The organism is Paenarthrobacter sp. YJN-D (assembly GCF_015040335.1).
Classification (GTDB): domain Bacteria; phylum Actinomycetota; class Actinomycetes; order Actinomycetales; family Micrococcaceae; genus Arthrobacter; species Arthrobacter nicotinovorans.
The window spans coordinates 1,369,181-1,482,552 of record NZ_CP053549.1 but is presented as its reverse complement, the minus strand read 5'-3'; the positions used below and the strand labels follow the sequence as shown (position 1 = coordinate 1,482,552).

The window sequence follows — 113,372 nt, the reverse complement described above, 5'->3', positions numbered from 1 at the left end:
CCGCAGATGGGCGAAATCGGCTATGACCGGAAACCCGACGGGCGTGACGGCGGCAAAGTCCGGCTCGTCGTGCTCGGCCGTGCCCGTCAACGGAGCGCCGTTCGCCAATTTGCGGCCCACGGACTCTTCCCGTCCGGACCTGTCCAGCTCGTCCCATTTGTCCAGGTGCATGCTGATCCGGCGGATCACCAGGGATGTTCCATGGGGCGCCCATGACCCGGTACCGCCGTCGCCATAGACAACCTTCTCAAACTCCGCGCTTCCCGGCACTGGATTCGATGTCCCATCCACCTGGCCAAAAAGGTTCCTCATGGTCGTTCCGGACTGTTCCGTGCCGTAGGCGCGCCGGAACCCCGTTTGGACCCAGCGCACCGTGGTGAAACGGCGGCTGTCCTTAAGCAGCATGCGCTGGGCGTGCGCAACCGAAAGGGGGTCGTCGGCGCATATCTGCAGCAGGAGGTCACCTCCGCAGAACTCCGGTACCAATTTGTCGATGGAGAAGGCCGGAAGTCCGGATACGCCGTCCGGGACCGGCACGGTGCCCGCAACCCGGAACAGGCCAGGACCAAAGCCGAACGTGACGGTCAGGCGCGCGGGCCGAAGCGCCAATTCACCCTCGGTATCGGCCAGCGCTGCCTTTCCCTGGGTCAAGTTCGCGGCATCGTCACTCAGCAGCTTCAGGAGCGACTTGAGCCGCTCAGGCGTTGTCCCTTCCTTCAGGTCGAGAGCAAGGAAAACACCGTGGGCCTGGGCAGCCGTGCCAACGCCCGACTGCCTGTCACCGTAAAACGGCACCGTCCTGGCACCGTTTGCCCCGTCCCCGGAATCACTTGGCAGCGGTGGGACCGGTTTCCCGGCGAGTTGCGTGCCCACGGCGGCCAATGCTCCGACGCCCGCGGCAGCACCGCCAAAGAGGAGGTGCCGCCGCCGCACTCGGGTCCCGGGCTTGGGGGTGGTGTTGTCCCGTCCGGAACTTCCCACGGCTGCTGCCCTACTTGGCTGGCGCAGCGGGTGCCGAACCGCTGCCTTCGCCTGCTGTGTAGTTCTCGTTGGCACCCGTGAAGTCCTTCGCTTGGGCAGTAAAGGTGACCGAGCCGCCGTCGGACGTCTTCAGGTCAAAGGCGACTTGGTCCCCGGCCTGGACCGGCTTGGTCAGGTCCATGAGCATGATGTGGTTTGCCCCGGGCTCGAGTTTGATTTCGCCCTTCGCGGGGACGACGAATCCGCCCTGTTTGGCCTGCATTTTCATGGTTCCGTCCGGTCCCATCACGGTTTCGTGCAGTTCCACCATGGTGGCCACCGGTGCTGCCGCGCTGACGATGGTCACATCCTTGTCACTCGTGTTCCGGATGGTCCCGAACGCGGCCGACATCCCTGAGTCCGCGGCTTTGATCCACGTGTCACTCACCGTCAATGGTTGGGAGGACCGGGAAGCGGACTGGGTTGTGGTGGTTGGTGTGTTGCTTTGTCCGCAACCCACCAGGGCCAACGAGGCCGCTGCCAGGATGGACACGACGGGAATCACTTTTCTTTTTGTCATGGTGATGCTCTCTGTGAAAGTAGTGTGCTGCACCGGGCTGAATCTGCTCCGGAACAGGTGGGATGGCAGGTTGGTGGCTTAGCCGCCCCGCGGGCCGGACCGGCGTCGGCGCTTGAAAAAGCCCCAGCCCAAATACAAGGCGAGGCCCGCGGCCGCCCCGAGGGCAGCAGCAATCACCCAATCGGGTACCTGGACCGTGGAGGCCGTGGCTCCTGGTTCGGCTGATCCGGGAGGAACACCGGGGGTGGCCGTGTTTCCGGGGGCCGGGATGGCACCTGCTGTGGCGCCGGCCCCCACCAGGAATGAGTAACTGCCGTTGATGGGGTGGCCGTCGCTGGAAACCACGCGCCACCTGACCTGGTACTCCCCGTCGGGCATGCCCGGGGCGAGCGGCTGGGTCAAGGTCCCGCGGTCCAGCGCAGAATCACCCTGGACCCAGTTCTTTGATGCCGCATCTACGACGCGGACTTCGTGGCCGATGGCCAGCAACGGTGCACTGAATTTCAGTTCAATGGCCGACGGCGGCACGGCCAGCCGCTCGCCGGTGGAAGGTGTGGACGAAACCAGTTGGTCATGGGCGGACGCCGCCGGCGCGCTGACGAGCCCGAAGGCGATGCACAGCGCAAAGACGGCAAGGAGGAACGCTCCGCCGGGTCCTGGGTTTCGCCATGAAAAACTACGCAAGGATTTTCTTGCCATGGCTGCTTCCCGCCCCGCTGCCTGTGAAAAAGGTCCGGCAGTCCGTGGAAGGATGGCCTCCCCTCACGGGGTGGCGGGGCTTATAGGGTGATGAAGGCGCCGGGCGCCTGGGACGTTGCTGGACGCCGTGGCGGTCCTCGATGGCGCATGGCAAGCAACGGAACGCCAAGATTGCGCAGCGGGCGTACCGCCCAGTCCGAGGGGATGACATTCGGCCCGGGGTTCACCGCCAAGGGCTGGATGATCCTCAGGAAAGGAATCAGGCGCAGGCCAAGGGCGGCCAGCAAACGGACAGCCGTGACCTCGCCGTACCGCAGGACTGCGATGGTGGCGACGGCTGCGAGGACGTGCCCCACCACCATCGACGGCGAGGAGTGGTCCGAGGGGCCGGCGGCGACGGAAGCGAGTGTGTGCGCCCCGTGCCCGGCGTGCCCTGCTGCGGCCGCGGTCCCGACGTCGTGGTGGGCACCGGGATCAAAGCTGTACAGGCCATGGAACACGGTTTGGCTTACCAGCACGGCCGTGGCAAGACGCCATAGCGACAGCACTTTACCGGCCAGGGCCATGCACACAAGCCCGGAAAGAGCCAAGGACAGGATCAGGACAGGGGCTCCCGGCGCGTTGCCGCCGGACAGCACGTGCGAGGCAGCAGCGATGAGGGTGGCGGCAACGGCTCCCGCCCACCCGCGCGCGAAGCGCACCGTGCGTGCCGTCATGTCCCTCCCGCCTGTTGAGGGGCCGCCTGGGGGCCCTCCCATGATGAAGTAATTCTACGCAGCGTAGAATCTTCCAAGCATAATCACAATCCGGGCGCCCCGGCGCCGGCTGAATCCCCGGCGTCGGCTGCACCGCCGTCGTCTTCCGCGCCGCCGGCAGGGGCCGAAGCGCCAGGAGCCAGCAGGATGTTCGTCAATTGCCGCAACCCCTCGGCCATGTCCACATCTTTGTCGTACAACCACTGCAATTGAAGGCCGTCAAAGGCAGCTACGACCAGCCGTGCCAGAGGGATCGCTGCAACATCCGTCCGGACTTCTCCTGCTTCCTGGCGGCGGGCAATGTCCGCGCTGACGTCGCGCACGATCACCGAATAGCGTTCCTGGAAGTACGCGTGGGAGTCGTGCCCGGGGTCGTTCGCCGTAGCCGATGCGACCGCGTAGAGCGTGGTCAGCCCGGGCTCGCTCCGATTCCGTTCGGCGATGGTAGGCATGTGGTTCAGCCCGATGTCACTCTGCCCCGTTGCCGCCAGAGAGCGCTTATCCCGTTCCGTGAGGACCGCTGTAAGGAGCTCCTGCTTGCCCTTGAAGTAGTGGAAAAGCGTGGCTTCCTTGACCCCCACAAGTTCGGCGACCCGCTTGAGCGCTGTTCCTTCGAAGCCTTCCGTAGCGAAGACGTCCGTGGCCGTCTGGATGATCTGTTCGCGGCGTTCCGCACCCTTTGCGTACTGGCCCCGGGCCTTCGACGATGACATTCGTTCAGTCTAGATGAGCAGACGAAAACCTAGTCATACTAGATTTTGACGATTAGACTCAACAAAGATGCCCAACGATGGGCCACGAAGGAGTCATGAAATGAACCCGACACTCTCGGCCGCCGTCACCGTCCCGCCCGCCGAAGGCCAGGACGCCGATACGAAGATCCGCGAACTCGCCCGGAGCCTCAGCCTTGAGCAGCAGATCCGGCTTCTGACAGGGGCGGACGTTTGGTCCACACACGCCATCCCGGAGATCGGCCTGGCGCGCGTGGTGCTGTCGGACGGCCCAGCCGGAGTCCGTGGCGAAGACTTCGACGAGCGCCACGATTCCGTTTCCCTTCCGTCCTCCTCGGCGTTATCGGCTACGTGGAGTGTCGAAACCGCCCACCGCTACGGCCAGATCCTGGGCCAGGAAGCGCGGCGCAAGGGCGTCCACGCCGTCCTCGGTCCCACCATCAACCTGCACCGCTCCCCGCTGGGCGGCCGGCACTTCGAATGCATGAGCGAAGACCCGCGGCTCACGGCAACCATGGCAGCCGGGTACGTCGCCGGAGTGCAGTCCATGGGTGTCGGCGCAACGCCCAAGCACTACCTCGCCAACGAAGCTGAAACCGAGCGCTTCACGGCGGACTCCGTGGTGGACGAGCGGCCCTTGCGCGAGCTCTACCTTGCGGCGTTCGAAGACGCCATCACCGAGGCCCGCGCCTGGCTGGTCATGAGCTCCTACAACTCCATCAACGGGACCACTGCCAGCGAGAACAAGCTCCTCGAAACGCCGCTGTCCACCGAATGGGGCTTCGACGGCGTAGTGGTTTCCGACTGGACGGGCGTCCGCTCAGTCGACGCCGCCAACGCGCACCAGGACCTCGAAATGCCTGGCCCGGTGGGCCACTGGGGCCCCAAGCTACTCGCCGCCGTCCATGATGGCCGGGTCAGCCGTGACGCCATCCTTGAAAAGGTCACCCGCATCCTTCGCCTGGCAGCCCGCGTGGGCTCATTGGAGGGTTTCGAACCTGCGGTGACCCAGCTTCCGACGCAGCTTGACGGGGCCGCCGTCGCGCGTGAAGTTGCGGTCCGCGGGGCCGTCCTGGCCCGCAACAAGGGCCTCCTGCCGCTGGATGCCAAGGCGCTCAGCAGCGTCGCGGTGATCGGCCACAACGCCGACGAGGCCCGCACGCAGGGCGGCGGCAGCGCCACCGTCATGCCAAAGTACACCGTGTCCCCGCTCGAAGGCCTCCGGAAAGCATTGCCCGACGACGTCAAAGTCACCTATGCGCGCGGCGCCAAGGTGGCCGAGGGCATCCAGGCGTTCCCCCGCACGAGCCTGCACAACCCGGTGTCCGGCGTTCCGGGAATCCGGGTGACGTTCCTCGCGGAGGACGGCTCGGAGATCTCGGGCGAAGACCGCCTGGCGTCCCACCTGATCTGGTTCGGCGTGGGGATTCCCGACGGCGCCGCCTCCATCCGGATGGAAACGGACTGGACTGCCGAAACAGCGGGCGTGCACCACCTGGGCGTCGGTACTGTGGGCCGGATCCGTTTCGCCTTGGACGGAGCAGAGGTATTCAACAGTGAGCTCGAGGACGACACGGAAGTCCTCGGCGCCGCGCTGTTCGACCCGCCCAAGACAACCCACCCAATCGAAGCCGCTGCCGGGCAGACCGTGCGGATCGAGGCCGAATACCAACTGCCCAAGCAGCAGGTCATTCCGTTCACCGCGATTCTCCTGGGCGAGGAAACGGTGGTAGCTGATCCACAGGCCGAGATCGACGCGGCAGTGGAGGCCGCCAGGGCGGCCGATGTCGCCGTCGTCGTGGTGGGTACCAACGCAACGATCGAATCGGAGGGCTTCGACCGGAAGGACCTTGACCTCCCCGGCTATCAGAACCACCTGGTGGAGGCGGTGGCGGCAGCCAACCCGCGGACAGTGGTGGTGGTGAACTCCGGCTCACCGGTGGTGATGCCTTGGCTCGACACGGTGGATGCGGTCCTGTTGGGCTGGTTCGGAGGCCAGGAATTCGGCAGCGCGATCGCCGACATCCTGTTGGGCAAGGAAGAGCCCGGCGGCCGCCTTCCCACAACCTGGCCGGCCGCGCTGGAGGACGTCCCCGTCCTGAGCACCACGCCCGTTGACGGCAAGGTGGTCTACTCCGAGGGAATCCACGTCGGCTACCGCGCATGGCTGAAGCAGGAAGCCGAAGGGGGAGCCAAGCCGGCCATCCCGTTCGGCTACGGCCTCGGATACACGACGTTCGAGCTCGGGACCGCCCACGCACCGCAGGTGGTCACGGCGGGGAACGATGTTGTGGTCCACGTGCCCGTCAGGAACACGGGCTCGCGTACAGGCCGCGAAGTGGTGCAGGTTTACCTGGACCGACCGGCCTCCGCGGTTGAGCGCCCGGTCCGCTGGTTGGCCGGTTACGCCGGAACGCACCTCGCTCCAGCCGGCACCGAGAGCGTGGAGGTCCGGATCCCCGCCAAGGCATTTGCGCATTACGACGGCGGCTGGCAGTTTGAGCAGGGCACGTTCCGCCTGCTGGTGGGTCGCCATGCAGCTGACGAATTCCAGTTCCTTGACATAGAACTCCGGTAATACAGGAGTAGGATCTCCGTGCGTGGCAGCCTTTTTTTGACCGCCACGCACGTGGTTTTCGCCACAAGCTGTAGAACTGGGGTATGGTATGGAATTTTCATGGCATGCTGTACGTTGCATACCCGGTAACCCCCTAACACGAAGAGGCATTAAAAAGTGGCAGCCGATTACGACGAACTCCGTACCGATGTAAAAGAGAACCAGGAGCAGTCGCTCCAGGCTCTTCAATCTGCCAGCGCCCCCACGGCCAAGAGCGTCGTGCTGGAACTGGACGAAACCGACGGCCTTGACGCCAATGGCCCCGGTGGCGAAATCGTCGCCGAGGAACTGGTCATCCAGGTCATCCCGCAGGCAAACGACGAGTTCACTTGCAACTCTTGTTTCCTGGTCCGCCACCGCTCGCAGATCGCGCGCGAAAAAGATGGCGTTGCCTACTGCACTGACTGCGAAGGCTAAGACGACCCCAACACCCCGGCGGACTGAACGTCGTCAGGGAGTGCCGGCGTCGGGATTAAATTGCGGAAGGACCGGAGCATGCGCTCCGGTCCTTCCGCAGTTAAACCTGGGCGCCGTATGAATCTAGGGTGCCGTTCCCGGACCGCCCACGACCTTCTTGCGCCGATGATTGCCCATTCGGAGTTGAAGGATGCGCGCTCCCCCGGCGAGGGCAACCAGCACTCCGCCACCCACCGCTGCGATGAAGAGCGTGGTGCCCAGGGCGAGTGTCCCCTCCAGCCCGAAGAACCGGACGGTGATCATGTCCTGGTTTTGGACGAAGAACACAATCAGCATCACCAGGACCACCAGGCCGACTGCCACCGCTACCCACAGGGCTGCGGTGCGGGTGGGCCGGGCGTGGCCTGGCGCGGACGGTGGGATCACCCGCTCGTGGTGCCCGGAACCGGCCCGGTCCGGGCGTGCCGAACCGCCCGGAACTCCTGCTGCATCTTCATGGAAACTCATTGACGGCCCCCTTAGTACGCCAGCACCTACCGTGCAATTACATAATAAGCATGCTGACTAGTTGCTCAACAGTGGCACGGCCACCAAACCGGGGTCAAGGTGGCGCGTTTGCCGGCACGCAAGGAAGGGCCGGAGTTCGCGGTCCGGCCCTTCGGCATCTCATGCCCCGCTACAGGGCATAGCCCTACAGGGCATAGTCAGTGGTGGTGGGCCCGGGATCGTCGTTGCGGACTGCGTAGTGGTGACCCTCGGAGTCAGTCTCGATATCGAAGTGCTTCAAATCTTCCTCGGAAGCGGATTCGAAATCATCATGCTTATGCACCACGGGGCTGTCCGTATCGCCGTGGGTTGCCGGTCCAAAAACGGACTGCAGCCGCTCGGTCACGTGGACGAAGCCTTCCATTCTGCGTCCCATGTTTTCCACCTCCCTTCTTACCGGAGAGCGAAAAAGCGGCAGGGCTGGTGCGTGCCGTTCAGTGAGCCAATTTTACGCCCGCAAGCCCGAAAAGGCTCCGGGTCGGCCGTGCGCCGAGTTGGCAGTTAATGACAATCCGCCTGCGGCGGTTTCAGCTTGCTAGTGCAACACCATCGATTAGTTTGGTCAGTCTTTCAGTTGGGGTGTCCCATTGGAGTGTTTGACGCGGTCGGATGTTGAGCAGGTGCTGGGTGTGGGCGAGTTCTTCGTCGCTGACCTGGTTGAAGTTCGTGCCTTTGGGGTGGATATCGCGGACCAGTCCGTTGGTGTTCTCGTTCGTGCCGCGTTGCCAGGGTGAGTGCGGGTCACAGAAGAACAGTTGGCAGCCGGTCGCTACTGTGAACTTGGCGTGTTGAGCCATTTCCGTGCCTTGGTCCCAGGTGATCGTTTTAAGGATCGCCTGGGGCAGGGTGTGGATCATTTTCTGCATGACCTCGATGACCGTCGCGCTGTCCCTGGCTCCCGGCAGCCGGCCCAGCAAAGTGAACCGTGAGGAGCGCTCGACCAAGGTGACGATCCCGGAGTTACCGGGACCCACGACCAAATCACCTTCCCAATGGCCGGGCACGGCCCGGTCCTGGACTTCGGCGGGCCGGTCGCTCAGCCGGGCCCCTTCAAGCCAGGGCCTTACGTTCCTGGCAGGCAGCTTTGATTGGGGCTTACGACCGGTCCGGCCCGAACGTAGGGCCTTCTCCACGGCAAGTTCATGCCGCAAGGCACCCCGGCCCTGCACGTAAAGGGCTTGGTAAATTGACTCGTGGGACACGTGCATCTCCGGCTGCTCGGGGAACGTCTTCTTCAGGTCCGCAGCGCTCTGTTGAGGTGAGAAACGCTGGTTCAAGCGTGCCACGACCTCCTTCCACACCGCCGTTCCCGCAGAGAGCTTCACGGGCCGGTTCCGTCTACGGCGGACCAGTGCCCGGTGTTGGGCAACCCCGGCGTCGTAATAGCGCCGGGCCCAATGCTCGATACTGTGTCGGCGGATCTCCCGGGACACCGTTGATGGATGCACGCCCAACTCCTTGGCGATCTGTCGCATGGAACGCGGCTCCGGCAAGCCCAGACAGGCCTTGATATAAGCCCGGTCCTCCAAAGTCAGCCGCCGGTACCTTCGCTCCTTATCCCGCGAAAGCATCTCCGAAGCCATCGGAAGACGCACGCCACCACCAGGGCCGGAGATAAGTTCCATGCCCGCTAGTTTCGCCCAATGCGACACCGCTTGCCGGGACACCCCAGCCGCGGCAGCACTTCGTCCCGTGTCCTCACCCGCCAGCAAGTGCTCATACGCACACGCACGAACCGACCACGGCAACTTCTTGACCATGACACCCCTCCAACTACAGGGGTGTTGCACTAGCCACCTGAAGACGCCTGCCCGGCATTGTCATTAAGTGCCACCTCGGCGAGAGGAGAAGGGGCTTAGCGCAGGGACTTGTCGTCCGGATTGCGGGGAACCACGTAGGTACTGCCATCCGGACGGCGGAGGGTTTCCCACTGCTGGGTCTCCGCTTGGCGCTGGGCGAGCAGCTTCCGGTTGGCTTCCGTCATTTCGTGATCCAGGGAGCTGCTGTGCGCCGGGCCAAAAATCACGCGAAACTTTCCGGTTGCGCGCATGAATTTCCGGGTGAAGGATTCCTTTGCCACGCGGATCGACTCCTCAGTGTTCGACGACTCTATACGTTCATAGTACGCTAATCATTAGTACACTAACTAATTGGTTCGGTGTAGCCTCGTCAGTGCAGCAAGCGGGAGGAAGCCATGACGACCATCAGCGATACCAGCCAGGAAACCGATGACCTCCTTCTGGAGCGCCAACTGTGCTTTGCCCTCACCGTAGCCTCGCGCAGCGTTGTGGGTGTCTACAAGCCCGTTCTTGAAAAGCTCGGCCTGACCCACCCCCAGTACTTGGTGATGTTGGCACTGTGGGAACGCAGCCCGAGGACGTTGAAGGACATCAGCGACAGCCTGCTCCACGATCCCGCCACCCTCTCCCCCTTGCTCAAACGCCTGGAAGAAGCACAGCTCATCACCCGCGAGCGCGTGCCCGGTAATGAGCGCGCACTGGCCATCACCCTCACTGACAAGGGAGCGGCCCTCCGCGCACAGGCCACGGCTGTGCCCGGCGAAATCCGCAATCGCCTGCACCTCAGCCGCGAAGAAGTAGCCGAGCTCCACCAAGCGATGACCGGCCTGATTGCCGCCACTCAGCGCACCGCCGACGAGCCACGTAAAATGGAGGCAACCTAGGAGATCCCATGAGCATGCGAAGTGTCCGCCCGTTACTGGCAGTACTTGCTGTCGCAAGCCTCGCCGCATGCTCCGGTGCCCCCTCACCAGGTTCCACAGGCAGCCCAACCCAGGCGCCGACGTCGGGCCCTTCAAGCAGCAGTACAGCACCCGGCAGCCCCTCCACCAGCAGCACCCCGACGGCGGGCGGCAGCCAATCGGCAACGGCCGGACGCGGCGACGCTGAACTGAGCATCACACTCCTGGAAACCCCCGAGGCCGCGCCCAAGACCTTCACCCTTGTCTGCACGGGCGGAACTCCCGCTGCGGAGAGCAACCACCCGTCGGCCGCCGAAGCATGCGCCGCGATCAAGAACAACCCCTCCATCCTCAGCCCGGCTCCGCCCCGGGCCGACCGGGCCTGCACCATGCAGTACGGCGGCCCCGCAACCGCCAAGGTGACCGGCGTCGTGGACGGCAAGGAAGTGGCGGCCGCCTTCAACCGCACCGACGGCTGCCAGATCGGTATGTGGGACGCGGCCAAGAGCGTCCTCGGATCAGATGGTGGTTTCTAGGCTGCGACACCTCCCCCAAGAGGAATGGCTTGGGCTGGAGGCTGCCCATCACACTCGGGTCGCACGCTATGCGGACCCGTACTTGGCCCGGCGTTCGGCCGGAAAGAAGCACCCCGTGGAGGACTTCCTCTTCACCTACTACACCCAGAAGCCGGGCCAGTTGCTTCGCTGGCACCCCGGGGATGCCGTAGTCCTCAGCGGTGAGCGGGCATTGGAGCGCAGCGCGTGGAAGTTCTACAGGACACCCGACGACGGCGAACTCGCCTCACTGGGGCTGCCCTCCGGTACACCGGCGGTCACCTTCGACCGGGCCGGCTTCCTGGCCGACCGCGCCGAGGCCGTCCGCTTCGCGGGCATCATCCTCTCCGGGACCGCGAAACGTCCGGCCCAGTTCGGCTGCTTCGGCCTGCACGAGTGGGCCATGGTGTACCGGCAGGAAAAGTTCGAGCTGCGCCACGAATACCTCAAGCTCAGGCTGGGCGGCGAGGGTACTGACACCGTGGTGGAAGAGAACCGGATCCGCTGCTCCCACTTCGATGCCTTCCGCTTCTACACCCCCGACGCCTTGCCCCTTAATGAGCTCACGCCAACCCGCGAAAACCAGCGGACCATGGAGCAACCGGGCTGCCTGCACGCCAACATGGACCTGTACAAGTGGGCCTACAAATTGACGCCCGCGTTGCCAAGCGGGCTGGTGATGGACTGCTTTGAGTTGTCGTGGCGGATCCGGGCCATGGACATGCAGGCCTCTCCGTACGATCTCGAAGAATGGGGCTACCCGCCCATCAGGATTGAGACACCGCAGGGCAAGGCCGAGTACGTTGAGTACCAGCGGGCTTTCGCAGCCGAATCCCAGGAGCTGCGGGCCCGCGTGCTTCAGGCAGTAAGCCCGCTCTTGGACGAGCTGAGCGGCGCGGCCGCCTGAGCACCCGACGCCACCAGCGAAAGGTCACCATGGGTTCCCCAAGCAGCAGCGACACCACCGACACAAACGCAAGCGAATACGACGTCGACCTCACTGTCACGCTGACAGAGTCACCGGGCGCTGACAGCCGGGTGTTCCACCTCCGGTCCGCCGGGGGTGTCCTCTCCCCCGACCCGGACTCGGTCGACTCAAACCTGCCGGATGCGACGGCGGCGCTTGCCGCCGTCGAGCAGTTCGGGGAGGAGATCTTCTTCCCGCAGCCGCGGCCGGACCGGATCTGCACGCAACAGTACGGGGGCCCGCAGGTAGCCGAAGTCCGGGGATGGTTCCGTGGGCGTAAAGTCCATAGCCATTTCAGCAGGACGGATGGTTGCGAGATCGCCCGTTGGAAGACCATGGCGGCGTTGCTGGGCAATACCGGAGGCGCAACTTCCGGCTCATGACACGCAAATGGGCTGGGGACGCCCGGATTCGGGTGTCCTCAGCCCATTTGCGTGTCCCGCAGAGTTTTAGCCGGCGTTGTTGCTCTGCGTCGGCTCATCGCCGCGGATCTTGCCCCGCGGCTTCTTGTCCTTCTTGTCCTTCTTGGGGTCTTCCTCATCCGGAACCACAACAGCTCCGCCGGGGTTGACCAGGACCGTGACGAAGCTCGGCTCGCTGGTTCCTGCGAAGGTCAGGCGGCCGATGTAGGAACCCGGTTCCAGGTTCTTCCAGTTCAGCGAAATCTGGCCCGTCTTGCCGTTGGCGAGTCGGATCGGATTCGGCGTCACGGTGGCGTTGCCCTGGTTGGCCCCCAGCACTGCAGCATCAACGGTTGCCTTGGTGGGCTGGTTGTTGGGGCTGGCGTAGAGGTTGGCGTAGACAAAGTAGTCGCCCGGGGCCGGGTTGGGAACGGACAGGGTTTCGCTGGCGGATGCCGTTGCGGCCGGCAGCTGCTGACCGGACGGAGTCAGGACCAGCATGTCGAAGTCGGCGGCCTCATTGGAGGAGATCACCGAGAACTTGGCCAGGGCACTGCCCTCACCAACGGTCACCTTCTTCACGAAGTTCGATGCGTTGGTTTGGCCGGCAAACGGGCCGGGAACCAGCTCGATAGCCGAAGAATCAGCCTTGGACAGGCCATCAATGGTCACACCCACCGGCAGGTTGGTGCCGGAGGTGATGTTGATGGTGCCCGAGCCGTTGGGGCCCGTGCCGGTGAAGGCCAGGGCCTTGTCCGCGATGACGGACTGCGGACGGACAGCGATCGGCGAGGTGACGGTCTTGTTGGCACCCTGCCAGTTGAGCGAACCCATGGCGAACTTGCCCAGTTCGGCGTTCTTGTTCTCAAACTGGACCTTGAAGGTCTTCTTTTCACCGGGTGCACCGAAGGTCAGCACGGACGGTGTCACCTTGACGTTGACGCCCGGAACGTTGGCCGTGGCCCGGTAGGTGCCCGGCGTCAGCGCAGTCAGCGTACGCGTGACTTCGATCTTGCCGGCCAGGTTGCCCAGCGCGAAGGAGGGAACGTTCATGTCGCGCGCGGCCGTGGTGCCGAGCCCTTCCATGCCCAGGTCCATCCCGGTGCCCTGGATGAACTTCAGGTAGTCCTCGGTGGTGGCGTCGTAGACCAGGCCCGGGTTGAGGACCTTCGCCGGGTCAACTTGTCCGGCGCCGGTGGCGAAGACGTCCTTGTTGACGGCGCCGTTGGCCAGCTTAACCGGACCAGCGGTGGTCATCATGGCGGACTTCACCGTAGCCGGGGACCACTGCGGGTTCTTGCCGAGGATCAATGCGCCGAAACCGGCCACGTGCGGTGAAGCCATGGACGTTCCGGACAGGAAGCCGAAGTTGTCGCCTCCGGTTCCGATCGGGGATACACCCGCGAGGATGGCGACACCGGGTGCCGAAACATCCGGCTTCAGCAGGTCCGAGTCAGTGGCAAGCAGCGGCCCGCGCGAGGAGAACCCGGCGATCTGCGGCTGTGCTTCGGCCGGCAGTCCCGTGGTGTCGCGGTTCAACAGGGACACAGTGATGGCCGGGTTCGCCGTGACCTTGTCCTTGATGGTCTGCGTGGCGGGCGGGTTCACGTGCACGGTGGGAATGACGTGCTTGTCAGTATCCAGCGACGAGTCCGTCAGGTTGACGAGGATCATGCCAACGCCGCCGCCGCGCAGGACTTCAGCGCTCTTGGCGGTGCGGTCAACCACGCCACGGTCACAAACAACAACCTTGCCGGCAACCTTTGCCGGGTCCAGGGACCCGGGAGCACACAGCGCTGCGTTACCTTGGCCGCTTGCGGCGTTGGTGGACAGCACGACGCCGGCCCCGCTCACCTCGCGGTTCATGATGCTCGCTCCGCGGAACTTGCTGCCGTCGGAGAATTCAACTGTGCCCTGGAGTTCCTGGGAGAAGGATGTCGCAGCAACGGTGGTCAGCCAGGGAGCTCCGTGATTGACGGTGCTGGCCGTTGGTCCGGAGTTGCCGGCCGAGGTGGCGACGAAGATGCCGGCTGACGCTGCGGACAGGAATGCCAGCGACACCGGATCCGTGGTGGAAGTGGTGGAACCGGAGATGGAGTAGTTCAGTACGTCCACGCCGTCCAGGATGGCCTGCTCGATCGCATCCACGGAAGCGGAGCCGTAGCAGCCACCGGTGGCGGGATCGGTGTCTTCCCAGCAGACTTTGTAGATGGAGAGCTTGGCGGCCGGTGCAATGCCGCTGGTGGTTCCGAAGCTCCTGCCATCCACGACGGCGTCAACGTTGCCATTGCCTGCTGCCGTGCTGGCGGTGTGGGTGCCGTGGCTGTCCACGTCCACCGCTGAAATGACTTCTTCGGGAGCCCGGTTTTCCGGGGGAACTGTTTCAAGGAAGGCGTCTGCGAAGTAGTGGGTGCTGAGGACCTTGGAGTTGCAGGCGCTGCCGTCGTAGTCGGCGCCCGTCCCGGTGCCCGGCTGGCATTCGCCGACGAAAGTGTCGCCGTCGGCCTTGAGCATGGCGATCTTGCCGTCCGCAGTGCGGTAGGGAACGCCAACCTGGGGGTTGCCGACCAGCGGCCCCACGGGCTCACCGGCGAAGAACGGGTTTGAAGGGGTGTAGCCGGTGTCGATGACGCCCACGACCGTGCCCTTGCCGGCATTCTCCTGCCCGCCATACTGGGTGGCCCAGGTGCCGTTGGGGCCGCTGAGCTTCAGGAAGTCGGTGGTGGAGTAGTCCGGAGCGTATTGCGTGTCCGGTGCGACCATCAGGACTTTGGGATCCTTGGCAAGGTTGATGGCCTGGTCCGCGGTCAGGTTGGCGCTGAAGCCGTTGACGGCGGTGGTGAACTCGCGCTTGATGGTGACGTTTTCCTGCCGGGCAACTTCCTGCTGCTTCTGCTGCAGGTGCTGCTGGTATTCCTTCACCTCGGCACTGTCGGCGTCGAGCTTTTTGCCTTCCTCCGGTTTGGTCGGCGCGAGCCCTGCCGTGCCGCCGTCGTAGGTTGCCGCAGGCTTTTCGGCAAGGACCACCATGTAGCGGCCGTCCTTGTAGGAACCGGGGTCAAGGTTCTTCTTGGCCACGCCTGCAACATTTCCGGGCGCCTCCGGGGCAGGGGCGGCCTGGGCCGGCATCGCCATTGACGAGAGCAGCAACGGCAGGCCGACGGCAAGCACCGCGGCCTTCCGGAGTCCCCCGCTTCTGACGAAGCTCTTTCCTTGTGATTTCACGAGTGGTTGCACCTTTCACTGAGGAGGCCCGGGCTCCATCGCCAAGGCCTGTCAACTTTCAGATGGTTGAACCTTTGACAGTTCTTGTCAAAGCCGCACAACCAGCCGAGTCATAGAGTATCTACTGAGAGCCGAATATGACATACAGCACATTTCAGCGAATTTGTCTTGTCACAATGGCCGCGATTCGTCATGGAAAGCGCGACGGACCGCAGGGAACAACCCTGCGGTCCGTCGTGTGCAGCCAGCCGTAAACGACTAGCCCTTGGGTGTCACCTGGAGCCGGTCAAACGAAACCTGCACGCCATCCTTGTCCAGGACCACGACGTCGTCGCGGCCGTTCTTGACATCCGAAGGCAGGATGAACTCCACGGTGTTGTCGGTGGTGGGGAAGATCCAGCCGAGACGGTACATCGTCTTGTTGAGATAGACGTAGTACCACTGACCGTATTCAAGACCCTTGAGCTCTACCTTCTGTCCGGTCCGGTACTTGTCCGTCGTGCCCAGGTCAAAGGGCGGCGTCCGGCCATCGAAGTCCTGGACTGTCAGCGCAGGCACGTTGCCCGGCTTGGCCGGCTGGACAGTCAGTACCAGCGGATCCGCTGCCGCAGCCGCAGCCACTTCCGTTGCACCGTTGCGGGCCGTCGCCTCGAAACCCACTGCCGCAAGGCTTCCGGCGGCCACGTCCGCAGCTGTCAGGACATGCTCCCGGGTGGACGTCACCGTGGCGCCCTCAGCAAGCGCGGCTGCGGAAATACCGGCGTCGGGGGCCTCCAACCCGGTTACCGCAACGTTGCCCGCGTTGCCCACCGTGTACGTGTAGGTCACGGGATCACCGGGGCTGGCGAAACGATCTCCGTCAGCGTCCCGCCATTCAGCGGAAACCGTTGCCGCAAGCTTCGGTTCGCGCACTTTGAGGTCCACCTCGCCGCCGTTCACCGTAATGGTCTTGGTGCTTTGGCCGGCAGCGCTGACCTCCCAGGTGGTGTCCGGGACGAAGAAGCCCTGCTCGGCTTCGGCGGCCGTCACCGTGTGCCGCGGGGTGGTGCACTCGTAACTCTGCCCGGCCGGGAGCACGCTGTAACGGCAGTTCCCCGGACCCTCGGGAAGGAACGGGCTGAAGTTGCCGGCGGTGGGGACTGTTTTCTCCACCAAAGGGCTCGTGTTCTTCACCGTGAAGGTGTACGGGACCAGCTCACCTGCGGCGTAGGGCCGGGTTGCGAGGTCACGCCCGACGTCGGCACGCGCCCCGCTGATGTCGGCCGTCAGCAGACCGTCGCGCAACGCGACCGCAGCACCAGTGAACTGCACCGTTTTGCTGAGCGACGGCGTCGCGCTGGCAGTGATGGTGAAGCCCGCCTCCGGAAGGAAGTAGCCACGCTGGACGTCCGTAGCCGTGATCACATGCTTGGCAGTGGTGCAGTTGTACGCAGCGCCTGCGGCCAGGTTGTTGAACCGGCAGTTGGGAGCCGAGGGCGGCAGGAAGCCGGAGTCGAAGGTTCCCGAGACCGGTACGGAGTTGGCCGTGACGTTGGCCGTGCTCTTGACATTGAACGAGTAGCTGAGGACTTCGCCCACCTGGTAGGGGCTGGCCACGACATCGCGTGCGGGTGCAGAACCGGTGATGGTGAGGCCAACCTGGGGCGCCACCGGCACGGTGGCGGTGAAGGTGAACTGCGAAACCCGGCCATCCGCCGTCGTAAAGGCCGCGTTGAGGTTCTGCGGCCCGCTGGCGTTTGCGGGTGCGGTGAGGGCTACGTTGACGGTGACCGAGGCTCCCGGCGCGACATCGGGAACCGGCACGGTGCTGGCGGACCAGCCGCTGGGTGTGTAAACAGTGGCGTTGGCGCCAGTGAGCGTGGTGGCTTCCTGGTTTGTCACGGTTACCGGCACTTGCTGCGTAGCGCCGGGAGCAGCGGTGACGGCCGGCACGGACAACGGTGCGCAAACGTAGTTCAACCAGGCGTCGTCGAATTTGGCGAACGGCATGTTGTCCGTGTAGTTGCCCTCGTAGAGCACGCCGAACTTGCCGTCCTCCAGCCGGGTCACAGTGGAGTACGCGGAGAAACCGGAGCGGATGGTGCGGACGCCCGGCCACGTAGCGCCGTCGTCGCAGGAGACACGGGCGGAGACATTTTCGCGGCCGGTCTTGGAGTTGGCGTTGGTGAAAATGAGCTTCCTGGCATCGGCCGAGTCCTGCGCAGCGTTCGGGAACATGCGCGCGATGGCTCCGTTGTTGGCGGGATCCGGAAGCTCCGTGTCCTGCGTGACCGGACCGTACGTGGCGCCGCCGTCAGTGGAAACGGCCACCTTGCGGTAGCCCTGGTTGGCGTTGTCCCGGGAATTCAGGAGGACACGGCCGTCGGAGAGTTCAACGGTCTTGTTTTCGTCCATCCGGTCACCGACGTTGGCACCCTTGTGCCAGGTGGCGCCGTGATCGTCCGAATAGACGCTGTAGGCCTGGATCTTGTTGGTGCCGTCGGCCTGGCGCACATCGCCGGCGTACTGCTGGATGAGCCGGCCTTTGTACTGGCCGTACTTGAGCTGGATGCCTTCGCCGGAGGAGGCAAAGTTCGAGCGGACGTCCCCGGCCGCCGGGCTGGTCTTGCTGGTCCCGGGCTTGGTCACGTTGGTGATGAGCCGGGGCTGGCTCCAGGTGATTCCGCCGTCGGAGGACTCGATGACTGCCGAGGAGATCACTGCCCTGTCGGCGTCGTCGTTGCCGAACTGGCTGCCGCCGAAGCCTTGGTCCTTGGAGTAGACGAAGAAAGCGAAGACCTTGCCTGCTTCCGCGTCGTAGATGTAGGAGGGGTCGCTGTAACCGTATTTGGGTCCGCTGGCGTCAGCCACGTGACCCGCAGCGATGACCTGCACCGGCCCCCAGGTCTGGCCGCCATCAGTGCTGCGGCGTTGGACTATCGAGTTCGGGTTGGGTGCGTCGGCCGCTGAGCCGGGACGTCCGTCCCAGGCTGCCAACACCACATTGTTGCCCAGATAGGTCAGGGCGGGGATCCGGTAGAAGAAGTTGGCAGCCGTGCGGTCAGCGGCGATGTTGGCCTCGGTGAAGGTGCCGGGGGATGCAGAGGGGTTGCTGGGCGGGATGGGGGCGGCGGTGGCCGGAAGGCCGAGCCCGGCCAGCAGGCCCAGGCTCAGGGTGCCGGCAGCTGCGATGCGGGCGAGCGATGGTGCAGGGGGTATGGATTTCAAATCCAGTGTCCTTTCGAATCGGCTCCGGGTTGGCACTTCACGCGTGGTTGGTTCAGGGATTTGCGTGTAGTGCTACCTCGTGATGGGCGTTCGTGTTACGTGCTACGTCGAACGTCCTACAACCATAGAGTGCTGGCCGTCACATTGCCAGAGATGGAGCAGGAGCAGATGCGCGGCGGGATAAAGCGGTAGCCTCGAGTGCAAACTGCCCGACGCCCGTAAACCTTGGAGTTGCCGTGAAAATCCTCATCCCGGACACCATCGAACTGGACCTTTCCGATCCCGCAACCTCCGGGGACGAGATCGTGGTCTACGCAGTGGACAAGCCCATCCCTGGCGAGCACCGCGACGCAGAGGTTCTGGTGGCATGGCGGAACACCTCGGAGAACCTCGCCGATGCCGCCAAGGAAATGACCTCACTCAAGCTGGTCCAGACGCTCGCAGCCGGACCCGACTCCGTACTCGCCGCTGGATTCGGGGACACCACAGCCATCACGTCCGGACGCTCACTCCACGACGACCCGGTCGCTGAACACGCGCTGGCGCTGGTCCTGGCTGCCGTGCGGCGCCTGGATGTCCTCCTGGAATCGCAAAAAGCCGCTACCTGGAACCAGCCGTACAACGCCGAGCAGTCCAACCCCGGCACCGAACAGCTCTACACGCTCGACGGCGCCAAGGTCACCATTTGGGGGTTCGGTTCCATCGCCGGGCGGCTGGCTCCCCTGCTGGCCGCGCTGGGCGCGGAGGTCACCGGCGTCGCAAGTTCCGCCGGCGAGCGCTATGGCTTCCCGGTGGTGGCCGCGGATGGGTTCCCGGAGGTCCTGGGCACCACGGACGTGCTGATTTCAATATTGCCCGCGACCCCGGAAACCGCCGACGCCCTCAATGACGAGGTCCTGCGTCATCTGCCGGCGACCGCCGTGTTCGTCAACGTGGGCCGCGGCGCGACGGTGGATGAGGACGCGCTGCTGGCAGCGCTGAAGGAGGGCCGCCTGCGAGCAGCAGCACTGGATGTGACCAAGGTGGAACCACTGCCGGCCTATTCGGAATTGTGGTCGGCGCCCAACCTGATCATCACGCCCCACGTCGCGGGCAACCGCCCCAAGGGTTCGGCGAAGCTGGTCCTGGCCAACATCTCCGCCCTCAAGGAAGGCAAGCCGCTCACCAACCAAGTGGCGGGCTGAACGAATCTCCACTTACTTGCGAAATTCCTTGCGCGGAAATAGTAAGCATGCTTATGTTAGGTGGGTCCGGGGTGGCCAGCAGAGGGTTCCCATCCCACGCATAGCATGAGGCAACGTGAGGAAACGTATGTACCTGCACACCCAACTTCTCATCAATGAAATCGCTGCCGACGAGCCTGATCCCGCTGCAGCCAACGCCCTCCAGGAAGGCTTGGGCGGACAGTTCGGCGAAATGCGGACCATGATGCAGTACCTCTTCCAAAGCATGAACTTCCGCGGCGATCCCGCCTCCAAGCCCTACAAGGACCTCCTCCAGGGCATCGGTACCGAAGAGATCAGCCACGTGGAACTCATCGGAACCACCATTTCCCAACTCCTTGATGGGTCACCCCGCTACCAGGGCAAGAAGTCGGATCCGGTGGACGAGCCCGGCGCCGGCGGTGCCACTCCCCTGAAGATCGCCCTGGACACCAGCAATATCCACCACTACCTGGTGGGCGCCCAGGGTGCGTTGCCCGTGGATGCGGCAGGCAACCCTTGGAGCGGTTCCTACGTCTACAACAGCGGGAACCTCGTCCTGGACCTGCTCTACAACCTGATGCTCGAATCCACGGGGCGGCTCCAGAAATGCCGCATCTACGAGATGACGGAAAACAAGACGGCACGCTCCACCATCGCCTACCTGATTGTCCGCGACCAGGCCCACGAGAATGCTTACGCAAAGGCCCTGGAAAGCCTGGGTGTGAACTGGGGCAAGGTCCTCCCGATCCCCAAGACCAACGCCGAGCAGTTCCCGGAAGTGAAGAAGCTCCTGGACCTGGGACTCCAGAGCATTCAGTACACCTTCAGCGCTGACAACCTCAGCGAAGCAGGCAAGCTCTACCGTGGGGCGTCACCGTCCAACGACGGCACCGAACTGAGCACCGAGCAGATGCCGGACGGTTTCCCCATGACCATGTCGGCGGAGCGCAAGGAAGAGTTTGCGCCCGGACTCGATCCTGAACTCCTGGCCTTGATCCAGGCTACGGCCGAGCAGGAGATGAAGGACGCCGACAGCCCCAAGGAAGCCGCGGCAACCCCGGCCAAATCCAAGACGGCCAAGAAGTAGCCTGACATCAAGAAAGTGGGCCCAACCTCGCAGGAGGTGGGCCCACTTTTCGCTTAGTCAGCAATCAGGCGTGCTCGTAGGTAAGGCAATCGGCGGCTTCGCGGCCGGGTCCGACCTTGACGTCGTGGGCCTCGCACATGAGGTTGTTGTTGTTGACGCACTCGGACCTCTGGCAGGCGCCGACGTGGGCCAGGACCTTGGGCAGGCCGCCCATGGCATTGGTGTCAATGAAGGTTGCGCAGGAAGCGTGGTCCTGGGTTCCGCCGATGGTGATTCCAAAAGCGGTGCAGCCATCGTGGTTGAATCCGCAGCTGCCAACGCTACAGGCGGATACTTCTGCAATGTGATCGGTCATTGGTCCTCCTGGTTATCTTTGTTTTACCAGGGGGGTGAACCCCCGCGTGTATCTCCAAAGTACGCCGGAATCACGCCGTTTAACCCCTTTGAATAGCGCATTTGTACGTGCGCTAATGTCAGGTTCCCTACCGGGGTCCGCGCAGGGCGTCGCTGATTTTCGCCCGGGTCTCCGCGTCCAAGGGAGCTGTCACCCTTTGGTCGCGGGCAGCTTTGTCAGCCCTGATCTTTTGGATGACCATGCGGCCCAAACCTGCAAAAACGGCTGCGGCCACAACACCCAGCACCATCGATTTCGGTTTTTCAGCCATGCGACAATCCTAGTGACGCCGGGCCGCGGCGGCCAGCGCCGACAGGCGCTCCTACCTGCCGCCGTCGGACGTTCCCTTGGCACGATTTCCGCCGTGACGGCGGGGTGTCCTCGCAGAATCGGGCTGAATAGGGTATGTGCGCCGCTCCCGGTAGAATGGTTGTGCAAGCTCGCGGAGCGCCCCCATGCCGTTCAAACAATGCAGTTCACAACCGTGTTTAACCCTGTGTCCATAACGCTGTTTGAATGCGGCTGAACGGCGTGAGACGGCATCTCCGCGGCAGCCTTATTTAAGGTTCACCCAACTCACGCACAGGAGTTACCGGATGCCCCGGATCGTCGTTGACGTCATGCCCAAGCCCGAGATTCTGGACCCCCAGGGGAAGGCCATCGTGGGTGCACTGCCCCGCCTCGGCTTCAACAGCTTCAGCGCAGTCCGCCAGGGCAAGCGCTTTGAACTGACTGTCGACGGCGAGGTGACCGACGCTATCCTGGCCCAGGCCCGCGAAGCTGCCGAGACCCTCCTGTCCAACCCGGTGATCGAGGACGTCGTCAACGTCGAGGTCGTCGAGGCCTGATATGACTTCACTCCCCCTGATCGGCGAGGCTATCGCCGCCGACGCTTATGGTGCTCGTGGCCTCGCTGGTGCCAAGATCGGCGTCGTCACCTTCCCCGGCACCCTTGACGACCGCGACGCCGCCCGTGCAGTGCGTCTCGCAGGTGGCACAGCGGTGCCGCTCTGGCATGCCGACTCCGAACTCGGCGATGTTGACGCAGTCATCATCCCCGGCGGATTCTCCTACGGCGACTACCTCCGTGCAGGCGCCATCTCGCGTTTCGCACCGCTGATGTCCAAGATCATCGATGCTGCGAACTCCGACGCCAAGCTCCCGGTCCTGGGTATTTGCAACGGCTTCCAGATCCTCACCGAGTCGCACCTGCTGCCCGGTTCCATGATCAAGAACGACCACCTGAAGTTCATCTGCCGCGACCAGACGCTGCGCGTGGAAAACGCCAACACAGCCTGGACCGTGGACTACACCGATGGCCAGGAAATCATCGTGCCGTTGAAGAACCAGGACGGCCAGTACATCGCCGACGAGAAGACCCTGGACGCCCTTGAGGCTGAGGGCCGCGTGGTGTTCCGCTACGTGGGCTTCAACCCGAACGGCTCCCGCCGCGACATCGCCGGTATCTCCAACGCAGCCGGCAACGTGGTGGGCCTCATGCCCCACCCCGAGCACGCAGTGGAGGCCGGCTTCGGCCCCGAGTCGCTGAACGGCGAACCCCGCGACACCGACGGCCTGGGCTTCTTCACCTCCGTACTGACCAAGATTGTGGGAGGCGACAAGTGACCACGGAAACCACCAAGAAGTTCAACATCGACACCGTTGAGCACGCTGCCAAGACCCCGGACACGGAACTCCCGTGGGCCGAGCTGGGCCTGAAGCAGAACGAATTCGACGAGATCGTCAAGGTCCTTGGCCGGCGCCCCACCGGTGCCGAGCTGGCCATGTACTCGGTCATGTGGAGCGAGCACTGCTCCTACAAGTCCTCCAAGAACCACCTCCGCCAGTTCGGCGAGAAGGTCACCGAGGAAATGAAGAAGGACATGCTGGTGGGCATCGGCGAGAACGCCGGCGTCACCAACCTGGGCGACGGCTGGGCCGTAACGTTCAAGATCGAGTCCCACAACTCGCCGTCGTTCGTTGAGCCGTACCAAGGTGCCGCTACCGGCATCGGCGGCATCGTCCGCGACATCATTTCCATGGGCGCCCGCCCGGTAGCCGTGATGGACCCGTTGCGCTTCGGCGCCATCGACCACCCGGACACCGCACGCGTCATGCACGGTGCTGTTGCCGGTATCGGCGGCTACGGCAACTGCCTTGGCCTGCCGAACATCGGTGGCGAAATGGTCTTCGACTCCGTCTACCAGGGCAACCCGCTGGTGAACGCGCTGGCCGTGGGCGTAATGCGCCACGAGGATATCCGCTTGGCCAACGCCTCCGGCAAGGGCAACAAGGTTGTCCTCTTCGGTGCCCGCACCGGCGGCGACGGCATTGGCGGCGCCTCGGTGCTGGCCTCGGAATCCTTCGATGACACCAAGCCCTCCAAGCGCCCGGCCGTCCAGGTGGGCGACCCGTTCGCTGAGAAGGTCCTCATCGAGTGCTGCCTTGAGCTCTTCAAGGGCTCCCTGGTTGAAGGTATCCAGGACCTCGGCGCTGCAGGCATTTCCTGCGCCACGTCCGAGCTCGCCTCCAACGGCGACGGCGGCATGGAGGTCGAGCTGACCTCGGTCCTGCTGCGGGACCCCACGCTGACCCCGGGCGAGATCCTCATGTCCGAGTCGCAGGAACGCATGATGGCCGTCGTTACCCCGGAGAACATCGAAGCCTTCGAAGCCGTGATGGACAAGTGGGCCGTGGAGTACTCCTGGTTGGGTGAAGTCACCGACACCGGCCGCCTCATCATCACCTGGGAAGGCGAAGTAATTGTCGACGTCGATCCCCGCACCGTCGCGCACGACGGCCCGGTCTACGACCGTCCGTTCGCCCGTCCGGAGTGGCAGGATTCCGTCCAGGCAAACTCCTTCACCGGTTCCGTTGAGGACGCCGGCCGCCCGTCGGCTCCCACCGAGCTGGCTGCGGCTGTCACCGAACTGGTGGCATCGCCCAACATGTGCAGCAAGTCCTGGATCACCAAGCAGTACGACCGCTACGTTGGCGGCAACACCGCCATGGCGTTCCCGGATGACGCCGGCGTAGTCCGTGTTGACGAGGAAACGGGCCTGGGCGTTGCCCTGGCCACCGACGCCAACGGCCGCTACACCTACCTTGAGCCGTACCAGGGCGCACAGCTTGCACTGGCTGAGGCCTACCGCAATGTCGCTACCTCCGGCGCCGTTCCGATGGCCGTCAGCGACTGCCTGAACTTCGGTTCCCCCGAGGACCCGGATGTCATGTGGCAGCTCGCCGAGGCCATCCGTGGCCTCTCGGACGCCTGCATGGAACTTGGCATCCCGGTAACCGGCGGCAACGTCTCTCTGTACAACCAGACCGGCACCACGCCGATCCACCCCTCCCCCGTTGTGGCGGTCCTGGGCAAGCTTGACGACGTCGCCCGCCGTACGCCGTCGGGCTGGCGTGAAGATGGCCAAGCCATCTACCTGCTGGGTACCACCGCAGCTGAGCTGGATGGTTCAGAATGGTCCAACCTGCGCGGACATCTCGGTGGCCTGCCGCCGAAGGTTGACCTCGCAGCTGAGCGTGCACTGGGTGAAATCCTGATCAACGCTTCACGCGACGGCATGGTTGACGCGGCACACGACCTCTCCGAAGGTGGCCTCGCGGCTGCTTTGGTGGAGTCCTCGCTGCGCTACGGCGTCGGCGCCCGCATCGCCCTTGAGGAACTCATGGAGCGCGACGGCGTGGACCTGTTCACGGCCCTCTTCTCCGAGTCCCAGGCCCGGGCCATCGTGTCCGTGCCGCGCTCCGAGGAAGTCCGCTTCAAGGACATGTGCACCGCCCGTGGCTTCGCCCACCTCCGGATCGGCGTCGTTGACGCTGCCGGTGGAAAGCTGGAGATCAACGGCGTGGATGAGCTCTCGCTGGACGCCCTGCGCGAAGCCCACGAAGGAACCCTGCCGAAGTACTTCGGCTGATCCTCTCCGCCTGAAGTGACGCGAGGTCACTTATGGCCCGTAAATCCCTCCGGGATGGGCCATAAGTGACCTCGCGTTTCCTTTAGCCGGGCAAGGAAGTCTGCTTCGGGCAACGGCCTGCCGAAGAAATACCCCTGTCCGCTCGTACAGCCGATACTCCGCAGCAACTCCGCTTCCCGCGCTGTCTCAATGCCTTCCCAGACCCCTTCCAGCCCGCACGAGCGGATGACTTGCTGGATTGCCGCCAGGAACTCCAGCTGGGACGGGTCCTTCTCCAGGTCCTTCACGAACTGCCGGTCGACCTTCACCCGATCCACGGGGAGTTTGCGCAGGTAGCCCATCGAGGAATAACCGGCGCCGAAATCGTCTATCTCCAGGCCTACGCCCAGCCTGTGCAAGCTCATCAGGGTGTAACGGTCCAGCTCGTTGTTCTGGATGATGGCGCTCTCGGTAAGTTCCAGGACCAGTGAATCCGGGGACAATCCTTCCTTTTGGAGAACGTCGCGGACGTCGTCCACGAATTCCAGGCTTTGAAGGTCGGCGGCAGAGACGTTGATGCGCATGGAGAAGGCGGGATCCGACGTCGCCGGGTTATCCCGCCACTGCCTCAGCTGGCGCATTGCTGTGCGGAGGACCCACCTGCCCAGTTCCGCAATCAACCCGGTGGCCTCTGCCACGGGAATGAACTGGTCGGGCATGATGAGCCCGTGTATCGGATGGTTCCAGCGGACCAGGGCCTCGCAACCCTCAATGGTTCCCGTGGCAAGGTCAACGATTGGTTGGTAATAGAGGACCAGCTGCTCAGAGCGGATCCCCTCCCTCAAGTCGCCCACGATCTGTCGCTGGAGTTGCCGGGAGTGCACGGTCACGGGATCGAAGAGCTTGAGCTTGTTCCGGCCCTCGCTCTTGGATTCCTCCAGGGCGAAATCGGCTTCCTGGAGGAGGTCCTCCAGGGTGTGGTGCGGCTCGGCGATCCGCAGGCCCATGCTGGCAGCACACTGGACACTGTTGTTGCCGAGGTCGATGCCGGGTTCCAGCGCGGCCAGGATGCGGTTCCCCACGGCGGCAGCCCGGTTCTTGGGGGTGCCGGGCATCAACACAGCGAATTCGTCGCCACCCAGGCGGGTCACGACGTCGCTCTCCCGGACTGCCGAGCGGATGCGCATGGCAACGGTGACCAGAACCTGGTCCGCTGCCGCATGGCCCGCAGAGTTCTTCAACGTCTTGAAGCCGTCCAGGTTCAACAGGAGCAGCGCGGGCGGGGCGATGCTGTTGGCCATGGCAGCCGTGGCTTCCTTGAAGGCATCGGCCAGGGCCAGCCGGTTGCCGACGCCTGTCAAGGGGTCGGTAAGGGCCTCATGGCGTCGTTCATTCCGGACCTCATGGAGTTCTTGCATGAGTGCCCGGACCTGCCGTTCCAGGCTTTGTATTCGGGGGTCGTCATCATCAGTGGACACCAGCCGGCGAGGCTTGGTACTGGTCACGATTCGTCCAGGCTGCGCAGCGTCATATCGGCTACGGCCTGGGGCTTGGGAACCGGGTTGCGGTGCTCGTCCAGGAACAAGCGATAGGAAGCGATATCCAGCCGGCCGTCGGGCTTTGCCTTGTTGCCCATGCGGTAGACGTTTGTGATCCATGACCCGCCCAGGATGGCCTCGATCCAGGCATCGCATTCAGCGAGCGGGAGATGGACGCGCGTGCCGGTGTTCCGCCGGTGGCCGGCGATGGATACTGTAATGCAACTTCCCAGGAGGCCCTTGTCCGCAGTGAACCAGGCGAGACCTTCGACATCGGCCACGATGGTCAGGTTGGCGTTTCCGTCCTCAACGGACTGGACAGGACCCATCCGCACCGAGCGCCGGTCCGCGTTCAAGGATGTGGCTGTTCCGGCTTTGTAGGGAGCACTGGTGATGTCTTTCCTGAAGACGGACAACTCCTGGTTGTGCTGGATCTGGATCCTGGTGGTCAGTTCATTGAGCGTCATGATCGTGCCTCATCCGCAATAGTGGCCGCCTCGAGGCGGTCGGCTCCTACAATCCGGTTTCTTCCTTGTGCCTTGGCACTGTAAAGCGCTGCGTCAGCTACCTCGATCATGAAGTTCAGATCGGCTCCGGCAGAGATGCTGGACGTAACTCCATAACTGATGGTGGGGAACGGGATACCTTCCGGTGTGCGCATGCCTGCGGTCCGGCGGCTGATTTCGACGGCGATGCTCTCAGCCCGCTCCTGTGTGGCCCCGGGCAGGAAAAGGATGAACTCCTCCCCGCCGTAGCGTCCAATGAGGTCCGTGGACCTCACGGACGCGGCGCAGGCCGCAGCGAAGGCCTTCAAGGCCTCATCCCCGGCACCATGACCGTATTCGTCGTTGACTGCCTTGAAGTGATCCAGGTCTGCCAGGACCACGGCAGCGCCGGATCCTGTGGAGTACAAACGGTGGAGCTCGGTGGTGGCCAGTTCGAGGAACGTTCCACGGTTGAGCAGGCCGGTCAGGTGGTCGCGGGCCGCCCGCTCCTTCAAACCCTTGATGAGTTGGTCGCTGGTGAGGGCCGTCATGCTGAAGGACACCGTCACCAGCAGCACCAGCGAAACCAGGCCCGACGGTCCGGGACCGAAGTACATACGGAAGGCCTCACTTGCCGGCCCTTCCAGTGCATAGACCGTAAAGCGGCCCAGATAGTACGTGGCCAGGAGACCTGCTGCCAGCGACAAAGCCTTGTGGACCTGCGAATGGGAAGCTTTGATCAGCCAAAGATCCCGGGCGGCCAAGGCAATCCCGGTGGCCATCATGGCCAGATAGACGAAGCCCCCGGACCAGACATTGGTGGCGGGGCTTTCGAGGAGAGAAGCAACAGCAGTGACCGCAGGACCTGCGGCAAGTTGCCAGCGGGCGGTCTTGAGGTCCCGCAAGGAGCGGGCGCCGGCCCACACGCTGAATGCTCCAGCCACCACCAGGACGTTTCCCACCGGATTGGCCCATTGCTGATGCGGGGACCCGTTGAGCAGGAAGGCTGTGTTGCCGGCCATGAATTGCAGCAGGGCCAGGCTCCACCAGCCGGCATACGGCGAACGGGTGCGGTGGAAGGAGGTACAGAACAACACCAAGAGGGTTACTGTGACGACGCCCAGGGCGACTCTTACAGAGAACGGATCGAGCACCGTGTCCAACCCCCTCAGCTGGTCATCCTGCGGCTTTGGATTCAGTGTGGCGGTGCTTACTCAACCTCTCTGCGGCATTTGCTCAAGATTGGCTCAAGATCAGGTGCGGTACGTCACCCGACCCAGTGGCCGTCGTCGTGGTATTCCGCCTCCAGTCCGTGCGGGGTCTTCTCCCATTTATGGGGGCTGGTCAGCATCTGCCAGGCCGCGCGCCACGCCGCCACGGAATGCAGGACCCAGTAGAACGGGTTCAGCAAGGCAAAAATCGCGATCCGCCAACCATGCCTGCGGAAGGTGGCGACGCCGGAGACGATGATCATCATGGCATTGCCGAACAGCATGGACACCACCCCTCCGGCCAGCAACCACCCGGGAAGGACCAGGCCTACGATGTCGTAACCGATGTAGGTCACCACGGTGAATCCGACCACCAGCGGATAAGCCAGGAAGGCCAGCGGCGTGCCGAGGATCAGCCCAAGGAAGCCTACTGTTCCGGCTACCCCCGTGCTCTTGATGTACCTCAGGGAGTTCCGGGTATTCACTGCCGAGGTAATCATGTACCCCTTGATCCAGCGGGTGCGTTGCTTGATCCAGGCAGGCACCTGTGAACAGGCCTCCTCCCACGTTGTGGAGTCGATGACACCCACCCGGTAACCGTCCACGGCCGCCCGGAGTCCCAGGTCCGCGTCCTCTGTCACGTTCCACGGGTCCCACGCGCCAACTTCCTTGAGCAGCGCGGTGACGAAGTGGTTGGACGTGCCGCCCAGGGGCAACGGGATCCCGGAGTTGTCCAGGCCCGGGAGCATGGAATCGAACCAGTGCGTGTACTCGATGGTGAACAGGCGCGTGAGCACGTTCTGGTCGGCGTTGAAGTAATTCAGCGCGGCCTGGACACAGATGAGCGGTTTGCGGCCGGGGTTCAGGTGCTCCCGCTCGAACTCATCCCGTTTGAAGGCTGCAATGGAAGCCCTCAGCTGTCCCGGATCAGGGCGGTCTTCGGCGTCGTAAATGACCACGTATTCGCCCCGCGCAAACGTCAGTCCGTAATTGCAGGCCCTTGGCTTGGTTTGGGGCTCGCCCCGCGGAACGATGAGGATACGGACGTACTCCGGCGGCCTGGAGGCCTTGGCCGCGGCGATGGTCTCGGCGTCGTCTTCCTCCAGGAGGACCAGCACATCCAGCTTGGACCGGGGGTAGTCCAGCTGCCCCAGGTTCGTCAGCAGTTTGTCGATGATGTTGGCCTCGCGGAACACCGGGACGAGGATCGTGTAGACGGGCAGTTCGGAATCCGGAATCCGCTCATCGGCCACCGGCGGAAGGCCGCGTCGTGCACGTTCCTTGTTCCGTGCCCGGACCACTGCCGCCTCGTGGAGCTTGTCGAAAGGCCGGCGGAGACTGGCCAACGTCTTGAATCCGATGCTGATCAGGAAGACGATGTTCGCTGCAGCCAGCAGCACGATGACCGCCGTCAGCGGCGAGATCACGAACCCCACCATGATTGCCGCTACAAGGACCACAGGAAGGTACCGTTGCCACGGCGTCAACGCGATGCGTGCGGAGTCACCCGGCCGTTCCTCGGCCAGGCGTTCAGCGGATTCGTAGAGCAGGTGGCGCCTGAAGGAGCGTTGGATGGATTGGTTGATGTCCCAGTCCGTCGTGGTGCGGAAGACGACATCGGTGGCGCCGAACTTCGCTGCTGCTTCCTCGGCGATTGCCGCGGACGGAACAACCGCCGTCGCCACGGTCAGGACGCCGTCCTCGCTGCGCCACGGCAACCATTGAGGTTCCGCAAGCTCGCTGAAAATGAGCTGCTCCATGAGTTCGTCCGCTGGTGGCTCGGCCATCAGATCCACCAGCGGGGCGTCCCACTGCCGGGCCAGCACTTCATAGATCCGACGCCGGTCCAGCCCGGCTTCCAGGATCAAGTGCCGTCCCAGCAAACCGCCTTCGATCGCGGCCCGATCCAGTGCACGCTGCAGTTGTTCAGGGGTCACAAGGCCTGCGGCGAGCAGTGTCTGGCCGATCGACTGCCGGTTGAACTGTCCTTTGACGAGAGAAGCAGGGGTCATGAATCCGAGGACCTTTCATAGATCCGGTGCGTGGGCGTGGAAAAGGCGACGGAGTAGCGCAAGCCGAAGGAAGGGTTCATGATGATCGCCTGGTAAACGAGGTCGGTGGGGCCCGAATCCCGCGCTCCTGTACCTGCTTCGACGTTGACGAACACCCATTTGGCATACTTGGCCGGATCATCCAGCGCAGGAGCGAAGTAATCGCCGGAGGCCCTGTTGTAGATTTCCTTGAGCGGGATGCCCATCACGGGAAGCACTGCGTTTCCGCGTGCGCTTTCGTCCATCAGGATCCCGCCGGATTCGTAGTGCTGGTTCAGCCAACGGGCGGCGGCGGTGGAGTTGGTGGTGGATTCAGCTGACATCCTGCCTTCCGCCAGGACGGCCAACCTCCCGGTGGGGTCCTCGTTCCACCACACGTTCTGCACCACCAATGCACCCAGCAAAGCACAGATCAGCCAGGGCCGGAGCCGCGCCGGCCGGGTCAGTTCCTGCACGAAGACGGCCACCAAAACCGCTACCAACGGCAACGCCGTCAGGGCGAAGCGGTTGTTCCACCAGGTGGTGGGAAGCGAGTGGTCATTGTTGATGGCCGTTTGGCCCAGGAAAAGGCTCAACAGCGCAAAGGCATAGGCGCTGCCGGTCACCGCCACCAGGAGGGTGCTGTTCGCGAAGCCCCTCCTGAAGACCAGCACGACGGCGCCGCACGCCGCCAGGGCGAGGACAACCACCCCCGCGGTTTCCAGCAACGACCAGTGGAAAGTAGTCAGCGTCAGTCCGAGGTTGCCCTTGGTAGGCAACAGGCCGCCGTCGGTGATGTTTTTCTGCTGCGCGTAAGCGGAATACTGCCCGAACATGAACTCAAGCGGGTTGCCGTAGATGGCCCAGTTGTACGAAAGCCACCACAGCACCGCCGCAGCAGGGATCATCACGTAGCCGCCGGCCATGGTGAGGGCTTCGCGCCATTGGCCTGTGCGTCGTTTGGAGACGATCAGCACGAACAGCGTCCCGGTCATCACCAGCGCCCACCCCTCATAGCGGGAGAGGACGGCTGCGGCCGAGGGAATGCCTGCAAAGACTGCCAGTTCACCGGCGCTCATCCGACGCCGGCTGGTGGACCAATGTGCCAGCCCTGCCATGCCGCCCACGATGCACATGATCAGCACGGGTTCGGTCAAAGCAGTGGTGTAAACGTAGAGGACCGCCGGGTTCGCCAGGACCACCAGTGTGGTCGCCAGGCGGCCCGCCCGGACCAAACCGAGGCGCGCTGCGATCAGGTACAGGCCCGTGGCGGTAGCGGACAAGGCGAGGATCCCCAATAGTCCCGCAGCCCAGCCCGTGCTGAACAGCCACATGTTCACCACGAACGGCGCCAGCAGAAGGTGGGGCATGGGCAGCCACACCGTGCCGAGCTGTTCAAAGCCGGGCGCCTTGCTGTCGAAGATGCGCCGGGCGATGGTCAGGTGGCTTTGGGCGTCGGAGTAGTCCAGGTTGGTGCCGTGGCCGATGGTGTACAGGCAGGCAAGGTAGCCCACCACTGCGGCCAGCAAGGCAACAATCCTGGTGCCTGGGACCTTGCGTCCGTCCACCGGGGCACCCAAGCGTTCCCAACCCCGGATCATCAGCGATGACAGGGACCGCAGCACTGGTTGCCGGTGGGCAGCGCGGCGCCGCGTGGCAACGCTAGTTGCCATGGCCCGGTTCGGTCGCCTTCTGTTCAGCGTCCACGTAGGCCTGAGCTTCCTTGGCCCGGCGCCGCATCAGGATGGTGCGGGCGGCGAACGCGAGGCCCAGCACCAGCACTGCACCGCCGATCCACCAGGCGTAGGGACGGTAGTCGTCGGTGACGGCCTTCTGCGGAACCACCACGTTGCTTTCCAGCAAGACCGGCGTACCCGAGGGCTGGGTGACCAGGAGGTTCCGGGACAATGATGCCCAACCGCCGTCAACACCACTGATGTGCGAGGTCAGGGAAGCCTGCAACGCAGCCGCGGAAGCGTCGCCGTCCGGTGCCCATGCCCCGAGGAGCAAAAGATCACGGCCGCCTTGTTCGAACGCCTCCAGGACACCGAACGGTGCCGACGTGCCCACCCCGTATTCGACGTCCTTCGGGGAGATGGTGCGGAACTCGGCCAAACGCAGGGGTGCCGAGAGCTTGTCGGCAACATCGCCGGTGGCGCCCACCACCAGTCCAGACTCGCTGGAGCCGGCCAAGGTATCCAGGCCCACCACCCGGGTGTCCAGCAAGGTGGCGCTCTGCCGCTGCAGGGAAGCTACCAGGGTGGCCGCGTTCACGGTGTTTGCCTGCGCGTTGCCGTCGCCGAACGCTACGGGAACACTCTGTCCCAGGGCCTGGGGGAACCGTGCAAAACCGGCCTTCATGGAACCGCCCCGGGCGGCAGTCAGCGTGCTGCCTGCCGTGTCCACGGTGACCTCCATGGGCATCACACCTGCGGGGCCGGTGCAATCACCGCCCGCGGGAAGGGCCGCGAGCCGGATCCGGAGGCCGTTGTTCGCCTGCAGCTGCCCGGCTGGTACTTCGGCGTCCACCGAAAAGCTGTCACCGCCGTCGAGGTTCCTGGAGCTGAGCAGGTAATCGTTCCAGAAGACGGAAAGCTGAGCCTGGGCGTTGGCCGGGACCGCCGTGTGCGTGCCCTTGAGCTGGACCTTCACTGATTGGACGGGACCGCCGAACTGGGACTGGGTGACTCCCACGTACGACTCCGGCGTGCCGTATCCGGAGAGTTTCAGGGTGCTGCTGCCCAGGTCCTTGAGGCTTTGCGTCAGGCCCGGCGACGCAGGCAATGCGGACGTCAACCCGGTGACGGACGATGTCACGGCGAGCGCTGTATTGTCGCTGGCCAGTGCGCGCGCGGCGGTACGGAGCTGTTCGTCATGGCCGCTGAGGATGAGCTGCGGGAGGCCGGCTGTGGTGGAGAGTTTGGTGCTGGTTTCGCCTTGGTCACCCACGACGCTGAGGACCCGGCTGCCCGCAGGAAGGCCGGCCGCCCGGGCGGCAAGTCCGGCTTCCGGGACCACGCTGACAGAGGCGTCCGGGTAGCGGTGCGTCATCGAGGCGGCGGCAGTCATGACGGCTGCGGAAACATCGGCACCCGGGTCCGCCGGGACGGGAAGTACGACGGCGGGCACGGACACCGGGAAGAACCCGCCGACGGTCGTGGGAACCTCCGCGGTTCCGGAGAAATCGACTGCGAGGTTGTTCAGCGTGGCTGTGGCGTTTGAGAGGACGCACATAGTCTGCGCCGCCGGGATGAACTGCAGTCCAACGGTCATCTGTTGGTTGATGACGTCTGCGCTGCTCACTGCCTGGTCCAGGGCGATGGCTGCTGCTGCGTTGGCTTCGAGGACTATCCTGCCGTTGACCGTTGCGCGGACTGTTCCTTCCGGCTTTCCGGAGACCACGATGCTGCCCTTGATCCGCGTAGGCTCCAATCCCGCAGTCACCGGAACCACAAGTGTCTGCTCCACCTGGCCGGCCATGGCCGACACGCTGGAGGACGCCCGGACCACTGCTCCCTGTGCGGGACCGGCCGAAGCCATAGGGGCCGTGATGGCGGAAACCGCGAGGGTGGCGGCGCAGGCGATGAGTATGGCTGCGGCGCGGGATCGGGCGCGGGCTCTGGCAGGGTTTTGGGTCACGATGTCAGTCCTGGGTAACTAGCAGCGGATGAGTCGGGGGCCCTTTTGGGCCAACCTCATAGACACTGCCGGGCCGAACTCAAGACGCCTTGCTGCGTTCGATCAAGATTCCCTCAAGACCTCAAACAAGGCGGGGTCACTTTTGGCCCGTAAACGCCCCTGACATGGGCCTTAAGTGACCCCGCGTTGCTGTTGAATGGGGTTTATGTGGATCGGGTGGATCGAATTTGATGTCCTGCTGGGCGATGTTCACAGCCTGAAGGAGAAGCGTTCGCTGGTCCGGCCGCTGGTCGCCGAACTCAAGCGCCGTTTTGAGGTCTCCGCAGCTGAGACCGGCTTCCAGGACCAGCACCGGCGCGCTTTGATTGGCGCTGCTGTGGTGGCCCCTGACCACGCCCACCTTCAGCAAGTGCTCGACGCCGTTGAACGTTTCGTGGCTGCCAGGCCTGAATTTGAGCTGCTTAGCGCACGGCAGCGGGAGTTGCACAGCGAAGATTAGTAGCCGATGACGGCCCATCGGGTGGAGTCCAAGTGTGCATCGATGGCTTGGTGGGCCGCTTCCAGGCTTCGGCTGCGCAGGGCGTCCACAATCAGTTGATGCTCGCGAAGCACATCACCGGCGCGATCCGATCCCCGGGACACTGCTTTGACGCCGATTCTCAGCTGCTTCTGCCGGAGCGAGGCGTAGAAGTCGGCGAGGACCGGATTTCCGCCGGCCTGAACCATGAGCGTATGGAACTCGGTATCCAGCTCAATGAAGCGCGCGGGATCATCCTTGGCTTCCCGTTGCTGGTCGATGACGCTCTGGAAAGCGTCGATCTGTCCGTCGGCCATGGTGTCCAGGGCTGACACGGCCCACTTTTCCACCACGGCCCTGGCCTGCAGGATTGCCCGCACATCGGGGTCGGAAATTGGGGGCACGAACGCGCCCTTATGGGGGATCCGCTTGACGAAGCCTTCCGCTTCGAGGCGCAGCAGGGCCTCCCGTACCGGCGTACGGGATGTGCCCGTGGTCTTGGCGAGGACGGCCTCGTTGAGGAACGTTTCCTCCTCCCGCGGGAGGGCAGCGATGTAGCTTTTCATCCACTGATAAGCCACTTCGGGCTGGGATTGCGCAGTGGGAGTCATTTGGATCATGGAGAGCCTTTCTCGCGAAGCCCAGTATACGAGTTGCCTCCAGGAGGGTCCCGGACGTCTGGAAGAATCTTTAACCCCAACTATAGACAGGTTGTATACAACTCGTCTACAGTAGTTTTCAGTGGCGGCTCAAGTGATTCCGCTCACGCACTGGAACCCCTCAATTTCTTGGGACATCGGCCCGCCTCACAAGAAGCCCGGCCGCTCCCAATCGCAAAAGGATCCCCACAATGACCGATTTGAAGAAAGCCGAGCCAAGGCAGCAAAAGCACTCCAGCTTGCCCGTGGTTGCTGCTTCGAGCCTCGCCGGTACGGCAGTGGAATGGTACGACTTCTTTCTCTACGGCACAGCCGCTGCACTGGTATTCAATAAGCTCTTCTTCCCCACGGACGATCCCCTCGTCGGCACCATGCTGGCGCTGGGCACATTCGCTGCCGGCTTCCTCGCCCGGCCCCTCGGCGCGATTGTCCTGGGGCACCTTGGCGACAAACACGGCCGACGCGCCACGTTGGTAGCAAGCCTCATGCTCATGGGGGTCGCGACGACCCTCATCGCCTTCATCCCGTCATACGCGGCCATTGGTATTGCAGCACCGTTGCTGCTGCTGTTGCTGCGGCTGATCCAAGGGTTCGCACTCGGCGGGGAATGGGGCGGCGCTGTCCTTCTTGTGTCGGAGCACAGCAATGACAGTTCACGCCGCGCGTTCTGGTCCTCCTGGCCGAACGTGGGCCCGCCCCTGGGCAATCTCATGGCAGCCGGCGTGCTCGCTATCCTCGCAGGCACCTTGCCGGAGAGCGAATTCCTTGCATGGGGCTGGCGCATAGCATTCGGATTGTCCGCATTGCTGGTCATCATTGGCCTGGTCCTCCGCCTCTACGTGCAGGAAACACCGCTGTTCAAAGAAGCGCAGCGGAAGCGCGAGACCATGGCAGTGTCCGAGCGCAAGATGCCCTTGGCCATCCTTTTCCGCCGCAACTGGCGCGAAATCCTCATCGCCACCGGAAGCCGCATGGGTGAGAACGCAGGCTTCTACATCTACTCGCTGTTCATCATCACGTACGTCACCCAAATCATGGGATTGCAAAGGCAAGCCGGGCTCACCGCCGTCATGATCGGTCAGGCAGCGGCCGTCGTCGCTATTCCTGTCCTGGCCATCTACGCGGACCGCGTAGGCCGGAAGCCCATCATGATCGGGGCTTCGATCGCCACCGTCATCTGGGCATTCGCCTTCTTTGCCCTCCTCAACACCGGACAGATGTGGGGCATCATCGCCGCGGCGGTAGGTGGCCTGTTGATCTTCGCCGCGTACAGCTCGGTGATCGGCGCCTTCTTCTCCGAACTCTTCCCCACCGATGTCCGGTACAGCGGCACCTCCGTAGCCTACAACCTGGCTTCGCTGATCGCCGGCTCGCTGTCTCCCATCATTGCGTTGGCTCTCTACAGCGCCTTCGGTACGGGCTACGCGATCGGCATCTACCTGGCAGGGATGGGCTTGATCTCGATGGTCTCGGTGATGTTTGCCAAGGAAACCAAGGGCCTGAAGCTCAGTGATCTGGACGAGCCGAGCAGCAAAGAGAAGGAACAAGCATGAAAATCGCGTTGGTCCAGGTAGCCAGTCCGGACACCGAAAGCCGCGGGGACCGGATCGACCGGGTCGAGAAGATTCTTCGCAACATCAGCGGCGCCGAGCTGATCGTCCTCCCGGAACTGTGGAGTGCAGGCTACTTCCACTTCGATGACTACGCGACCCTGGCTGAGACACTCTCCGGCCCCACCGTTTCAATGTGCTCACGGGTTGCGAAAGAACTGGGCGTCCATCTCCATCTCGGCAGCATCATTGAAGCCGGCGCGGACGGGCAACTCAGCAACACATCAATCCTGCTGGGCCCGGACGGCAGCGTGGTCCACACCTACAGGAAGATCCACGTCTTCGGTTACAAATCGAAGGAAGCCAGTCTCCTGACAGCCGGGGCCGCACTGCCCGTGGTCCCGCTCCCCTTCGGGGCCACGGCAGGAATCACGTGCTACGACCTGCGTTTCCCGGGGTTGTGGATGGAGCTGAGCACCCGCGGCGCAGAAATCGTGATCGTTCCGGCAGCCTGGCCCGCCGCCCGGCGCGAACACTGGCGTCTCCTCACCACCGCCCGCGCCCTGGAGCACCAGATCTTCGTGGTTGCCTGCAACGCTGCCGGTGTCCAGGAGGGCGTGGAGCTCGGCGGCCACAGCAGGGTGGTGGATCCCGCCGGCAACGTGCTGGCCGAGGCCGACGCCGGGGAGTCCGTGCTCATGGTGGACATCGATCCGCAGCAGGTGGGCATTGTCCGCAACGAGTTCCCGGTGCTCAATGACCGCTTGGCCAGCTACGAAACTCTGACCGTCTAGAGGAAGTCCAATGCAAACACAGCAAACAACACGGCAAGTCCCACTCACTTTCAGGGTGGTGGGCACGGACAAGACAATCGTCATTTCGGATTTCCACGCAGTGGTGGCCGGCTACACGGGCCGGGATCCAAAAGCGGTGCAACACCATATTGACGAGCTGGCTGCCATCGGCGTGGCCCCGCCCCCGGAGGTGCCCATGTTCTACCGCATGGACTCGGACCTCTTCGAGACCTCGGGCGAGCACGACGCTTCGGAAAACCTGACCTCCGGTGAGATTGAGCCCCTGTACATCCGCCACAACGGCCAGTACTACCTCGGCATCGGATCCGACCACACAGACCGTGACATTGAAGCCCGGGATATCGGCGATTCAAAGCGCGCGTGCCCCAAGCCGGTGGCCGCTGAGGTGATCGCCGTAGAGAACCTGGAAAATCTCGACCTCGACGAGTGCACAGCGCGCTCGTGGGTTGACGGAGCCCTGTACCAGGAAGGTTCGCTGAGCGGCCTGCGCAAGCCGGCCGACGTCGTCGAGCGTCTCCTGGCCCGGACCGGCATCGGCGACGCCGACTTCATGTGCCTCGGCGGCACCCTGCCGCTTCTGGACGGAAAGTTCATAGACGGAACTTCCTGGAAGTTGGAGCTCTCGTTCCCAAATGGGACCACCATTGAACATAACTACAAAATCAAGAAAGGCTCACTCTGATGAGGACCGGAAAAGAGTACCTGAAGTCCCTTAATGACGGCAGGACGGTTATCCTCGACGGCGAGGTTGTCGGCAACGTCCTGGAACACCCGGCCTTCGCGAAGGTTGCCCGGACCATGTCCGAGCTGTTCGACATCGCGGCTGATCCCGCCAATGGAATGCAGTTCCATTCGGAGGAAATCGGCGGGCCGGCAAACCGCACGTTCGCAGCTCCCCGGACCCAGGAAGAGCTGGTGCTGCGCCGGCAGGCCATCGAAAAGTGGGCCAAGCACACGCACGGCTGGGTGGGCCGCAGCCCTGACCACGTCGGCACGTTCTTTGCCGCGTTCGGTTCCCATCCGGAGGTCTTCAAGAACGACGAACGCGACTTCGCAGGCAACGTGGAGCGGTACTACAAGAAGATCCTGTCCGAGAACCTGTACCTCTCCTACGCGATCATCCCGCCGCAGGTCTCCCGCGCCACCACAGCGTCAGGGTGGGAAGGCGAATACCTGCAGGTCGGCGTCGTGCGCGAAACCGAAGAGGGCATCATTGTCCGGGGTTCGCAAATGCTCGCCACGGGCGCTGCGATCGCCGACGAAGTTTTCGTCACCTGCATCAAACCGCTGGGACCGGACGACGTCGACTTCGCCGTCAGCTTCGCCGTCCCGGTGGCGACCGACGGCCTGAAGCTGTACTGCCGCCGCCCGTTCGCGCCTGCCGCCACCAGCGACTTCGACTACCCGCTCACCAGCCACTACGACGAGCCGGACGCCCTGGTGGTCTTCGACGACGTCCTTATCCCTTGGGACCGGGTATTCATCAACCGGAACATCGACACGCTGCGCCGCCAGTTCTTCGAGACCGGCGCCCACGCCCTGGGCAACTGGCAGGCCCAGATCCGGTTCTCCACCAAGCTCAAGTTCATCGCCTCGGTCGCCCGCAAGGTCACCCAGGTGAATGGCACGGACAAGATCCCCGGCGTGCAGGAGAAGCTCGGAGAACTCGCCGCAATCGTCCAGTCCGTCGAATCGGCCGTGCTCGCCGCCGAGTACACCGCAACAACGGACGACGCCGGCATGCGGGTTCCCGGGAAGAGCGCACTCTACGGTGCCATGGGCCTGCAGTCCGAGACGTACCCTCGAGTGATCTCCATCCTTCGCGACCTCGTGGGCGGCGGCGTGCTGCAGCTGCCCTCCAGCGTCGCCGACATGACCAGCAGCGTGACGCGGCCGGACATGGAACGCTATGTCCAGTCCCCCGGCGTCACCAGCGAGGAACGCGTCAAGCTGTTCAAGCTCGCCTGGGACATCATCGGTTCGGAGTTCGCGGGCCGCCACCAGCAGTACGAAATGTTCTACGCCGGCGCCCCGTTCGTAGTCCGGGGTGCGTACACCTACCGGAACTACGGCTACGACGCACTGGTCGCCGAGCTGGACACGTTCCTTGGTTCCTACAGCATTGCCGGCACCACCGAGTTGGAGGAGATCTGATCATGGCCAAGCCCGAATTCGAGTTCACGCCCACGGACTCGGTGGACTTTGCACCCTGCAACCCGCACATTGAGGGTTTGTCCGAGGCCATCCTGGCCCGGGACTCGGACAACGACTCAGTCACCCGAATCCTGAAGTTCGAACCTGGAACGGACACCTCCCCCAACGGCGTCCTCACTCACGATTTCTGGGAAGAAGTGTTCATTTTCGAAGGCTCGTTCGTTGACCAACGCCTGGGCAGGACCTTCAAAGCCGGCGACTGGGCTACCCGTCCGCCCGGCATGGAACACGGCCCGTGGGTTTCCGAGAACGGTGCCAAGATGTTCGAAGTCCGCTACTACACGGACCCAGCACCAGCTGAGCGGAGCAACTGACATGAGCCTCGCACCGCTTTTCACTGTTCCCGATGCCATGGGGATGCGCCGGGCCATGGGCCGGTTCCTGACGGGCGTTGCCGTGGTCACCACCCAACACGAGGACGAGCAATACGGGATGACCATCAGTTCGCTGACATCCATCAGCCTGGAGCCGCCCATCCTGATGATCTCTCTGAACTTCGGCACCCGCACCGGTGAGGCCCTGATGGAGAGCGGCAAGTTCGCGGTGTCCATCCTGGGGTCCAAGCAGGAGTCGATCGCGCGGCGGTTCGCGGTGCGCGGCGGTGACCGCTTCGGCGACGGAGACTTTGACGTCACCGAAAGCGGCCTACCCGTGATCAAGGGCGCCCTCGCCCAGGCGGATTGCACCGTTGTGCAGAAGTACGACGTCGGCGATCACCAGGTCTTCTTCGGCCAGGTCACCACGTGCCGGGACCGGGACGGCGAGGTGCTCGCGTTCAAGGCCGGACGGTTCGGATCCTTCTCCGACTTCGGCCACGCGGAGATTCCGTGGATGTTCTGAGGAGTTAAACAGGTGGTGCCCGGCTCGTTCGAGCCGGGCACCACCTCTACCCTCCGGCTAGGCGATGGTCAGCTCACCCATGCGGTCCCAGCCACTGCCCTCGATCTGGCGGCTGATGATGTGCGGCGTTTCGGCGAGTGCCTGCGGCATGTCCGACATGGCCTTCTTGAAGTGTTCGCTGTTCACGTGCGCCTCGGCGGCATCGTCCTGGAAGGCTTCCACGAGGACGAATTCGTTCGGGTTCTCCACGCTGCGGGACCAATCGAACCACAGGTTCCCGGGTTCCGCGCGGGTAGCATCGGTGAAGTCACCGACGAGATCCAGCCAGCGATCGGACCAGTCCGGCTTGACGTTGAACTTGACCACGATGAAGATCACGGTTGCTGCCTTTCGTTGCGTTGCGGTTTACCGTCCATGTTTACTGTCCATACTGTCAGAATTCCTGTACTTCCCTCCGCCGTGGAGATCCCAATGACGCTTTCACGCATTGCTGCCACCCTCAGCTCCACAGCCCGGAGGATATTGGACCCGGCGCACGATAAGGACCAGGTGGTGGAGGCATGTACGCGGACACTGCGCCCCCACACGTTGCGCCTTAACGGCAGGACATCCCGGCTTGCGGCGCGGCTCGACCATCAGCAGATTGGTTCGCTTTCGATCAACCGGCTGCACTACGGCGCTGCAGTCACGGTGTCGCCGGCGGAGCCCGACGAGAACAGCTTCCTGGTGAGCATGCCCGTCCGCGGCCGCGCACTTTTTCGCTACGGCTCGGAGACCGCCGTCGCAACGCCTGACAACGCAGTGGTTGTCGGCCCGTATGACCTCTTTCAATTCGACCTCGACGCCGACTACGACCAAGTGGTTTTGAGGCTGGATCGTCATCGCGTCGAGAACGTGGCCGGCCAGGCAATGACCACTGGGCCAGGCCGAAGAGTCGAGCTCCCCTTGTCCCTGGGGCTGCCGCCGGCCCTGCTTTGCAGCTTGATCGAAAGCAGCATGAGCATATCGACGGTGAAAGACTCCAGCTGGCAGCATCGGGTGAGCCTTCACCTTGAAGAGCTCATCATCGAGTCCCTCCTCATCCCCAGCGGAGACGTTGCCACCCCCTTCCAGCCACGGAGCCCGGGCGGGATTGCGTCTTTGCGTGTCCGCCGGGCAACCGAGTACATGCTGGAGCGTATTGGCGAACCAGTAAGCCTCAGCAGCGTCGCACGTTGCTGCGGCATCAGCATCCGCAGCCTGCAGGCAAGCTTTCGCCGCGAGCTGGACACGACGCCCGGCCAATGGCTGAAAATGAAGCGGCTCGAAACCGCCTACCGGATTCTGCGGGAATCAGATCCGGACGGGACCAGCGTCACCGAGGTCGCGTTGCGGTGCGGTTTCTTCCATTTGGGTGAGTTCTCCACCCAGTTCAAGTCCCGCTACGGCACGACGCCCTCCGTTGTCCTGAAGGCTGCGCGAATCCGATAGGACCGCCGTCGTCTTTCCGATAGCGGCCCCGTCCGCCGTTGAACATACTTCGATGACAGGCAATTGATCCCGGATTCGGAGAGAACCATGAAGTTTGTCCTTGTACACGGCGCTTGGCACTACGGCGAAATGTGGGACCCCGTTCGCACCCACCTTGAGGCGGCAGGGCACGAAGTTCATACCCCCACTGCGGGTGGACTGGGGCCGAACGACAGCAAATACGTCAACCTGAACGGTGCGGCCGAGCCGATCATCGATTACATCAGGGAGCACAACCTCAGCGACTTTGTGCTGGTGGGCCACAGCTGGGGCGGTTATCTGATCTCCAGGGTCGCCATTGAAATGCCCGAACGGATCCGACGACTCGTCTACTTTGCAGCGTTCGTGCCGGAGCACGGCAAAGCGCTGGTGGACGAGGTACCGCCGCACCTCCGGGCCGCCCTGCAGGCAAGCGCCGACGAACGCGCTGACGGCTCGGTGGTCCTGCCGTTCTTCGTGTGGAGGGACGGATTCTTCAACGATGGAAGCGCCGAACATGCCCAGGAAATCTACGATGTACTGCGCCCCCAGCCCTTCGGCGCATTCACGGACCCGGCAGACATGACAGGTTGGGAGCGCGTTCCCCAGGCGTTCAGCTACATCGCGCCTTTGGACGACAACGACATCACCCAGGGGGAATGGGGACGGCACCCCCGGCTATCAAACAGGTTGGGCGTCTTCCGGCTGGTCAGTATGGAAGGCAGCCACGAGGTCCTCCTGACAAACCCCGGGTACACCGCCCTTAAGTTCATTGAGGCCGGCAGGGACTGAACCGGACCGCGACCCCTCCCCCGCTGCCCTTAACGCCAACGCCCGACGGCGGCCCGCACCTGGGGTGCGGACCGCCGTCGAACGCTGTTTTTAGCGCGGTTGTACTACTTTGAGGTGCCCTGTGAAACGGAGCCCTGCAACTGGCGCTGGAAGATGATGTACACGATCAGCACCGGAACCACGGTCACGGTAACGGCGGCGAACAATGCCCCGAAGTCCACCGCGTAGCCCATCTGGCCGGCGAAGGCCGCCAGTTCCTGCGACAGCACGCGTGGGCCGGCGGCGTTGATGGACACCGGGATCAGGAACTGGTTCCACAGGCCCAGGAAGTTGAAGATGGCCACCGAGGCGAGGCCCGGCTTGGCCATCGGCAACATGACCTGGAAGAACGTCCGCCACTCCCCCGCACCGTCAAGGGCTGCTGCCTCTGTGATTTCGTGCGGCAACGACTTGAAGAAGGAGAAGAGGAAGAACACCGTGAACGGCAGCGCGAAGCCGACGTAGACCAGAATCAACCCGGGCAGTGTGTTCAGCAGTCCCATGTTCTTCAGGACGAAGAACAACGGAACCATGGCCAGGAAGATCGGGAAAGTCAGGCCGGCGAGCATCAGGTAGTAAATGGCCCTGCTGCCCGGGAAGGTGTAGCGGGCAAGCACGTAGGCACACATGGCGCCAAGGACCATGACGATCACCAGGGCCACAGCGACCACCAGCACGGAGTTCAGGAATGCAGCTCCGATGCCTGCTTCACTCCACGCCTTGGTGTAGTTATCCAGGTTCCACTGGGACGGCAAGGCGAACGGCGAAGCAAAGATCTCGCTGGACGTCTTGAAGGACGACATGACCGTCCACAGCAACGGCAGGATGACAATGAGCGTCCAAATGGTCAGGGCAGTGTGCGAGACCGCTCCCACCACTTTGTCGGACGTGGATGTTGCCGGGGTCCGCGGCTGGAAGTGCAGGGACTTCATTTCCGGAGTTGAAACTTTTGTCGTCATTACAGGCTCACATCCTTATCGCCGCCGGTGAGCCGGTTGACCAAGAAGACCAATCCGGAGAAGATCAGCGTCGCAATGGCCAGCACGACACCCATGGCGCTGGCGAGACCGAACTGCCCCTTGCTGAAGGCTGTGAAGAACAACTGCTGCGCCATGACCAGTGTGGAGTTGTCCGGACCACCGCCGGAGTTCAGTGCGGCCATGTAGACAAACGCGTCCAATGCCAGGATGCCCATGTAGATGTAGGCGGTCTGGATGTTGTCCCGGATCAGCGGAATGGTGATGGACACAGCGGTGCGGAAGCGGCCCGCGCCGTCGATCCTTGCCGCTTCGAAGAGTTCAGCGGGAATGCCCTTGATGCCTGCAACGAACAGGACCATGTAGAAGCCAACGAAGCCCCACACGATCACGAACATCGTGGCGATCATGGCAGTGTCCTTGTTGCCCAGCCAGGCGAAGTCCTTGAACTGGTCCAGACCCAGCCCTGTAAGGATGCCGTTCAGCAGACCGCCCGAAGGATCGTAGATCTGCCCCCACATGATGCCGATGGCAATCGCGGGAATCGTGTACGGGAAGAATGACACAACCCGGTAGAAGCTGGAATTCCGGAGGCCCTTGATCTGCCCCTTGCTGCTTCCGCCAACGGTCACCAGGGAAGCCAGCACCAGGCTCAGGATGATGGTGATGATCGGCAGGAAAATAACCAGGAGGATGTTGTTCCCCATGGCTTTCATGAAGATATCGTCCGTGAAGATCTTGGTGTAGTTCTCCAGGCCGATGAAGTTCTGCGTGGGCGAGAAGCCGGACCAGTCCGTCAGCGAGTAGCCGAATGCCTGGATGAACGGCCAGATCACGAACAACAGGTAGATCGCCAGCGGAAGTCCGAGGAATACCGCGAAGAAGCTGACTTTGTCCCAGGTCAGCGGCTTGCGCCGCCGCTTGACCAATTGCTGTGGAGCTGCGGCCGGAACGACGGCGGCCAGGCCGTCGTCGTTCCGGCTCTGCTGTGTTTTCACTACGGTCACTTCACTTCGATCTTCTTGACCGAGCTGTCGTTACGGACCTTGTCGGTGATGTTCTGCAGTGCGGAGGTCAGGGTTGCAACGTCCGACTTGCCGTCCAGGAAGGTGTTCCAGACAACGAGCTGGTCCTTGTTGGTTCCGTAAAGGTCGATGAAGTTCCATGAGTAGACGTCGTCGCCGGCATCGCCCAGCATCTTGGTTTGCGAGACCAGCGCGGTGGATCCGAAGCCGTCTGCCGGAACGGTGTCCTTGACGATCGTTGGAGCCAACTTGGTCTTGGCGAAGTTGGTTGCAGCTTCCTTGGACAGCATGATGCGGAGCATTTCCTTGCCGCCTGCCGCGTTCTTGCCTTGCGACGGGACGATGTACGGTTCGCCGGCTGCGCTGTGGAGGGCGGTGTAAGGCATCTTGGGGCTGGCACTGACCGAGGGCGCCGGGGCGCCCATCATGTTGAAGCCGGCCTTCGTCTGGTCCTTCATTTCGTTCTCGATCCACGAACCCGACGGGTAGAACACAGCCTCCTGGGCGTTGCTCCACTGCGCCTGGGCGGCCGTGAACTGCGTGCCCGAGCCGCCGGGCTTGAAGAAGCCGGCCTTCACGATCTTGTCCAGTGCGGTGAAGACGGACTGGATGGCCGGGTGCGACCAGCAACCTTCCTTGAGGTTTTCCAGCGCGAGGCGGACTTCGTCCCCGCCTTCCTTGATGGCGGACGCGATGGCGAGTTCCTGGTAATAGGTGGCGGCTTCCTTGCCCCACACGAACAAGTACTTGCCCTTGGCTTTTGCCTGCTCGCCGAGCGCATACATTTCATCCCAGGTCTTGGGAACGGTCCAGCCGTTTTCCTTGAGCAGGGAATCCGAGTACCAGACGGCGTAGACGGTCAGTACGTAGTTCAGCGCGGCAAGCTTGCCGTCGAAAGTGCCCGGAGCCAGCACGCCTGTGTACAGGGTGTCCTTGATGACCTTGCCTTCGAGGTTCTTGGCCTCCACCACGGGGGTGAGGTCCTCGAGCTGGGCCAGGATGGTGCTGAAGCCGATTGCCTTGGCGCCGGAGTTGTCGATCAGGTCCGGCGGGTTGCCACCGACGAAACGGGGCTGGAGTTCCTGGGCGATGTCCGTGGACGGAGCGATCTTTGCGGTGGAACCCTCGTGCGTCTTTTCAAAGATCTTGCCGGCGAAATCCACGTAGTCGATACCGTAGCCGCCCTTGAAGATCACGGCGTCGAGGGTGGCCTTGTCAGCCATGCCGAACGGGTTGGTGTCGGAGACAGTGCCCGTGGGGCCGGTGGTGGTGCCGCCTCCCCCGGCAGCACAGGATGCGATGGTTCCCCCCATGGGCACGAGTACGGCTGCTGCGAGTGCCCCGCGCAGGAATCCACGGCGACCGACGGACTGGTGCTGAATGGTCATTTCAATACCCCTCTAGTGACTCGTAAGGCCGACTCCGGCGGCTAGGGCCGTCCAGTCGGACAGTCTGGGCTGACGCTCTGGCAGCACCAACCTTCGTGTGACATACTTCACCACGAATGATCGAAAATCAATATTTCTCCGCAGTTTCGATCAACATTTGTCAAAGCGTGATCTTTTCACGGTCCCTCCGCGAGAGCCTTTCCGCATTCCGTCCGGGACCGGCGATACACCCCGTCGGGATGTTCAATTCCCTTTGGTTCCGCCCAATTTTCGACCATCCCGGACTCCGTCGCGTGGTCAGTGAGGCGTTTTTTACCGTCCGGAAACACTCCGGAGCGAGTGCGCGAAGCAATCATCCGCCGCGTGGTTCGCTCATCCAGGGAAGCAGTGGCATATCCGTGGGCTTTGCGCATCGCTTCACCGGCTCAGCGCGATCGGTGGGACGTTCCACAGCTGCGCCTGTGCTTTCGTGTATCCACCATCAAACCGCTCCTGACCAGCCCGGTGGCTGATGTCGCCTGGTATGCACTATCAATCTAGTCCGATGTCAGCGCCATGGGGAGGGGGCATCAGCCCCCTTGCGGGCGCGCCAGCCGGGCCCAGCCGAGTTGCTCCTGCTGCTTGCGGCTCAGCGTGGCCACCACGAGGTCGTAGGAGTCCTCCACCATGTCCCGGACCATCCCGTCCGGAAGGGCACCATCCAGTCGGACACCGTTCCAGTGGGTCTTGTTCATGTGCCAGGCACCGGTGATTTCCGGATTGGCCGCCCTGAGTTGTTCGGCCAGGGCAGGCTCGCACTTCAGGCTCACGGACCAGTCGTCCGGATCCATGGAGGACAGCGCGAACATCTTGGCCTCGTGCCGGGCACCACCGGCGACGGCGGCACGGACCTTGAAGACCGATGTCCCGGGCCCGAACGGGAAGTCCTCAAAGGCGCCCGGGAAGCCAAGGCATATCTCACGGAGCTGGGAAACATCCATGGAGCGAGCCTACTGGAGCGCCACCGCTGCAGGTACGGCTACGCCACGCCCAGGAAGTCCTCAAGCAGCACCACTTCCAGCCCCGCTGCAAGCTGCGCAGCCCGGAAAGCAGCCAGGTCAGCGGCGAACTCTGCCCGGAAATGCATCAGCACAATGTCACCCGGTCGCAAAGCGTTGCCCACTTGGTAGTCCATTTTTCCCGCGTTGGCTTTGGCTTCCCAAGTAATGATGGCTTTCATGCCGGCATCGGCAACGGCCTGGCGCATCACGTTGGAATATGCGCCTCCCGGCGGACGGAAAAGTGTTGGCCGGCGGCCATAGTGCTGGAGGGCGTACTCCTGCATTCCCACCATGTCATTGAGCTGCTGCTGATATCCCCATTGGCGCACCATGTTGATGTTATGGGTGACCGTGTGGTTTTCCACCAGGCTGCCTTGGGCTTTGAAGGCGTTGAAGAACGCCGGATTGTCAGCGATGGTGTCCTTGGTGAGGAACAGCGACGCCGGGTAGTCGTATTCGGCCATGAGTCTGACCGATTCCGGGGTTTTGATGTTGCCGTCGTCGATGGTCAGAAAAACGACCGGGTGCTTGGTGGGGATCTTGGTGATGACCGGAGCGAGGCCGCCCACGACCGGCGGCAGTTGGAAGTCCGGAATGAAGGAGCGGCGGATCCGCTTCGTTGCTGCGGGGGTCGGCGTGGGGGTGGGCGTCGCCGTCGCCGAAGGGGAGGCCGCTGGCGTTGCCGTGTCAGTCGGCGCAGGTGCCGGCGTCGAACTTTCCGCCCCTTCAGCGGCAGTGCAGGCGGTTAGACCGGCCACCATGGAGGCGCCGAAGAGACCCAAGGCGGCCCGTCTGCTGGGAATGGAAAATGGCATTGCAAAATGGTCGCCGGACATGGCCGTCCCCCGGGGCTGAAGAGATGAGTCAGCAGCAATCTAGCAGAAGAACCAGCGCAGGAATCACAAGCCGTAATGCCAGCCTTCACGCGCCGGACATGAATTCACCACGACGTCGAGGCCTGCGTCCATTGCGCGTTGCGTGGCGTCGTCGTCGAAGACTCCCAGCTGGAGCCATACCGCCTTGGCGCCGACCTCGATTGCCTGGTCGATGACCGCACCAACACGTTCGGAATTGACGAAGCAATCCACAACATCGATGGGGTGCTTGTCGAGGGGAATATCCCCCAGGCTTTTGTAGCCCTTCTCGCCGTGCACGTCCTCGCCCTTGAGGTTGACGGGGATGATCTCCATGCCCATCTTGTCCCGGACGTAAAGCGAAACGTCATAGGCCGAACGCCACTCGTTGTTGCTGAGGCCGACGATGGCCCACGTGCCTTTGGTCCGCATCAACCGTTCGACGACGGCGGGATCGTTGACGTGCATCATGGTCCAAGCCTACTGCCGTCCTCACGCGGGGAATCACGGACGTGGCTGTGCCGGATCCTGCCGTTTCAGCTGCTTCTTCCACTGCTTCAGTTTTTCTTCAGCGGCTTTGAGCTGCGCCAAGGCCTCCTTTTCAGAAGCTACGGAAAGGCCGTTGCCGGGCAGGGCGCCTGGGCCCGCCGGGCCGGGCCGCAGCCAAGGCGCCGGCGTGGTGGGCGCAGCGGGCATTGCTCCCGGCACAGCCTTGGCCGGTTGCGGCGCTGGCGGATTCGCGGCGGGCACGACGGCGGAGGCGGCAGCGGGCGCGGTTCCCGCCGGCGTCTGGGGTACTGCTTGGGATGCTGCCGGCGCCTGTTGCTGCGCGGGAATCGGGATCATCGTTGCCGGCGTTGGCTGCACCGGAGAGGGCTGCGGGATCGCGGCCGGATCCACCGACGGCGCCGGCGCGGTGCTGACCTTGGGAGCATCGGGAGCGGGCAAGGCGGGCGCTGCAGCGGACCGATGCGGGGCGACAGTGCCCAGCAGACCCTCGAACGACGGGCTCCGCGTAAAGCCTGAACTTGCGGCTGCAACACCGCTGGCACCAAGTCCCATCGCCGCAACCACGGCAACACTTACTACTGCGGTCCGGTGCTTATGCCGCCAACGTCGTTTGGAAACCTCATCATGCGGTCCCGCCAGCATGGCAGCGAGTTCCGCGCCGGGTGCAGGAGCCGCCGCGTCGGCAAGCTGACCCATGGCCAGAAGCGCCTGCCGAACATCGGACGCGTCGCTGAGACCGGCGTCGAGCAGCAGCTCGTCCACGATCTGCCCGCGGTCCAAATCCTTGTATGTCATGGCGACACGTATTCCTTTACTGCCGAATGCTCACGGAGGGTGATCAGTGCCCGCCGTTGCAGCTGCTTCACTGCACCGGCGGTTTTCCCCATGATTCCGGCCACCTGCTCCACGGTGAGGCCTGCAACGATGCGGAGCGTCAGGACCTCCCGCTGCTCTTCGCCGAGGTGTTCCAGCAACGCCATCACCTCGTAGGGGGCCAACCGCAGCATCGCCTCAGCCTCTGCCGAGCTCGCTTCGCGCGCATCCCGCTCGGGCTCAAACTCGTGCTGGTCAGGTGTCCGGCTTTCCTTCCTGTGCTCATCCACCATTCGGGCGTGGGCGACCGAGAAGATAAAGGTCCTGAGGCCGTTGACGCCTCCATTGATCTCGTCCAGGCGTGGAAGGACAGCGAGGAAAACATCCTGCGTGGTTGCTTCCGGGTCCGGGACGCCTTTGGCCGTCAAGTACCCAAGAACCTGGCCCGCATAGGCCTGGTAAACGGCGCTGAACAGTTCCGCGTTATTGCCTTGGAGTGCGCGAAGCGCTTCGTCGGTCAATGCGTCGGTCACAGATTTCGGACTTTCGATCGGCGGTTGGTCCAGGCTGGGAGCCAGATCATCCGATTCCCGCAACGGACGACCCCACCAAGAGTAACTGCTCTGCCGGGCCTGCCAAAGGACGAACCCTTGACCGGCAGGAACTCCCGGACATGGAAGAGCCGGGCTGGAAGATGATGGGGGACAAATTCCAACCCGGCCCTTTCACAGACGTAATCGTCGGAGCGCGGCAAAGGGTTACGCGGGAGTACAAACTTTTTTTGGAAGCCTTTCCGGCGCCGTTCAGCGCCCGTCCGGGCGGGGTAGCCGGGGCAGGGACAGACTGGCCCCTACTGCCCGTGGATCAACCACTGCGCCGTACGGATGACCGCCTGGTCACCGTGCACTGTTCGAAGTCCCGCAATATCAGAACGCGTGACGGCCGCACCCTCGAACAAGCTCACAATTGCGGCGGCCACTGCGTTGGCTTCCTGGTCCGGGAGCTCCGGCCTTCCCCTGCGGACCAGACCCTGCACGTGCGCGGTGTACCGGGAATAGAAGCCCCGCAAGGCCCCGGCAGCTGCTTCATCCGAGGCGGCCAGCGCCCAGATCTCCAGGTGCATCCTGACGTCGGCCATGTCCGAGTGTTCCCGGAGCAACGCGGTCAGGAGCCGCTGTGACTCATCCATGCCAAGCCCGCCGGCAGCCTCCGGCGCGAGGTCCACGTCGGTGACGTCATTGAGCCGATGAAGCGAGCGCTCCAGCGATCGCTCAAGGACCGCGCGAATGAGGTCAGCCCTGGTGGGAAAGTAGTGCTGGAGGTGCCCGACCCGCACCCCGGCGGCGGCTGCGAAGTCCCGCATGGCAGCGTTTGCGTTGCCTTTGGTAACCAGCACTTCTTCGGCCGCGTCCAGAAGGGCCGCCCTGCGCAGCGCGCCCTTGCTTTCGGTCATGACCTCAATATTGTCACACCGTATGACTGGAGTTTGGCGAGCTGCGCAGCTGGTTCGGGCGCCGATTCGGGAAAGGAAACGCCGGGCCGCGCATCATCGCTGAGCACCGTGTGGAGCCCAAGAAGTCCACCCGCTGCCGTCAGGTGGGCCTGCCCCAGGGGATCGGTGATAGTGGCAGTCCCGGTGCCGCCCGGACCAGTCACTTCCACCCGGATATGCGCCGTCCCGCCCGATCCCGGGGAGTAGAGCAGCGAACGACGCAGCGATGCCCATTTCTCGCCGCTGCCCCACCGGAACAGCCCCACCGCGCGCGCGGCGAGCAACGCCGTCGTCGATGTATTGGAACTGAAGCCGATCCTCGTTGCCACAGAACCTGCACCCAAGGTGAGCGGCAGCGTGAACTGCTCGGGGGTGTCAAGCCTGGCGACTTTGGTGCGGTGCCCGGCGATATCCACCCAGCGGGTGTCGGTCAAGGGACGTACGACGGCGGCCTTGCCGCCTTTGCGGGCTTCGAACTCCAGTCCCAGCCGGTCCATGAAGTCAACGGAGTCGGCCCCGGCCTGGTCATTGATGTCATACCTGATGGAAATGTCCACGTCGGCTGCTCCGCCCACTTCCCGGGCCAGGGCTGCGGCCACGGTATTGGTGACGCCACCCATCCACCCCGAACTGAGCAGCACAGGCGCCGTGGGCTGCAACAGGGTGGACAGGGTGACGGCCCGGGTGACCCGGCTGGTCCAACGGGTGACATCAACGTACGGAATCCCGGCGCTTACAGCTGCCCGAAGCACCCTGTCATCGGGGTCATTGACTGTACTGATTACTGCCCGGACCCGCGCTTCGAAGGGCTCGGACTGGTTGAGGTCCCATGCCCGGACAGTCACTCTGTCATTGGTCAGGTGGCTCCCGCGGTCCGGGTTCCTGCCGGTCAGGAGAAGCGGCCACTCCCCCTGTGCATGCTGCGTGAGCGCTGCGCCGACCGTTCCGTAACCGCCGACAATCAGCACTGGACCGGAGGTATCGAGCTTGAGATGATCTTTCATGAATCTGATTTTAGGTCATATGACCTAAAAATTGAAACAGCCCACGGAGTGGTGGCGCAGCAAGGGGCCCGCGCCTAGGCTGCTGGTATCTACCCCGAGCACCATTCACCAGAACGCAGAGGAGAGATCATGACATTGCCCCCAGCCCACGAGCCCGAGCCGTTCCCGCCCGACCCCGGCCCCGTACCTCCGCCACCGGACCCCACGACGCCGTTTCCTCCGAGCCCCATACCGGACCCCAATCCGACGCCGGGACCATCACCGGTCCCCGACCCCGGCCCGGTTCCCCCCCCCCCCAATCCGGACCCCACCTACTAGTCACGCCGGTCCCTGTTCCGCCCAGGAGGAGCCAATCCCCGCAAATAGTCAGTAGGCTTACGTTTGATCCCATCGGCTGACCGATGCGAACGAACAGGAGTTCACATGACGCGATCCGAGGAAACGGCTCCCCATTCCACGCGCAACAAAACCAAGCCCGACCTGTGGAAGGACTCACTGGGTCGGACGGCTATCCGTGCCGCCCAGATTCTCCTGATTCTGGTCGTGGCAGTAGTGGTGGTGTTCGCGCTGCTGCAGATCCGGCTGCTGGTGATCCCGGTCCTTGTCTCACTGATCCTGGCCGCCGCCATCGGCCCGTTCGTCAACATGCTCCGGCGCCGTGGCTGGCGTGGCGGTCTCGCCACCGCCGTCGCATTCCTGGGACTGTTGATTGTCCTGGGCGGCGTTGTGAGCATCATCGTCCTGTCGGTGCGCAGCCAGTGGGACGAACTGATCAGCCAAGCGGCAGAAGGCCTGGACGAGCTGGAAAACTTCCTGCTCACAGGGCCCTTCCCCCTGGATCAGGAACAGCTCAACCAAGCCCGGCAAGCTGTAGTGGACTTCGCCCAGAGCAGCCAAGTGCGCTCCGGTGCCGTGACCGGTTTGTCCGTGGTGACCGAGTTCCTGGCCGGCGCGAGCCTCATGGTGGTCATACTCTTCTTCTTCCTCAAGGACGGCGCCAAGATCTGGGACTTCTTCCTGCGTCCGTTCAAGGGCACTCGCGAAGCAAAGCTCCGCCGCGTGGGCAAGCGGACCATGGAAGTACTGGGCGGTTACGTGCGGGGGACGGCGATTGTGGCTTTGGTGGATACAGTCGCCATCGGAGCCGTGCTGCTGATCCTCCAAGTGCCGCTGGCCATTCCCCTGGCGATCATCGTCTTTATTGGCGCGTTCATCCCCTTGGTGGGTGCTACCGTCGCCGGCATTCTGGCGGCGTTGGTGGCCCTCGTGGCGAACGGTCCGATCGTGGCACTCATCGTGGTCATTGCAGTGATCGCGGTTAACCAGCTTGAGGGCGACCTTCTCCAGCCGGTGGTCATGGGCAAGTCGTTGCAGTTGCACGCCCTGGTGATCCTGATGGCACTGACGGCGGGCACCATCCTGGCCGGCATCATCGGCGCCGTCCTCTCTGTACCCATCGCCGCGGTCACCTGGGCCATCGTGCAGGTGTGGACGGCGGAAGACCCTGACCTTGAGCCGGTCAACCCGGACCTGCCGCCGGCCAACAGCCAGCCGGTGTAGCGGCCGCCCAAGCTGGAAGTCCGACTGTCAGGCGAGTGCCTTCTTCAGCAGTTCGACGATCTTCGCTTCAACAGCCGGCGTGATCTCCTTGAGGGCGAACGACGTGGGCCACATGTCGCCGTCGTCAAGCTTTGCATTCTCCTCAAAGCCGAGCGTGGCATAGCGGGCCTTGAACTTATGGGAGCTCTGGAAGAACACGATGTTCTTTCCGTCCCGGGCATAAGCGGGCATTCCGTACCAGGTTTTTGGGGTCAGTTCCGGCGCGTGTTCCTTGACCAGGGCGTGCAGGCGTTCGGCCATGGCCTTGTCCGCTTCGGGCATCTCGGCGATCTTGGCCAGGACATCGGCCTCACCGTCGGCTTTGGAGGCCTTCTTGCGCGGCGCCTTCTTCAGCTCCTGCGCCCTTTCTTTCATGGCCGCGCGTTCGTCCTCGGTGAAGCCGTCGTAGGACTTTTCTTTGGTAGCCGTTTGCTGGTTGTCCGTCATGGCGATCTCTCTCCCCTGGTCTTTTTGCTTGACACCATCAACGCTATGACCCGGCGGCCCGTGGGGCTTCTCCAAAACTGCTCGATCGGAAACTTCGTCGGTCGCTTGGCATTGAGAGCCGGGACGAGCAAGCAGTGGGTGCGGTTTTCTTGAGGTTTTCCTGAGGAAGTGTTGTGGGTTTGCAGGATCGGTTCTTGATCCAGGCCCGGCAAAGTATTTCTTGTCAGCCACACAGGCTGAAGAAACGGCCGGCCGGTCTCACGGTGGCCACACGAAAGGACACTGATCCCCATGGCCATCAGCCTCAAAACCACCTCCGGCAAAATCCTCGCCTCCGTCGCACTGGTCGGCACCGCAGCCGCCGTCGCCGGCATGGGAACCTACGGCGCGTTCACCTCCTCCACCTCCGCCTCCCAAGCCGTCACCGCAGGCACCGTCACCATCGCCCTGGGCGCCCCCGGACCAGCCAACACCCTCAACGTCCCCATCGCAGGCCTGCTGCCCGGCGACAAAGTCGAAAAACTCGTCACCCTGGCCAACACCGGCAACTCCGACCTGAACAACGTCACCCTCACCACCTCCGCCGGCGCCACCGCCTCCCTCCTCACCACCGACACCACCAACGGGCTGCAACTGACCATCGAAAACTGCTCCACCCCCTGGACCGGCACCGCCGCCCCCTACACCTGCGCCGGCACCAAAACCACCGTCCTGGCCAACGGCCCCGTCATCGCAGCGAACAAAACCCTGAACAACCTCACCTCCCTGACCTCAGCCAAGACCGACAACCTCAAAGTCACCACCGCGTTCCCCACCACCGCGGACAACACCTTCCAAGGCGCCACCTCCACCATCGCCTTCGCCTTCACCGGCACCCAACGCACCGAAACCACCAAATAGACCACCCCAAACCCCGCCGGGCCTGATCGGTTTCCTTTCCCCCCAGCCCGATCAGGCCCGGCGAGCCCTGAAACTCCAACGGCCCCGACACGCTTATGCAGATGGCGTATCGGGGCCGTTGGCCTATTCAGAGCTCGAGGGAAGTGCTACGAGAATCGCCCTGGACGGAACGTCGCGAGCATCGGATGCTTCTCGCCGGTCAGGATTTCTCCGGAGAGCAATTCACCGGCAATGAGCCCCAACGTCGCACCGGAGTGTGTGAAGGCAACGAAGCAGCCCGGCACCTGACCCAGTTCGCCGAACACGGGCTCGCCGTCCCCCGGAATGGGCTTGTAGCCGATCTTCCACGACGCCGGCTTCAGTTCCGGGTTGCCGGCAATGAGTTTGGAAGACTCGTCGGCCAGCTCCTGGACCACCTCATCGGGGATGGTGAATGAACCGTCGGCGTGCTCGGTGATGCGCTCCTCGTACCAGTCGTGATCCAGCGCGAACGTATTTCCCGGGTTGGGGCGCACAGCGGCCCGCGGCGTGTTCATCACAGCGGTGACATTGTGCTCCACTGGCTTGGTCACCACAAGCATGGACACCGGGGAACCGTTGGGAATGTCAACGCCCAGAGCCTTGACGACGGCGGGTGTTGCGGCACCGCAGGCAACCAGGACGGCGTCCGCGGCGTACGTATCGCCTGCCGCGGTTTCGACGCCGGCGGCCCGGCCGCCGTCGACCGTCACCGAGACTTTTCCAGCGTTCAGAACGAGGTTGCCGCCCAAGGCGTGGAAGTCTTCCATCAGGAAGTTCACCAAGTCCGGGAGGCTGACCCAGCCTTCGCCCGGGTTAAAAATGGCGTTTTCGGGAACAGCGCGTGCATCAATACCCGGGGTGACCGACTCGATCTCATCCGGAGCCAGCAGTTTGGAGTCGTAGGCGATGGACTTTTCGTAAGCGTGCCGGGCTTCCGTGACTTCGCCCTGCCCGGCCGCGTTCCACATGAGCCCTCCCCCGAATTGCAACCACTCGCGGCTGGGATCGGTAGCAAAGAGCGTGCGGTACCGGTCCACCCCGGCTACGCGAAGCTGGTGGTAGGGCGTGGAGCGTTCACCGGCCGAGTTGAGCCAGGACAGAGAACGGCCCGTAGCTTCGCTGGCGAGGCCCTGCTCGCTCAGGAGGGTCACAGAGGCGCCCTGGCGGAGCAGGTGGACTGCGGTGGAGACGCCCAGGATGCCGCCTCCGATAACGGCAACGTGCTTGGTGGAGGACATGGTTCTCCCTTTCTATGTGTTGATGCGGTGAAACGCCGTTATGCGTAGGCGTGAATGTTTTCGATGATCCTGAGGGTTTCCAGCGCTTCTGCAGCTTGCACGGGCAGCTGGCCCTGGCCCCGGAGCGAGGCGGCGAGTTCCCTGTAGAACCGGGGGTAGTCGCCCTTTTCCGCGGGGACAGGCGTTGCCGAACCGTCGATTCCCAGAACGCCCCAAGACTCCTGGGACTCCACACCGTAGGACGGGTCCGACGGCGTGACGCCCGCTGCCAGCGCGGGTTCCTGGCCGTCGAGTCCCCATTTGGTGTAGCCCGCCTTGGAGCCCAGCACATGGAATCGCGGACCCACTTGCGCTGCCATGCCGTTCATCCACAGCCGCGAGCGGACGCCGGATTCGTGGAGCAGGGAGACGAAAGCCTCGGTGTCCGCAGCCTCAGGATGCGGCCCGTGGTTGGCGACCTCGCCGTAGCTCTCCGCAACCGGCCCGAAAAGCTGGATCGCCTGGTCTATCAAATGCGCCCCGAGGTCGTGGAGGATCCCGCCGCCTTCGGCCAGCGTTGCCGAATCGCGCCAGTTGCCGAAACCTTCGGGCCGCCACCACTCGAACCGGGATTCGAAAGTGCGCACTTCGCCAAGCCCGCCGTCCCGCACAAGCTTCCGGAGCGTAAGGAAGTCAGCGTCCCACCGGCGGTTCTGGAAGACCGTAAGCTGCACACCGGCGTCGGACGCGCGGGCCAGCAGCTCCTCGCCGTGCGCAACCGTGGACACGAAAGGTTTGTCCACCACCACGTTCAAGCCATGGGCGATCGCCGTTGCCCCGAGTTCCAGGTGCGTCAGCGGCGGGGTTCCCAGCACCACCAGGTCCAGCTCGGCGGCGCGGTTGAACATGTCCTCCGGTGTGGGCACGATCCTGGCTTGAGGGTAGAGGCGAGCGGCCTCGGCGGCCCGTTCCGGGTCCGCCGTCACAATCACGTCCAGCGAATAGTTCGGGTCCGCTTCGATGAGCGGTGTGTGGAAGACCTTGCCGGAAACACCGAATCCGACGACGGCGGTCCTAATGGGTGCCGCTGTTGCCGCGCCCATCACAGGACTTCCGAGAGGAACCGCTGCAGGCGTTCGCTGCGCGGGTTGTCGAAGAGCTCGGTGGGTGTGCCGATCTCCACTACCTCGCCTTCGTCCATGAACACCACTTGGTCGGCGACTTTACGGGCGAAGCCCATCTCGTGGGTGACCACCAGCATGGTCATGCCACGCCGGCCCAACCCGGCCATGAGGTTCAGGACGCCCTTGACGAGTTCCGGATCCAGCGCACTGGTGGCTTCGTCGAAGAGCATGACCTCCGGTTCCATGGCCAGTGCCCGTGCGATGGCGACGCGCTGCTGCTGCCCTCCGGAAAGGTCCCGGGGCCGGTGGTCGGCGCGTTCGGCGAGACCGACCTCGGCGAGTCGGCGCCGGGCGCGCTCCCTGGCCTCGGCCTTGGACATGCCCTTGACGCTCCAGAGTGCGAGTGCGACGTTCTCCAGGGCCGTGTGATCCGGGAAGAGGTTAAAGTGCTGGAACACCATGCCGATGCGGGCCCTCAGGATGTCAGGCTTCACCTTGAGGGCACTTTCGCCGGCCAGGAGCACGTCGCCGCTTTTGGGCTCGTGCAGGCGGTTGGCGCCGCGCAGGAGCGTGGACTTGCCGGAGCCGGATGGACCGATGATGCAGGTGGTGGTGCCCGGGGCCACGGTGAGGCTGACGTTGCGGAGTACTTCCACGTCCCCGTAGGCCATGGTCAGGTTCTGCAGTTCCAGGCTGGATCCGTGGAACTTTTCGATGTCCTGGCTGGTCTTGTTGGTGCTGGTTGCACTGCTGCTGGTGAGGTTCACGTGTTGCTCCCGGTGATGAGCGGCGAGGCCGCGTCGAGTTCCTTGACTTCCTTCAGCCCGCTGGTGGGTGCCGTGGGACGACGGCGGCCGGTGCGGAACTTGTTGTCGAAGTAGTTGACGAGGTGGGTCAGGGGAACGGTGATGATCAGGTAGAAAATGCCCGCCATGACCAACGGCGAGAGGTTGCCGGAGAGCACCGCCGCGTCCTGGCCCACCCGGAACAGTTCCCGCTCGCTGACAAGGAGGCCCAGGAAGTAGACCAAGGAGGAATCCTTGACGATGGCGATGAACTGGTTCACCAAGGCCGGGAGTACCCGGCGAACGCCTTGCGGCACCACTACCAGCGCCATGGATTTGGTGTAGCTCATTCCCAGTGCGCGGCACGCCTCTCCTTGGCCTTTGTCCACACTGAGGATCCCCGCACGGAAGATCTCTCCGATGTAGGCACTGGCGATGAGGCTCAGCGCAATGATTCCCAAGGGGTAGGGAGAAGGACCGAAGACCGACTGGCTCAACCGGGCAAATCCTTGGCCGATCAGCAGGATGGTGAGGATGGCGGGAAGCCCGCGGAACAGGTCCGTGTAGATCCTTGCCGGGATCCGCAGCCACTTGGAGCGCGAAATGCCCATGACCGCCACCACCATCCCCATCACTACGCCGAGGATGGTTGCTGCGATGGAAATGATGAGGGTGTTGAGGAGGCCAACTCCGAGGAGTTGGGGCAGCACTTCGACCATGGCGTCAAAGTCGAAGAACGTGCGGCTGATGGTATTGAGCCAATCCATTGAGTGCTCTCAGACGTTGGTTGGTTGGGCGGAACGGCTTACTTGGCGGCCGTGGGGGAAGGGCTGGAGGTCTGCTCGGCCTTGGGGAGGTACTGCTCGGGCATCGGTGAGCCCGGGAACCACTTCTGGTAGAGCTTCTTCCAGGTGCCGTCCTCCATCGCGGCGGCGAGGCCCTTGTTCAGTGCTTCCTTGAAGGCGGGCTTGTCCTTGGCGATCGCGAATCCTGCCGGGGCGTCGAAGGAGGGGATGTCGGCGGCACTGACCAGGCCGAACTGCTCCTGGTAAGCCTTGGCGGCCTCGTAATCGAGGAAGTGTGCATCCACGGACCCGCTGTTGACGGCGGCTATGGCCGTGTTGTTGTCAGGGAACTTCACAAGCTGGGCGGAGGTGAAGTTCTTCACCGCATAGGCTTCCTGGAGGGTGCCCTGGACCACGCCCAGGCGCTTGCCGTTCAGCCCGTCCACATCCTTGATGCCAGAGGTTTTCGTGGTGATGACCGTCAGGTAACCGGCCAGGTATCCGTCGGAAAAGTCCACGGTTTCCTTGCGCTTGTCGGTGATTCCGATAGCGGCCACGCCGACGTCGAACTGGCCGTTAGATACCGCTGCCAGAAGCCCGGAGAAGTCTTGGCCGGTGAAGACGACATTGTCCACGCCTGCCCGGTGGGCCACGTCCTTGAAGAGTTCAACGTCGAACCCTGTGAAGTTCCCGGTGCCATCGGTGAAGGTGTACGGCTTGGAGTCACCGAGGCTTGCTACGCGGATGGTGCCGGGCTGGATGAGTCCATAGGGGTTGTCGGCTGACGGTGAGCTGCTGGCCGAGGATCCACCACAGCCGGAAAGGGCGAGGATGGCCGCCAAGGCTGTGGCTGCGAGCGCTGCCGGGCGGAAGTTCATTTTGATCACAGCGTTGTCCAATCGTGGGAGGGAAAGCGGTGCTGTCAGGAGCCGCTGGAGATATTGCTCGATGTCGGGTCTTGCTGAGTCCGGTCTCAGTCCCTAGGATTGAGACCGGACTCACATCGATTGATTGAAATGTAGCGGAACTCACAAAGCCGCGTCAACACCCTTTCGGAAAGGTGAACATGAGCACTGACGGATCCCGACGGCGGGACGTGACGGTTGCCGACGTCGCCAAAGCTGCGCAAGTGTCCAAAGCCCAGGCGGCGCGGGCGCTCGGCAATTACGGCGCCGTCAGCGACGACGTCCGTGAACGCGTCCTCGCCGCGGCCGAGGAACTTGAGTATCGCCCCAACGAGCTCGCCCGCAGCATGAACACCGGCAAATCCAACACCATCGGGGTGGTGGTAGGCGATATTGAAAACCCGCACTTCGGGCTCGCCACCAGGGGCATCACGGACGCCGCCAAGAAGAGCGGCTACAACGTCATCCTCATCAACACCGACGAGGAACAGGCCGCGGAAGTGGATGCGGTCCGGGTGCTGCTGGACAAACGGGTTGATGGACTCATTGTTGCTCCGGCTTCCTCGGTGGAAACCGCACACCTGCGGCAGGTCCGTGAGTCCGGGCGTCCGCTGGTCCTGCTGGACCGTGCCGCCGAAGGGCTGGATGCCGAGACGTTCGCGGTGGACATGGGAGGCATCTCCTACGAGTCCACCAAGCACCTCATCGCGGCCGGACACCGACGGATCGCCTTCGTCTCCACGGTCCGGACCAATGCCCCGTACGTTGCCGGGATGAAGCTGGACTCCTCACAAATTTCAGACCGTCTGGACGGAATACACAGGGCCTTCGACGAAGCGGGCCTCCCGCAGCCCACCGATCTTGTCCGCCTCAACGCCGGCGACGCCGACTCCATCATGCGCATTACCCGCGAGCTGCTCCACGGCCCGGATCCCGCTACGGCCATCATCGCTTCGGACGGCCTTATCGCGTTGAGCGTGGTGGAAGCGGTGCAGAACCTCGGCCTCTCCATCCCGGAAGATGTCTCGTTCCTGATGTACGACGATTTCGCGTGGACCCGGCTCACCACTCCCCCGCTCACGGTCATCGCGCAACCCGTCTACGACATGGGCATGGCGGCGGCGTCAGCCCTGATCCGGCAGATCGAGGGCAGGAAATCAGTTTCCCCTGCCCCCGAACTGGCGGCGAGCTTGATTCAGCGCGGCTCCGTGGGGGCGCCCAGGAACGCCGACGCCCTCAGCAAGGCAGGCAGCTGAGGCTCAATCAAAGTTATTGGTGGCAAGCAGGAACAATGCCAACGCAAGGGTAAGGCGTACGCGGCCTTGGGGCGTTCGAATGTCAAAGCCCAGGGCAGTCGAAAACTCCGCCGCCCGGTGCTGAACGCTCGAATGGTGCAGATTGAGCTGCCCTGCCACAGCACGGAGGCTGCCTGCCTCCGCTATGGCCTCGAGCAAGGAATACGCCTTGGGCTGAGCCTCGATCAACCGCTTCAAGGCCGTCAGGTCAGGCGGTTCCCGTGTTGTGTCAGTGGCCACCCCTGCCAGGACTACCAAGCCGCCGAGCTCGCCGGCGTCCTGGATCTGATGGCGCGGGCTGGTGAGCCGGAGAGCCAGCAACGCCGTTTCCCACGAGAGGTAAAGCTCGCGGGGAGGTTTGGGAAGGCCGATTCCTGCCGGGGCGTGCTGTTCAACCATTGCACCGGCCGGGCGGATTGCCGCCTTGATGGCCCCGAAGGGGGTGTGCAGCAAAGCCGTGGGACCTGATCCCTGGGTAGCCCCGGGCGTTGCATGGACCCGGTACAAGGCGTCGCGGTTCAGATGGAGGAGTTGCGCCGCCTCCATGCGCTTGTCGTCGGAAGCGTCAGCGTCCAAGAGGGTATCCATTGCCCGCCGTGTTGCAGCGACAGGGCTCCTGCGGTCCCAGAAGATCCCAAGAGCGATGGCGAGCCGTTCCAGGATGAGCTCATCATTGGCGTACGCCGGGCCGGGGCGCTGGATCCAGGCTTTCCCGTCGACACCGAACGGCCTGGATGGCCAGTCGCCCTGCTGCCCGGAGATCTTCCCGCCCGAGGCATCCACGCAGACGCTCCTGCCGTCCATGGCATAGCCAACGGGGCACCCGCAGAGCGCCGCCGCTCCGTGGATGAGCATTTCCGCATTGGCCCGGCTGTTGACCAGGGCATCGAAATACGTAATGACTTTGAGGCTTTCCGAAGCCTCAGGGTCGAGCGCCTTGAGGCGCCACACCAGTCCTTGCATTTCCTACCGCCCACCACATCGTCAACCTTCGGGAACTCAATGGTGCTCCAGTCCTGCCGCTGCGGCAACAAACTGCAGCGGCGGGACAGGTCCATCAGGTGCCCAATATGCGTCGGAGCCACCTGGTCCTGGCTTCCCGGGCCAGGACCGAAAGCGCTGCCTGGGGGAAGAAAATATCGAAACCGTGGAAGCCGCCGGGCCAGACGTGCAGTTCCGCATCCCCTCCGCAGGCCCAGATGGTCGACGCGTAGGCCACGTCCTCATCCCGGAACACTTCGGCGGAGGCAACGTCAATGAAGGCGGGCGGCAGGTTCGAAAGATCGGCTGCGCGGGCAGGCGCCGCATATATGGATACCTGACTGGTTTTGCGGCGGTCACCCAGGAGGGCATCCCAGCCGGTGTCGTTGCTGGTCCGGTCCCAGACGCCGATGCCGTCGAACTGGTGGCTGGACAGGCTCTCGTTGCGGTCGTCCAACATGGGGTAGATCAGCAGCTGCCCTGCCAGGGCGGGGCCGCCACGGTCGCGTGACATCAGTGCCACGCCTGCAGCCAGTCCTCCTCCCGCGCTGGCACCCGCGACGACCAGCCGCTCGGGATCCACACCCAGCTCTTCTGCGTTCGCCGCCATCCACTCCAGGCCCGCATAGCAGTCCTCCACGGGTGCCGGATCAGGGTTTTCGGGGGCCAGGCGGTACTCCACCGAGACAGCCACCGCGTCCAGTTGCTCCACCCAGTCAATCAGGGAGTCCGCTCCAAGAAACCGGTCACCCATGACCATGCCGCCACCATGGATGTGATAGATACCGGGCCCTCCAGGGGCGTGGTCAGTTCGCTGGAAAACAGACACTGTGAGGTCGGGAGCACCCAACGGGCCCGGAACGGTCCGCTCAAAGTGCGTTACGGGGCGTCCCGACAAGAGATCATCGACGGGAGCCACAACGAACGACTCCCGCATTCCTTCAATCATGTCCGGGGTCAGGGTGGGAGCAATCAGGTCGCCCAGCGCCCCGAGGGTAGCCCCTAGTTCGGCATCAAATGGCGGCACTTTCCGTAAAGTTGTCATCTCGACCTCCATCAATTCCGGCCACCTCGTCGTGACCTGATGCAAGCCTAGGCGTCCCTGCGTGCTGCGCTAACCGCCAGCTGTCCGCAAAAGAGCGGGCCCTGACCGCCGCGTGGCGGGCCAGGGCTAGGCCTGGATGTCGCCTTCTTCGGGATCGTCGGCGGAACGGACGTCGCTCCGGATAATGCCCAACTCCTCGAGCCGGGCCGACATGCCTGCACCGTCCGGGGCATAGATCCAAGGAACCCCCGGTGTGGGTTGACCGCCCGTCTTCGACCGACCGCCTGCGAGGACCGCTTCGCCGGCCGAGAGTTGGCGGATGGCAATGGCCCGGACATTCTCCGGGTGCCGCTGGGCGAACTCGGAGTAAATGGCTTCGTCATGTTGTCCGTCGTCACCAACCAGGAGCCATTTGACGTGGGGGAACTCCTCCGCGAGGCGTTCCAGCGAGGTCCGTTTGTGTTCCTGGCCGCTGCGGAACCAGCGATCCGGCGTTGGGCCCCAGTCGGTCAGCAGCTTGGGACCAGCCGGGTACAGATTGCGGGAAAGGAAACGCGACAGCGTCGGGGCAACGTTCCAGGCCCCGGTGGAGAGATACAGTACCGGCGCCGACGGGGCCGTCCTGGCGATCCGTTCATACAGCACCGCCATGCCCGGAGTGGGAGTCCGGGCATGTTCGTTGAGCACGAACGTGTTCCAGGCGGCCAGGAAAGGCCGGGGCAGCGCGGTGACCATGACCGTGTCGTCGATGTCCGAGACGACTCCAAAGTCCGTGTCGTCCGCAACAATCCGCACGGGAGCCTCCACGACGTGGGACTCCCCCGACTGCAGCGTGATGGTGTGCCAACCAGCTGTCAGGGTCACCGGGATGCGCACATCAACCACACCGCCGCGGTCTGCGACGACGTCATGGACGGAACCGGCCACAGTCACCTTTACCGCGGCGTTGGCTACAGGAGCACTCGTGAAGTTCCGCCAGCCGCGCATGCTTTCCTGCAAGGGCTTTGCGTGACCTGCAGCGTCGCGCGGATCACTTCGCACCACGCGGGCCAGCACCCGGACCCAAGTCGTCGAGCCGTAGCCCGTATACGGAATCACGGTCTCCACCCGGCCACGCCGGATGGCAAGGCGGGTCTGGAAACCCAGCCACGCGTCGTCGAGCCTCATGGCCAGGTGGCGGCGCCCCTTGCCCGCAGGCTTGGGACCGTCAGTTTCGACGACGTCGGGCTGGGGGCGCGGTTTCACGGGACGGGAAGACATGTGTCCAGTCTTCCACGGCCCGCTCGCTGCGGCACCGCTTCCCTCCAGCCCGCACGCATTACGCAACAATCCGCTACGGCCTGCGCTCCGGGCTCGCCTGCACGACGATGTTTTTCCCCCACAGATCAGCCGCGTAGCAAGTGATGAGAATGAGACGCCCCGGCACCCTGTCCCAGATCTCACTGTCCCGCAGGGTGTCCTTGTACTCCGTTGCCACCGAGTCGACCCTGAACTCCAGAAGCCCCTCCGCGGTTGTGACGGTGATGCGGTCACCCGCCTGCGCGAGGGTGCTGATGTTGTTGAAGGGAGATGCCTGTCCATCCCAGCTATGTCCCACCAGGTACGTGGTGTTGGTTGATCCCGCACCCGGCATGCCGTACGGGTCCAGCCAATACGCATCGTGTGTGTAAGGCGGGACGATGGAACCCAGTTCCCGTTCGGCCTCCGTCGGGGCAAGGGGCACGATCGCCTGGTCCATCCCGACCCTCGCGTACGTTATGTGCAAGGGTGGCGAACCGGTCGCCGCTGCGACTGCCTCGCTGGGCGCTGGCTGCGGCGCGGGTGCAGCAGCAGGTGCCGTGGAGGGTGCCGCAGAAGCGCTGATCGAAGTGAACGGCTGTATAGCGCTGACTGCCTTGGATGGTTCACCTGCCGCGACCGTTGGCCCGGAATCAGTGGCGGCCTGCGTTGACCACCCCGGAAGCAACGCCGCCAACAGCACTACAGCCAGGGAGCCGATGACCGCCGTTCGCCGTTGTTTCCAACGCCCCGGCGAACGGCGGTGCCTGCCTCGCTGCACAGATCCTCGACGCAAGCTGCTAGTCCCGCTGGTTTTCCCTGCGAATAGCAATCAGGAAGCGGATGCCCAAGGTCAGAATTCCTGCACCGCCCAGGGCCACCAAGATCGTGCCGAGCACGGCCGTGCGGCTCATGGGCTCCGTGTTGGAAACCCTTGCTGCAGTGTCCACGTTGGTGCCCTGATTCCTACCCGTCCCAGCCAAGGGTGCGGACTGGACCGGAATGGCGCCGTCAGTGGAAGTGGCAGTCGGGGTCGCGGTCGCCGTCTCTGTCACTGTCTCCGTCGGGGTCGCGGTCGCCGTCTCTGTCACCGTCTCCGTCGCGGTCGGCGTCGCAGTCGCAGTCGCCGTCTCTGTCACCGTCTCCGTCGCGGTCGCGGTCGGCGTCGCAGTCGCCGTCTCTGTCACCGTCTCCGTCGCGGTCGGCGTCGCCGTCGCAGTCGCAGTCGCCGTCTCCGTCGCGGTCGGCGTCGCCGTCGCAGTCGCAGTCGCCGTCTCTGTCACCGTCTCCGTCGCGGTCGGCGTCGCCGTCGCTGTTGCAGGTGGCGCGGAGGTGGTGGGGGTCGTGACGCAAGCGGGTGCGGTTACCACGTTGGTGTCCAGGGAAACCTGACCATTACGCGCCAGGAGCCGCCCCTCCACCACTGCGTTGGTCTGGGCTGTAATCGACGTCAGCGCAAGTACGGTGCCTTTGAAGCTTGAGGCAGTGCCCAGGGTTGCCGAGCTGCCGACCTGCCAGAACACGTTGCAGGCTTGGGCGCCGTTGGTGAAGATGATGCTGCTGGCGGACGCAGTAATCAGCGTGGACGCCACCTGGAACACGAACACAGACGCCGGATTACCCTGGCCATCCAGTGTCAGCTGGCCGCTGAGCGCCAGCGACGATGTTGACTTGTAGACACCTTCCGTCAAAGTCTGGCCAACCAGGTCGCCCGATACGCTCGCCGTCAACGCTTGCCCTGCCGCATTGTTGTAGGCGGTGGTCAGATCCGACTGTGCTTGCAAAGCCACCGCGTCGGCCGCGTGGATTGTGCCAGCAGCGGTGCCGGGCGGAAAGCCGGTAATGGCGGTGCCGGGGCTCAGGCCCAGGTCTCCTTGGAGGGTGGTGGGGCCGGTGTTGGTCACGGTGGTGGCGGCAAGGACCGAGTACGACCCCGCAGTACCCAGGTTTACCGGCGTCGCCGCAAATGCAGGTGATTGTTGGAGCATGATGGCACCGGCAAGGAGAAGAACTCCGGAGGCGGCCCCCACTGTTACCGACGTGCGCCGGCGGCTCGATCCCGCTGAATGTATCCCTGGATTTTTTCGCGCGGAGCTATGGTGCATGGCAGTTCCTTCCCCCAGCGGGGCGACCGCCCCAAAGCAACTGCCCAACAGGATGCGGGGGAGCTATACAGCGGACTGTACGCCTGCGATCGCGGTGTGCCTAGGGCCGGCGATGGAGCGATAAGCCGGTGCGGGAGCGCCCCGGCGACCCCTCCATCCGGCCGTTTTGGGTATCGTCCCTGCTCAAACCATCAGGGTGCTGACTATCGGCGTTTAGGGATGGCTTTCCAGCACGGATTAATTACTCCAAAATATTTATGAAATACGGCGACGGCGGCAGCCGGGACGCGGACAGCCGCCCCTAAACAGCCGTTGTAGGAGCCCGGCCCTCGTCACCGTGCTGCTTACGCGCTTGCGCAACGCGAAGTCGATCCAGCCGGTTCATTAACGGCGCGGTGGTAGCCCCGTGGACCACGATGGACAGCGCCACCACCAATCCAACCATTGCCCACAGACTGTGGGCCTCGTCTTCGAAATGTCCGTGGCTGATCGCAAAGGCAATGTAAAAGAGGGAGCCGATCCCTCGAATTCCAAAGTACGAAATGGCCAGGCGTTCGCGGGGTCCGGTCTTTCCACGCATCAGCCCTATCCAGCCGGCCACGGGCCGGACCACCAAGAGGAACGCCAGGGCTACCAGCACTTCACGCCAACCAATGCCTTCCAAAAGACCACGGGCAATAGCGCCGCCAAGGAGGACCAGGATCACCACGGTCATCAGCCGCTCCAACTGCTCTACATAGCTGTGCAGGACCTGGTGGTAGGCGTGGTTATGCTCGGCGGAACGGATGGTCAGGGCACAGATGAAGACTGCGATGAAGCCGTATCCGGCCACCAGCTCCGTAGCGCCGTAGGCCAGGAACGTGGCCGCCAGGGCAACGAAGCCCTCGGAGTGCTCGGACAGGCGGAAACTCTTTCCCTTGGCAGCGAAGAAGATCAGGCTCAACAGCTTGCCCGTGCCGAATCCGATCAGGACCCCCGCGGCAATCCGCCAGAGCAAATCAACACCCACCCACTCCCCTGACCACGCAGCCGGCGCGGCTCCCACCAGGCTGATGAGGATGGCGAGGTACACAAAGGGGAAGGCAAGCCCGTCATTCAAGCCGGCTTCCGAGGTCAAGGCAAAGCGCACCTCGTCCTCGTCCGGATCCTCTTCGCTGTCCGCAGGTTTTCCCACCTGGACCTCGGAGGCCAGCACCGGGTCAGTGGGGGCAATCGCGGCCGCAACAAGAATGGCGGCGGCGAGCCCCAACCCCAACACCCACATTCCCAGGAGCGTCATCACCAGGATGCACAAGGGCATAACGATGCCAAGCAGCCGCCAAGTGGTTGACCACCCGCGCCAACGGAACGGTCGGTCGAGGGCCAGACCTGCGCCCATCAAGGAGATGATGACGCAGATTTCAGTGAGGTGGGTAGCGAACTCCCCGTAGCGGACAGGATCAGGGTCCGGCAGATCCGGAAGCAGAGTGAACGCCAGGATTCCGCTGCCAAGAAAGACCATCGGCATGGACAGCGGCATGCGTCGCAACAGTTTTGGCAGGACGGCAGCGGCCAACACTGCAAAGCCTGCTGAGAGGAACAAGATGCTGGGGGCTTCAAACACGAATAGTCTTCTTCCTGCCGCGCCGTTCGGCGCGTCCAAGAAGCCTAGCCCCGCCGTGCCCGTCGGGGCTATCCCGCAACGCTGCGCATCAGCCGGTTCCTGCGCCATGGATCCAATGGCATCCGGGAACCAATCTTCCGTTGACGTAACCCAGGTCACGTCGTAGGATTATGAATCGATTCAAGACGAGGTTTGTTCTTTGCCAACGACGCCAGAGGAGTACAGCGACGTGACCGTCATGCACCGGAGGGAGATCCCTCCAGCACCCAGCGAAAGCATCGCCCGAAAGGACCCGAAGAAGGCCGCCATGAGCGGCTGGATCGGCAGCGCACTGGAGTACTACGACTTCGCCCTGTACTCGCTGGCAGCAACGCTCCTGTTTCCCACGATCTTCTTCCCCACAGAGAATCCCACGGTGGGAATCATCGCTTCCTTGGCCACCTACGCAGTGGGATATGTTTCGCGACCCCTGGGCGCAGTGGTCCTGGGCGCTTACGGTGACAGGCACGGACGCAAGAAGGTGCTCGTTTTCGCGATGCTGCTCATGGGTTTCGCCACCTTTGCCGTCGGTCTCCTCCCCACCTACGGACAGGTCGGACTCCTGGCCCCCGTCATGCTGGTGATCCTCCGCCTGATACAGGGCTTCGCCGTCGCCGGCGAACTCGGCGGTGCGAGCGCGATGATCGTGGAACATTCCCCCGACGCCCGGCGGGGATTCTTTGCCAGCTTCAGCCTCCAAGGCACGCAGGTCGGCTCGATTCTGGCCACGGCAGTGCTGATTCCCCTGGCCGCCCTGCTGCCGGATGAAGAGTTCCACTCCTGGGGATGGCGGCTTCCCTTCCTGCTCAGCGCCGTAGTGATCGTGGCAGGTTACGTTATTCGCCACCGGGTGCAGGAGCCACCGGCCTACCTGGCACAGTCCGAGGCAGCCCCCGCCAAACGCCGGTTCCCATTGGTCGACCTCCTGCGCACCCACCCCTGGGTCCTGGTCCGCTGCATTGCCATGACCTTCACCAATGTCATCGGCATGGCAACCCTGATCTTCGGGGTTTCGTTCGCCACCCAGAAGGGCTACGGGATCGGCTTCTCCAGCAGCGAGTTCCTCTGGGTGACCATGGCCGCCAATGTCACCGCCGTCCTCACCATTCCGGCGTTCGGCGCACTCTCGGACAAGATCGGGCGGCGTGCTTTGATGGTGGCCGGCGGCATGACCGGGGGGCTGCTGACCATGGGCTACCTTTGGGCCATCGAACAGCGGAGCCTGCCCTTGGTGTTCGTCTGCGTTGTGATCGTCCAGGGCATCCTCTTCCAGATGTGGAACGCCACCTTCGCCACGTTCTTCCAGGAGCAGTTCCCCATGCGGATGCGCGTCACGGGATTCGCGGTGTCCCAGAACATCGGACTCATGATTGCCTCGTTCTTCCCGAGCCTGTTCACCGCAATTGCCCCCCCGGGGTCTGCCAACATCCCCATGGTCATCGGGCTGACAACGCTCGGCATCTGCATCATCTCAGCCATTGCCACCCTCAAGTCTTCCGACACCAAGGGCAAGACACTCGAGGAGCTTGAGGCCCGCTGAGGGCGGCGCCGGGACCGGCAGGTTCCGGACCAGGAGGCAATCCGGCTAGGAAGCCTGGCCCAATGCAGCGTCGATCAGCACTTCGGCGGCCTGCCGCGCTTGTCCCGCAGCCTCGGGCGAGCCGGCGATGGCCGCCGTCGTTTGCGCCCCCTCGGCGAGGATTGAAAGCTGGGGCGCCAAGTACGCCGGCGCACCGGCCCCGGCGGCGAGGCCTGCAACGTATTCCTGGAACGATTCCTTATGCTTCCGCGCATACTCAGCTACTTCGGGGCTGACAGCACCCAGCTCCGCGAAGCTGTTGATGAAGCCGCAGCCCCGGAACGAATCCTGGCAGAACCATCCGGCGAGGTAGTCAAAGATGGCCAGGAGCTTGCCCCGCGGATCCGGGGCCTTGCGCACCATCGCGTCCAGCCCCTCGGTCCAGGACTCGTGCCTGCGCTCCAGAACCGCCATGACAATGCTGCTTTTGGACGGAAATTCCTGGTAAAGCTTTTTCAGTGAGACACCCGCCGCGGTCCGCAGCTCGTCCATACCCACCGACTGGATTCCTTTGGCGTTGTAGAGCCCGTCAGCCGTCGCGACGATGCGGTGCCGGACCTCGGAAATATCCATACCCCAATACTACTTGAAATGAGAACGATCGTTCTATAGTATTTGTTAGCAGAGAGAGAACGATCGTTCTCTACTTCGAGGAAAGGGAACAGAATCATGGGCTTCATCAAAGTCGGAACTGAGAACACCACGGATATCGAGCTCTACTACGAGGACCACGGCTCAGGCCAGCCGGTTGTCCTGATCCACGGCTACCCCCTTGACGGCGCCTCCTGGGAAAAGCAGACCGCCGCCCTCCTGAACGCCGGTTACCGCGTCGTCACCTACGATCGCCGCGGGTTCGGCAAGTCCAGCAAGACCACCACCGGTTATGACTACGACACCTTCGCAGCCGACCTCAACGCAGTCCTTGAAACGCTCGACCTGCAGAACGCCGTCCTGGTCGGTTTCTCCATGGGCACCGGCGAAGTTGGACGCTACATCGGCACGTACGGCGAGTCCCGCGTTGCCAAGGCCGTCTTCCTCGCTTCGCTCGAGCCGTTCCTCCTCCAGACCGACGACAACCCAACGGGCGTCCCGTCCTCCGTGTTCGACGGCATCCGCAACGCCGCCATCGAAGACCGCTACGCCTGGTTCACCAACTTCTACAAGGACTTCTACAACACCGACAACTTCCTCGGAAACCGGCTCAGCGAAGAAGCCCTTCGCAACTCCTGGAACGTCGCTGCAGGCTCGTCCTGGTACGCATCGTTCGCCGTGGTGGACACCTGGCTGACCGACTTCCGCTCCGACATCGAAAAGGTCACCGTTCCGTCCCTGATCGTCCACGGAACAGGCGACCGCATCCTGCCCATCGATGCCACGGGCCGCGAATTCACCAAGCGCCTGCCGGCGGCGGAATACGTCGAGATCGAGGACGCACCGCACGGCTTCCTCTGGACGCACGGCGCTGAGATCAACGAAATCCTGCTCAGCTTCCTGGCCAAGTAGACCTCACCGGCCATCCGCTTAAAGCACGACGGCGGCGGGTCACCTTCGGTTCCATGGGAGCCGAGGGTGGCGCGCCGCCGTCGTCGTGTCTGGTACCCCGAAGCTAGTGCCTGGTACCTCGAAGCTAGTACTTGGAGAAGAACGTGGAGTATTGCAGGTAGATTTTGAGCCCCCCTGCGTCACTGGAGACTCCGGTACAAGTCTTCCGCATGGTCCAGAGGTTCATCGGTTCGCAGCGTTCCTGCGTCAGCCCCATCTCCGCTGCAATCGACTGCGATGTCTGAGGTGGCTTGACGTTTACGGTCATTACCCGGGAACAGCCTCCCGAACCACAGTGTGTGCTGATCGCCCCGGCTTCGCTGGGCGACGGAACGGTAAGGAACGACGAGTCGGCGGGCACCGCACCTTCGTCGATGGCAGTCCAGAAAATGGAGCCGATCCACGCCATCAACAGGATTCCTGCCGCCACTACGGAAAAGCAGCCGCTGCGCTGACGAGTCACCATAAATTCCCCCAAATCGAAATTCCCAGACTACATGGCGCGCGTACCACCTCAGGGTTCCGGAACTTACTTCCTTACGACGGCAACTCCGTGAGTGATCCGTCATGGTCCAGGTTCAGCACAAGGTCCAGATCCAGACGGTCCAGGAAGTCGTCGTCGTGGCTTACCAGGATCACGGCGCCGCGATAGGCGTTCAACGCTTCCACGAGCTGGTCCACGCTCTGGATGTCCAGGTTGTTGGTGGGCTCATCGAGAATCAGTACCTGTGGCGGCGGATCGGCAAAGAGGAGCCGGGCCAGCGAAACCCTGAACCGCTCGCCACCGGACAACGTATGAACGGGCCGGTAGACGCTGTCGCCCCTTAGCAGGAACCGCGCCAACTGGTTCCGGATTTCACCTTCGGGAACGCTTGGTGCCGAAGCCTGGACATTTTCCAGCGTGGTCGCGGCATCGTCCAAGCCGTCGAGGCGCTGCCGCAGATAGCCGGCACGCCCGGTGAGAAGGCGACCACCGGCGGTGCCGGATTCGACGACGTCACTCACCTCGTCGTTGTCGGGCAAGGACTCGCCGGCGACCACGCGTTCGAGCAAGGTGGTCTTTCCCACTCCGTTCGCACCAATGATGGCCACACGTTCCGGGCCTTCTACGAAGAAGGCACGATTGGTCCCGCGCAACTCGGCTATCCGGCGTCCGCGGGGAACGTCCGGATCCGGAAGATTCAGGCTGATCCGCTCCTCTTCCCTGATTCTGGACGAGGCCTCGTCCAGTGCGTTCCGGGCGGCGTTAACCTTGTCGTCCGACCCCAAGCGCAGCTTCCCCGCAGACACCTGCGCGTCGGAGGCCCGCTGGTTCATGAGAATCTTGGAGCCCTTCTTGTTGTCGTAGCTGCTTTGGCCGGTCCGGGCACGCTTGGCCAGCTTCGTTTCAGCATCTTGGCGTTGGCGCTTCTCGATCTTCACAGCCTGCATTGCAGCCTGGGCAGCCTGCACAGCTGCTGCTTGCTGCTCATCCATGTGGGACCGCCAGGCGCTGTATGGACCTCCGAAGACCGTGAGTTCCCCGGCATGAAGCTCCGCGGTGTTATCCATCAACTCCAGCAAGCTGAGGTCGTGGCTGACCACCACCAGCGTTCCTGGCCAGGAAGTGATGAGGCCGGAGAGTCTGGCCCGGGCATCCCTGTCCAGGTTGTTCGTTGGCTCGTCCAGCAGCGTAATTGCCGTCCGTTGGAGCCGAAGTCCGGTGATCGCGACCAGCATGGCTTCGCCGCCCGAAATCTCGCCGACGTTCCGGTCAAGGTCCGATCCTGAAAAGCCGATATGACGCAGGGACTCGTCTGCACGGGTTTCAATGTCCCAGTCATCGCCCACTATCTCGAAATTCTCCACTGCGGCGTCGCCGGATTCGATGGCGCGCAAGGCCCGCAGCTTAGGGCCGATACCGAGCAAGTCGGCTACGGTTGAGTCGGTTTTGAGGGTAAGTGTCTGCGGAAGGTAGCCGACCTCGCCGTTGGTGCTGATCCGGCCACTCGTTGGAGTCAACACGCCGGCAATGAGGCGCAGCAACGTCGATTTTCCCGCACCGTTGGATCCCACCAGGCCCGTGCGGCCCACTCCGAAGGTCCCGGAAATCCCGGTGAGGGCAGTGGTGCCGTCCGGCCATTGAAGGCGGACGTCAGTCAGGGTGATGGACGGATTTTTTGTAAAAGGCATGATGTTTTCAGGACTCCAGTGATTTCAGCGAATGCGCTGCAACCACCGGCCCGGAAGGAAATCAGGTGCGTGTCAGCGCTTGGTTTGCGTCGCGAAACCTTGAATGTCCGTCAAAACATCGGCCTAACACTGGGGAATAGAGGATTTCAGTCTCACAAAGATGGCCTAACAAGGCAAATTTCCCCATGCTGAAGAAACTCCGGGCTGAAGGAACACCTGCTGAAGAAACACCATGCTTCACGCAAAACGGCGGGCCGACGCCAGGTTCCGAAACGAAACCCAACGTGACCCGCCGCCGTCGTTCGCGTTATGCCCTTAGGCTCCGACCGTGACCACGATCTTGCCGCGCGTGTGGCCTTCCATGTTGAGGCGGAACGCCTCCGCCGCCTCAGCAAGGGGGAAAGTCTCCGCTACCTCAACCTGGAGTTTGTTCCCGTCCACCAAATCGGCAAGTTCCTGCAGCTCAGCACCCACGGGATTCACCCACATCCAGGTGCCGCCGTGCTCCTCGACATCACTGTCCGCGATGGAGGCGTGGCGACCGTTTTCCTTCAGGACCTCCAGGGTGGTCGAAAGGTTGCCGCCCACGAAGTCCGCAACCACTTCCACGCCTTCGGGGCGCAGGGCACGCACCCTCTCCGCCAGCCCTTCGCCGTAGGCCACGGGTTCGGCCCCCAGGGACCGGAGGAAGTCATGGTTCTTCTCCGAGGCAGTGGCGATCACCTTCGCACCAAGGGCCTTCGCAATCTGGATACCGAGCGAACCCACGCCGCCCGAACCGCCATGGATCAAGACAGTCTCGCCCGCGGCCAGTTCCAGCCGCTTCAGCACCTGAAATGCAGTCAACCCGGCCAGCGGCAAGCCAGCGGATTCGTTCCAGTCCAAGGACTCCGGCTTGCGGGCCAGGAGCCGCTCCGGCAAGGCAATGTATTCAGCAAAGCTGCCACCGTGGACGTAATCCTTGCGGCCGTAGGCGATGACCTCATCGCCGGGCTTGAAGTGCGGAGCGTCAATACCTGTCGACTCCACTACGCCGGCGACGTCCCACCCTGGAATGGCCGGGAACTGCAGGTCCATGAGGGGGTCCAAGTAGCCGGCCATGATCTTCCAGTCCACCGGATTCACTGAGGCCGCCTTGACCTTGACCAGGACCATGCCCGGCCCTACTTTGGGCATTGGCTGGTCAGTGAGTTCCAGGACGTCCGGGTTTCCGTACTTGTTATAGGTAATTGCCTTCATGTGAGCGTCAACTTCCACTTGAGGCCGGCTATTCCTTAGCTGGCCGGCTCAGTCGAAGAACCCCACGATGTACCCGATGAAGTACAGCATCGACAACAGGACAAAGACGCCTATGATCGAGAGCCACAGGACCTGGGTGCCCTTCCTCGGGCCACCCTCATCGTGGCCTTGGGGGCCGGCCGTCGACGACTCGCCGGGCGGGGTTTCGCCCGGCGGCACTCCCCCACCAGGTTCCAAGCCTGTGATCTTGTCCTCGTACGGGTCGGGATTAGGTCCTGACACGCTCACTCCCCTGGTTGCAGTGGTGTCGCTTTGACCCAGCGTATCGAACCAGCCCGGCCAGAACCACAGCAACCTTATAAATCAGCGGGAGCCCGGGTCAGCGCGTCCACACAGTGTCGCGCGTCCCGGTGCGAAGGCGGTACAGAGACGTGGTGGCCGTGATGTAGAGGTCGTGACCGTCGGGACCACCAAAACACAGGTTGGAAACCCTTTCAGGAAGTTCGACGGCGGCCAGCAGGCTGCCGTCCGGCGCGTAAACACGGACAGAAGCCCCCGCCGATGTCCACACCCGGCCCTCGACGTCAACGCGGAAACCGTCAGAAGCCCGGTCCTCCTCCAGCTCTACGAACGTGGTTCCGGCCCCACACGCCCCGTCTTCCACGGGGTAGGCTGCGATGCGGAACGGGACGCCATGCGCGGCCCCCGCCGTGTCCGAAACATACAGCAGTGACTCGTCCGGCGAGAAAGCCAGGCCGTTGGGATGGACCAGGTCCGTGACCACCGGCTTTAGTTCCTCCGTCGCAGGGTCGAAGCGGAACACGTAGCAGCCACCGTACTCCTGTTCGCCTTCATGACCTTCAACCGTGCCCGGCAGTATCCCATAGGGCGGATCAGTGAACCAGACCGTTCCATCTGCGGCGACCACGACGTCGTTGGGCGAATTGAGCCGGTACTCACCGAACGAGTCGACGATCGGCGTCACATCGCCGTCGTCGTCCCGCTCCACGCGCCTTCGGCCGTGGCTGCATTGCACTACGTCCCCGTCGTGGTCGAGCGTCCGGCCGTTGGTGTATTCGACGGCGGTGGCGTACTCGCGCGTGGCGCCCGTGGCGGGGTTGAACTCCAGGATGCGGTTGTTGGGGATGTCGCTCCAGCGAACCGTCTGAGATTCCGGAATCCAGACCGGCCCTTCGGCCCACACAGTGCCTTCAAAGAGCTTTTCCAGAGTGCCGGTGATCAGTTCATCCATACGTTCGAGATTAGTCCTCCGCAGGTGTCACAGCGGCCTTTTCTTCTTTCGGGGTGTTGCTGTCCGCCCGCTGCGCAGCGGGCATGGCGATCACGGCCACGACAGTGAGGACGGCGCTGACAAGCACCGCCACGAACACCGCCGCAGACGCGTTTATGGTGGTTTGCGGATCAGTGCCACCACTTGGACCGCCGGCGTAGATGGCGTTGGCGATCGCACCAAAGACGGCGACTCCCAGGGCGCTGCCGATGGAACGGGCAAAGAGGTTGGTTCCGGTGACCACTCCGCGTTCGTTCCATTCAACACTCGACTGGGCGGCGATGAGGCTGGGGGTCGCAACCAGGCCAAGCCCCAAGCCCACGATGAAGCACGCCAATGCCACCAATACGACGTTGGGCGAGGACGCGGTGAGCGCCAGCACTGCTGCACCCGCCACCGAAATGGAGATGCCGATCAAGGCCGTCCGCTTGAACCCGATCCGCAGATAGAACCGGCCGGCCTGTGATGCACTGATCGGCCAGCCCAGGGTCAAGGCAGCCAATGCAAGGCCGGCCAGAATGGGAGACGTCTTCAGGGCACCTTCAAGGAAGGTCGGGACATAGGAAGTGAGGCCCAGCATGACTGCGCCCACGCCGAAGGAAATGAAGGCCGTGGTGGCGAGCAATCGTCGCGACAGAACCCATGACGGGAGGATCGGCTCCGCCGCCCGCCGCTCAGCCAAGACAAAAGCGCCCAGCAGCAAGGTACCCACCGCGAAGACCGTGATGCTGACGGGTGAGTTCCAGGCCCATGCCTGGCCACCCTCGAGCGCCCCGAGAATCAGCAGGCTCAAGGAAACGGTCAGCAGGGTGGCACCCAGGTAGTCGATCCGGTGCTTGCCACGCTCAATGTCCTCGTGGAAGGTGCGCACCAGCATCCAACCCGCCAGGAAGCACAACGGGATGTTGATCAGGAAGATCCAGCGCCAGATCCCCAATGACGCAAAGACGCCACCGAGTGTTGGCCCCACCACGGAAGAGATGGCCCACACGCTGGCCAGATAACCCTGCACCTTGGCGCGCTCGGCAAGGGTGTAAATGTCCCCCGCGATGGTGATTGACACTGGTTGCACCGCGCCTGCCCCGAGGCCTTGAAGCACCCGGAAGGCAATCAGGGCCGGCATGCTCCATGCCACCCCGCACAGTATGGATCCCAGCAGGAACAGGCCAATGCCGCTGAGGATGATCGGTTTCCGGCCCACGACGTCGGAAAGCTTGGCGTAGATAGGCACGGAAACAGCCTGTGCCAACAAGTACGCCGAGAAGAGCCAGGGGAAGGAACTGAAACCGCCGATGTCTTCCACAATGGACGGCACGGCCGTGGCGACGATCGTTGAATCGATGGCCACCAAGCCCGTGGAAAGCATCAAGGCAATGAGGATGGGTCCGCGTCGGGAACGGAATCCGACTCCGTCAGCAGTCTCTGTAGTCATGTATCTCGTCCCCGTCGTCGTCTGGTTGCGTTCGTTGCCGGGGCATGCCCCAAAGGAGGTAACGGCGGGGGTAACGGAATTAGTCCCGGGTCCGGGCAGAGCACGACGACAGGCAGCTGTTTTGTGACAAGGACCTGTAGTGCTCATCTGACAGGATGGCTGGATGAGAACAGGCGAGTTACCCAGGGATTCGATGCTCTCCCGCAAGGGCCTTCCCGTCCCCGGACCGGGGCTGGACATCGCTGTTCCCGTACCCTCGGAGCGGCTGCAGAACCTGGTGGAGTTGGCCCGGACGGTGTGCGGACAACCGGTGACGGCCATCAACATCATCACGGAGGATCTGCAGTACCAAGTGGCCACGGCCGGCCTGGAGCCGTATCTATGCAGCCGCGAGGATTCGATGTGTGCCGTCGGTTTCCAAAGCGGGGCCTCGACGGTGGTGGAAGATGCATCGCTTGATGCGCGGTACAGGGACAACCCGTTTGTGGACGGCCGCCGCGGCGCGATCAGGTTCTACGCTTCCGTGCCGCTGGTCAGCGACGACGGTTTTGTTCTGGGCACGCTCTGCGCCGGCGCACGGGAAACCGGCCGGCTCAGCGACCGGCAACGCCAGGGCCTCGAGATCCTGGCAGCGGAAGTCGTCGAAGCCCTCGCCCTTGAACACCGCGCACGGGAACTGGCCGAGGCGCTGGCCGAGGCGCAACGCAGCAACGCCCTGCTCGCCGAATTCGCCGGCCGCATCAGCCACGACCTGCGCAATCCGCTCACTTCCATCCTCGGCTTCGTCGAACTCAGCCAAATGGAGGCCCAGGACGCCGCCGATGCAACCATTGCCCAGTACCTGGACGTCGTGGCCAATTCCGGGCAAAGGATGCTGAGCATGGTGGAAGACGTCCTTGCCTACGCCACTATCGGCGGAGATGTGCGGCCTGCCCAGATCTCGCTCAAGGCTCTGGTGGAAGACGTGGTCCAGGACTTGGCTGCGAGCCTTGAAGCGAACGGGGCTTCCGTGGACTGCCATGATCTTGTGTTCAGTGCCGATCCCGGCCAGATGAGGGTCTTGCTTCAGAACCTGATCCACAACTCGGTCACCTACACCAGACCCGGAGTTCCGCCGGCCATCCACGTCACGGGCGAACGGACGGACGAGGGCGCAACCTTCCGGGTGATCGACAACGGCAAGGGAATCAGCGAACCCGACCGTGACCGGGTGCTGGACCCCTTGGTCCGTCTGCACAGGGAAGACGACCCTCCCGGAACAGGCCTCGGCCTGGCAACCTGTGCACGCATCGTGGCCGCAGCCGGTGGACAGCTTGAGATCGGTTCCGCACCGGGCGGCGGCACCATGGTAACCATCCACCTGGGCAGTGGCAGCTGACCGTAACTTAACGACGACGGCGGGTCCCCTCAGGTTCCGTATGGAACCGAGGGGACCCGCCGCCGTCGTAAATCAGCTGGTGGTCAGTCGTTGATCAAGTCGTGGACCACGATGGTCTGGTCGCGGTCCGGGCCGACGCCGATGGCCGAGAAGCGCGTGCCGGAGAGCTTCTCGAGGGCCAGCACGTAGTTGCGGGCGTTCTCGGGGAGGTCTTCCAGGGTGCGGGCACCGGTGATGTCCTCGGTCCAGCCGTCGAAGTACTCGAAGATCGGCACTGCGTGGTGGAACTCGGTCTGCGTCATGGGCATTTCATCATGGCGGACACCCTCGACGTCATAGGCAACGCAGACGGGGATCTGCTCGATGCCCGTCAGGACGTCCAGCTTGGTGACGAAGTAGTCCGTGAAACCGTTGACGCGGGAAGCGTGGCGGGCCAGGACGGCGTCGTACCAACCGCAACGGCGGGGACGGCCTGTGTTGACACCGAACTCGCCGCCGGTCTTCTGCAGGTAGACGCCCATCTCATCGAACAGTTCCGTGGGGAACGGGCCGGCGCCAACGCGGGTGGTGTAGGCCTTGATGATGCCGATTGAGCGGGAGATGCGGGTGGGGCCAATGCCCGAGCCAACGGATGCGCCGCCTGCCGTGGGGTTGGAGGAAGTGACGAATGGGTACGTGCCGTGGTCCACGTCCAGGAACGTTGCCTGTCCGCCTTCCATGAGCACAACCTTGCCCTCATCCAGGGCGTTGTTCAGCTCCAGGGTGCTGTCGATGACCAACGGGCGGAGCCGCTCGGCGAAGGACAGGAAGTAGTCCACGATCTCATCCACCACGATGTCGCGGCGGTTGTAGACCTTGACCAGCAGTTCGTTCTTCTGGCGCAGCGAACCTTCCACCTTCTGGCGGAGGATGGACTCGTCGAAGACATCCTGGACGCGGATGCCCAGGCGGGCCACCTTGTCCATGTAAGCCGGACCGATGCCGCGGCCCGTGGTGCCGATGGCGCGGCTGCCAAGGAAGCGCTCGGTGACCTTGTCCAGCACCTGGTGGTACGGCGCAACAAGGTGGGCATTGGCTGAAACGCGCAGGCGCGAGGTGTCAGCGCCGCGGGCTTCAAGGCCGTCGATTTCCTGGAAGAGAGCCTCCAGGTTCACCACGCAGCCGTTGCCAATAATGGGAATTGCGTTGGGGCTCAGGATGCCCGCGGGAAGGAGCTTCAGCTCATACTTCTCACCGCCAACAACCACGGTGTGCCCGGCGTTGTTACCGCCGTTGGGCTTGACCACGTAGTCAACGCGGCCACCGAGCAGATCGGTTGCTTTGCCTTTGCCTTCGTCGCCCCACTGGGCTCCGACGATCACGATAGCGGGCATGGGATCCTCCCCCATTCTTTCGGGCTGACCCCAGAAGGATGACTGGGGCTTGGCGCCGTACATGAGAATGCCCCGACGTTACCGGTGCAGCCTGCCACGTGGGCTGGCATACGCAAGAGTTCGGGGCTCTTACCAGCCAAGTTTAGCCGATGGCAACGGTTTCTCTGGTGTTGGCCCAACGTTGGCCTGCAGTTGTGGACAAAGTCAGGGGACAACCAGGGCGGCAGGACCAGCCGACGAACTCCCCAGCGACAGGCTCAGCAGGCCGGCACTGTCCACCAGCCCCACGCGAATGGCCGAGACCTTGTATTCTCCCGCCGCAGCAGTGACATCCGCCGGTTTGGTGCCGGGCCAGCTCTGATCGGGCTGGACGTTGACATTGATGGCCACCAGCGTCCGGACAGCTGTCAGGACCGGCCCGACGGCGTTGATCACCGGTGTGATCAACGCCTGCAGGCTTGTACCCAGGTTGGCGACCAGGCCGGTGTTGAAGATGGTGGCGTTGAGGACGGTCTTCACCACGTTGTTGGTTCCGGTGAGGAGGGCCGAGGTAATGGGTCCCAGCAAAGCAGCCACCACACCTCCCAAATCCAGGCCAATGACGTTGGCGGTTACTTGGGGTGCCGTGGCGGCGCCATCCAGGAAGTCGCCCAGAGATATACCTGTGCTGGCGCCGGTGGCCGCGCCTATCTTGACGCCGATGGTCGCTGCGTTGAGCCCGGCCAGTTTCAGGGTGATGTTGGTGGTGGCGTTCAATGTGATGGCGCGCAGCGCGGTAGTCAGCGCAGCCAGCACCCGGTTCTTCCACGAATCCAGCAAGGCAGTAACCCTGGAGGTCACCGCCGTCGTCGTGGCCGCATCCAGAACTACAGCGTGATTTGGTTCCATGCCGTTCAAGCCAGTCACCGAGCTGCCGGTCAGGGCCGCGATGTTGACCTTGACCGTCCCGGTTCCCAGGTTGACGGTGACGATCCCGTCCGTCATGGACTCGGTCATCATGGCGGTGACCCCGGTCAGATCCGGGGCAGAGAGCGTCGCAGTGGTGCTGATGGACCCGAGCGACAATGTCCCCAGCAACGGGTTGATCAGTGCCGAGACCCCGTCGGAAATCCCGGTAGTCAACCCACCCGTCCCCAGCAACGCATTCAGTTGCGCAGGAACCGTCCCCACCAGTGAAGCCCCGCTGGTGGACAACGTCCCGACGGCGGGAATCGCCGCCGTCAGGTCCAGCCCGGCAATCCCGTACTGGCGCTGGACGGTAGGTGTGGTGTCCAGCATCGGCCACCCGTTGGTCATGACACAGCTGTCCACCTTGGAGGACGATGCAATCGCCCCAACATCAAGGGTCACCCCGGACAAGGAGGCAGGAACGATGTTGCCCAGCGAAATACTGGCCGCTTTCGGGGCACTGCCTGCTCCCTGCGCTGTCCCTGCGACATCCACAGCACCCGTCTGGTCCGACACCAGCCCCGAAGCGCCCTGGGCCTGCCCGCTTTTCTGCGAGCGCGCCCACTGCGTATACGTCCCCAGGCCACCTACGGGAACACCCAATCCCAGCCCCACCGAGACCGGGCTGCTGCCCAAGGCCGTCACCGGAATTTTGGTGACATAAGCGTCCGTAGTGCCGGGCACCAGCACCGCAGAGACCGGGGTTGGCGAAGCGGTGGTGCCGTTGTTCAGCACAGTCAGCCCTTGGACCCCTGCCACGGTGTCCAGATTGGTGTTGAGCACTGTGCCGTGCAGTTCCCTCGCCCAGGCCTGGTTGGTGAACATGGAGTTTGTGCTGCAGTCTCCGGGCGAACTTACGCCGACGGCGCTTTTCACCCATTCGCTGTCCGTCCACGCAGCTGTGGTGATGCTTGTGGTGGCGGCCAGGCTGATGGCGGCTACTGCTGCCACGAGAATCGAGCGGCGTGGACGGTTGAGGAATGCCCGGCGCAGGGGTTCGCTCAGCGGGCGTCGGAGCGTCATGCGCCTTGCTCCTTGGCTTCACTCGGCCGTTTCAGCATCGCCAGGACGGCGGTTCCCAGGAGGAGCAGCGCGCCCCCGGCGAGCAGCGCGGGGAGAGACGAGGCACCCGTGCTTCCAAGGGGTTCTTTGCTTCCGCCGTCGGCGGCCGGTGGCAGCGAAGGCGCGCTGCCGCCGTCGTCGTCTCCCATGGCGGTGACCCCGATCCCCAAGGTGAGCGCCGCGTCTTGGGGCGGGGCGCTGGCGGGTCCTGCCAGGGTGAAACGGAGGTACGGTGCGGTCCCGGCCCGGAGGTTGCTGAGCGGGACACGGAGGCCTTGGTCCCAATCGTTGAGGCGGGTGGGCTGGATCCTGGGCGTTGAGCCTTCGGGACAGCTCAGTTCCTTGTTCAGCCCGCTGTCGCCCTGCCACGGGGACGGGCATTCATCGACGGCGATGCCGTATCCGTCAGCGGCGGCCAGGCCGCCTGTGGCAACGAGCTGCAAGGAGGAGGTGGCTTGGGGCTTTTCCAGCGACAACCCGATCTGCCACACGAACGAATCGCCTGGTGCCAGTTGCGGGAACTCCAACGGGTACACGGAAGAGGAAAGCCAAAGGACGCCCGGGGTTCCGTTCTCGGGTACCGGGATGAGCTGGTCGGCGGCTTGGGCGGGGACGGCACAGAACAGCACCCCGACGACGGCGGCACACGCTGCCGCTGCGGGCCTCACCACCCGGTTCCACTGCTTCACAGCTCTTTCACCTCCCTGTTGACACCACACCTTTGTGACGGGGTACCCGCTTGGGCCAGTACGCCCACACCACAAGCGCGGCGACCGCCATGGTGGCAGCGCCGATGAAACCAGGCCCCCGCATGGCCATCACCCAGGAACCCACTGCGGGTACCGTTGCCAGTACCTTCCGGGCGGTGTCCACCTGGTACGGCAGCGGATCTTCCGAGCTGTTCGCGTCGCCCTTGAGCCGTAAGGAAGCACCAGAGCCGTCAGGCTCCACCGACACCACGCGGTGGGTGACCAGGACGCCGGATTCCGAGCGTTTCACGGAGACGACATCACCCGGGACCAGCTCCGCGGCGGGGACCTGCACGGTAAGGGACAGCGCCCCGACCGGGTAGATGGGCTCCATGGATCCGGTCCGGAAGACCACGAACGACGCCTTGTAGACGAAACCCAGGACCAGCGCCAGAATGCACACCAGCCCGAGCAAGGCCAGCAGAGTCAAGGCAATTTCACGGGAGACCTTGAGGATGCGGGACAAGACGGCCCAGAAGCCCGCCCCGCCTAGGGCAGGGGCCGAAGGGGGCAATGGGGACGAGCTTCTGGTCCGGGTCAAGGGCTCTGTCACAGAGCTGCGTTACGAGCTGACGATGCTGGTGAACCTCCACAGCGGAACCGTCTGCTTTCCCTGCAGGGTCACGTCCGTCACGGCGGACGGGAGGGTGATGGCGAAGCAAATGTTCACCGCGGAGCCGGCCGTTGCTGCGTCGGCACCCTTCGGCAGTGTGATGGGGGTTGCGGAAACTGTCGTCAGCGGGACGCCGGCAGCTGCCGAACCTACGATGTCGGTGCCGCCGGTCAGCGTACCTGCAGCGCAGTTGGCCGGTGTGACGCCCTGGACCGCACGGTAGGTCAGGGCGTTGTAGAGGGCCAGGGAATTGGTGGTGGTGTCGGCTGCCGGCGCGGTTCCGCCGAGCTTGACTGCCTCCGCCAAAGTGGCCGTCAGGGCTTCGGAACCTGCCGCGGCCCGGAGCTGCATGGGCGCGTAAGCAGTATCACCGGGCTTGAGGGCGGCCGAGATGGCGCCGAACGTCAGTGCCCCGTCAGTTGCCGAGCTCGGCACGGTGGGGATGTTCGGCTTGTCGCTCCACGCATCGGCGCCCGTACCGTTGGTGTTGCTGAAAGTGTTTTGCTCCATGTGGTAGGTCAGCGTGCCCGGTCCGTTGTCCCCACCGGAATTGCCGAAGACCCACTCGTTGTCTGTCCATGCAGCCAAGGTGAACGCAGCTCCCACGCCCAGGACAAGCCCGCCGGCGAGGAGCGCCCGAACTTTCGTTGCCTTGTTGGATGACGTCTTAGCGACCATTGTTTAACCCCCACAGTTGATGATGCTGAGCTGGCGGGGAGGCCGAACGGTTCCCCCGGAACCAGTAGTTTCAAACGTCATTATCTGGGGAAGGAAAAGCCCCACCCGGCCGAGGTGCACTTTAGGGTTAATGCCGGCGTTCGACGCTGGCAGGGAGCGCCGCACCGGCGTCGAACCTTGTGCCGCAGTTGCGGGCGGGCCGAGATGCCTGACACGTTTCCCGGGCAACACGCCGCGTCGCATTAAGTGGCGCGCCGGGACGGCCCCCATTGGGGCAGTAAGTCCGGTAAGGTTAGTTAGCCCCCAACAGCACCCTTTGAGGTTCGGCTGCGGCATGCCCGCGGCCCCTTGGAACGGTGCGCTGTAACACCTAGGAGACCTAACCCCTGATGCAAGAACTGGCGACTGAATCACCCGAAGAAATCCTCTGGAACCGCCGCTACGAACCGCACATCGCTGAGGTCAACGAGCTGTGCGACTCCATCAAGGAGCAGAAGCCAGGCAGCGAGGTCCTCTACATCGACCCCGCCCACAGCATGGATGACTGCCGCATCGTCAGCCTTTTCTCCAATCAGCGCACCACCACCGGTGAGGGCTTCATCACCCCCGGCGACGAGGAAGCAGCCACCCGCATGCTCGGCATGCAGTGGCAGCTGGGCCTCCGCCCCGAGCTCATGATGCCGTGGAACGCCTACCCGTGGATCGAGCCCAACGAGGAGCCGGGCAAGCTCACCCCCGCCAACATCACCGAGGGCCTCAAGCCACTGCTTCGCCTCCTGCAGCTCCTGCCGCGCACCTCTGCCCTGGTGGCACACGGAAACGAAGCCCACCGCCTGGCGGACCAGCTCATGAAGGCTGCACCAGCCAGCATCGCGCGCCGCGGTTTCAAGACGTTCAAGGTCCGCTCGCTCGGTGGCCGCTCCTTCGCGGGCACGCCGGCGCGCCAGCAGGAATACCTGGACGCCATCCACGGTGCCTACGCCGAGGCCATGGCCCGCACGGGCATTCCCCGCAAGGCCTAGTCACACCTTCGTTGTGGGGCCCGCTTTGCGCCCCAATCCCCCGGAATAACCCGCAGACCAGGCCCCACAACACACACGACGACGGCGGCCCTCACCTCTTTGGTGAGGGCCGCCGTCGTCGTTGGGGTTCTTGTGGTGGGGCCGGGTCAGCCGACCAGCATGCTGCGGAGGTCCTTCAGGATCAGCTGGGCGCCTGTGGGGCCGAGGCCGAGGAACCAGACGTCGTCATTGACCGCTTTCGCGTGGCCGGCTTTGACTGCGCCGAGCTTGGGCCAGACAGCGCCTTCAACTACAGAGGTTTCCCCGGTGGCTGAGGGGTCGCCGTAGCTGCTGTAGAAGATCCAGTCGGCGTCGCCTTGCTCGATGTTCTCGGCCGAGATTTCAGCCGCGAGCTCATCAATGTTCTGGTTCTCCGGGCGCGCCAAGCCTGCGTCCTTCAGAATGACGCCGATGAGGGACTTGTTGGCATACAGGCGGATCTTGCCCGGCAGGAAGCGGACCAGCGAGATCTTCGGGTCGCCCTTGACGTCTGCCTTCAGCGCGTCAGCTTCGCCCTGGTAGTCGTTGAGGGCTTTGGTGGCCTTGTCTTCCTCGCCCAGTGACTTGCCGACCAGGAGGAAGTTTTCCTTCCACGGGAAGCCTGGCCGGATGCTGAACACGGTGGGGGCAATGGATGACAACTGCTTGTAGAGTTTGTCGGCCCGGAGCTTGCTGCCGAGGATGAGGTCCGGCTTGAGCGCTGCGATGGCTTCAAGGTTGAGGTCCTGGATGGTGCCCACGGAGGGGACATCCTTGACCTTGTCAGCCAGGTAGGTGGGAACAGGGTTGGCGCCTTCGGTGGTGGCCATGCCCACCGGCGTGACGCCAAGGGTGACGACGTCGTCGAGTTCGCCGGTGTCGAGTACCACCACGCGGGTGGGCTTCTTTTCCAAGGTTGTTTCACCGTTTGCGTGCGTCAGGGTGCGCGGGAAAACGCCGGGCGCGGCGTCTGTGCCGAGCTTCGCCGTTTCCTGGTCAGCGGTGGTGAACTTCGATCCTCCCGTGGCAACATCGGCGTTGCCCGCGCTGGAACCCGAGGTACCACTGGTGCCGCAGCCCGCGACGAGGGCCATAAGCAAGGTGGCACCGACCGCCTTCATTACGAGCTTTCGCGCACGGGAGCCCTTGGGCGGCTGAACTTCAAAATCGTCATTTTTCACTGGGTAAGGCTAACCTAATTAGGGCACACTTCTGTGACGTTGTGACGACAGTCACGGATAGCCCTTCCTTTATTGCCCCTCTCTGAAATGGTCCCTGTCGTGTCCCAACTGATGGCTCCCGCTCCCAAGCCGCACGCCGGCGAGCCAGCAACCGCGGCCCAGTCAGGTGACAACGCGGCCCCATGCGGCGGCGTCGTCAAGAGATCCGGCTGGCGCGTCACCTTTTTGGTCGCGGCGGCCGCAATCCTTCTCGGTGCCGTGGTGCTAAGCCTGGGTGTCGGTGCGAAGCTCATCCCGGCGTCCACCATTCTCCAGGCCTTCACCAACCCGCAGGACACCGCCGATCACGCGATCATCCTTGAAAGCCGGTTGCCGCGCACTTTGATGGGGATCGCTGTGGGAGTCGCCTTGGGCATGGCCGGCGCGCTGATCCAGGCCATTACCCGGAATCCCCTGGCCGATCCCGGCATCCTCGGGGTCAACGCGGGTGCCTCGTTTGCGATCGTGGTGGCCATTGGTGTCTTCGGGGTAGCTACCCTGAGCGGCTACATCTGGTTCGCGTTTGGCGGGGCCATCCTCACCACCGCAGCGGTCTACCTGATCGGAACCTCAGGACGGAACGTGGTGAATCCCATCCGGCTGACACTGGCCGGTGTTGCCCTGGGCGCCGTCCTCACCGGCATTGGCTCCGGACTCACACTCCTGAACCCCAAGGCCTTTGACCACCTGCGCTCGTGGAGCATCGGCTCACTGGACACCCGCAGCATGGAGTCCGTTGCCACGGTGGCACCGTTCATGGGCGTGGGATTGCTCGTGGCGTTGTTGTGCGTCCGCGGCCTCAACGCCCTGGCACTGGGAGACGACCTCGCCACTTCCCTTGGCGCCAACGTCAACCGCACCCGCATCCTGGGCGTCGTGGCCATCACCCTCCTCAGCGGCGCAGCCACAGCAGGAGCTGGCGCCATCGGCTTTGTGGGACTCATGGTTCCCCATGTGGCCCGGTGGATCGTGGGCCCGGACCAGCGGTGGATCATGGCCACGACAGTCCTGCTCTCCCCCATCCTGCTGCTGGTATCGGATGTTGTTGGCAGGGTTGCCGCACCCGGTGAGCTGCAGGTAGGCGTGGTGACAGCGTTCATCGGCGCGCCTGTACTCATCGCCTTGGCACGGCGCCGGAAAGTGAGCGGGCTATGAGCCGCCTGGACCCAGGGAAGAGGGTCGACTTCGGCCGGCCTGTTGCTGTGGTCCGCAACCGTTCGCTGAGCCTCCGGCTGGATATCCGCAGCATGCTCGTCTGCGTTCCGCTGCTTCTGGCCGCGCTTGCAGTAGCCGTGGTTTCGCTGGCGACGGGTGACTACGAGGTCCCGGTACAACAAGTACTGCAAGCCTTCACCGGCGATGCCCCGGGGCTCGCCCAAACAATCGTCATAGAATGGCGCCTTCCCCGGGTCCTGGCGGCGCTGGTGTTCGGTGCGGCGCTTGGCATGAGCGGTGGCATCTTCCAGTCCATGACGCGCAACCCGCTGGGCAGCCCTGACATCATCGGCTTCAATACGGGTGCCTACACCGGGGCGCTCGTTGTGATGCTCACGGTGGGTGGCAGTTATGCGGGAGTTGCGGCCGGCGCCTTGGTGGGCGGAGTCCTCACAGCCCTGGCCGTCTATTTGCTGGCCTACCGCCGTGGTTCCCAGGGCTTCCGGCTCATCATCGTGGGCATCGGCATCAGCGCCATGCTTGCTGCGCTGAACCACTGGCTCATCCTGCAAGCCGAACTCGAGGCCGCCCTGGCGGCCGCCGTCTGGGGAGCCGGGTCCCTTAACGGCATCACGTGGGAGCAAGCGGCGCCGGCCGCCGTCGTGGTTGTTGTGGTTGGTTTGGCCACGCTGGCCGTGGCGCGTCGCATGCAGCTCCTGGAAATGGGCGACGACGCCGCCCGCGCCTTGGGCGTCCGGGCCGAACCCACCCGTTTGCTGTTGCTCATCCTGGGCGTTGCGCTGACGGCTGCCGTCACTGCAGTGGCCGGTCCCATCGCCTTCGTGGCCCTCGCCGCTCCCCAGCTTGCCCGGCGGCTAACCCGGAGTGCCGGCATCACATTGCTGCCTTCCGCGGTGATGGGTGCCTTCCTGCTGGTGTCCAGCGACCTGGCAGCGCAGCGTCTCTTCGCTCCGATCCAACTGCCAGTCGGGGTTGTGACGGTGTGCATCGGCGGTATCTACCTCGTTTGGCTGCTGGCCAGGGAAGCAAGGAAATCATGAGCCTCACCACTGCTGCACCGCAGCTCCACGCAGAAGCCCTGACCATTGGCTATGAGCAGCGCGTCATCTCCGAGAACCTCAATGTGCGCATCCCCGAGGGGAAGTTCACGGTGATCGTCGGGCCCAACGCCTGCGGCAAGTCCACGCTGCTGCGGGCGCTCGCCCGGCTCATCAAGCCCCGCAGCGGACAGGTGCTGTTGGACGGAAAATCCGTGACGTCGCTGCCCGCAAAGGAACTGGCGCGCCGGCTCGGGTTGCTCCCCCAGTCCTCCATCGCCCCCGACGGCATCACGGTCGCTGATCTCGTGGCCCGCGGCCGGTACCCGCACCAGAAACTCCTGCGGCAGTGGAGTGTGGAGGACGAGTCCGCGGTAGCGGAGGCCATGGAAGCCACTGGAGTCTCGGCCCTGTCCGGGCGCCTGGTGGACGAGCTCTCCGGCGGTCAGCGGCAGCGCGTGTGGGTGGCCATGGTGCTCGCCCAGCAGACGCCGCTGATGCTCCTGGACGAACCCACCACCTTCCTCGATATTGCTCACCAGATCGAGCTGCTGGAACTCTTCCGCGAGCTCAACCTGGACAAGGGCCACACACTGGTTGCCGTGCTCCACGACCTCAACCACGCCAGCCGCTACGCGGACCACATCATCGCCATGAAGGACGGCGTGGTGGTGGCCGAAGGCGCCCCCGCCGACGTCATCACCGGGTCCTTGGTGGAGGAAGTGTTCGGGATGGCCTGCAAAATCATCGATGACCCCGTGACGCACACGCCGCTGGTGGTCCCGCTGGGACGCCCGCGGCACTCAGCCGTCACGGACTGACGCCCTTAACGACGACGGCGACCCTCGCCTTTTGGTGAGGGTCGCCGTCGTCGTTTGCTTGGCTTTAGCGGGCTTCGAGCGCTGCCTTGGCCTTCGGGTCCGAGTCGTTCAGGAACTTCTCGATCCGCTCAGGTTCTTCAGCTTCACCGATCGCCGAAGCGGCCCGGCCCAGTGCGTAAAGCGCGCGCAGGAAGCCCTGGTTGGGCTCGTGCTCCCACGGGATGGGTCCGACGCCGCGCCAACCGTTGCGGCGCAGCGAATCGAGGCCGCGGTGGTAACCGACGCGGGCGTAGGCGTAGGACTCGATGGTCCGGCCCTCCGCCCAGGCTTCCTCGGCGAGGATGGCCCACAGCAGTGACGATGTGGGGTTCTGCGCCACGAGGTCCAGTGCTTCCTTGCCGAGGGCCAGGTGCTGGTAGATCTCGTTCTCGGCGGGCAGGAGCGTGGGCTCCGGCCCCATCAGGTTCTTCCGGAATTCGTCGGACATCAGAAGGTCTTGCCCACCGATCCGAGCTGCTGGGCGGCTTCGACGATGCGCGCGGCCATGCCGGCTTCGGCGGAAGCACCCCAGACCCGGGGGTCATAGGTCTTCTTGTTGCCCATTTCGCCGTCGACCTTCAGGACGCCGTCGTAGTTCGAGAACATGTGGCCGGCAACCGGGCGGGTGAAAGCGTACTGGGTGTCGGTGTCGATGTTCATCTTGATGACACCGTAGGAAACGGCGTCAGCGATTTCCTGTTCCGTGGAGCCGGAGCCGCCGTGGAACACAAGGTCGAACGGGTTTTCCTTGCCGATCTTGGCGCCAACCTCAGCCTGGATCTGCTTGAGCAGTTCGGGGCGGAGCTTCACGTTGCCCGGCTTGTACACACCGTGCACGTTGCCGAAGGTCAGTGCGGTCAGGTAGCGGCCGTTTTCGCCGGCACCCAGGGCCTCGATGGTTGCGAGGGCATCCTCGGTGGTGGTGTAGAGCTTCTCGTTGATCTCGTTCTCAACGCCGTCTTCTTCGCCACCAACGGTGCCGATTTCAACCTCGAGGATGATCTTGGCAGCAGCTGCGCGCTCCAGCAGTTCACGGCCGATGCGCAGGTTCTCGGAGAGGGTCTCGTGCGAGCCGTCCCACATGTGCGAGTTGAAGATCGGGTCCTTGCCGGCCTTGACGGCTTCCTCGGAAGCGGCCAGCAGCGGCAGAACGAAGTCCGCCAGCTTGTCCTGCGGGCAGTGGTCCGTGTGCAGGGCGATGTTGACGTTGTAGTTCTTGGCAACTTCGCGGGCGAACGCGGCGAAGCCGAGGGAACCGGCAACCATGTCCTTGACCGAAGCGCCGGACCAGTAGGCTGCGCCACCGGTGGAAACCTGGATGATGCCGTCCGATTCGGCCTCGGCGAAACCGCGGATCGCAGCGTTCAGAGTCTGCGACGACGTCACGTTGACCGCAGGGAAAGCGAATCCGCCAGCCTTTGCGCGGTCGATCATCTCGGAGTAAATCTCTGGGGTTGCAATGGGCATGGTGACTCCTATGCTGAATTCGTCTGTGGGTTGGTAACCCTGGAGTAGACCGCTTACGGCTAGCACCCATCCTAGCGATATCCGCGGGGGCGCCGTGTTTCGGGTCACTGGGGCTCTTAACACTTCCGCCGAGGTGGCATTTAATGACAATCCGGAGCAGGCGGTTTCAGCTTGCTAGTGCAACACCATCGATTAGTTTGGTCAGTCTTTCAGTTGGGGTGTCCCATTGGAGTGTTTGACGCGGTCGGATGTTGAGCAGGTGCTGGGTGTGGGCGAGTTCTTCGTCGCTGACCTGGTTGAAGTTCGTGCCTTTGGGGTGGATATCGCGGACCAGTCCGTTGGTGTTCTCGTTCGTGCCGCGTTGCCAGGGTGAGTGCGGGTCACAGAAGAACAGCTGGCAGCCGGTCGCTACTGTGAACTTGGCGTGTTGAGCCATTTCCGTGCCTTGGTCCCAGGTGATCGTTTTAAGGATCGCCTGGGGCAGGGTGTGGATCATTTTCTGCATGACCTCGATGACCGTCGCGCTGTCCCTGGCTCCCGGCAGCCGGCCCAGCAAAGTGAACCGTGAGGAGCGCTCGACCAAGGTGACGATCCCGGAGTTACCGGGACCCACGACCAAATCACCTTCCCAATGGCCGGGCACGGCCCGGTCCTGGACTTCGGCGGGCCGGTCGCTCAGCCGGGCCCCTTCAAGCCAGGGCCTTACGTTCCTGGCAGGCAGCTTTGATTGGGGCTTACGACCGGTCCGGCCCGAACGTAGGGCCTTCTCCACGGCAAGTTCATGCCGCAAGGCACCCCGGCCCTGCACGTAAAGGGCTTGGTAAATTGACTCGTGGGACACGTGCATCTCCGGCTGCTCGGGGAACGTCTTCTTCAGGTCCGCAGCGCTCTGTTGAGGTGAGAAACGCTGGTTCAAGCGTGCCACGACCTCCTTCCACACCGCCGTTCCCGCAGAGAGCTTCACGGGCCGGTTCCGTCTACGGCGGACCAGTGCCCGGTGTTGGGCAACCCCGGCGTCGTAATAGCGCCGGGCCCAATGCTCGATACTGTGTCGGCGGATCTCCCGGGACACCGTTGATGGATGCACGCCCAACTCCTTGGCGATCTGTCGCATGGAACGCGGCTCCGGCAAGCCCAGACAGGCCTTGATATAAGCCCGGTCCTCCAAAGTCAGCCGCCGGTACCTTCGCTCCTTATCCCGCGAAAGCACCTCCGAAGCCATCGGAAGACGCACGCCACCACCAGGGCCGGAGATAAGTTCCATGCCCGCTAGTTTCGCCCAATGCGACACCGCTTGCCGGGACACCCCAGCCGCGGCAGCACTTCGTCCCGTGTCCTCACCCGCCAGCAAGTGCTCATACGCACACGCACGAACCGACCACGGCAACTTCTTGACCATGACACCCCTCCAACTACAGGGGTGTTGCACTAGCCACCTGAAGACGCCGCACCGGGACTGTCATTAAGTGCCAACTCGGGGAAGCTACGAAACCGGCTGTTGGAACACGTGGCGGCGCACCCACGCGTGCATGGCGATGGCCGCCGCGGAGGCCGCATTCATGGACCGGGTGGAGCCGAACTGCTCAATGGACAGGGTTGCGACGGCGGCATCGTGCACCTCAGGCGTGAGGCCGGGGCCTTCCTGCCCGAACACCAGGACGCAGTTCTTCGGGAGATCGTACGTTTCAAGCGGTACGGAATCCGGGAAGATGTCGATGCCGATCACGGCAAGCCCCTCCCCCTCGGCCCACTGGACGAAGTCCTCAACCGTGGGGTGGTGGCGGACGTGCTGGTAGCGGTCGGTGACCATGGCCCCGCGACGGTTCCACCGCCGTCGGCCAATAATGTGGACCTCCTTGGCGAGGAAGGCGTTGGCGGTCCGCACCACGGTGCCGATGTTGAGGTCGTGCTGCCAGTTCTCAATGGCGATGTGGAAATCGTGCCGCTTCGAATCGAGGTCGGCGACAATAGCTTCGTGCTTCCAGTAGCGGTACTGGTCAACCACGTTGCGCCGGTCGCCGTCACGCAGGAGGTCCGGATCCCAGTGCTCGCCAACGGGCCACTCGCCTTCCCAGGGCCCGACGCCGACCTCCGCCTTCGCTTCGGCCTCGCCTTCTGCGGTGGTCCCCTCCGGGGACGCGGCAGGGGCGGGCAGGGCTGTGTTGGGGGGAAGGTCAGTCACCCCTCAACTTTAGCCCTGCCGTTTCCCCGCTTGAGCCCGTGGCCCGATTGAGCCCGTGGCCCGTTGGAGCGCGGGTTCCTAGCCCATCTTCCACTTGTTGATGCGGTACGAGTTGGCCAGCTGCTCGAAGAGACCCGGGTGCGCGTCCCAGTAGGTCTTGTGTCCGCTGACACCGAGCATCTGCGGAGTGCCCCATGGCGTAACGGAGAACAGGTTCACTGCCTGGATGGCCTCGCCGCGGGCGTTGGTGCAGGTGAATCCGACAACCACAGCCGCGCCACGACGGAACTCACGGATCTCCGGCATGGAGGTCTTGAAGTCCGAGGCGCACTTGTGGCCTACCAGGTTCTGCGGCAGTTCAGTGGCTGTCATGCCCTTGTACCGGGCCTCGATATCTTCCAGGGCCTTCTTGATTTCCGCCGGATCCTTGCCGAACTTACCTTCCTCGGATTCAGCGAAGAAGGCATAGGCGAGCGCGATCCCGTCGCCGTCGGTCTCCACCGTGCCTTGGGCCTTCTTCTGGATCTCTTCGCCCGTGGTGGGGTCCTTGGTGATGCCGAATGATTCGTCGTGGGTCCACTCGGCCAAGTACTGGAAGGACGATTCGCCCGTGACCCATTTGCTGAACAACGGGTCGCCGTCCGCTGGAACGTTGCTGGGGCCCGCGAAGTTCTCCCATGCTGACGGCAGCGGGATGGCCCCGGCCGGGATGTCGGTGGACGCCGACGCGTCACCGGAAGGCTCAGCCTCGGCGGACGGATCCGCAGACGGCTCAGCGGCCGCATCCGACGCCTCGTCCGAGGACGTGACCGAAGGCGACGGCGAGTCAACGGCAGTCGGCTTGGTCAGGGACGGAATCAACCAGGTGAACGCAACTACCAGGGCAATGATCACGACGACGGCGACACCGCCGAGGATCAGGAACAGGGACTTCCTGTTGTGGTCACCCGGGTTCTGGCCGGGTCCAGTTGGCTGGCCCGGGTAGGGGCCGCCGGGCGGCGGGAACCCTGGCTGGTTGGCGTCGCCGGGCTGACCCGGGTAACCCGGCTGGTTTGGGTTACCGGGATGGCCCTGCTGCACAGGGAAGGCCTGGGTGGGGTCGTGCCGTGCAGGAAAAGCCTGCGTCGGAAAAGCCTGCGTCGGCGCGTCCTGCGGTTGGGCTGGCTGCGGCTGGGCTGGCTGCGGCTGGCCTTGCTGCTGGGCTTCCGGCTGGTACATGGGCTGCGCTTGCCCGGGCTGGTACTGGCGGTACTGCTCTTTGCCCGTGTCGTAGCGTGGCTGCGGTACGCCGTCCGGATTGTAGGGAGGCTGGGGTACGCCGTTGTTGTTGCTCATGGCAAGGCCCTTTCACATGCTGTGGGCACCGGATCATCCTTGCGGACACAACCGGTGGTCTATCCGGAACGAGGGACCTGCTGAAGCGGACGGCGTGGTGCTCACCGTGTCGATCCCCCGACCCACGGTGCCGGCGTGCGAGCACGCCGCAATCAGTCCAGCGCCGCATCCAGGCCGGCGCCGGAACAAGCGTAGACCAGGCCGGCGCGCCCAACGCAAGTCACGCCGTCGAAATGCCGGGGCCCAACGGGAAGCGCATCACTCAAAACGGGTGGCTGTCATGGCCGCATTTCCACGGATGAGGCCGAAGGTTCCCGCTACGGCGCAACAGGAAAGGGCAAGGCTCACCGCCAGAGCAACGAAGTAGCCGGGTTCCGGCCAGGCCACTTGATAGTTGTCGTTGATGGCCGTCACCATGAGCCAAGCGGTCAGGAAGCCGAGGCTCACGGAGAGCAGCAAAACACTAAGAAGGGGGACGACAGCTTCACGGGTGATGATCCCCCGAAGCACAGAAGCGGGCATCCCCATGAGCCGCATGAGGCCGAAGACGCGTTTGCGGTCCATGATGGCCGCAGCGGTCCCGACAGCCAGGGACAACCCGGCGACGGCAACCGCGACGAACATGCCCAGATATGCCAACGCAGCCAAACCCTGGATCAGGCGGCGGGACGATTGCAGTTGGACATCGGGGGTGGCACTCGCTGGTGTGGCCGTTGCGGCCGAGCTGTCCAATACTGTCCGGGCGCGGTCCATGGCCTCAGGCGTGCCGTCCGTCCCGAGCACCACCACCACGGGCACCAGACCCTCGAGGCTTCCGGCCGGCGCCGGTCTCAGCGACAGCGGTTGCGCGGTCCAAAAGTAGAGGAAGGTCCCGTCCACAGCGACGACCCCGGAGGAAGGGATGTCTTTGAACCCCAACTCCAAGGCGTCCTTGCTGGTGAAGACGAGCTCGGACCCAGCGCCGGCTTCAGACAACGCGGCGGGGCCGTATCCGATAACAGCACTCCGGATGCCGGGCTTTGATGTGGCCTCCGAGACGGTCCGCGCCACAGAGGCCTGCAGCTCCCCCGGCCGTTCTGTATCCCCGGAACGGACCGTCGCCTGCAGACTCGTGGGCTGAAGGAGACCGGGCCGCGCCACGGGACCCTCGTCCGACTGGACAATACTGGATGCCCCGGCAAACACGGACACGACGAAGACGGCGACAACCAAACCGGAGACCGAACGGAAAGTCGCCACCGGGGTCCTCTGGATGCGGCTGGCCGCGATGACCGCGGCTGCACTCCCGGCGTATCGCAACCCGGCACGGCTCACGGTCCTGGTCATCCAGGGGCCGATCACCACGATCCCCGCCAACACGGCCATGAAGCCAACTACCAACAAGGGCGACTCAAGCCAGGGAAGCCGGATTTTCAGGACACGGATGATAACCACAGCCGATCCCATGAAGAGCAAGCCAAGAAGCAGCGGCAATGCGCGCCAGGCCGTGGGGACTTTGTCGTGCACGGTCCTGTTCACCCCCAAGGGCCCCACGTCGGCACGGGCGGTCCTTAAAGCGGCAACCAGCGCTGAGGCTCCCACCACCATGGCCACCACCATCACTGCAGCACTCCACCCGGTGTGCAGGTCCGTGGCGAACATCCTGCTGCCGTTGACCGGTACCTCCGCCGCCAACGGGGTCAAGACGACGGCCAAACCCGCACCCACGACCGCGCCGATAAGGCCGGGAATCATAACCTCAGCGGCGGCTATCCGTGAGACCGTGCGTGTTGACGCTCCGATGAGCCGCAGTGTGGCAAAGCGTTCCCGACGCTGCGCGGCACCCAGCCCAGTGACGATGCTGATCAACAGCAGCACCGGAAAGAACACCGCGAGGGCGCCGATCATCAATACTGTGACGTAGCTGGCCGCGCTGCCCCCGTAGGGGTTGCTGGTAAAGTCCGACACGATGGCGGCGCTACCGCCTTGGCGAAGCTCAGCTTCCTGCGCACCCGTGATGACCATCAGCGAGTCCGGGCCCGGGAGTGCCGAGTCATCGATGATGCCGGCGAATTTACCGAAGCGGTCGCCCAGCTGGTCCCCGGGCGTGGATTCAATAAGGCGCTGCAGGGCCGGCGATGCGTAGTAGCTTCCTGGTTCAGGCGGCCTGCCGATCCCGGGAATTTCCATGGTGGTGGACGGCAGGGCCGCGAAGTCGCGCCGCTCGATGAGTTTGTCCCGGAAGACCTCTGCGCCCCTGGTACGCATCAGCGCGCTATCCGGCGTCAAAGGTATGGGGGCTGCGCTCCCTGAAGCGTCGAGGGTCCCGGAGACGGAGGGACTACCCGATTCGCGGAGCCACGCGCCGCGATCGTCCCGGGCCTGCAGCCCGTTTGCTCCACCCCATAGCAATAACAACAGGCAAACCCCGACGGCGACGCCTCCCGCGATTCCGGCAAGCCTGCCGTAGGCGGACCGGCTTCCAAGCACCGCGAGGCGCAACAAGCCTGTGTTCAGTCGCATCTTTCCGGCATTCACGGGGACACCCGGTAGCCGGCACCCAGGACGCCGTCGCGGACGATGACTTCCCGGTCGGCGTAAGCAGCGGTGCGCGCATCATGGGTAATCATCACTACCGTGGTTCCCGCCTGACGCACAAGTTCCAGCATCAGGGTCAGGACAGCTTCCGAGGCCAGTGAATCGAGGGCACCGGTAGGCTCGTCCGCAAACAACAAGGCAGGGGAGGTCACCAGCGCACGGGCAACCGCCACACGCTGGGCCTGGCCACCGGACAGTTCACCAGGCAACTTGGCACTCAGGCCGCCCAGCCCGAGCTGCTCCAGGAGGTCCGATGATCTACGGAGGGCCTCCTGGCGGTTGATCCCGTCCAGGAGCAACGGAAGGCTGACATTGTCGGCGGCCGAGAGCTCCGGCAGGAGCTGCCCAAACTGGAATACGAACCCAAACTCCGTCAATCTCAGGCGCGAGCGTTGGGGCTCGCGCAAGGAACTGATGTCGCTGGGGGTTCGTCCGGAAGGGCTGTAGGTGACGGAACCGGCGTCGGGCGTCAGGACGCCTGCCAGGCAGTGCAGCAGGGTGGACTTTCCGGATCCGGAAGGGCCCATGACGGCAAGAACTTCTCCCGGGTGGACATCGAGGTCGATGCCTCTCAGTGCCTCCGTTGGGCCGAAGGAGTGGCGGAGACCGCGGGCACTGAGGATGGGGGCTGTGTTGTCTGTGGTCATGCGCCCAGCAGCTCCTTCGTGAGTTGGGTCAGTCGGGCACTGGTGAGGTCCATCCACCGCAGGTCCGCTTCGATATGGAACAACCCGTGGTCACACATCAGGACCTGCAGCAAGTCCGCGTCCTTCTTGAGCCTGGTCAGTTCACGCATCCGGGCCATGTGCTCGCTGCGCTGCAGGTCAAGGAGCCGCTCAGCATCGTCGTGAAGGAGCAGGGCGATCACAGTCTTGGCGAACAGGTTGCTTTGCAGTGATTCCGAGGGGACGTCCGGGGTGAACAGCCATTCGCGGACCTTGGCCTCACCGGCCAGTGTGATTTCGTACTTTTTGCGGTCGGGACCGCCCCCGGTCTCTTCTCCCAGTGCGCGGATCAGTTCGTCGCGGACCATGCGCGCCAGAGTTGAATACACCTGCCCGAACGCCAGGGCTTTTCCGGCCCCGAAGTATCGGTCATAGGAGTGCTTGAGGTCGTAGCCGTAACTGGCTTCGCGGCTCAAGAGGCCAAGGAGGGTAAGTGAGTTGTTCACGACTCCATCTATACACTCAGTTTATAGTTAAACACCAGCACCGCTACGTGATGTCCGGCAGCCCGAATGATGAAAGACTGGGAAGCAGTGCATGACCAACCCCAGCCGGAGGCAAATATGGCAGAAGAAACCACGCCCCACCCGTCCACGTCGGTTTACCGTAATGGCCACGAGATCGAATGCTGGCTCACGGACATGGACGGCGTCCTCGTCCACGAAAACCAGGCCATCCCCGGCGCAGCCGAGCTCATCCAGCGCTGGGTGGATACGTCCAAGCGCTTCCTGGTGCTGACCAACAACTCCATCTTCACCCCGCGCGACCTCGCAGCCCGCCTCCGTGCGTCCGGCTTGGAAGTCCCCGAAGAGAACATCTGGACCTCCGCGCTCGCCACAGCCCAGTTCCTCAAGGACCAGGTGCAGTCCTCCGATTCGGGCAACCGCGCGTACACCATCGGCGAGGCCGGCCTCACCACCGCCCTGCACGAAGCCGGATTCATCCTCACGGACACCGACCCCGATTTCGTGGTCCTCGGCGAAACCCGCACCTATTCCTTCGAAGCGATCACCATGGCCGTCCGCCACATTCTGGCCGGCGCCCGCTTCATCGCCACCAACCCGGACGCCACCGGCCCTTCCAAGGACGGTCCCATGCCCGCTACAGGTGCCATCGCGGCCATGATCACCAAGGCCACGGGCCGCGAACCATACATCGTGGGCAAGCCGAACCCCATGATGTTCCGCTCCGCCATGAACCAGATCGATGCCCACTCGGAGACCACGGCCATGATCGGCGACCGCATGGACACGGACATCGTGGCCGGCATGGAAGCGGGCCTGCACACGGTCCTGGTGCTCAGCGGAATTACGCAGCGCGAGGAAATCGTGTCCTTCCCCTTCCGGCCCAACCAGATCCTGAATTCAGTGGCCGACCTCAAGAGCCAGATCTAAGAAGGAACCACCATGGCTGTGCTCAATCTGCGTCCCCTGGCCGGGGGACGGATTCTCAGGGGGAGCCAGCCGTTCGGCTTGGATGCCGCGGCAACGTCAGGGTTCCTGGTGGAACACGGCATCCAAGCCATCGTTGACCTGCGCAGCGAGCTGGAGCGCTCCCTCGTTCCGTGGTTGGTTCACGACGGCGGCGGCGGGCCGGCCGCTGCAGCCCCACCCGCCGTCGAACTCATCCATAACCCACTGGACCCCAACGCCATCGCGGGGTCGCTTCAAGCCGTGGAGACGGCCGAGGACCTGGGCGAGCTGTACCTCGGCTGGATCCGGCTGCGGCCCGAATGGGTGGCTGAGGCCCTGCGACCCGTGGCGCGTGGCAAACGCACGCTGGTGCATTGCTCGCTGGGCAAGGACCGGACGGGTGTGGTGTCCGCGGTCGGGCTCCTGGCAGCAGGCGGGACCGAGGACGACGTAGTGGCCGACTATGTGGCGACCACCGCCAACCTGCCGGACGTCCTGGAGGTCATGGCCGAAACATGGCGGCTCAGCGTCCCATCAACTCCGGCAGAGTATTTCAGCCCCGACCTCATGATCCTGCAGAGCCCGGAAGCTGCCATGCGGCACTTCCTGGCCGGATTCTCCAAGGAATTCGGCGATGTCGGCGGCTTCCTGCGTGAAGCGGGCCTCACCGCCGTCGAGGTTGAAGCGTTGCGCTGAACGCTCCAGCCACCTTACGCAGGCCTGATGATCTTCCCATTGGGCTCCTGGTACGACGGTTCCTCCGGTTCGGGCGGCAGGGGCAGGAGCTCATCCTGTACCTTTTCCAGCAATGGCCGGTATACGCCGGCGTTCCACTGCGGACTCGCGTGCGCCGGCCGTGCGCCCTCGGTACTCAGGGTGGGCAGGGCCATGTTGGCGCCGAAAACCTTGCTCCATCCCGCACGCGCCGATTCGTAGTCCACGGTGCCGTCCTTGGAGTTGCCCAGGAACGCCATCTTGGCGCCGCCGATCTTGCCCGCGAACCGCAGCCCGTCAAAGTGGTAGATGTAGGCCGACTCTGTCTGGATCAGCACACTGGAAGGCGCGATAGGCGAAAGCTGTTCCATCGTCTGATCGAGGATCTGCCGCCACGTGCGCTCGTCCTTGTGAACCACGCGCTCCCCCAGCTCATAGCCCCCGCGCAGCACCGAAGGAATGCGGAAGCCGTTCTCATAAAGGAACACAACGCCGTCGAACCAGCTCTGGTCCAGGACATCTGCGCGGCTGAACGGACTCGAATCCAGGACAATCACCTGCGTTTCCACGCCATGGAGTTCCAGCAGGCGTGCAGCAACCTGCGTCGCGAGCATTCCGCCAAAGCTGTGACCGTAAAAGTACAGCTTCTCCAGTTCCAGCTCGCGGACATGCAGGATGATTGCGCGGACTACTTCATCGACGTCCAGGCCCAGATTGGAATATCCGACGGCGGCCAGGCGGCCGCGTTGGTGCAGTGCAGGACGCAGCGAGTTGAGGATCCACTGTGCTTCTTCCCAACTGGTTTTGTACCCGGGAAAGAGGATCCAACTGGCTTTGGGAAAGTACAGGTCCGAGTACGGGTCCGGGACCCGAAGGATTTTGGTGGCCCGGCGCTCCGCCTGGACGCGCCTGGTGAATAGCATGTCCCCGGCCAGGGCTGCGGAAATGCCGGCGTAGGTCAGGAAATTACGGCGGGACGTCTTCTTGAGCCGGGCAGCGTAAGGCAGGATCCGGGCCCAGGAGCCCGGATCCCCCGCCGTTTCAGGTTCCGGAGTTACCGGCGCGGGAGGGTTTTCAGTCACCTCCGGCGGCGCCGGCAGCTTCCCTACTTGAACGTCCACGCAGCAAGCATAGGCTTCGGCGGCACTGCCTTACATCCCCGCAGTTTGCGCACAGCCGGTGCCCTTAGGATGTGCTCTTGCAATCAGTAACCGGACGGAATCTGTTTAGTCCAGGCCCAGTTCGTCCTTGCCGAAAGCGAAGAGGTACGGAACGCCGGTTTCGGCTTCGATCTTCTCTTTGGCACCGGTGTTGCGGTCCACGATCACAGCCACGGCCACCACGTTGCCGCCCGCCTTGCGGACACCTTCGACGGCGGTCAGCGCGGACCCGCCGGTGGTGGACGTGTCCTCGAGGACCACCACGTTGCGGCCTTCGACTGAGGGACCTTCCACCTGGCGGCCCATGCCGTAGGACTTCTGGGCTTTGCGGACGACGAAGGCGTCCACGGCACGGCCGGCATCGGCAGCAGCGTGCATGACAGCGGTACCGACGGGGTCGGCACCCATGGTGAGTCCGCCTGCGCACTCAACCGCAACGCCGGCGTCGTCGATCATTGCCAGCATGACCTGGCCTACCAGCTTGGAGGCCTCGTGGTGCAAGGTGATGCGGCGCAGGTCGATGTAGTAGTCCGCTTCCTTGCCGCTGGAGAGGATAACCTTGCCGCGGACCACCGCCAGCTCTTTGATGAGTTCAAGAAGGCGGGCACGGGCAGCAGCAGTGTCGACTGCAGGGAAACTGGTGGAAGTCATGGCTCCTAGTTTAGTGTGCCGGTGCAGCCGTGGTTGCCCTGATGACCAGGCGCGGATCCACGATCTGGTCCCGGGTTCCTGCTTTCCCCTCCAGCTGGTGCAGCATCTCTTCCATGGTTTTTCGCCCGAGTTCTTCGAAGTCCTGCTTGATGGTGGTCAAGGGAGGCATGAAGAACCCGGCCTCCGGCTGGTCGTCGTAGCCCACCACGCTGATATCGCCTGGTACGTGGCGGCCGGCTTCCTGGAGGGCGCGGAGGACGCCGACGGCCATCTGGTCATTCGCTACGAATACAGCGGTTACGGAGTCGTGGTCGATGAGTTCCCGTCCGGCCTGGTATCCGGATGCGGCATCCCAGGCACCCTGGAGCAGGACGCTCGCCTCGAGTCCGGCCGTGTCCATCGCCTCCCGCCAGCCCTCAATGCGCTCCGCGGCGTCGATCCAGTGCGTAGGCCCGGAAATGTGGGCGATGCTGCGATGCCCCAGACCGATCAGGTGTTCCACGGCCAGCCTGGCTCCCAAACGCTGGTTGAGGGACGCTCCGGTGAGCTGGTTTCCCGCACCGGCGCCTACGGCCACGATCGGCACAGGGACTGAAACGTCATGCAGGGCCGCAAGGACATCGGGATGCGGAACCAGGATGACGATGCCGTCCACGGATTGGCTGCGGAAGTGGCCCATGGCGTCATTGATACTGTCACTGGTCACTTCGCGAAGATTCGCGATGCTGACGAAGTATCCGGCTTCCCTGCCCGCCTGCTCGACTCCAAGCAACGTGTTCGCGGGCCCGAACTGTCCCGTTTCGCAGGCAAGGACACCAATGGTCCGCGACCGACGCGTCACCAGGCTCCGTGCTGCGGTGTTCCGGCGATAGCCGAGGCGGGCTATTGCCGCTTCCACCCGTTGCCTGGTGTTGTGGCTGACGTTCGGGTGGTTGTTCAGGACACGGGAAACCGTTTGGTGGGAAACCCCGGCCATCTTCGCCACATCCCCCATTACCGGGGGCCGGCTCGGTGAGTCGGGGGCGGCCCCGGGCAATACCCGGGGCCGCAGTGTTGGCGGTTGCTCACCGCGTGGCATCAGATGCTACTTCGCGTCGACGCCCACAGGCTCCGCCGTGGAAGCGGGTGCCGCTTCGGCAGCTGGAGGCGTGGTCTTCCACTTGAACCGGCGGCCCATGGAGGAACCTCCGCCGGCACCGGTCCGGTTCTTGTTGAAGATGTCGAAGCCGACAGCCAGCAGGAGCACCAGGCCCTTGATGAGCTGCTGGTAATCAGTGCCCAGGCCGAGAATGGACATGCCGTTGTTCAGGACGCCCATGATCAGGCCACCGATCATGGCTCCTGCCACGGTGCCGATGCCGCCCTGGACAGCTGCGCCGCCGATGAACGCTGCAGCGATGGAGTCCAGCTCGAACCCGGTACCGCCGGCAGGCTGTGCCGAGTTCAGGCGGGCCGTGAAGACCAGGCCCGCCAGCGCGGCCAGGACGCCCATGTTGACGAAGAGCCGGAAGGTGACCTTCTTGGTCTTGATGCCGGACAGCTCGGCGGCGTGGAGGTTGCCGCCAATGGCATAGGTGTGGCGGCCAAAGATGCTGTTGCTCATCAGCGCCGAGTACAGGATCACAAGGACTGCCAGGACAACCAGGACAATCGGGGTTCCACGGTAGCTGGCCAGCAGGAAGGTGATGATGAGCATCAGGAGTGCGATGAAACCGTTCTTGACGGCGAACCACGCCATCGGTTCGTTCTCCAGGTTGAACTTGCGGCGCACCCGGCGTTCCTTCAAAGCCTGGAAAAGGATGGCTGCCGTACCGCCGACACCCAGGATCACGGTCAGCCACTCAAGGACGGACGTGCCACCGGAGATGTCCGGCAGGAAGCCGCCGCCCAGGGCGCGCAGTTCGTTCGGGAACGGGGTGATCTGCTGGTTCTTGAGGGTAATCAGGGTCAGGCCACGGAAGATCAGCATGCCGGCAAGGGTGACGATGAATGCGGGGATACCAACGTAGGCAATCCAGTAACCCTGCCAGGCACCCACGAGGGCTCCCACCAAGAGGCACGCCGGGATGGCGAGCCACCAGGCCCAGCCCCAGTGCACGATCATCACACCGGCCACGGCGCCGATGAAGCCGGCAATCGAGCCGACGGAGAGGTCGATATGACCGGCAATAATGACCATCACCATGCCGATGGCAAGGATCAGGATATAGCTGTTCTGGACCACCAGGTTGGTGACGTTCTGGGGCTGAAGGAGGATGCCGTCGGTGAGGACCTGGAAGAGGATGACAATCAGGATCAGGGCGACGAAGATGCCAACCTGGCGGAGGCGGCTTGTGAGGAAGCCAAGGGATTCTCGTAGGGCGGACATGGTGGCTATTCCTTCTCTTGAGTCATGTAGTGCATGAGGGTTTCCTGGGTGGCTTCGGCGATGGGGACCTCGCCGGTGATGCGGCCCGCTGAGAGCGTGTAGATCCTGTCGCAGATGCCCAGGAGTTCCGGCAGTTCGGAGGAGATCACAATGACCGCTTTCCCCGAGGCCGCCAGCTCGGCGATGATCGTGTAGATCTCAAACTTGGCGCCCACATCGATCCCACGCGTGGGTTCGTCCAGGATGAGGACGTCGGGGTCGGAGAACATCCACTTGCTGAGCACCACTTTTTGCTGGTTCCCGCCGGAGAGCTTGCCCGTGATCGCAGCGACCGAAGGCGCTTTGATGTTCATGCTCTTGCGGTAATGGTTGGCCACCGTGGTTTCCTGGTTGCCGTCCACCCAACCTCGTTTGGCCAGCTTGTTCAGGGCCGCCATGGAGATGTTCCGCTTGATGTCTTCGATCAGGTTCAGGCCGTAGTGCTTCCGGTCCTCGGTGGCGTACGCAATTCCGTGCTCGATTGCATCCGAAACCGTGGACGTGTTGATCTCCTGGCCGTACTTGTAAACCTTGCCGGAGACCGCACGGCCGTAGGTACGGCCGAAAACGCTCATCGCGAGCTCGGTCCTGCCCGCACCCATGAGGCCGGCCAACCCAACAACCTCACCCTTACGGACCGTCAGGTTGGCGTTGCTGACCACCATCCGTGAATGGTCCTGTGGATGCTGGACCGTCCAATCCTCGATGCGGAGGACTTCTTCACCGATGTTTGGTGTCCGGTCCGGATACAGGCTTTCGAGATCGCGTCCCACCATGCCCCGGATGATGCGTTCCTGGGTGATCTGTCCCTGGTCCAGGCGCAGTGTCTCGATGGATTTGCCGTCGCGGATGATGGTGACGGCGTCGGCCACTTTGCGGATCTCGTTGAGTTTGTGGCTGATGATAATGCTGGTGACGCCCTGGCCTTTGAGGTGCAGGATGAGGTCCAGCAGGTGGTCCGAGTCTTCGTCGTTCAGCGCCGCCGTGGGCTCATCGAGGATGAGCAGCTTCACCTCCTTGGAGAGCGCCTTCGCGATCTCCACCAACTGCTGCTTACCCACGCTGATGTGCTGGATGGGCGTTACGGGATTCTCGCTGAGACCCACCCGGGCCAGCAGTTTGGCGGCCTCCAGGTTGGTCTTCCGCCAGTCCACCCAGCCGTTCTTCGCAAGCTCATTGCCCAGGTAGATGTTCTCGGCGATGGACAGATACGGGCTCAGGGCCAATTCCTGGTGGATGATCACGATGCCGCGCTTCTCGCTGTCCGTGATGCTGGAAAATTCGCAGGGTTCGTTCTCGAACAGAATGTCGCCGTCGAAGGTGTTGTGCGCGTAGACGCCGGACAACACTTTCATGAGGGTGGATTTCCCGGCTCCGTTCTCACCACAAATGGCGTGAACCTCACCTCGGTTGACGTCTAGGGTGACGTCCTGAAGGGCTTTTACACCGGGGAAGGTCTTGGTGATTCCTCGCATTTGAAGAATGGGTACGTTCATCGTCAATTCCCGCTGACTGGTTGAAACTGGGCCGGGTCGAGGACTCGACAGGCACTGGGATGCTGTGGCCCCACCGCTGCGCGCTGCAACACGGGGCGGTGGGGCCACAGATTGGGGAGGTGGTTACTTGACGTCGGCTTCGGTGTAGTAGCCCGAGTCGATGAGTTCCTTCTTGTAGTTGTCCTTGGTGATGATGACGGACTTCAGAAGGTATGCCGGAACAACCTTGACCTTGTTGTTGTAGGTCTTGGTGTCGTTGGTTTCGGGCTCACTGCCCTTGAGTACGGCGTCTACCATTTTCACGGCCTGGGCGCCGAGCTGGCGGGTGTCCTTGAAGATGGTGGAGTACTGCTCGCCGGCGATGATGGATTTCACGGAACCCTTTTCAGCGTCCTGGCCGGTCACGACCGGGAGCTTTCCGGTGGAGTAACCGCCGGTGCTGGTCAGAGCGGAAATGATGCCGATGGACAGGCCGTCATACGGGGACAGCACGCCGTCGAGCTTGGTGCCGGAGCTGTAGGCGGAGGTGAGGATGTCTTCCATGCGCTTCTGGGCAACGGGTGCCTGCCAGCGGAGGATGGCTGCCTGCTCGAACTTGGTCTGGCCACTGGGGACCTTCAAGGTGCCTGCATCCAGGTAGGGCTTGAGGGTATCCATTGCGCCGGTCCAGAAGAAGTTGGCGTTGTTGTCATCCGGGCTGCCCGCGAACAATTCGACGTTGAACGGGCCCTTGCCCTCTACCTTCTTGCCGCTGGCATCAACGAGTCCCAGACCCGTCAGCAACGACGTGGCCTGCTGGACGCCCACGGTGTAGTTGTCGAACGTGGTGTAGTAGTCCACGTTCGGCGTTCCGTTGATGAGGCGGTCGTAAGCGATGACCTTGACGTTCTGTTCCTTGGCCTTGGCCAGGACGTCCGTCAGCGTGGTGCCATCGATGGCTGCGATGATGAGTGCCTTCGCACCCTTGGTCAGCATGTTCTCGATCTGGGAAACCTGCGTGGGGATGTCATCGTTGGCGAACTGCAGGTCCGTCTTGTAGCCGAGGTCCTTCAGGGATTTCTCAACATTGGCACCGTCTGCGATCCAACGCTCCGATGTCTGCGTCGGCATCGAGATGCCTACCAGCGAATCGCTGGGCTTTGCGGTGCTGGAAGACTCCGCCGCGCCTCCACGGCTGCCGCAGCCTGTGGCTCCGACGGTCAAGGTTAGGACGACCGCTACGGCGCCCAGGAGTTTTTTCAATCTCACGATGCTCTCCTTCCGCGGCAGCAGTGCCGCGAACTCTGATGCAGCCGGAGCATCTGCGCGTCCGGCACGGTGAAGCTGGATGTGGCCTGCGTGCTGGGGGCTGCACAAGCCATTGAAAAGGTATTGCGAATGCCATTGTGAACGCTAACAATACCCGGGGTCAAGGGCTGTAGATCACGAATTGGTTGCAGGCGCCGCCCCTTCGTCAAAGTCTTGATTTACAACGTTGTTAGCGTTCACAATGACCCGCGTCACTCTCCGGAACAACAAAACCCGGCACCGCCTGGTGGGCGATGCCGGGTTTGAGGTGTTGCTCCGCGATGGCAGGGAAGGACAATGGCGCTTCAGACGCGCTCCGTTGTTGGGGTATCCAGGCCAGCCAGCGCTGAGCCCACCTCATTCACGATGTCCTCGACGGGCTGTGCGATGTCCACCACTACCCCGGCTTCGTCATTCTGCAATGGTTCCAGTGTGGCAAGTTGGGAGTCCAGCAACGAAGGCGGCATGAAGTGCCCGGGCCGCGCCTTCATGCGTGCGTCCAGCAGTTCGCGCGTCCCTTGCAGGTGCACGAAGACCACGGACGGGTCGGCGCTGCGGATGATGTCCCGATAGGAGCGCTTTAGCGCGCTGCACGCGATGACAAGAGAAGATTCCGACGCCGGGAATCGCCTGCCGATCTCGGCCAGCCATGGTGCGCGGTCGTCGTCGTTCAGCGGGGTACCCGCTGCCATCTTGTCGATGTTCGCCTGCGGGTGCAGCGAATCGCCGTCGAGGAATCCAGCGCCGAGGCGTTCGGCGAGGGCCGCACCCACGGTGCTCTTTCCGCAGCCCGCGACACCCATCACCACGATGTGGTGATGGACGCTCGCACGGGACAGAGGTTTACCAGTCATGAACGGTGCCGTCCACGAGGCGGTTGTAGGGCAGGTAGGCCTGCTGGTACGGGAACGCGGCAGCGGCTTCCTCGTTGAATTCGACGCCGATACCCGGGTTGTCGCCCGGGTGCAGGTAGCCGTCCTTGAAGGTCATGGACTGCTGGAAGACCTCGTTGGTCTTGTCCGAGTGCTGCATGTATTCCTGGATGCCGTAGTTGTGGATGGCCAGGCCCACATGCAGCTGCGCGGCGAAGCCCACCGGGGAAATGTCCGTGGGGCCGTGGAAGCCGGACTTGATCTGGTACTGCGCAGCGAAGTCCATGACCTTCTTCAGCGGTGAGATGCCACCGAAGTGGGTGGAGGCCGCCCGCACGTAGTCGATCAGCTGTTCCTTGATGAGGGTCTGGTAGTCCCACACGGTATTGAAGATTTCGCCAATGGCCAGCGGGGTGGTGGTGTGCTGCCGGACCAGGCGCAGGCCTTCCTGGTTCTCGGCAGGAGTGCAGTCCTCCAGCCAGAAAAGGTCGTAGGGCTCCAGGGCCTTGCCGAGTTTGGCGGCCTGGATGGGGGTCATGCGGTGGTGGCCGTCGTGCAGCAGCGGGATTTCCGGACCGAACTCGTTGCGCACTGCTTCAAAAACGGTGGGCAGGTGGCGGAGGTACGCGCGGGTGTCCCAGTCCTCTTCCTGCGGGAAGGCGCCGCGTCCGGCGGGCTCGTAGTCGTAACGCTCGCCTGAGGCTTGTGCCTGCGCGGCCACACCGTAGACGGCCTTGATGCCGGGTATCGCGGTCTGGATACGGATGGACTTGTAGCCCAACTCCAGGTGCTCCTGGACGGAGTCGAACAGGGAAGGAATATCTGCACCCGAGGCGTGGCCGTAAGCGCGCAGCCCATTGCGGGAAGCCCCGCCCAGCAGCTGGTAGACCGGCATCCCGGCCACCTTGCCCTTGATGTCCCACAGAGCCATGTCGACGGCGGCAATCGCCGCCATGGTGACGGGGCCACGGCGCCAGTAGGAGCTGCGGTACAGGAACTGCCAGGTGTCCTCGATCCGGTGCGGGTCCTTACCGATCAGAAGCTGCGCGACGTGTTCCTTCAGGTACGCGGCAACGGCGAGTTCACGGCCGTTGAGCGTCGCGTCCCCGATGCCCGTCACACCGTCCTCGGTGGTGATGCGCAGGGTGACGAAGTTGCGGGACGGGCTGGTCACGAAGACTTCAGCGGCAACGATTTTCATGGTGTGGCATTCCTTCCAGTGGCTATGCGTGGGTGCGGGCAGCGGCGATGGCGTCTTGCTGCCGGTGAACATGGGAAACCAAGGCACTGTCTCCGGCCAGCCCTGGGCTGAGGAGTGCCAGAAGCGCAGCGGTGCGTTGTTCGCCGTCGAGCGTCTTTGCGGTTTTGATGTCGTCTGCCAGGGGGTCCTGGAAGTCTTCAGCCGCGGACAAGTACGCGGCCCAGGCCGCGATCATGCGGGCAGCGCCGTCTCCTGAACGGCCAAGGGCACGTTCAGCGGCCAGGACAGGCAGGGCGCGCATACGCAATTTGGTGGTTCCGTCCATGGCAATCTGCGCCAGATGATGGGCAATCCGCGAGTTGCCAAAGCGGTCCAGGAGGGCCCTGCGGTATCCGGGAATATCCAGGCCTTCGCCGGGCAGATGGCGGGATGCTTCATCCCAAAATGCCTCCACGGCGGCCCTGCAGGTCCCGTCGGACAGCGCTTCTGCCACGGTTGTGTGGCCCCGGACCAAGCCAGCATAGGCAAGGATTGAGTGCGCTCCGTTGAGGAGCCAGAGCTTACGGTTTTCGTAGGGCTCAATGTCGTCCACGAAAACCGCGCCGGCATCCTCCCACCGAGGACGGCCGCCCGGAAAGTCACCGCTGAGGATCCAGTTGTGGAAGGGTTCAGCCACCACGGCGGCCTCATCCCGGTAGCCGCACTGTTCGGCCACTTCCGCAAGGTCCTCCGGAGTGGTGCGCGGCGTGATCCGGTCCACGGAGGTACCGACAAAGCTCACGTTGGCATTGATCCATTCGCCCAGGGCCGGGTCAGTCGCCTCTGCAAGGGCCCGCACCGCCTTCCCGGCAACCAGGCCGTTTTCCGCAACGTTGTCGCAGCTGACCACGGCGATCGGACCGGCGTCGGCGTCCTTGCGGGCAGCGAGCGCCGTGACCAGACGGGCCAGCGGCGTTTCCGCGCCAACCGCCGCATACGCCGCTTCCGTGATGGTCAGCGTGACCACAACCGTGGCGGGTGCGGCCAGAAGCCCGGCCAGCCGCCCGACGTCGGAACCATCCACGGCTTCCACAATGCTGCCGATGACCTCGAAGGTGTCGCCCGCGCCCGAGCGCTCCACCACAGTGAATACACCGTCCTGCCCGGCCAGCAGGTCAGCCGCGTCGGGCCTGCGTCCGGTGAAGGCCGCGATGCCCCAGTCAGCGGCATCGCCGGCGTGATGGGTGTACCAGGCCTGGTGGGAGCGGTGAAACGCCCCCAGGCCAAGGTGCACTATCCGGACCGGCGGTGTGGCTTGCCCCGGAAACGCGCTGGCGCGGCTGAGCCGGGGGGTCGTCTGGGCACTCACAGTTTGAAGACCCTTCGCGGGGAAGAATCGACGACGTCGACAATCAGCTCGTGTGCGCGGTCCTCACTGATGCGGTGCTCGGCAACCAGCCGTGCCAGGAACGAGGCCTCGATCCGTCGTGAGGCGTCGTGCCGGGCGGGGATGGAGCAGAAGGCGCGGGTGTCATCGATGAACCCGGATGACCTGGAGAAACCTGCGGTTTCCGTGACGGCTGAGCGGAACCGGAGCATGGCATCCGGGGCGTCAAGGAACCACCAGGGCGCCCCGATGTAGACCGAGGGGTAAAAGCCTGCCAGTGGTGCGAGTTCGCGGGAGAAGACGGTCTCATCGAGCGTGAACAACACCAAATGGAAGTCCTTGGCAGTGCCGAAGTCCTGCAGCAACGGCCGGACCGCTTCGGTGTAATTGACGGCGAACGGGATGTCGTGGCCCGTGTCGGCGCCGAAGGCTTCGAACGTGGGCTGGTGGTGGTTCCGGAAGGAGCCTGGATGGATGGTCATCACCAGCCCGTCCTCCACCGACATCCTTGCCATCTGGTACATCATGTGGGCTTCGAAGGCATCACGATCCAAGGCCGTGGCGAGGCCGGCACGGGCCTTGTCGAACAGGGCCTCCGCTTCGGCCTCGTCCAGTTTCAGGGTTGCCGGTGTCCTCACGCCATGATCTGCGGACACTGCCCCGTGATCCACGAAATAACGACGGCGATTCTCCAAGGCGGTGAGGTATCCCCGGTAACCTGTGCCGCCGTCGGACGCTTCGGCAATGAGCCGATCGACGTTGGCCGCCCACGCCGGGTGCGCGATGTTGATATACGCGTCCGGGCGGAAAGTCGGCAGCACGCGGCCGTGGAAGGACGGATCAGCGGCCAACGCGGCATGGCTGTCCAACGAGTCGAGGGGATCATCGGTGGTGGCCAGGACCTCAATATTGAAGTCCTTGAACAATTCCCGGGGACGGAACCCAGGCTCCACCAGCTTGGCGGAAATGGCATCGAAGCTCGCGTCCGCGGTCTCCGCGGACAACTCCCCCTGCCACCCAAAAACCGACTCGAACTGCGTCCGCAGCCAGTACCCGGAGGCGGTGCCATCGAACAAGGGCCACGCCTCACAGAAGGACCGCCAGATACTGCGCGCCCCCGCCTGCGGCTGCAGCTTTTCCAGCGGAACACCGGAAGCATGAATCAGTCGCGTCACGTAGTGGTCCGGGGTGACCAGCAATGCCGCGGGATCCGGGAACGGCGTGTTCTGTTCGATCACTGCCGCGTCCACGTGGCCATGCGGGGAAATGATGGGCAGGTCCTGGACACGCCCCAGCAAGGAACGCGCGATGCTGCGCGTCCCCGGATCCGCTGGAAGGAGGCGGTCGGGATGGGTGGCAAGGGAATGGGACATGGTCAGCCTTTCGGGATGGAACCGGCGGAGAGATCGGCGCTGGCAGGAACTGACAGTCCGGCCAGCTCTGCTACCCGGCGCAGGTACTGCAGGTTTCCGGCGGTGCGTGCAGTGAGCGGGACGTCCGTGGAGAAGTCCTCTACTGTTACCCATTCGTCGTAGCCCACCTCGGCCAAGGCTTTGAAGTAGCCAAGGACGCTCCCCTGCCCCTCGGCCAGCGGCGCCCACTCATTCACCCAAACAGCAGCTCCGGCTTCGTCACGTTCCTCCGTACGGATCCACCGGGCATTCTTGACGTGGATGTGGGCAAGATACGGGCCGAGCAACTGCAGGGCGGGCAAAGGTGATTCCCAGCCTTCGATCAACAGGTTGCCCAGGTCATGAATGACTCCAACGTGCTGCGGGTCCAGGCCTTCCAGGAGCCTGCGGGCCGATGATGCCGAGGCCGTCACCGTGCCGTGGTGCAGTTCCACGAGTGCCTTGACGCCATGGTGCGCGGCGCGTTCGGCCACCCACTCGTAGTGTTCCCGGGTGGCCGCAAACAGCTCAGGGTAGGACAGGCCGCTGGGCTCGCCGCCCCCCATGGTGGAGTTCCCGAGCGGCAGGACGTTGACCCGGACCTGGCGTGCGCCCAAAGCGGCGGTGGCGGCAAGAACGCGCTCCACGCCGTCGTGATTGTCGCAGCGGGCGTAACCGCCCAGGCCGGAGTACTCCAATCCGGCATCCGTGGTGATCCGGGCAATCTCCGGCAGCGAATCCTCAAGGCCGGTCATGGGCCAGGTGGCCATGTTCCCTGCCCAGAAGCCGGGTTCGGGCGAATCAGCCTGGTCGGTGACCCGCCATTCGATGCCGTGCCAGCCCTGGGCCGCCAGCTCCGTCGCAGCTTCCTGCGGTGACCATTCCGGTGTGGAGGCCGTGAAGACCGAGAATTTCATGCCGTGACCTCCTCAAAGTGGCCGTTGCCGGTCCGAACCTCAACGTCGTTGTACTTGCCTGCAACCACGTCGGCGATGAGCACGGGGCGGCCAAGCGTGGCCGAAACGTACAGCGCGCGTACCGTGGCCAATGCCGTGACGGCATCCTGGATGGTGACGCCTGCCGGCCGGCCGTTCCTGATGGCGTCCACCACGTCCCGGTATTGGCGGATGTGGCCCGCGGGATAGAGGGTTGGGTCCAGCTTTGCCTGCGGTGCGGGGTCCGCGAACCTGGCAAGTTCCGCCTCAGCCTGGTTGCTGGCGCCGGGCATCCCCATCGGTCCACTCTGCGTCTCTTCTTCTGAGGCCGCAGTGTGGAAGAACTGGAGGTTGTCGCTGTCGATGACGGCTGATCCCATGCTGCCCATGACCTGCAGCCTGACGCTCAGCCCCGGGTAGGCGGCGGTGGTGGCGTGAAGTACTGCGAGGGCACCCGATTCAAAGGTCACGGTGGCCACCGCGGTGTCCTCGACTTCAACGCCGGTGTGTGCCAGGAGGGCCGTTTTGGCACTGATTTCGACCGGGGTGCCCAGGAACCACAGCAGGAGATCGACGGTGTGGACGCCCTGGTTCATCACTGCCCCTCCCCCGTCCATGGCCCAGGTGCCACGCCAGGCGCCGGAGTCGTAGTAGCCCTGGCTGCGGTACCAGCTCACGGAGGCGATGGCCGATGTTAGCCGGCCGAAGCGCCCCGCACGATTGGCTTCGTCCACCACGATGCTCGCGGGATCAAAGCGGTGCTGGCTGATGACGCTGGCTACAAGTCCCTTCTCTTCCG

Annotated in this window: 108 protein-coding genes (2 of these 108 running past the window's edge); 32 read left to right on the top strand and 76 right to left on the bottom strand. The window is 63.7% G+C overall.

Features of this window, described 5'->3' with window-relative positions; translation table 11 throughout:
* From HMI60_RS07070 to HMI60_RS07050, 5 genes are all read right to left on the bottom strand, one after another.
* Window positions 1-981, bottom strand: partial view of a Dyp-type peroxidase gene (locus HMI60_RS07070; RefSeq protein ID WP_193590824.1) — the 5' portion only. Its footprint begins 267 nt before the window's first position; only the first 981 of its 1,248 coding nucleotides appear in the window; the start codon lies at window positions 979-981; the stop codon falls past the left edge of the window.
* Window positions 982-991: 10 nt separating this feature from the next.
* Window positions 992-1,540, bottom strand: a complete 549-nt coding sequence (locus HMI60_RS07065) for a copper chaperone PCu(A)C (RefSeq protein WP_227453675.1) — start codon at window positions 1,538-1,540, stop codon at window positions 992-994.
* A 78-nt stretch (window positions 1,541-1,618) separates the two neighbouring features.
* A complete protein-coding gene (locus HMI60_RS07060) occupies window positions 1,619-2,239 on the bottom strand; it encodes a copper resistance CopC family protein (RefSeq protein WP_193590823.1) in 621 nt (206 codons plus the stop codon).
* Between the two features lie 80 nt (window positions 2,240-2,319).
* Complete coding sequence (locus tag HMI60_RS07055; RefSeq protein WP_193590822.1) at window positions 2,320-2,955, bottom strand: hypothetical protein; 636 nt, start codon at window positions 2,953-2,955, stop codon at window positions 2,320-2,322.
* A gap of 83 nt (window positions 2,956-3,038) precedes the next feature.
* A complete protein-coding gene (locus HMI60_RS07050; protein ID WP_193590821.1) occupies window positions 3,039-3,707 on the bottom strand; it encodes a TetR/AcrR family transcriptional regulator in 669 nt (222 codons plus the stop codon).
* A gap of 100 nt (window positions 3,708-3,807) precedes the next feature.
* On the opposite strand from HMI60_RS07050, the gene HMI60_RS07045 reads away from it, so the two are divergent.
* Together HMI60_RS07045 and HMI60_RS07040 are read left to right on the top strand one after the other, a co-directional pair.
* On the top strand, window positions 3,808-6,303 hold the full coding sequence (locus HMI60_RS07045; RefSeq protein ID WP_193590820.1) for a beta-glucosidase: 2,496 nt from the start codon (window positions 3,808-3,810) through the stop codon (window positions 6,301-6,303).
* A gap of 156 nt (window positions 6,304-6,459) precedes the next feature.
* Window positions 6,460-6,759 (top strand): DUF4193 domain-containing protein, encoded by a 300-nt coding sequence (locus HMI60_RS07040; RefSeq protein ID WP_018778105.1) that lies wholly within the window; start codon window positions 6,460-6,462, stop codon window positions 6,757-6,759.
* 123 nt (window positions 6,760-6,882) lie between these two features.
* On the opposite strand, the gene HMI60_RS07035 is transcribed toward HMI60_RS07040, so the two are convergent.
* From HMI60_RS07035 to HMI60_RS07020, 4 genes are all read right to left on the bottom strand, one after another.
* Window positions 6,883-7,266 (bottom strand): lipopolysaccharide assembly LapA domain-containing protein, encoded by a 384-nt coding sequence (locus tag HMI60_RS07035; protein WP_055977078.1) that lies wholly within the window; start codon window positions 7,264-7,266, stop codon window positions 6,883-6,885.
* Window positions 7,267-7,450: 184 nt separating this feature from the next.
* A complete protein-coding gene (locus HMI60_RS07030; protein ID WP_026267218.1) occupies window positions 7,451-7,681 on the bottom strand; it encodes a hypothetical protein in 231 nt (76 codons plus the stop codon).
* 151 nt (window positions 7,682-7,832) lie between these two features.
* Complete coding sequence (locus HMI60_RS07025) at window positions 7,833-8,930, bottom strand: IS30 family transposase (RefSeq protein ID WP_370584070.1); 1,098 nt, start codon at window positions 8,928-8,930, stop codon at window positions 7,833-7,835.
* Window positions 8,931-9,160: 230 nt separating this feature from the next.
* Window positions 9,161-9,385 carry a hypothetical protein gene (locus HMI60_RS07020; protein ID WP_018779981.1) on the bottom strand — a complete coding sequence of 75 codons (225 nt, stop codon included), beginning with the start codon at window positions 9,383-9,385 and terminating at the stop codon, window positions 9,161-9,163.
* A gap of 114 nt (window positions 9,386-9,499) precedes the next feature.
* Here HMI60_RS07020 and HMI60_RS07015 point away from each other — a divergent pair, with 114 nt between their 5' ends.
* From HMI60_RS07015 to HMI60_RS07000, 4 genes are read left to right on the top strand one after another with little or no spacing between them, the layout of a single operon-like run.
* Complete coding sequence (locus HMI60_RS07015; protein ID WP_018779982.1) at window positions 9,500-9,988, top strand: MarR family winged helix-turn-helix transcriptional regulator; 489 nt, start codon at window positions 9,500-9,502, stop codon at window positions 9,986-9,988.
* A gap of 8 nt (window positions 9,989-9,996) precedes the next feature.
* The gene (locus HMI60_RS07010; RefSeq protein ID WP_193590819.1) at window positions 9,997-10,542 is read left to right on the top strand and encodes an SSI family serine proteinase inhibitor; all 546 of its coding nucleotides are present in this window, start codon (window positions 9,997-9,999) and stop codon (window positions 10,540-10,542) included.
* Window positions 10,529-11,467, top strand: a complete 939-nt coding sequence (locus HMI60_RS07005) for a 3-methyladenine DNA glycosylase (protein ID WP_193590818.1) — start codon at window positions 10,529-10,531, stop codon at window positions 11,465-11,467. The genes HMI60_RS07010 and HMI60_RS07005 overlap by 14 nt, the downstream gene beginning before the upstream one ends.
* A 29-nt stretch (window positions 11,468-11,496) precedes the next feature.
* On the top strand, window positions 11,497-11,910 hold the full coding sequence (locus HMI60_RS07000) for a serine protease inhibitor (RefSeq protein WP_193590817.1): 414 nt from the start codon (window positions 11,497-11,499) through the stop codon (window positions 11,908-11,910).
* A 66-nt stretch (window positions 11,911-11,976) separates the two neighbouring features.
* Here HMI60_RS07000 and HMI60_RS06995 read toward each other — a convergent pair whose 3' ends face one another.
* Window positions 11,977-15,063: a S8 family serine peptidase gene (locus tag HMI60_RS06995; RefSeq protein ID WP_227453713.1), complete on the bottom strand. Its 3,087-nt coding sequence runs from the start codon at window positions 15,061-15,063 to the stop codon at window positions 11,977-11,979.
* 348 nt (window positions 15,064-15,411) lie between these two features.
* Window positions 15,412-18,360, bottom strand: a complete 2,949-nt coding sequence (locus HMI60_RS06990) for an exo-alpha-sialidase (RefSeq protein WP_193590816.1) — start codon at window positions 18,358-18,360, stop codon at window positions 15,412-15,414.
* Between the two features lie 236 nt (window positions 18,361-18,596).
* Here HMI60_RS06990 and HMI60_RS06985 point away from each other — a divergent pair, with 236 nt between their 5' ends.
* Together HMI60_RS06985 and HMI60_RS06980 are read left to right on the top strand one after the other, a co-directional pair.
* Entirely contained in the window at window positions 18,597-19,544 is a 948-nt protein-coding gene (locus tag HMI60_RS06985; RefSeq protein ID WP_193590815.1) for a phosphoglycerate dehydrogenase, read from the top strand.
* Between the two features lie 127 nt (window positions 19,545-19,671).
* Window positions 19,672-20,652 (top strand): manganese catalase family protein, encoded by a 981-nt coding sequence (locus HMI60_RS06980; RefSeq protein WP_039239578.1) that lies wholly within the window; start codon window positions 19,672-19,674, stop codon window positions 20,650-20,652.
* A 64-nt stretch (window positions 20,653-20,716) separates the two neighbouring features.
* Here HMI60_RS06980 and HMI60_RS06975 read toward each other — a convergent pair whose 3' ends face one another.
* Together HMI60_RS06975 and HMI60_RS06970 are read right to left on the bottom strand one after the other, a co-directional pair.
* Window positions 20,717-21,007: a DUF1540 domain-containing protein gene (locus tag HMI60_RS06975; RefSeq protein WP_193590814.1), complete on the bottom strand. Its 291-nt coding sequence runs from the start codon at window positions 21,005-21,007 to the stop codon at window positions 20,717-20,719.
* Window positions 21,008-21,134: 127 nt separating this feature from the next.
* Window positions 21,135-21,317: a hypothetical protein gene (locus HMI60_RS06970; protein ID WP_193590813.1), complete on the bottom strand. Its 183-nt coding sequence runs from the start codon at window positions 21,315-21,317 to the stop codon at window positions 21,135-21,137.
* Window positions 21,318-21,642: 325 nt separating this feature from the next.
* Here HMI60_RS06970 and purS point away from each other — a divergent pair, with 325 nt between their 5' ends.
* From purS to purL, 3 genes are read left to right on the top strand one after another with little or no spacing between them, the layout of a single operon-like run.
* Entirely contained in the window at window positions 21,643-21,894 is a 252-nt protein-coding gene (gene purS, locus HMI60_RS06965; protein WP_011773385.1) for a phosphoribosylformylglycinamidine synthase subunit PurS, read from the top strand.
* Window position 21,895: 1 nt separating this feature from the next.
* A complete protein-coding gene (gene purQ, locus HMI60_RS06960) occupies window positions 21,896-22,672 on the top strand; it encodes a phosphoribosylformylglycinamidine synthase subunit PurQ (RefSeq protein ID WP_018779992.1) in 777 nt (258 codons plus the stop codon).
* Complete coding sequence (gene purL, locus HMI60_RS06955; RefSeq protein WP_018779993.1) at window positions 22,669-24,978, top strand: phosphoribosylformylglycinamidine synthase subunit PurL; 2,310 nt, start codon at window positions 22,669-22,671, stop codon at window positions 24,976-24,978. Before purQ ends, purL begins: the two co-directional genes overlap by 4 nt.
* 26 nt (window positions 24,979-25,004) lie before the next feature.
* Here the strand turns inward: purL and HMI60_RS06950 are convergent, their stop codons facing one another.
* From HMI60_RS06950 to HMI60_RS06925, 6 genes are all read right to left on the bottom strand, one after another.
* A complete protein-coding gene (locus tag HMI60_RS06950; RefSeq protein WP_193590812.1) occupies window positions 25,005-26,462 on the bottom strand; it encodes a bifunctional diguanylate cyclase/phosphodiesterase in 1,458 nt (485 codons plus the stop codon).
* The gene (locus tag HMI60_RS06945; RefSeq protein WP_018779995.1) at window positions 26,459-26,962 is read right to left on the bottom strand and encodes a hypothetical protein; all 504 of its coding nucleotides are present in this window, start codon (window positions 26,960-26,962) and stop codon (window positions 26,459-26,461) included. The genes HMI60_RS06950 and HMI60_RS06945 overlap by 4 nt, the downstream gene beginning before the upstream one ends.
* On the bottom strand, window positions 26,959-28,143 hold the full coding sequence (locus HMI60_RS06940) for a GGDEF domain-containing protein (RefSeq protein ID WP_193590811.1): 1,185 nt from the start codon (window positions 28,141-28,143) through the stop codon (window positions 26,959-26,961). Before HMI60_RS06940 ends, HMI60_RS06945 begins: the two co-directional genes overlap by 4 nt.
* A gap of 104 nt (window positions 28,144-28,247) precedes the next feature.
* A complete protein-coding gene (locus HMI60_RS06935; protein WP_018779997.1) occupies window positions 28,248-30,203 on the bottom strand; it encodes a glycosyltransferase in 1,956 nt (651 codons plus the stop codon).
* Window positions 30,200-31,894, bottom strand: coding sequence for a glycosyltransferase family 39 protein (locus HMI60_RS06930; RefSeq protein WP_193590810.1), 1,695 nt, complete (start codon window positions 31,892-31,894; stop codon window positions 30,200-30,202). The genes HMI60_RS06935 and HMI60_RS06930 overlap by 4 nt, the downstream gene beginning before the upstream one ends.
* Window positions 31,884-33,860, bottom strand: a complete 1,977-nt coding sequence (locus HMI60_RS06925; protein ID WP_193590809.1) for a cellulose biosynthesis cyclic di-GMP-binding regulatory protein BcsB — start codon at window positions 33,858-33,860, stop codon at window positions 31,884-31,886. The genes HMI60_RS06930 and HMI60_RS06925 overlap by 11 nt, the downstream gene beginning before the upstream one ends.
* A gap of 205 nt (window positions 33,861-34,065) precedes the next feature.
* On the opposite strand from HMI60_RS06925, the gene HMI60_RS06920 reads away from it, so the two are divergent.
* A complete protein-coding gene (locus HMI60_RS06920) occupies window positions 34,066-34,359 on the top strand; it encodes a DUF503 domain-containing protein (RefSeq protein ID WP_018780000.1) in 294 nt (97 codons plus the stop codon).
* Here the strand turns inward: HMI60_RS06920 and HMI60_RS06915 are convergent.
* Entirely contained in the window at window positions 34,356-34,997 is a 642-nt protein-coding gene (locus HMI60_RS06915; RefSeq protein ID WP_026267479.1) for a GntR family transcriptional regulator, read from the bottom strand. The two genes, HMI60_RS06920 and HMI60_RS06915, sit on opposite strands and share 4 nt — an antisense overlap.
* Window positions 34,998-35,227: 230 nt before the next feature.
* Between HMI60_RS06915 and HMI60_RS06910 the strand changes: the two genes are divergently transcribed.
* The 6 genes from HMI60_RS06910 to HMI60_RS06885 are packed head-to-tail and all read left to right on the top strand — an operon-like array spanning window position 35,228 to window position 40,455.
* Entirely contained in the window at window positions 35,228-36,589 is a 1,362-nt protein-coding gene (locus HMI60_RS06910) for an MFS transporter (protein WP_039239561.1), read from the top strand.
* A complete protein-coding gene (locus tag HMI60_RS06905) occupies window positions 36,586-37,380 on the top strand; it encodes a carbon-nitrogen family hydrolase (protein WP_018780003.1) in 795 nt (264 codons plus the stop codon). Before HMI60_RS06910 ends, HMI60_RS06905 begins: the two co-directional genes overlap by 4 nt.
* A 10-nt stretch (window positions 37,381-37,390) precedes the next feature.
* Window positions 37,391-38,083 carry a DUF2848 family protein gene (locus HMI60_RS06900; protein ID WP_110505453.1) on the top strand — a complete coding sequence of 231 codons (693 nt, stop codon included), beginning with the start codon at window positions 37,391-37,393 and terminating at the stop codon, window positions 38,081-38,083.
* Complete coding sequence (locus HMI60_RS06895) at window positions 38,083-39,555, top strand: 4-hydroxyphenylacetate 3-hydroxylase family protein (RefSeq protein WP_193590808.1); 1,473 nt, start codon at window positions 38,083-38,085, stop codon at window positions 39,553-39,555. Before HMI60_RS06900 ends, HMI60_RS06895 begins: the two co-directional genes overlap by 1 nt.
* 2 nt (window positions 39,556-39,557) lie before the next feature.
* Window positions 39,558-39,929 carry a cupin domain-containing protein gene (locus tag HMI60_RS06890; RefSeq protein WP_018780006.1) on the top strand — a complete coding sequence of 124 codons (372 nt, stop codon included), beginning with the start codon at window positions 39,558-39,560 and terminating at the stop codon, window positions 39,927-39,929.
* Between the two features lies 1 nt (window position 39,930).
* The gene (locus HMI60_RS06885; RefSeq protein WP_018780007.1) at window positions 39,931-40,455 is read left to right on the top strand and encodes a flavin reductase family protein; all 525 of its coding nucleotides are present in this window, start codon (window positions 39,931-39,933) and stop codon (window positions 40,453-40,455) included.
* 57 nt (window positions 40,456-40,512) lie between these two features.
* Here the strand turns inward: HMI60_RS06885 and HMI60_RS06880 are convergent, their stop codons facing one another.
* Window positions 40,513-40,833: a putative quinol monooxygenase gene (locus HMI60_RS06880; protein ID WP_079582715.1), complete on the bottom strand. Its 321-nt coding sequence runs from the start codon at window positions 40,831-40,833 to the stop codon at window positions 40,513-40,515.
* A gap of 93 nt (window positions 40,834-40,926) precedes the next feature.
* Here HMI60_RS06880 and HMI60_RS06875 point away from each other — a divergent pair, with 93 nt between their 5' ends.
* A complete protein-coding gene (locus HMI60_RS06875; RefSeq protein ID WP_193590807.1) occupies window positions 40,927-41,925 on the top strand; it encodes an AraC family transcriptional regulator in 999 nt (332 codons plus the stop codon).
* An 87-nt stretch (window positions 41,926-42,012) separates the two neighbouring features.
* On the top strand, window positions 42,013-42,735 hold the full coding sequence (locus tag HMI60_RS06870) for an alpha/beta fold hydrolase (protein WP_193590806.1): 723 nt from the start codon (window positions 42,013-42,015) through the stop codon (window positions 42,733-42,735).
* A 104-nt stretch (window positions 42,736-42,839) separates the two neighbouring features.
* Here the strand turns inward: HMI60_RS06870 and HMI60_RS06865 are convergent, their stop codons facing one another.
* The 10 genes from HMI60_RS06865 to HMI60_RS06820 all read right to left on the bottom strand — a co-directional run bounded on the left by HMI60_RS06865 (window position 42,840) and on the right by HMI60_RS06820 (window position 51,877).
* Window positions 42,840-43,733 carry a carbohydrate ABC transporter permease gene (locus HMI60_RS06865; protein WP_018780011.1) on the bottom strand — a complete coding sequence of 298 codons (894 nt, stop codon included), beginning with the start codon at window positions 43,731-43,733 and terminating at the stop codon, window positions 42,840-42,842.
* Window positions 43,733-44,758, bottom strand: a complete 1,026-nt coding sequence (locus HMI60_RS06860; protein ID WP_018780012.1) for a carbohydrate ABC transporter permease — start codon at window positions 44,756-44,758, stop codon at window positions 43,733-43,735. Before HMI60_RS06860 ends, HMI60_RS06865 begins: the two co-directional genes overlap by 1 nt.
* Window positions 44,755-46,164: an N-acetylglucosamine/diacetylchitobiose ABC transporter substrate-binding protein gene (gene ngcE / locus HMI60_RS06855; protein WP_018780013.1), complete on the bottom strand. Its 1,410-nt coding sequence runs from the start codon at window positions 46,162-46,164 to the stop codon at window positions 44,755-44,757. Before ngcE ends, HMI60_RS06860 begins: the two co-directional genes overlap by 4 nt.
* 569 nt (window positions 46,165-46,733) lie before the next feature.
* The gene (locus HMI60_RS06850) at window positions 46,734-47,144 is read right to left on the bottom strand and encodes an MmcQ/YjbR family DNA-binding protein (RefSeq protein WP_055977125.1); all 411 of its coding nucleotides are present in this window, start codon (window positions 47,142-47,144) and stop codon (window positions 46,734-46,736) included.
* A 38-nt stretch (window positions 47,145-47,182) separates the two neighbouring features.
* Window positions 47,183-48,019, bottom strand: a complete 837-nt coding sequence (locus HMI60_RS06845) for a polysaccharide deacetylase family protein (RefSeq protein WP_227453674.1) — start codon at window positions 48,017-48,019, stop codon at window positions 47,183-47,185.
* A gap of 84 nt (window positions 48,020-48,103) precedes the next feature.
* Window positions 48,104-48,529 (bottom strand): CoA-binding protein, encoded by a 426-nt coding sequence (locus tag HMI60_RS06840; protein WP_018780017.1) that lies wholly within the window; start codon window positions 48,527-48,529, stop codon window positions 48,104-48,106.
* 33 nt (window positions 48,530-48,562) lie between these two features.
* Window positions 48,563-49,363 carry a hypothetical protein gene (locus HMI60_RS06835; protein WP_193590804.1) on the bottom strand — a complete coding sequence of 267 codons (801 nt, stop codon included), beginning with the start codon at window positions 49,361-49,363 and terminating at the stop codon, window positions 48,563-48,565.
* On the bottom strand, window positions 49,360-49,914 hold the full coding sequence (locus tag HMI60_RS06830; RefSeq protein WP_026267483.1) for an RNA polymerase sigma factor: 555 nt from the start codon (window positions 49,912-49,914) through the stop codon (window positions 49,360-49,362). Before HMI60_RS06830 ends, HMI60_RS06835 begins: the two co-directional genes overlap by 4 nt.
* 317 nt (window positions 49,915-50,231) lie before the next feature.
* A complete protein-coding gene (locus HMI60_RS06825; protein ID WP_189076881.1) occupies window positions 50,232-50,834 on the bottom strand; it encodes a TetR/AcrR family transcriptional regulator in 603 nt (200 codons plus the stop codon).
* Window positions 50,831-51,877, bottom strand: coding sequence for a saccharopine dehydrogenase (locus HMI60_RS06820; RefSeq protein WP_193590803.1), 1,047 nt, complete (start codon window positions 51,875-51,877; stop codon window positions 50,831-50,833). Before HMI60_RS06820 ends, HMI60_RS06825 begins: the two co-directional genes overlap by 4 nt.
* Before the next feature lie 423 nt (window positions 51,878-52,300).
* Between HMI60_RS06820 and HMI60_RS06815 the strand changes: the two genes are divergently transcribed.
* A complete protein-coding gene (locus HMI60_RS06815) occupies window positions 52,301-53,437 on the top strand; it encodes an AI-2E family transporter (RefSeq protein WP_193590802.1) in 1,137 nt (378 codons plus the stop codon).
* Between the two features lie 27 nt (window positions 53,438-53,464).
* Here HMI60_RS06815 and HMI60_RS06810 read toward each other — a convergent pair whose 3' ends face one another.
* A complete protein-coding gene (locus tag HMI60_RS06810; RefSeq protein WP_018780023.1) occupies window positions 53,465-53,923 on the bottom strand; it encodes an iron chaperone in 459 nt (152 codons plus the stop codon).
* 291 nt (window positions 53,924-54,214) lie between these two features.
* On the opposite strand from HMI60_RS06810, the gene HMI60_RS21165 reads away from it, so the two are divergent.
* Entirely contained in the window at window positions 54,215-54,823 is a 609-nt protein-coding gene (locus tag HMI60_RS21165; protein WP_193590801.1) for a TasA family protein, read from the top strand.
* Window positions 54,824-54,969: 146 nt separating this feature from the next.
* Here the strand turns inward: HMI60_RS21165 and HMI60_RS06800 are convergent, their stop codons facing one another.
* From HMI60_RS06800 to HMI60_RS06780, 5 genes are read right to left on the bottom strand one after another with little or no spacing between them, the layout of a single operon-like run.
* A complete protein-coding gene (locus tag HMI60_RS06800) occupies window positions 54,970-56,082 on the bottom strand; it encodes an FAD-binding oxidoreductase (protein WP_039239539.1) in 1,113 nt (370 codons plus the stop codon).
* 38 nt (window positions 56,083-56,120) lie between these two features.
* Window positions 56,121-57,164: a Gfo/Idh/MocA family oxidoreductase gene (locus HMI60_RS06795; protein WP_110505425.1), complete on the bottom strand. Its 1,044-nt coding sequence runs from the start codon at window positions 57,162-57,164 to the stop codon at window positions 56,121-56,123.
* The gene (locus HMI60_RS06790; protein ID WP_305082346.1) at window positions 57,164-57,952 is read right to left on the bottom strand and encodes an amino acid ABC transporter ATP-binding protein; all 789 of its coding nucleotides are present in this window, start codon (window positions 57,950-57,952) and stop codon (window positions 57,164-57,166) included. Before HMI60_RS06790 ends, HMI60_RS06795 begins: the two co-directional genes overlap by 1 nt.
* Complete coding sequence (locus HMI60_RS06785; protein ID WP_018780091.1) at window positions 57,949-58,737, bottom strand: amino acid ABC transporter permease; 789 nt, start codon at window positions 58,735-58,737, stop codon at window positions 57,949-57,951. The genes HMI60_RS06790 and HMI60_RS06785 overlap by 4 nt, the downstream gene beginning before the upstream one ends.
* A 38-nt stretch (window positions 58,738-58,775) precedes the next feature.
* The gene (locus tag HMI60_RS06780; RefSeq protein WP_181423337.1) at window positions 58,776-59,633 is read right to left on the bottom strand and encodes an ABC transporter substrate-binding protein; all 858 of its coding nucleotides are present in this window, start codon (window positions 59,631-59,633) and stop codon (window positions 58,776-58,778) included.
* 188 nt (window positions 59,634-59,821) lie between these two features.
* Between HMI60_RS06780 and HMI60_RS06775 the strand changes: the two genes are divergently transcribed.
* A complete protein-coding gene (locus tag HMI60_RS06775; protein WP_079582663.1) occupies window positions 59,822-60,916 on the top strand; it encodes a LacI family DNA-binding transcriptional regulator in 1,095 nt (364 codons plus the stop codon).
* A 3-nt stretch (window positions 60,917-60,919) separates the two neighbouring features.
* On the opposite strand, the gene HMI60_RS06770 is transcribed toward HMI60_RS06775, so the two are convergent.
* The 6 genes from HMI60_RS06770 to HMI60_RS06745 all read right to left on the bottom strand — a co-directional run bounded on the left by HMI60_RS06770 (window position 60,920) and on the right by HMI60_RS06745 (window position 67,967).
* Window positions 60,920-61,918: a helix-turn-helix domain-containing protein gene (locus HMI60_RS06770; protein WP_189076890.1), complete on the bottom strand. Its 999-nt coding sequence runs from the start codon at window positions 61,916-61,918 to the stop codon at window positions 60,920-60,922.
* Window positions 61,919-62,012: 94 nt separating this feature from the next.
* A complete protein-coding gene (locus tag HMI60_RS06765) occupies window positions 62,013-62,981 on the bottom strand; it encodes an alpha/beta hydrolase (protein ID WP_193590800.1) in 969 nt (322 codons plus the stop codon).
* 126 nt (window positions 62,982-63,107) lie between these two features.
* Window positions 63,108-64,241, bottom strand: a complete 1,134-nt coding sequence (locus HMI60_RS06760; RefSeq protein ID WP_079582669.1) for an App1 family protein — start codon at window positions 64,239-64,241, stop codon at window positions 63,108-63,110.
* Window positions 64,242-64,314: 73 nt separating this feature from the next.
* The gene (locus HMI60_RS06755) at window positions 64,315-64,719 is read right to left on the bottom strand and encodes a class F sortase (protein ID WP_055974349.1); all 405 of its coding nucleotides are present in this window, start codon (window positions 64,717-64,719) and stop codon (window positions 64,315-64,317) included.
* A gap of 340 nt (window positions 64,720-65,059) precedes the next feature.
* Window positions 65,060-66,247 (bottom strand): ice-binding family protein, encoded by a 1,188-nt coding sequence (locus HMI60_RS06750; RefSeq protein ID WP_227453673.1) that lies wholly within the window; start codon window positions 66,245-66,247, stop codon window positions 65,060-65,062.
* 418 nt (window positions 66,248-66,665) lie between these two features.
* Window positions 66,666-67,967: a sodium:proton antiporter gene (locus HMI60_RS06745; protein ID WP_193590798.1), complete on the bottom strand. Its 1,302-nt coding sequence runs from the start codon at window positions 67,965-67,967 to the stop codon at window positions 66,666-66,668.
* 229 nt (window positions 67,968-68,196) lie between these two features.
* Here HMI60_RS06745 and HMI60_RS06740 point away from each other — a divergent pair, with 229 nt between their 5' ends.
* On the top strand, window positions 68,197-69,546 hold the full coding sequence (locus HMI60_RS06740) for an MFS transporter (protein WP_193590797.1): 1,350 nt from the start codon (window positions 68,197-68,199) through the stop codon (window positions 69,544-69,546).
* Between the two features lie 45 nt (window positions 69,547-69,591).
* Here the strand turns inward: HMI60_RS06740 and HMI60_RS06735 are convergent, their stop codons facing one another.
* Entirely contained in the window at window positions 69,592-70,158 is a 567-nt protein-coding gene (locus HMI60_RS06735) for a TetR/AcrR family transcriptional regulator (RefSeq protein WP_039239524.1), read from the bottom strand.
* A 96-nt stretch (window positions 70,159-70,254) separates the two neighbouring features.
* Between HMI60_RS06735 and HMI60_RS06730 the strand changes: the two genes are divergently transcribed.
* The gene (locus HMI60_RS06730; RefSeq protein WP_193590796.1) at window positions 70,255-71,088 is read left to right on the top strand and encodes an alpha/beta fold hydrolase; all 834 of its coding nucleotides are present in this window, start codon (window positions 70,255-70,257) and stop codon (window positions 71,086-71,088) included.
* 124 nt (window positions 71,089-71,212) lie between these two features.
* Here the strand turns inward: HMI60_RS06730 and HMI60_RS06725 are convergent, their stop codons facing one another.
* From HMI60_RS06725 to HMI60_RS06700, 6 genes are all read right to left on the bottom strand, one after another.
* Window positions 71,213-71,593 (bottom strand): hypothetical protein, encoded by a 381-nt coding sequence (locus HMI60_RS06725; RefSeq protein ID WP_227453672.1) that lies wholly within the window; start codon window positions 71,591-71,593, stop codon window positions 71,213-71,215.
* A 71-nt stretch (window positions 71,594-71,664) separates the two neighbouring features.
* On the bottom strand, window positions 71,665-73,299 hold the full coding sequence (locus HMI60_RS06720; protein WP_193590795.1) for an ABC-F family ATP-binding cassette domain-containing protein: 1,635 nt from the start codon (window positions 73,297-73,299) through the stop codon (window positions 71,665-71,667).
* A 315-nt stretch (window positions 73,300-73,614) separates the two neighbouring features.
* Entirely contained in the window at window positions 73,615-74,538 is a 924-nt protein-coding gene (locus HMI60_RS06715; protein ID WP_018780077.1) for an NADP-dependent oxidoreductase, read from the bottom strand.
* A gap of 48 nt (window positions 74,539-74,586) precedes the next feature.
* Window positions 74,587-74,820, bottom strand: a complete 234-nt coding sequence (locus tag HMI60_RS06710; protein ID WP_026267494.1) for a DUF6480 family protein — start codon at window positions 74,818-74,820, stop codon at window positions 74,587-74,589.
* Between the two features lie 97 nt (window positions 74,821-74,917).
* A complete protein-coding gene (locus HMI60_RS06705; protein WP_193590794.1) occupies window positions 74,918-75,790 on the bottom strand; it encodes an SMP-30/gluconolactonase/LRE family protein in 873 nt (290 codons plus the stop codon).
* 10 nt (window positions 75,791-75,800) lie between these two features.
* Window positions 75,801-77,261 (bottom strand): MFS transporter, encoded by a 1,461-nt coding sequence (locus HMI60_RS06700; RefSeq protein ID WP_193590793.1) that lies wholly within the window; start codon window positions 77,259-77,261, stop codon window positions 75,801-75,803.
* Between the two features lie 163 nt (window positions 77,262-77,424).
* Here HMI60_RS06700 and HMI60_RS06695 point away from each other — a divergent pair, with 163 nt between their 5' ends.
* Complete coding sequence (locus tag HMI60_RS06695; RefSeq protein ID WP_026267493.1) at window positions 77,425-78,639, top strand: ATP-binding protein; 1,215 nt, start codon at window positions 77,425-77,427, stop codon at window positions 78,637-78,639.
* An 83-nt stretch (window positions 78,640-78,722) separates the two neighbouring features.
* Here the strand turns inward: HMI60_RS06695 and HMI60_RS06690 are convergent, their stop codons facing one another.
* From HMI60_RS06690 to HMI60_RS06670, 5 genes are all read right to left on the bottom strand, one after another.
* The gene (locus tag HMI60_RS06690) at window positions 78,723-80,012 is read right to left on the bottom strand and encodes an adenylosuccinate synthase (RefSeq protein ID WP_193590792.1); all 1,290 of its coding nucleotides are present in this window, start codon (window positions 80,010-80,012) and stop codon (window positions 78,723-78,725) included.
* 204 nt (window positions 80,013-80,216) lie between these two features.
* Window positions 80,217-81,983 carry a choice-of-anchor G family protein gene (locus HMI60_RS06685; RefSeq protein WP_039239511.1) on the bottom strand — a complete coding sequence of 589 codons (1,767 nt, stop codon included), beginning with the start codon at window positions 81,981-81,983 and terminating at the stop codon, window positions 80,217-80,219.
* Window positions 81,980-82,711 carry a hypothetical protein gene (locus tag HMI60_RS06680; protein ID WP_193590791.1) on the bottom strand — a complete coding sequence of 244 codons (732 nt, stop codon included), beginning with the start codon at window positions 82,709-82,711 and terminating at the stop codon, window positions 81,980-81,982. The genes HMI60_RS06685 and HMI60_RS06680 overlap by 4 nt, the downstream gene beginning before the upstream one ends.
* 7 nt (window positions 82,712-82,718) lie before the next feature.
* The gene (locus HMI60_RS06675; protein ID WP_018780069.1) at window positions 82,719-83,237 is read right to left on the bottom strand and encodes a signal peptidase I; all 519 of its coding nucleotides are present in this window, start codon (window positions 83,235-83,237) and stop codon (window positions 82,719-82,721) included.
* 96 nt (window positions 83,238-83,333) lie between these two features.
* Window positions 83,334-84,062 carry a SipW-dependent-type signal peptide-containing protein gene (locus tag HMI60_RS06670; protein WP_018780068.1) on the bottom strand — a complete coding sequence of 243 codons (729 nt, stop codon included), beginning with the start codon at window positions 84,060-84,062 and terminating at the stop codon, window positions 83,334-83,336.
* A gap of 389 nt (window positions 84,063-84,451) precedes the next feature.
* On the opposite strand from HMI60_RS06670, the gene HMI60_RS06665 reads away from it, so the two are divergent.
* Entirely contained in the window at window positions 84,452-85,084 is a 633-nt protein-coding gene (locus HMI60_RS06665; protein WP_018780067.1) for a hypothetical protein, read from the top strand.
* 146 nt (window positions 85,085-85,230) lie between these two features.
* Here the strand turns inward: HMI60_RS06665 and HMI60_RS06660 are convergent, their stop codons facing one another.
* Complete coding sequence (locus HMI60_RS06660; RefSeq protein ID WP_018780066.1) at window positions 85,231-86,196, bottom strand: ABC transporter substrate-binding protein; 966 nt, start codon at window positions 86,194-86,196, stop codon at window positions 85,231-85,233.
* Window positions 86,197-86,370: 174 nt separating this feature from the next.
* Between HMI60_RS06660 and HMI60_RS06655 the strand changes: the two genes are divergently transcribed.
* From HMI60_RS06655 to HMI60_RS06645, 3 genes are read left to right on the top strand one after another with little or no spacing between them, the layout of a single operon-like run.
* Window positions 86,371-87,477: an iron chelate uptake ABC transporter family permease subunit gene (locus HMI60_RS06655; RefSeq protein WP_193590790.1), complete on the top strand. Its 1,107-nt coding sequence runs from the start codon at window positions 86,371-86,373 to the stop codon at window positions 87,475-87,477.
* Window positions 87,474-88,538 carry an iron-enterobactin ABC transporter permease gene (gene fepG, locus HMI60_RS06650; RefSeq protein WP_193590789.1) on the top strand — a complete coding sequence of 355 codons (1,065 nt, stop codon included), beginning with the start codon at window positions 87,474-87,476 and terminating at the stop codon, window positions 88,536-88,538. The genes HMI60_RS06655 and fepG overlap by 4 nt, the downstream gene beginning before the upstream one ends.
* Window positions 88,535-89,356, top strand: a complete 822-nt coding sequence (locus HMI60_RS06645) for an ABC transporter ATP-binding protein (RefSeq protein ID WP_039239502.1) — start codon at window positions 88,535-88,537, stop codon at window positions 89,354-89,356. Before fepG ends, HMI60_RS06645 begins: the two co-directional genes overlap by 4 nt.
* Window positions 89,357-89,420: 64 nt before the next feature.
* Here HMI60_RS06645 and HMI60_RS06640 read toward each other — a convergent pair whose 3' ends face one another.
* From HMI60_RS06640 to HMI60_RS06605, 8 genes are all read right to left on the bottom strand, one after another.
* Entirely contained in the window at window positions 89,421-89,843 is a 423-nt protein-coding gene (locus HMI60_RS06640; protein ID WP_039239501.1) for a DUF3151 domain-containing protein, read from the bottom strand.
* Window positions 89,843-90,862, bottom strand: coding sequence for a class II fructose-bisphosphate aldolase (gene fbaA, locus HMI60_RS06635; RefSeq protein ID WP_018780061.1), 1,020 nt, complete (start codon window positions 90,860-90,862; stop codon window positions 89,843-89,845). Before fbaA ends, HMI60_RS06640 begins: the two co-directional genes overlap by 1 nt.
* A 166-nt stretch (window positions 90,863-91,028) precedes the next feature.
* Complete coding sequence (locus tag HMI60_RS06630) at window positions 91,029-92,126, bottom strand: IS30 family transposase (RefSeq protein WP_209783738.1); 1,098 nt, start codon at window positions 92,124-92,126, stop codon at window positions 91,029-91,031.
* A 219-nt stretch (window positions 92,127-92,345) separates the two neighbouring features.
* Entirely contained in the window at window positions 92,346-93,044 is a 699-nt protein-coding gene (locus HMI60_RS06625) for a TrmH family RNA methyltransferase (protein WP_039239489.1), read from the bottom strand.
* A gap of 78 nt (window positions 93,045-93,122) precedes the next feature.
* Window positions 93,123-94,379 carry a hypothetical protein gene (locus tag HMI60_RS06620; protein WP_193590788.1) on the bottom strand — a complete coding sequence of 419 codons (1,257 nt, stop codon included), beginning with the start codon at window positions 94,377-94,379 and terminating at the stop codon, window positions 93,123-93,125.
* A gap of 258 nt (window positions 94,380-94,637) precedes the next feature.
* Entirely contained in the window at window positions 94,638-96,881 is a 2,244-nt protein-coding gene (locus HMI60_RS06615) for an FtsX-like permease family protein (RefSeq protein ID WP_227453671.1), read from the bottom strand.
* Window positions 96,882-96,892: 11 nt separating this feature from the next.
* The gene (locus HMI60_RS06610) at window positions 96,893-97,603 is read right to left on the bottom strand and encodes an ABC transporter ATP-binding protein (RefSeq protein ID WP_018779446.1); all 711 of its coding nucleotides are present in this window, start codon (window positions 97,601-97,603) and stop codon (window positions 96,893-96,895) included.
* Window positions 97,600-98,127: a PadR family transcriptional regulator gene (locus HMI60_RS06605; protein ID WP_018779447.1), complete on the bottom strand. Its 528-nt coding sequence runs from the start codon at window positions 98,125-98,127 to the stop codon at window positions 97,600-97,602. The genes HMI60_RS06610 and HMI60_RS06605 overlap by 4 nt, the downstream gene beginning before the upstream one ends.
* A gap of 117 nt (window positions 98,128-98,244) precedes the next feature.
* Here HMI60_RS06605 and HMI60_RS06600 point away from each other — a divergent pair, with 117 nt between their 5' ends.
* Together HMI60_RS06600 and HMI60_RS06595 are read left to right on the top strand one after the other, a co-directional pair.
* On the top strand, window positions 98,245-99,075 hold the full coding sequence (locus tag HMI60_RS06600) for an HAD-IIA family hydrolase (RefSeq protein ID WP_110505386.1): 831 nt from the start codon (window positions 98,245-98,247) through the stop codon (window positions 99,073-99,075).
* A gap of 12 nt (window positions 99,076-99,087) precedes the next feature.
* Complete coding sequence (locus HMI60_RS06595) at window positions 99,088-99,789, top strand: tyrosine-protein phosphatase (protein ID WP_193590787.1); 702 nt, start codon at window positions 99,088-99,090, stop codon at window positions 99,787-99,789.
* A gap of 14 nt (window positions 99,790-99,803) precedes the next feature.
* Here HMI60_RS06595 and HMI60_RS06590 read toward each other — a convergent pair whose 3' ends face one another.
* The 12 genes from HMI60_RS06590 to HMI60_RS06535 all read right to left on the bottom strand — a co-directional run.
* On the bottom strand, window positions 99,804-100,928 hold the full coding sequence (locus HMI60_RS06590; RefSeq protein WP_018779450.1) for a thioesterase domain-containing protein: 1,125 nt from the start codon (window positions 100,926-100,928) through the stop codon (window positions 99,804-99,806).
* 105 nt (window positions 100,929-101,033) lie between these two features.
* Entirely contained in the window at window positions 101,034-101,618 is a 585-nt protein-coding gene (gene pyrE / locus HMI60_RS06585) for an orotate phosphoribosyltransferase (protein ID WP_018779451.1), read from the bottom strand.
* A gap of 10 nt (window positions 101,619-101,628) precedes the next feature.
* Window positions 101,629-102,612, bottom strand: a complete 984-nt coding sequence (locus HMI60_RS06580; RefSeq protein ID WP_039239484.1) for a LacI family DNA-binding transcriptional regulator — start codon at window positions 102,610-102,612, stop codon at window positions 101,629-101,631.
* A gap of 90 nt (window positions 102,613-102,702) precedes the next feature.
* Entirely contained in the window at window positions 102,703-103,986 is a 1,284-nt protein-coding gene (mmsB, locus tag HMI60_RS06575; RefSeq protein WP_018779453.1) for a multiple monosaccharide ABC transporter permease, read from the bottom strand.
* Between the two features lie 5 nt (window positions 103,987-103,991).
* Entirely contained in the window at window positions 103,992-105,521 is a 1,530-nt protein-coding gene (gene mmsA / locus HMI60_RS06570) for a multiple monosaccharide ABC transporter ATP-binding protein (protein ID WP_020608553.1), read from the bottom strand.
* Between the two features lie 123 nt (window positions 105,522-105,644).
* A complete protein-coding gene (gene chvE, locus HMI60_RS06565) occupies window positions 105,645-106,769 on the bottom strand; it encodes a multiple monosaccharide ABC transporter substrate-binding protein (RefSeq protein WP_026267409.1) in 1,125 nt (374 codons plus the stop codon).
* 344 nt (window positions 106,770-107,113) lie between these two features.
* A complete protein-coding gene (locus tag HMI60_RS06560) occupies window positions 107,114-107,662 on the bottom strand; it encodes a gluconokinase (RefSeq protein WP_227453670.1) in 549 nt (182 codons plus the stop codon).
* Window positions 107,652-108,881, bottom strand: coding sequence for a D-mannonate dehydratase ManD (gene manD / locus HMI60_RS06555; RefSeq protein WP_193590786.1), 1,230 nt, complete (start codon window positions 108,879-108,881; stop codon window positions 107,652-107,654). The genes HMI60_RS06560 and manD overlap by 11 nt, the downstream gene beginning before the upstream one ends.
* A 22-nt stretch (window positions 108,882-108,903) precedes the next feature.
* Window positions 108,904-110,229, bottom strand: a complete 1,326-nt coding sequence (locus HMI60_RS06550; RefSeq protein ID WP_193590785.1) for a mannitol dehydrogenase family protein — start codon at window positions 110,227-110,229, stop codon at window positions 108,904-108,906.
* Window positions 110,226-111,620 carry a glucuronate isomerase gene (uxaC, locus tag HMI60_RS06545; RefSeq protein ID WP_193590784.1) on the bottom strand — a complete coding sequence of 465 codons (1,395 nt, stop codon included), beginning with the start codon at window positions 111,618-111,620 and terminating at the stop codon, window positions 110,226-110,228. Before uxaC ends, HMI60_RS06550 begins: the two co-directional genes overlap by 4 nt.
* Before the next feature lie 2 nt (window positions 111,621-111,622).
* Complete coding sequence (locus tag HMI60_RS06540) at window positions 111,623-112,555, bottom strand: sugar phosphate isomerase/epimerase (protein ID WP_193590783.1); 933 nt, start codon at window positions 112,553-112,555, stop codon at window positions 111,623-111,625.
* Window positions 112,552-113,372, bottom strand: the 3' portion of a protein-coding gene (locus tag HMI60_RS06535) for a Gfo/Idh/MocA family protein (RefSeq protein ID WP_018779461.1). It continues 376 nt past the right edge of the window; only the last 821 of its 1,197 coding nucleotides appear in the window; its start codon lies off the right edge, out of view; it ends in the stop codon at window positions 112,552-112,554. Before HMI60_RS06535 ends, HMI60_RS06540 begins: the two co-directional genes overlap by 4 nt.

Excerpts from the sequence above, each read along its gene's own strand:
- HMI60_RS07065 (WP_227453675.1), bottom strand. The coding sequence starts at position 1,540 with ATGACAAAAAGAAAAGTGATTCCCGTCGTGTCCATCCTGGCAGCGGCC.
- HMI60_RS07060 (WP_193590823.1), bottom strand. The coding sequence starts at position 2,239 with ATGGCAAGAAAATCCTTGCGTAGTTTTTCATGGCGAAACCCAGGACCC.
- HMI60_RS07055 (WP_193590822.1), bottom strand. The coding sequence starts at position 2,955 with ATGACGGCACGCACGGTGCGCTTCGCGCGCGGGTGGGCGGGAGCCGTT.
- HMI60_RS07050 (WP_193590821.1), bottom strand. The coding sequence starts at position 3,707 with ATGTCATCGTCGAAGGCCCGGGGCCAGTACGCAAAGGGTGCGGAACGC.
- HMI60_RS07045 (WP_193590820.1), top strand. The coding sequence starts at position 3,808 with ATGAACCCGACACTCTCGGCCGCCGTCACCGTCCCGCCCGCCGAAGGC.
- HMI60_RS07035 (WP_055977078.1), bottom strand. The coding sequence starts at position 7,266 with ATGAGTTTCCATGAAGATGCAGCAGGAGTTCCGGGCGGTTCGGCACGC.
- HMI60_RS07030 (WP_026267218.1), bottom strand. The coding sequence starts at position 7,681 with ATGGGACGCAGAATGGAAGGCTTCGTCCACGTGACCGAGCGGCTGCAG.
- HMI60_RS07025 (WP_370584070.1), bottom strand. The coding sequence starts at position 8,930 with ATGGAACTTATCTCCGGCCCTGGTGGTGGCGTGCGTCTTCCGATGGCT.
- HMI60_RS07015 (WP_018779982.1), top strand. The coding sequence starts at position 9,500 with ATGACGACCATCAGCGATACCAGCCAGGAAACCGATGACCTCCTTCTG.
- HMI60_RS07010 (WP_193590819.1), top strand. The coding sequence starts at position 9,997 with ATGAGCATGCGAAGTGTCCGCCCGTTACTGGCAGTACTTGCTGTCGCA.
- HMI60_RS07005 (WP_193590818.1), top strand. The coding sequence starts at position 10,529 with ATGGTGGTTTCTAGGCTGCGACACCTCCCCCAAGAGGAATGGCTTGGG.
- HMI60_RS07000 (WP_193590817.1), top strand. The coding sequence starts at position 11,497 with ATGGGTTCCCCAAGCAGCAGCGACACCACCGACACAAACGCAAGCGAA.
- HMI60_RS06995 (WP_227453713.1), bottom strand. The coding sequence starts at position 15,063 with ATGGCGATGCCGGCCCAGGCCGCCCCTGCCCCGGAGGCGCCCGGAAAT.
- HMI60_RS06980 (WP_039239578.1), top strand. The coding sequence starts at position 19,672 with ATGTACCTGCACACCCAACTTCTCATCAATGAAATCGCTGCCGACGAG.
- HMI60_RS06975 (WP_193590814.1), bottom strand. The coding sequence starts at position 21,007 with ATGACCGATCACATTGCAGAAGTATCCGCCTGTAGCGTTGGCAGCTGC.
- HMI60_RS06970 (WP_193590813.1), bottom strand. The coding sequence starts at position 21,317 with ATGGCTGAAAAACCGAAATCGATGGTGCTGGGTGTTGTGGCCGCAGCC.
- purS (WP_011773385.1), top strand. The coding sequence starts at position 21,643 with ATGCCCCGGATCGTCGTTGACGTCATGCCCAAGCCCGAGATTCTGGAC.
- purQ (WP_018779992.1), top strand. The coding sequence starts at position 21,896 with ATGACTTCACTCCCCCTGATCGGCGAGGCTATCGCCGCCGACGCTTAT.
- HMI60_RS06945 (WP_018779995.1), bottom strand. The coding sequence starts at position 26,962 with ATGACGCTCAATGAACTGACCACCAGGATCCAGATCCAGCACAACCAG.
- HMI60_RS06935 (WP_018779997.1), bottom strand. The coding sequence starts at position 30,203 with ATGACCCCTGCTTCTCTCGTCAAAGGACAGTTCAACCGGCAGTCGATC.
- HMI60_RS06930 (WP_193590810.1), bottom strand. The coding sequence starts at position 31,894 with ATGGCAACTAGCGTTGCCACGCGGCGCCGCGCTGCCCACCGGCAACCA.
- HMI60_RS06920 (WP_018780000.1), top strand. The coding sequence starts at position 34,066 with ATGTGGATCGGGTGGATCGAATTTGATGTCCTGCTGGGCGATGTTCAC.
- HMI60_RS06915 (WP_026267479.1), bottom strand. The coding sequence starts at position 34,997 with ATGATCCAAATGACTCCCACTGCGCAATCCCAGCCCGAAGTGGCTTAT.
- HMI60_RS06910 (WP_039239561.1), top strand. The coding sequence starts at position 35,228 with ATGACCGATTTGAAGAAAGCCGAGCCAAGGCAGCAAAAGCACTCCAGC.
- HMI60_RS06905 (WP_018780003.1), top strand. The coding sequence starts at position 36,586 with ATGAAAATCGCGTTGGTCCAGGTAGCCAGTCCGGACACCGAAAGCCGC.
- HMI60_RS06900 (WP_110505453.1), top strand. The coding sequence starts at position 37,391 with ATGCAAACACAGCAAACAACACGGCAAGTCCCACTCACTTTCAGGGTG.
- HMI60_RS06895 (WP_193590808.1), top strand. The coding sequence starts at position 38,083 with ATGAGGACCGGAAAAGAGTACCTGAAGTCCCTTAATGACGGCAGGACG.
- HMI60_RS06890 (WP_018780006.1), top strand. The coding sequence starts at position 39,558 with ATGGCCAAGCCCGAATTCGAGTTCACGCCCACGGACTCGGTGGACTTT.
- HMI60_RS06885 (WP_018780007.1), top strand. The coding sequence starts at position 39,931 with ATGAGCCTCGCACCGCTTTTCACTGTTCCCGATGCCATGGGGATGCGC.
- HMI60_RS06875 (WP_193590807.1), top strand. The coding sequence starts at position 40,927 with ATGACGCTTTCACGCATTGCTGCCACCCTCAGCTCCACAGCCCGGAGG.
- HMI60_RS06870 (WP_193590806.1), top strand. The coding sequence starts at position 42,013 with ATGAAGTTTGTCCTTGTACACGGCGCTTGGCACTACGGCGAAATGTGG.
- HMI60_RS06865 (WP_018780011.1), bottom strand. The coding sequence starts at position 43,733 with ATGACGACAAAAGTTTCAACTCCGGAAATGAAGTCCCTGCACTTCCAG.
- ngcE (WP_018780013.1), bottom strand. The coding sequence starts at position 46,164 with ATGACCATTCAGCACCAGTCCGTCGGTCGCCGTGGATTCCTGCGCGGG.
- HMI60_RS06850 (WP_055977125.1), bottom strand. The coding sequence starts at position 47,144 with ATGGATGTTTCCCAGCTCCGTGAGATATGCCTTGGCTTCCCGGGCGCC.
- HMI60_RS06845 (WP_227453674.1), bottom strand. The coding sequence starts at position 48,019 with ATGCCATTTTCCATTCCCAGCAGACGGGCCGCCTTGGGTCTCTTCGGC.
- HMI60_RS06840 (WP_018780017.1), bottom strand. The coding sequence starts at position 48,529 with ATGATGCACGTCAACGATCCCGCCGTCGTCGAACGGTTGATGCGGACC.
- HMI60_RS06835 (WP_193590804.1), bottom strand. The coding sequence starts at position 49,363 with ATGACATACAAGGATTTGGACCGCGGGCAGATCGTGGACGAGCTGCTG.
- HMI60_RS06825 (WP_189076881.1), bottom strand. The coding sequence starts at position 50,834 with ATGACCGAAAGCAAGGGCGCGCTGCGCAGGGCGGCCCTTCTGGACGCG.
- HMI60_RS06820 (WP_193590803.1), bottom strand. The coding sequence starts at position 51,877 with ATGAAAGATCATCTCAAGCTCGATACCTCCGGTCCAGTGCTGATTGTC.
- HMI60_RS06815 (WP_193590802.1), top strand. The coding sequence starts at position 52,301 with ATGACGCGATCCGAGGAAACGGCTCCCCATTCCACGCGCAACAAAACC.
- HMI60_RS06810 (WP_018780023.1), bottom strand. The coding sequence starts at position 53,923 with ATGACGGACAACCAGCAAACGGCTACCAAAGAAAAGTCCTACGACGGC.
- HMI60_RS21165 (WP_193590801.1), top strand. The coding sequence starts at position 54,215 with ATGGCCATCAGCCTCAAAACCACCTCCGGCAAAATCCTCGCCTCCGTC.
- HMI60_RS06800 (WP_039239539.1), bottom strand. The coding sequence starts at position 56,082 with ATGTCCTCCACCAAGCACGTTGCCGTTATCGGAGGCGGCATCCTGGGC.
- HMI60_RS06795 (WP_110505425.1), bottom strand. The coding sequence starts at position 57,164 with ATGGGCGCGGCAACAGCGGCACCCATTAGGACCGCCGTCGTCGGATTC.
- HMI60_RS06785 (WP_018780091.1), bottom strand. The coding sequence starts at position 58,737 with ATGGATTGGCTCAATACCATCAGCCGCACGTTCTTCGACTTTGACGCC.
- HMI60_RS06780 (WP_181423337.1), bottom strand. The coding sequence starts at position 59,633 with ATGAACTTCCGCCCGGCAGCGCTCGCAGCCACAGCCTTGGCGGCCATC.
- HMI60_RS06775 (WP_079582663.1), top strand. The coding sequence starts at position 59,822 with ATGAGCACTGACGGATCCCGACGGCGGGACGTGACGGTTGCCGACGTC.
- HMI60_RS06770 (WP_189076890.1), bottom strand. The coding sequence starts at position 61,918 with ATGCAAGGACTGGTGTGGCGCCTCAAGGCGCTCGACCCTGAGGCTTCG.
- HMI60_RS06765 (WP_193590800.1), bottom strand. The coding sequence starts at position 62,981 with ATGACAACTTTACGGAAAGTGCCGCCATTTGATGCCGAACTAGGGGCT.
- HMI60_RS06760 (WP_079582669.1), bottom strand. The coding sequence starts at position 64,241 with ATGTCTTCCCGTCCCGTGAAACCGCGCCCCCAGCCCGACGTCGTCGAA.
- HMI60_RS06755 (WP_055974349.1), bottom strand. The coding sequence starts at position 64,719 with ATGGACCAGGCGATCGTGCCCCTTGCCCCGACGGAGGCCGAACGGGAA.
- HMI60_RS06750 (WP_227453673.1), bottom strand. The coding sequence starts at position 66,247 with ATGCTCCAACAATCACCTGCATTTGCGGCGACGCCGGTAAACCTGGGT.
- HMI60_RS06735 (WP_039239524.1), bottom strand. The coding sequence starts at position 70,158 with ATGGATATTTCCGAGGTCCGGCACCGCATCGTCGCGACGGCTGACGGG.
- HMI60_RS06730 (WP_193590796.1), top strand. The coding sequence starts at position 70,255 with ATGGGCTTCATCAAAGTCGGAACTGAGAACACCACGGATATCGAGCTC.
- HMI60_RS06725 (WP_227453672.1), bottom strand. The coding sequence starts at position 71,593 with ATGGTGACTCGTCAGCGCAGCGGCTGCTTTTCCGTAGTGGCGGCAGGA.
- HMI60_RS06720 (WP_193590795.1), bottom strand. The coding sequence starts at position 73,299 with ATGCCTTTTACAAAAAATCCGTCCATCACCCTGACTGACGTCCGCCTT.
- HMI60_RS06715 (WP_018780077.1), bottom strand. The coding sequence starts at position 74,538 with ATGAAGGCAATTACCTATAACAAGTACGGAAACCCGGACGTCCTGGAA.
- HMI60_RS06705 (WP_193590794.1), bottom strand. The coding sequence starts at position 75,790 with ATGGATGAACTGATCACCGGCACTCTGGAAAAGCTCTTTGAAGGCACT.
- HMI60_RS06700 (WP_193590793.1), bottom strand. The coding sequence starts at position 77,261 with ATGACTACAGAGACTGCTGACGGAGTCGGATTCCGTTCCCGACGCGGA.
- HMI60_RS06695 (WP_026267493.1), top strand. The coding sequence starts at position 77,425 with ATGAGAACAGGCGAGTTACCCAGGGATTCGATGCTCTCCCGCAAGGGC.
- HMI60_RS06690 (WP_193590792.1), bottom strand. The coding sequence starts at position 80,012 with ATGCCCGCTATCGTGATCGTCGGAGCCCAGTGGGGCGACGAAGGCAAA.
- HMI60_RS06685 (WP_039239511.1), bottom strand. The coding sequence starts at position 81,983 with ATGACGCTCCGACGCCCGCTGAGCGAACCCCTGCGCCGGGCATTCCTC.
- HMI60_RS06670 (WP_018780068.1), bottom strand. The coding sequence starts at position 84,062 with ATGGTCGCTAAGACGTCATCCAACAAGGCAACGAAAGTTCGGGCGCTC.
- HMI60_RS06665 (WP_018780067.1), top strand. The coding sequence starts at position 84,452 with ATGCAAGAACTGGCGACTGAATCACCCGAAGAAATCCTCTGGAACCGC.
- HMI60_RS06660 (WP_018780066.1), bottom strand. The coding sequence starts at position 86,196 with ATGGCCCTCGTCGCGGGCTGCGGCACCAGTGGTACCTCGGGTTCCAGC.
- HMI60_RS06655 (WP_193590790.1), top strand. The coding sequence starts at position 86,371 with ATGGTCCCTGTCGTGTCCCAACTGATGGCTCCCGCTCCCAAGCCGCAC.
- fepG (WP_193590789.1), top strand. The coding sequence starts at position 87,474 with ATGAGCCGCCTGGACCCAGGGAAGAGGGTCGACTTCGGCCGGCCTGTT.
- HMI60_RS06645 (WP_039239502.1), top strand. The coding sequence starts at position 88,535 with ATGAGCCTCACCACTGCTGCACCGCAGCTCCACGCAGAAGCCCTGACC.
- HMI60_RS06640 (WP_039239501.1), bottom strand. The coding sequence starts at position 89,843 with ATGTCCGACGAATTCCGGAAGAACCTGATGGGGCCGGAGCCCACGCTC.
- fbaA (WP_018780061.1), bottom strand. The coding sequence starts at position 90,862 with ATGCCCATTGCAACCCCAGAGATTTACTCCGAGATGATCGACCGCGCA.
- HMI60_RS06630 (WP_209783738.1), bottom strand. The coding sequence starts at position 92,126 with ATGGAACTTATCTCCGGCCCTGGTGGTGGCGTGCGTCTTCCGATGGCT.
- HMI60_RS06620 (WP_193590788.1), bottom strand. The coding sequence starts at position 94,379 with ATGAGCAACAACAACGGCGTACCCCAGCCTCCCTACAATCCGGACGGC.
- HMI60_RS06615 (WP_227453671.1), bottom strand. The coding sequence starts at position 96,881 with ATGCGACTGAACACAGGCTTGTTGCGCCTCGCGGTGCTTGGAAGCCGG.
- HMI60_RS06610 (WP_018779446.1), bottom strand. The coding sequence starts at position 97,603 with ATGACCACAGACAACACAGCCCCCATCCTCAGTGCCCGCGGTCTCCGC.
- HMI60_RS06600 (WP_110505386.1), top strand. The coding sequence starts at position 98,245 with ATGGCAGAAGAAACCACGCCCCACCCGTCCACGTCGGTTTACCGTAAT.
- HMI60_RS06595 (WP_193590787.1), top strand. The coding sequence starts at position 99,088 with ATGGCTGTGCTCAATCTGCGTCCCCTGGCCGGGGGACGGATTCTCAGG.
- pyrE (WP_018779451.1), bottom strand. The coding sequence starts at position 101,618 with ATGACTTCCACCAGTTTCCCTGCAGTCGACACTGCTGCTGCCCGTGCC.
- HMI60_RS06580 (WP_039239484.1), bottom strand. The coding sequence starts at position 102,612 with ATGGGGGATGTGGCGAAGATGGCCGGGGTTTCCCACCAAACGGTTTCC.
- mmsB (WP_018779453.1), bottom strand. The coding sequence starts at position 103,986 with ATGTCCGCCCTACGAGAATCCCTTGGCTTCCTCACAAGCCGCCTCCGC.
- mmsA (WP_020608553.1), bottom strand. The coding sequence starts at position 105,521 with ATGAACGTACCCATTCTTCAAATGCGAGGAATCACCAAGACCTTCCCC.
- HMI60_RS06560 (WP_227453670.1), bottom strand. The coding sequence starts at position 107,662 with ATGACTGGTAAACCTCTGTCCCGTGCGAGCGTCCATCACCACATCGTG.
- manD (WP_193590786.1), bottom strand. The coding sequence starts at position 108,881 with ATGAAAATCGTTGCCGCTGAAGTCTTCGTGACCAGCCCGTCCCGCAAC.
- uxaC (WP_193590784.1), bottom strand. The coding sequence starts at position 111,620 with ATGTCCCATTCCCTTGCCACCCATCCCGACCGCCTCCTTCCAGCGGAT.
- HMI60_RS06540 (WP_193590783.1), bottom strand. The coding sequence starts at position 112,555 with ATGAAATTCTCGGTCTTCACGGCCTCCACACCGGAATGGTCACCGCAG.